99 protein-coding genes and 1 tRNA gene (2 of these 100 running past the window's edge) are annotated in these 115,343 nt (G+C 39.2%); 49 read left to right on the top strand and 51 right to left on the bottom strand.

Annotated elements, in window-relative coordinates; genetic code table 11:
• The 3 genes from Q4534_RS15805 to Q4534_RS15795 form a co-directional block, all read right to left on the bottom strand.
• Positions 1 to 1,480, bottom strand: the 5' portion of a protein-coding gene (locus tag Q4534_RS15805; protein WP_303614114.1) for an alpha-L-rhamnosidase C-terminal domain-containing protein. It extends 293 nt beyond the left edge of the window; the window shows 1,480 of its 1,773 coding nt (coding positions 1-1,480); its start codon is at positions 1,478 to 1,480; the stop codon falls past the left edge of the window.
• 234 nt (positions 1,481 to 1,714) lie between these two features.
• Positions 1,715 to 2,842: a DUF922 domain-containing protein gene (locus tag Q4534_RS15800; RefSeq protein ID WP_303614113.1), complete on the bottom strand. Its 1,128-nt coding sequence runs from the start codon at positions 2,840 to 2,842 to the stop codon at positions 1,715 to 1,717.
• Between the two features lie 250 nt (positions 2,843 to 3,092).
• Positions 3,093 to 3,431, bottom strand: a complete 339-nt coding sequence (locus tag Q4534_RS15795) for a TfoX/Sxy family protein (protein ID WP_303614112.1) — start codon at positions 3,429 to 3,431, stop codon at positions 3,093 to 3,095.
• Positions 3,432 to 3,700: 269 nt separating this feature from the next.
• Between Q4534_RS15795 and Q4534_RS15790 the strand changes: the two genes are divergently transcribed.
• Complete coding sequence (locus Q4534_RS15790; RefSeq protein ID WP_303614111.1) at positions 3,701 to 5,689, top strand: beta-galactosidase; 1,989 nt, start codon at positions 3,701 to 3,703, stop codon at positions 5,687 to 5,689.
• A 98-nt stretch (positions 5,690 to 5,787) separates the two neighbouring features.
• Positions 5,788 to 7,032, top strand: a complete 1,245-nt coding sequence (locus Q4534_RS15785; protein WP_303614110.1) for a PQQ-binding-like beta-propeller repeat protein — start codon at positions 5,788 to 5,790, stop codon at positions 7,030 to 7,032.
• A gap of 818 nt (positions 7,033 to 7,850) precedes the next feature.
• Here the strand turns inward: Q4534_RS15785 and Q4534_RS15780 are convergent.
• The 9 genes from Q4534_RS15780 to Q4534_RS15740 form a co-directional block, all read right to left on the bottom strand.
• Positions 7,851 to 8,483, bottom strand: a complete 633-nt coding sequence (locus tag Q4534_RS15780) for a hypothetical protein (protein WP_303614109.1) — start codon at positions 8,481 to 8,483, stop codon at positions 7,851 to 7,853.
• A gap of 349 nt (positions 8,484 to 8,832) precedes the next feature.
• Positions 8,833 to 9,315 carry a DUF7000 family protein gene (locus Q4534_RS15775; protein WP_303614108.1) on the bottom strand — a complete coding sequence of 161 codons (483 nt, stop codon included), beginning with the start codon at positions 9,313 to 9,315 and terminating at the stop codon, positions 8,833 to 8,835.
• A 78-nt stretch (positions 9,316 to 9,393) separates the two neighbouring features.
• On the bottom strand, positions 9,394 to 10,569 hold the full coding sequence (locus Q4534_RS15770; RefSeq protein ID WP_303614107.1) for a porin: 1,176 nt from the start codon (positions 10,567 to 10,569) through the stop codon (positions 9,394 to 9,396).
• A complete protein-coding gene (locus tag Q4534_RS15765; RefSeq protein WP_303614106.1) occupies positions 10,569 to 11,012 on the bottom strand; it encodes a PepSY-like domain-containing protein in 444 nt (147 codons plus the stop codon). Before Q4534_RS15765 ends, Q4534_RS15770 begins: the two co-directional genes overlap by 1 nt.
• Before the next feature lie 75 nt (positions 11,013 to 11,087).
• Positions 11,088 to 12,374, bottom strand: coding sequence for a HAMP domain-containing sensor histidine kinase (locus Q4534_RS15760; protein WP_303614105.1), 1,287 nt, complete (start codon positions 12,372 to 12,374; stop codon positions 11,088 to 11,090).
• On the bottom strand, positions 12,371 to 13,048 hold the full coding sequence (locus tag Q4534_RS15755) for a response regulator transcription factor (RefSeq protein ID WP_149393687.1): 678 nt from the start codon (positions 13,046 to 13,048) through the stop codon (positions 12,371 to 12,373). The genes Q4534_RS15760 and Q4534_RS15755 overlap by 4 nt, the downstream gene beginning before the upstream one ends.
• Before the next feature lie 119 nt (positions 13,049 to 13,167).
• Positions 13,168 to 16,320 carry a DEAD/DEAH box helicase gene (locus Q4534_RS15750; protein WP_303614104.1) on the bottom strand — a complete coding sequence of 1,051 codons (3,153 nt, stop codon included), beginning with the start codon at positions 16,318 to 16,320 and terminating at the stop codon, positions 13,168 to 13,170.
• Between the two features lie 182 nt (positions 16,321 to 16,502).
• Entirely contained in the window at positions 16,503 to 16,868 is a 366-nt protein-coding gene (locus Q4534_RS15745; protein WP_303614103.1) for a glyoxalase, read from the bottom strand.
• 37 nt (positions 16,869 to 16,905) lie between these two features.
• On the bottom strand, positions 16,906 to 18,468 hold the full coding sequence (locus Q4534_RS15740; RefSeq protein WP_303614102.1) for a gliding motility-associated C-terminal domain-containing protein: 1,563 nt from the start codon (positions 18,466 to 18,468) through the stop codon (positions 16,906 to 16,908).
• Positions 18,469 to 18,742: 274 nt separating this feature from the next.
• On the opposite strand from Q4534_RS15740, the gene Q4534_RS15735 reads away from it, so the two are divergent.
• A complete protein-coding gene (locus Q4534_RS15735; protein ID WP_303614101.1) occupies positions 18,743 to 20,053 on the top strand; it encodes an FG-GAP-like repeat-containing protein in 1,311 nt (436 codons plus the stop codon).
• Positions 20,054 to 20,057: 4 nt separating this feature from the next.
• On the opposite strand, the gene Q4534_RS15730 is transcribed toward Q4534_RS15735, so the two are convergent.
• The 8 genes from Q4534_RS15730 to Q4534_RS15695 form a co-directional block, all read right to left on the bottom strand.
• Positions 20,058 to 21,125, bottom strand: coding sequence for a methyltransferase (locus Q4534_RS15730; protein WP_303614100.1), 1,068 nt, complete (start codon positions 21,123 to 21,125; stop codon positions 20,058 to 20,060).
• 256 nt (positions 21,126 to 21,381) lie between these two features.
• Positions 21,382 to 22,536, bottom strand: a complete 1,155-nt coding sequence (locus Q4534_RS15725; protein WP_303614099.1) for a N(5)-(carboxyethyl)ornithine synthase — start codon at positions 22,534 to 22,536, stop codon at positions 21,382 to 21,384.
• A 700-nt stretch (positions 22,537 to 23,236) separates the two neighbouring features.
• Positions 23,237 to 23,845 carry a superoxide dismutase family protein gene (locus Q4534_RS15720; RefSeq protein WP_303614098.1) on the bottom strand — a complete coding sequence of 203 codons (609 nt, stop codon included), beginning with the start codon at positions 23,843 to 23,845 and terminating at the stop codon, positions 23,237 to 23,239.
• 215 nt (positions 23,846 to 24,060) lie between these two features.
• Positions 24,061 to 24,549: a DUF4252 domain-containing protein gene (locus Q4534_RS15715; protein WP_303614097.1), complete on the bottom strand. Its 489-nt coding sequence runs from the start codon at positions 24,547 to 24,549 to the stop codon at positions 24,061 to 24,063.
• 25 nt (positions 24,550 to 24,574) lie between these two features.
• A complete protein-coding gene (locus Q4534_RS15710) occupies positions 24,575 to 25,105 on the bottom strand; it encodes a DUF4252 domain-containing protein (RefSeq protein ID WP_303614096.1) in 531 nt (176 codons plus the stop codon).
• A gap of 2 nt (positions 25,106 to 25,107) precedes the next feature.
• Positions 25,108 to 25,530, bottom strand: coding sequence for a hypothetical protein (locus Q4534_RS15705; RefSeq protein ID WP_303614095.1), 423 nt, complete (start codon positions 25,528 to 25,530; stop codon positions 25,108 to 25,110).
• Positions 25,520 to 26,005 (bottom strand): RNA polymerase sigma factor, encoded by a 486-nt coding sequence (locus Q4534_RS15700; RefSeq protein WP_303614094.1) that lies wholly within the window; start codon positions 26,003 to 26,005, stop codon positions 25,520 to 25,522. The genes Q4534_RS15705 and Q4534_RS15700 overlap by 11 nt, the downstream gene beginning before the upstream one ends.
• Before the next feature lie 323 nt (positions 26,006 to 26,328).
• A tRNA-Phe gene (locus tag Q4534_RS15695) sits at positions 26,329 to 26,401 on the bottom strand.
• Positions 26,402 to 26,489: 88 nt separating this feature from the next.
• On the opposite strand from Q4534_RS15695, the gene Q4534_RS15690 reads away from it, so the two are divergent.
• From Q4534_RS15690 to Q4534_RS15665, 6 genes are all read left to right on the top strand, one after another.
• Entirely contained in the window at positions 26,490 to 27,821 is a 1,332-nt protein-coding gene (locus tag Q4534_RS15690; protein ID WP_303614093.1) for a 4Fe-4S dicluster domain-containing protein, read from the top strand.
• A gap of 12 nt (positions 27,822 to 27,833) precedes the next feature.
• Positions 27,834 to 28,628 carry a (Fe-S)-binding protein gene (locus Q4534_RS15685; RefSeq protein WP_303614092.1) on the top strand — a complete coding sequence of 265 codons (795 nt, stop codon included), beginning with the start codon at positions 27,834 to 27,836 and terminating at the stop codon, positions 28,626 to 28,628.
• Positions 28,629 to 28,807: 179 nt separating this feature from the next.
• The gene (locus Q4534_RS15680; protein ID WP_303614091.1) at positions 28,808 to 29,296 is read left to right on the top strand and encodes a hypothetical protein; all 489 of its coding nucleotides are present in this window, start codon (positions 28,808 to 28,810) and stop codon (positions 29,294 to 29,296) included.
• 21 nt (positions 29,297 to 29,317) lie between these two features.
• A complete protein-coding gene (locus tag Q4534_RS15675; RefSeq protein WP_303614090.1) occupies positions 29,318 to 31,267 on the top strand; it encodes an OmpA family protein in 1,950 nt (649 codons plus the stop codon).
• 45 nt (positions 31,268 to 31,312) lie between these two features.
• Complete coding sequence (locus tag Q4534_RS15670) at positions 31,313 to 32,482, top strand: AIR synthase related protein (protein WP_303614089.1); 1,170 nt, start codon at positions 31,313 to 31,315, stop codon at positions 32,480 to 32,482.
• Between the two features lie 23 nt (positions 32,483 to 32,505).
• Positions 32,506 to 33,834, top strand: a complete 1,329-nt coding sequence (locus Q4534_RS15665) for a neutral/alkaline non-lysosomal ceramidase N-terminal domain-containing protein (protein WP_303614088.1) — start codon at positions 32,506 to 32,508, stop codon at positions 33,832 to 33,834.
• Here the strand turns inward: Q4534_RS15665 and Q4534_RS15660 are convergent.
• Both Q4534_RS15660 and Q4534_RS15655 read right to left on the bottom strand, forming a co-directional pair.
• Positions 33,783 to 34,436, bottom strand: coding sequence for a class I SAM-dependent methyltransferase (locus Q4534_RS15660; protein WP_303614087.1), 654 nt, complete (start codon positions 34,434 to 34,436; stop codon positions 33,783 to 33,785). The two genes, Q4534_RS15665 and Q4534_RS15660, sit on opposite strands and share 52 nt — an antisense overlap.
• A 49-nt stretch (positions 34,437 to 34,485) precedes the next feature.
• Entirely contained in the window at positions 34,486 to 35,331 is an 846-nt protein-coding gene (locus tag Q4534_RS15655) for a hypothetical protein (protein WP_303614086.1), read from the bottom strand.
• A gap of 101 nt (positions 35,332 to 35,432) precedes the next feature.
• Here Q4534_RS15655 and Q4534_RS15650 point away from each other — a divergent pair, with 101 nt between their 5' ends.
• The 5 genes from Q4534_RS15650 (at position 35,433) to Q4534_RS15630 (ending at position 42,187) form a co-directional block, all read left to right on the top strand.
• The gene (locus Q4534_RS15650; RefSeq protein WP_303614085.1) at positions 35,433 to 36,062 is read left to right on the top strand and encodes a GDSL-type esterase/lipase family protein; all 630 of its coding nucleotides are present in this window, start codon (positions 35,433 to 35,435) and stop codon (positions 36,060 to 36,062) included.
• 247 nt (positions 36,063 to 36,309) lie between these two features.
• Entirely contained in the window at positions 36,310 to 37,086 is a 777-nt protein-coding gene (locus tag Q4534_RS15645; protein ID WP_303614084.1) for an alpha/beta fold hydrolase, read from the top strand.
• 92 nt (positions 37,087 to 37,178) lie between these two features.
• Positions 37,179 to 37,787, top strand: coding sequence for a DUF6134 family protein (locus Q4534_RS15640; protein WP_303614083.1), 609 nt, complete (start codon positions 37,179 to 37,181; stop codon positions 37,785 to 37,787).
• Positions 37,788 to 37,846: 59 nt separating this feature from the next.
• On the top strand, positions 37,847 to 40,270 hold the full coding sequence (locus Q4534_RS15635) for an alpha-glucuronidase family glycosyl hydrolase (protein ID WP_303614082.1): 2,424 nt from the start codon (positions 37,847 to 37,849) through the stop codon (positions 40,268 to 40,270).
• Positions 40,271 to 40,675: 405 nt separating this feature from the next.
• Positions 40,676 to 42,187, top strand: coding sequence for a glycosyltransferase family 39 protein (locus Q4534_RS15630; protein ID WP_303614081.1), 1,512 nt, complete (start codon positions 40,676 to 40,678; stop codon positions 42,185 to 42,187).
• Positions 42,188 to 42,830: 643 nt separating this feature from the next.
• On the opposite strand, the gene Q4534_RS15625 is transcribed toward Q4534_RS15630, so the two are convergent.
• Positions 42,831 to 43,565: a ZIP family metal transporter gene (locus tag Q4534_RS15625; protein ID WP_303614080.1), complete on the bottom strand. Its 735-nt coding sequence runs from the start codon at positions 43,563 to 43,565 to the stop codon at positions 42,831 to 42,833.
• Positions 43,566 to 43,587: 22 nt separating this feature from the next.
• Positions 43,588 to 44,646 (bottom strand): FAD:protein FMN transferase, encoded by a 1,059-nt coding sequence (locus tag Q4534_RS15620; RefSeq protein ID WP_303614079.1) that lies wholly within the window; start codon positions 44,644 to 44,646, stop codon positions 43,588 to 43,590.
• Positions 44,647 to 44,803: 157 nt separating this feature from the next.
• Between Q4534_RS15620 and ruvB the strand changes: the two genes are divergently transcribed.
• Positions 44,804 to 45,841: a Holliday junction branch migration DNA helicase RuvB gene (gene ruvB, locus Q4534_RS15615; protein ID WP_303614078.1), complete on the top strand. Its 1,038-nt coding sequence runs from the start codon at positions 44,804 to 44,806 to the stop codon at positions 45,839 to 45,841.
• A 32-nt stretch (positions 45,842 to 45,873) separates the two neighbouring features.
• A complete protein-coding gene (gene queG / locus Q4534_RS15610; RefSeq protein ID WP_303614077.1) occupies positions 45,874 to 46,806 on the top strand; it encodes a tRNA epoxyqueuosine(34) reductase QueG in 933 nt (310 codons plus the stop codon).
• Here queG and Q4534_RS15605 read toward each other — a convergent pair.
• On the bottom strand, positions 46,803 to 47,393 hold the full coding sequence (locus Q4534_RS15605; RefSeq protein WP_303614076.1) for a hypothetical protein: 591 nt from the start codon (positions 47,391 to 47,393) through the stop codon (positions 46,803 to 46,805). The genes queG and Q4534_RS15605 overlap by 4 nt on opposite strands.
• 742 nt (positions 47,394 to 48,135) lie before the next feature.
• On the opposite strand from Q4534_RS15605, the gene Q4534_RS15600 reads away from it, so the two are divergent.
• The 6 genes from Q4534_RS15600 to Q4534_RS15575 all read left to right on the top strand — a co-directional run bounded on the left by Q4534_RS15600 (position 48,136) and on the right by Q4534_RS15575 (position 51,287).
• Entirely contained in the window at positions 48,136 to 48,582 is a 447-nt protein-coding gene (locus tag Q4534_RS15600; RefSeq protein ID WP_303614075.1) for a hypothetical protein, read from the top strand.
• Between the two features lie 143 nt (positions 48,583 to 48,725).
• Positions 48,726 to 49,277: a hypothetical protein gene (locus Q4534_RS15595; protein ID WP_303614074.1), complete on the top strand. Its 552-nt coding sequence runs from the start codon at positions 48,726 to 48,728 to the stop codon at positions 49,275 to 49,277.
• Positions 49,228 to 49,632 (top strand): membrane protein insertion efficiency factor YidD, encoded by a 405-nt coding sequence (yidD, locus tag Q4534_RS15590; protein ID WP_303614073.1) that lies wholly within the window; start codon positions 49,228 to 49,230, stop codon positions 49,630 to 49,632. Before Q4534_RS15595 ends, yidD begins: the two co-directional genes overlap by 50 nt.
• Positions 49,629 to 50,456 carry a hypothetical protein gene (locus tag Q4534_RS15585; protein ID WP_303614072.1) on the top strand — a complete coding sequence of 276 codons (828 nt, stop codon included), beginning with the start codon at positions 49,629 to 49,631 and terminating at the stop codon, positions 50,454 to 50,456. The genes yidD and Q4534_RS15585 overlap by 4 nt, the downstream gene beginning before the upstream one ends.
• Positions 50,407 to 50,973 carry a tetratricopeptide repeat protein gene (locus Q4534_RS15580; RefSeq protein ID WP_303614071.1) on the top strand — a complete coding sequence of 189 codons (567 nt, stop codon included), beginning with the start codon at positions 50,407 to 50,409 and terminating at the stop codon, positions 50,971 to 50,973. Before Q4534_RS15585 ends, Q4534_RS15580 begins: the two co-directional genes overlap by 50 nt.
• Complete coding sequence (locus tag Q4534_RS15575) at positions 50,961 to 51,287, top strand: DUF5683 domain-containing protein (RefSeq protein WP_303614070.1); 327 nt, start codon at positions 50,961 to 50,963, stop codon at positions 51,285 to 51,287. The genes Q4534_RS15580 and Q4534_RS15575 overlap by 13 nt, the downstream gene beginning before the upstream one ends.
• On the opposite strand, the gene Q4534_RS15570 is transcribed toward Q4534_RS15575, so the two are convergent.
• Genes Q4534_RS15570 through gltX form a run of 3 tightly spaced genes read right to left on the bottom strand, consistent with a single transcriptional unit; the run spans position 51,263 to position 53,709 of the window.
• Positions 51,263 to 51,901: an outer membrane beta-barrel protein gene (locus Q4534_RS15570; protein WP_303614069.1), complete on the bottom strand. Its 639-nt coding sequence runs from the start codon at positions 51,899 to 51,901 to the stop codon at positions 51,263 to 51,265. The two genes, Q4534_RS15575 and Q4534_RS15570, sit on opposite strands and share 25 nt — an antisense overlap.
• Before the next feature lie 45 nt (positions 51,902 to 51,946).
• On the bottom strand, positions 51,947 to 52,141 hold the full coding sequence (locus tag Q4534_RS15565) for a hypothetical protein (protein ID WP_303614068.1): 195 nt from the start codon (positions 52,139 to 52,141) through the stop codon (positions 51,947 to 51,949).
• A 32-nt stretch (positions 52,142 to 52,173) separates the two neighbouring features.
• Positions 52,174 to 53,709 carry a glutamate--tRNA ligase gene (gltX, locus tag Q4534_RS15560; RefSeq protein ID WP_303614067.1) on the bottom strand — a complete coding sequence of 512 codons (1,536 nt, stop codon included), beginning with the start codon at positions 53,707 to 53,709 and terminating at the stop codon, positions 52,174 to 52,176.
• 138 nt (positions 53,710 to 53,847) lie between these two features.
• Between gltX and Q4534_RS15555 the strand changes: the two genes are divergently transcribed.
• The 3 genes from Q4534_RS15555 (at position 53,848) to Q4534_RS15545 (ending at position 55,566) form a co-directional block, all read left to right on the top strand.
• A complete protein-coding gene (locus Q4534_RS15555; RefSeq protein WP_303614066.1) occupies positions 53,848 to 54,453 on the top strand; it encodes a hypothetical protein in 606 nt (201 codons plus the stop codon).
• A gap of 141 nt (positions 54,454 to 54,594) precedes the next feature.
• Positions 54,595 to 55,047, top strand: coding sequence for a hypothetical protein (locus Q4534_RS15550; RefSeq protein ID WP_303614065.1), 453 nt, complete (start codon positions 54,595 to 54,597; stop codon positions 55,045 to 55,047).
• Between the two features lie 72 nt (positions 55,048 to 55,119).
• A complete protein-coding gene (locus Q4534_RS15545; RefSeq protein WP_303614064.1) occupies positions 55,120 to 55,566 on the top strand; it encodes a hypothetical protein in 447 nt (148 codons plus the stop codon).
• Between the two features lie 103 nt (positions 55,567 to 55,669).
• Here Q4534_RS15545 and Q4534_RS15540 read toward each other — a convergent pair whose 3' ends face one another.
• Positions 55,670 to 55,984 carry a hypothetical protein gene (locus Q4534_RS15540; protein ID WP_303614063.1) on the bottom strand — a complete coding sequence of 105 codons (315 nt, stop codon included), beginning with the start codon at positions 55,982 to 55,984 and terminating at the stop codon, positions 55,670 to 55,672.
• 57 nt (positions 55,985 to 56,041) lie between these two features.
• Here Q4534_RS15540 and Q4534_RS15535 point away from each other — a divergent pair, with 57 nt between their 5' ends.
• The 3 genes from Q4534_RS15535 (at position 56,042) to radA (ending at position 60,565) form a co-directional block, all read left to right on the top strand.
• Positions 56,042 to 56,251, top strand: a complete 210-nt coding sequence (locus Q4534_RS15535; RefSeq protein WP_303614062.1) for a hypothetical protein — start codon at positions 56,042 to 56,044, stop codon at positions 56,249 to 56,251.
• Positions 56,252 to 56,309: 58 nt separating this feature from the next.
• Positions 56,310 to 59,126, top strand: coding sequence for a DNA polymerase I (polA, locus tag Q4534_RS15530; protein ID WP_303614061.1), 2,817 nt, complete (start codon positions 56,310 to 56,312; stop codon positions 59,124 to 59,126).
• Positions 59,127 to 59,188: 62 nt separating this feature from the next.
• A complete protein-coding gene (gene radA, locus Q4534_RS15525) occupies positions 59,189 to 60,565 on the top strand; it encodes a DNA repair protein RadA (protein WP_303614060.1) in 1,377 nt (458 codons plus the stop codon).
• Between the two features lie 77 nt (positions 60,566 to 60,642).
• Here radA and Q4534_RS15520 read toward each other — a convergent pair whose 3' ends face one another.
• Entirely contained in the window at positions 60,643 to 61,359 is a 717-nt protein-coding gene (locus tag Q4534_RS15520; protein WP_303614059.1) for a class I SAM-dependent methyltransferase, read from the bottom strand.
• Positions 61,360 to 61,511: 152 nt separating this feature from the next.
• Positions 61,512 to 62,987: a M14 metallopeptidase family protein gene (locus Q4534_RS15515; protein WP_303614058.1), complete on the bottom strand. Its 1,476-nt coding sequence runs from the start codon at positions 62,985 to 62,987 to the stop codon at positions 61,512 to 61,514.
• A 108-nt stretch (positions 62,988 to 63,095) separates the two neighbouring features.
• On the opposite strand from Q4534_RS15515, the gene Q4534_RS15510 reads away from it, so the two are divergent.
• The 3 genes from Q4534_RS15510 to Q4534_RS15500 all read left to right on the top strand — a co-directional run bounded on the left by Q4534_RS15510 (position 63,096) and on the right by Q4534_RS15500 (position 66,203).
• The gene (locus tag Q4534_RS15510) at positions 63,096 to 64,106 is read left to right on the top strand and encodes a dipeptide epimerase (protein WP_303614057.1); all 1,011 of its coding nucleotides are present in this window, start codon (positions 63,096 to 63,098) and stop codon (positions 64,104 to 64,106) included.
• 14 nt (positions 64,107 to 64,120) lie between these two features.
• Positions 64,121 to 65,179: an aminotransferase class I/II-fold pyridoxal phosphate-dependent enzyme gene (locus Q4534_RS15505; RefSeq protein WP_303614056.1), complete on the top strand. Its 1,059-nt coding sequence runs from the start codon at positions 64,121 to 64,123 to the stop codon at positions 65,177 to 65,179.
• A gap of 670 nt (positions 65,180 to 65,849) precedes the next feature.
• Positions 65,850 to 66,203: a four helix bundle protein gene (locus Q4534_RS15500; protein WP_303614055.1), complete on the top strand. Its 354-nt coding sequence runs from the start codon at positions 65,850 to 65,852 to the stop codon at positions 66,201 to 66,203.
• Between the two features lie 612 nt (positions 66,204 to 66,815).
• Here the strand turns inward: Q4534_RS15500 and Q4534_RS15495 are convergent.
• Positions 66,816 to 68,687 carry a DUF4838 domain-containing protein gene (locus Q4534_RS15495; RefSeq protein WP_303614054.1) on the bottom strand — a complete coding sequence of 624 codons (1,872 nt, stop codon included), beginning with the start codon at positions 68,685 to 68,687 and terminating at the stop codon, positions 66,816 to 66,818.
• 158 nt (positions 68,688 to 68,845) lie between these two features.
• Between Q4534_RS15495 and Q4534_RS15490 the strand changes: the two genes are divergently transcribed.
• The gene (locus Q4534_RS15490) at positions 68,846 to 69,592 is read left to right on the top strand and encodes a hypothetical protein (protein ID WP_303614053.1); all 747 of its coding nucleotides are present in this window, start codon (positions 68,846 to 68,848) and stop codon (positions 69,590 to 69,592) included.
• 17 nt (positions 69,593 to 69,609) lie between these two features.
• On the opposite strand, the gene Q4534_RS15485 is transcribed toward Q4534_RS15490, so the two are convergent.
• A complete protein-coding gene (locus Q4534_RS15485; protein ID WP_303614052.1) occupies positions 69,610 to 71,403 on the bottom strand; it encodes an ABC transporter ATP-binding protein in 1,794 nt (597 codons plus the stop codon).
• Between the two features lie 144 nt (positions 71,404 to 71,547).
• Here Q4534_RS15485 and Q4534_RS15480 point away from each other — a divergent pair, with 144 nt between their 5' ends.
• From Q4534_RS15480 to coaE, 7 genes are all read left to right on the top strand, one after another.
• Positions 71,548 to 72,648, top strand: coding sequence for a Glu/Leu/Phe/Val dehydrogenase (locus Q4534_RS15480; RefSeq protein WP_303614051.1), 1,101 nt, complete (start codon positions 71,548 to 71,550; stop codon positions 72,646 to 72,648).
• 147 nt (positions 72,649 to 72,795) lie between these two features.
• Entirely contained in the window at positions 72,796 to 73,980 is a 1,185-nt protein-coding gene (gene nusB, locus Q4534_RS15475) for a transcription antitermination factor NusB (RefSeq protein ID WP_303614050.1), read from the top strand.
• Positions 73,981 to 73,988: 8 nt separating this feature from the next.
• The gene (locus Q4534_RS15470; RefSeq protein ID WP_303614049.1) at positions 73,989 to 74,297 is read left to right on the top strand and encodes a YtxH domain-containing protein; all 309 of its coding nucleotides are present in this window, start codon (positions 73,989 to 73,991) and stop codon (positions 74,295 to 74,297) included.
• A 12-nt stretch (positions 74,298 to 74,309) separates the two neighbouring features.
• The gene (locus tag Q4534_RS15465) at positions 74,310 to 74,855 is read left to right on the top strand and encodes a DUF1573 domain-containing protein (protein WP_303614048.1); all 546 of its coding nucleotides are present in this window, start codon (positions 74,310 to 74,312) and stop codon (positions 74,853 to 74,855) included.
• A gap of 2 nt (positions 74,856 to 74,857) precedes the next feature.
• Positions 74,858 to 75,178 carry a preprotein translocase subunit YajC gene (gene yajC / locus Q4534_RS15460; RefSeq protein ID WP_014020117.1) on the top strand — a complete coding sequence of 107 codons (321 nt, stop codon included), beginning with the start codon at positions 74,858 to 74,860 and terminating at the stop codon, positions 75,176 to 75,178.
• Positions 75,179 to 75,250: 72 nt separating this feature from the next.
• Entirely contained in the window at positions 75,251 to 76,156 is a 906-nt protein-coding gene (locus Q4534_RS15455; protein WP_303614156.1) for a YbbR-like domain-containing protein, read from the top strand.
• Entirely contained in the window at positions 76,149 to 76,757 is a 609-nt protein-coding gene (gene coaE / locus Q4534_RS15450) for a dephospho-CoA kinase (protein WP_303614047.1), read from the top strand. Before Q4534_RS15455 ends, coaE begins: the two co-directional genes overlap by 8 nt.
• Here the strand turns inward: coaE and Q4534_RS15445 are convergent.
• Positions 76,754 to 76,999: a hypothetical protein gene (locus Q4534_RS15445; protein ID WP_303614046.1), complete on the bottom strand. Its 246-nt coding sequence runs from the start codon at positions 76,997 to 76,999 to the stop codon at positions 76,754 to 76,756. The genes coaE and Q4534_RS15445 overlap by 4 nt on opposite strands.
• A 420-nt stretch (positions 77,000 to 77,419) precedes the next feature.
• Here Q4534_RS15445 and Q4534_RS15440 point away from each other — a divergent pair, with 420 nt between their 5' ends.
• The 3 genes from Q4534_RS15440 (at position 77,420) to atpC (ending at position 79,877) form a co-directional block, all read left to right on the top strand.
• The gene (locus Q4534_RS15440) at positions 77,420 to 77,902 is read left to right on the top strand and encodes a C40 family peptidase (protein WP_303614045.1); all 483 of its coding nucleotides are present in this window, start codon (positions 77,420 to 77,422) and stop codon (positions 77,900 to 77,902) included.
• A 174-nt stretch (positions 77,903 to 78,076) separates the two neighbouring features.
• On the top strand, positions 78,077 to 79,579 hold the full coding sequence (gene atpD, locus Q4534_RS15435; protein WP_303614044.1) for a F0F1 ATP synthase subunit beta: 1,503 nt from the start codon (positions 78,077 to 78,079) through the stop codon (positions 79,577 to 79,579).
• Positions 79,580 to 79,631: 52 nt separating this feature from the next.
• Positions 79,632 to 79,877 carry an ATP synthase F1 subunit epsilon gene (gene atpC / locus Q4534_RS15430; protein WP_303614043.1) on the top strand — a complete coding sequence of 82 codons (246 nt, stop codon included), beginning with the start codon at positions 79,632 to 79,634 and terminating at the stop codon, positions 79,875 to 79,877.
• A gap of 93 nt (positions 79,878 to 79,970) precedes the next feature.
• On the opposite strand, the gene Q4534_RS15425 is transcribed toward atpC, so the two are convergent.
• From Q4534_RS15425 to Q4534_RS15390, 8 genes are all read right to left on the bottom strand, one after another.
• The gene (locus tag Q4534_RS15425; RefSeq protein WP_303614042.1) at positions 79,971 to 80,780 is read right to left on the bottom strand and encodes an N-acetylmuramic acid 6-phosphate etherase; all 810 of its coding nucleotides are present in this window, start codon (positions 80,778 to 80,780) and stop codon (positions 79,971 to 79,973) included.
• A 35-nt stretch (positions 80,781 to 80,815) separates the two neighbouring features.
• Entirely contained in the window at positions 80,816 to 81,628 is an 813-nt protein-coding gene (locus Q4534_RS15420) for an HpcH/HpaI aldolase/citrate lyase family protein (protein WP_303614041.1), read from the bottom strand.
• Between the two features lie 2 nt (positions 81,629 to 81,630).
• Positions 81,631 to 83,871, bottom strand: coding sequence for a hypothetical protein (locus Q4534_RS15415; protein WP_303614040.1), 2,241 nt, complete (start codon positions 83,869 to 83,871; stop codon positions 81,631 to 81,633).
• Positions 83,872 to 84,222: 351 nt separating this feature from the next.
• Positions 84,223 to 86,463 (bottom strand): hypothetical protein, encoded by a 2,241-nt coding sequence (locus tag Q4534_RS15410; RefSeq protein ID WP_303614039.1) that lies wholly within the window; start codon positions 86,461 to 86,463, stop codon positions 84,223 to 84,225.
• A gap of 242 nt (positions 86,464 to 86,705) precedes the next feature.
• Positions 86,706 to 87,887, bottom strand: coding sequence for an exo-alpha-sialidase (locus Q4534_RS15405; protein WP_303614038.1), 1,182 nt, complete (start codon positions 87,885 to 87,887; stop codon positions 86,706 to 86,708).
• Positions 87,884 to 88,933: a polysaccharide deacetylase family protein gene (locus Q4534_RS15400; RefSeq protein WP_303614037.1), complete on the bottom strand. Its 1,050-nt coding sequence runs from the start codon at positions 88,931 to 88,933 to the stop codon at positions 87,884 to 87,886. Before Q4534_RS15400 ends, Q4534_RS15405 begins: the two co-directional genes overlap by 4 nt.
• 13 nt (positions 88,934 to 88,946) lie before the next feature.
• Positions 88,947 to 90,053, bottom strand: coding sequence for an exo-alpha-sialidase (locus tag Q4534_RS15395; protein ID WP_014020103.1), 1,107 nt, complete (start codon positions 90,051 to 90,053; stop codon positions 88,947 to 88,949).
• Positions 90,050 to 91,300, bottom strand: coding sequence for a fibronectin type III domain-containing protein (locus Q4534_RS15390; RefSeq protein WP_303614036.1), 1,251 nt, complete (start codon positions 91,298 to 91,300; stop codon positions 90,050 to 90,052). Before Q4534_RS15390 ends, Q4534_RS15395 begins: the two co-directional genes overlap by 4 nt.
• A 495-nt stretch (positions 91,301 to 91,795) precedes the next feature.
• Here Q4534_RS15390 and Q4534_RS15385 point away from each other — a divergent pair, with 495 nt between their 5' ends.
• The 4 genes from Q4534_RS15385 (at position 91,796) to Q4534_RS15370 (ending at position 96,620) form a co-directional block, all read left to right on the top strand.
• A complete protein-coding gene (locus Q4534_RS15385; protein ID WP_014020101.1) occupies positions 91,796 to 92,644 on the top strand; it encodes an ROK family protein in 849 nt (282 codons plus the stop codon).
• 93 nt (positions 92,645 to 92,737) lie between these two features.
• Positions 92,738 to 93,985 (top strand): MFS transporter, encoded by a 1,248-nt coding sequence (locus Q4534_RS15380; protein WP_014020100.1) that lies wholly within the window; start codon positions 92,738 to 92,740, stop codon positions 93,983 to 93,985.
• Positions 93,986 to 93,988: 3 nt separating this feature from the next.
• Entirely contained in the window at positions 93,989 to 95,152 is a 1,164-nt protein-coding gene (locus Q4534_RS15375; RefSeq protein ID WP_014020099.1) for a DNA-binding transcriptional regulator, read from the top strand.
• A 169-nt stretch (positions 95,153 to 95,321) separates the two neighbouring features.
• Entirely contained in the window at positions 95,322 to 96,620 is a 1,299-nt protein-coding gene (locus Q4534_RS15370) for a photosystem II biosynthesis protein (protein ID WP_303614035.1), read from the top strand.
• A gap of 686 nt (positions 96,621 to 97,306) precedes the next feature.
• Here the strand turns inward: Q4534_RS15370 and Q4534_RS15365 are convergent.
• From Q4534_RS15365 to Q4534_RS15355, 3 genes are all read right to left on the bottom strand, one after another.
• Complete coding sequence (locus Q4534_RS15365; RefSeq protein ID WP_303614034.1) at positions 97,307 to 98,992, bottom strand: SusD/RagB family nutrient-binding outer membrane lipoprotein; 1,686 nt, start codon at positions 98,990 to 98,992, stop codon at positions 97,307 to 97,309.
• 20 nt (positions 98,993 to 99,012) lie between these two features.
• Positions 99,013 to 102,402, bottom strand: coding sequence for a SusC/RagA family TonB-linked outer membrane protein (locus tag Q4534_RS15360; RefSeq protein WP_303614033.1), 3,390 nt, complete (start codon positions 102,400 to 102,402; stop codon positions 99,013 to 99,015).
• Between the two features lie 104 nt (positions 102,403 to 102,506).
• Complete coding sequence (locus Q4534_RS15355) at positions 102,507 to 102,749, bottom strand: hypothetical protein (RefSeq protein ID WP_303614032.1); 243 nt, start codon at positions 102,747 to 102,749, stop codon at positions 102,507 to 102,509.
• A gap of 167 nt (positions 102,750 to 102,916) precedes the next feature.
• On the opposite strand from Q4534_RS15355, the gene Q4534_RS15350 reads away from it, so the two are divergent.
• From Q4534_RS15350 to trxA, 3 genes are all read left to right on the top strand, one after another.
• Complete coding sequence (locus tag Q4534_RS15350) at positions 102,917 to 104,695, top strand: metallophosphoesterase family protein (protein ID WP_303614031.1); 1,779 nt, start codon at positions 102,917 to 102,919, stop codon at positions 104,693 to 104,695.
• A gap of 351 nt (positions 104,696 to 105,046) precedes the next feature.
• Positions 105,047 to 109,333 carry a DNA polymerase III subunit alpha gene (gene dnaE, locus Q4534_RS15345; RefSeq protein WP_303614030.1) on the top strand — a complete coding sequence of 1,429 codons (4,287 nt, stop codon included), beginning with the start codon at positions 105,047 to 105,049 and terminating at the stop codon, positions 109,331 to 109,333.
• A gap of 87 nt (positions 109,334 to 109,420) precedes the next feature.
• Positions 109,421 to 109,741 carry a thioredoxin gene (gene trxA / locus Q4534_RS15340; RefSeq protein ID WP_303614029.1) on the top strand — a complete coding sequence of 107 codons (321 nt, stop codon included), beginning with the start codon at positions 109,421 to 109,423 and terminating at the stop codon, positions 109,739 to 109,741.
• A 232-nt stretch (positions 109,742 to 109,973) separates the two neighbouring features.
• Here the strand turns inward: trxA and Q4534_RS15335 are convergent, their stop codons facing one another.
• The 6 genes in view from Q4534_RS15335 to Q4534_RS15310 are tightly spaced (at most 55 nt apart) and all read right to left on the bottom strand, a layout consistent with a single transcriptional unit that may run on beyond the window.
• Positions 109,974 to 111,215, bottom strand: a complete 1,242-nt coding sequence (locus Q4534_RS15335) for an amidohydrolase/deacetylase family metallohydrolase (RefSeq protein WP_303614028.1) — start codon at positions 111,213 to 111,215, stop codon at positions 109,974 to 109,976.
• A gap of 3 nt (positions 111,216 to 111,218) precedes the next feature.
• The gene (locus Q4534_RS15330) at positions 111,219 to 112,442 is read right to left on the bottom strand and encodes an aminotransferase class V-fold PLP-dependent enzyme (RefSeq protein WP_303614027.1); all 1,224 of its coding nucleotides are present in this window, start codon (positions 112,440 to 112,442) and stop codon (positions 111,219 to 111,221) included.
• 51 nt (positions 112,443 to 112,493) lie between these two features.
• Positions 112,494 to 113,021, bottom strand: a complete 528-nt coding sequence (locus Q4534_RS15325; RefSeq protein ID WP_303614026.1) for a RidA family protein — start codon at positions 113,019 to 113,021, stop codon at positions 112,494 to 112,496.
• A 55-nt stretch (positions 113,022 to 113,076) separates the two neighbouring features.
• Positions 113,077 to 114,324: an amidohydrolase/deacetylase family metallohydrolase gene (locus Q4534_RS15320; protein ID WP_303614025.1), complete on the bottom strand. Its 1,248-nt coding sequence runs from the start codon at positions 114,322 to 114,324 to the stop codon at positions 113,077 to 113,079.
• An 11-nt stretch (positions 114,325 to 114,335) separates the two neighbouring features.
• Entirely contained in the window at positions 114,336 to 115,088 is a 753-nt protein-coding gene (locus Q4534_RS15315) for a carbohydrate-binding family 9-like protein (protein WP_303614024.1), read from the bottom strand.
• Between the two features lie 35 nt (positions 115,089 to 115,123).
• Positions 115,124 to 115,343: the final stretch of a c-type cytochrome gene (locus Q4534_RS15310; RefSeq protein WP_303614023.1), read on the bottom strand. It continues 1,538 nt past the right edge of the window; 220 of the gene's 1,758 nt are visible here — the last part of the coding sequence; its start codon lies off the right edge, out of view — the gene reads right to left on this strand; its stop codon occupies positions 115,124 to 115,126.

Raw genomic sequence — 115,343 nt, 5'->3', positions numbered from 1 at the left:
CATCTACTTTATCTGCAGGTACAAAATCATCAATTCTGGCCGCATTCTCCAACCACTCAATATTAAAATCCTCCCAAAAAGTAGTTGCTCCCAAATCAATCATGGCCCCCCAATATTCGCGAATATTTTCAATTGCTCCTTGGTAATCCCCGGCCTTTGCCTTGGCTTCCAGCATATAATATCCATAAAAAGTAGAAAAATCAGCAACTCCATTTTTGGAGACCTCTCGGTTGGCTTTAACAGGATCCATTATTCCTGTCAATGACATAAGGGAAGCCGCTTGTTTCGATCCTGCGTGTTTCGGACGATAAGTCCTTAATTTAGCAGACATGTCTGTTGCCTCTTTAGCCATTTCTGTATTTTCCAAAACAGTAAAAATAGCTGCAGAAGCATCAAAAGCCCATATCAGCATGGATTGTAAACCGGCATGTATGGCTGCAGGATTTTCACTTGAAGGCCAATCCAAAAAACGGGTTCCATCCAATTTCTCCTTATTGCCTTCAACCCTGCTCGCCATATGGCGCAAGAGTTTTGTTAAATATTCTTCTTGTGCCTTCAAATAAGTCTTGTCACCATGATGCAAATACCAGTCTCGGTGAATAATGATCCACCACATGGAATAAGTGCTGATCCCATTCATCCACTCCGGCATGGGAGTAATGTCACGAATCAAGTCAAGGCTTTTAGGCACTACTTCATTATAACCAAATACGGCATTGATGGTAGACACTTCCGGATGTAAATCGCCAACCCATACCAAACGATCTCTTTTGATGCCATCCCAAAGGTACTCTTGCATGTTCATATGGACGGTATAAGCACCCATATCCCAAATTCTATTTAGTCGCTCATCATTGCTTTTAAAACTTCCCAAATAAGGGATGTCCCGATAGGTCAATATGGCATTGGCCTCTTTCAGCAACAACTCTTTGTTCGGATCCACCAGGTCTATACGGGCATACCTAAAACCCGAATTGCCAATTTCTAATTTCCCAAGCCAAGGTAAAGCAACAATAAAGTCTCTCATTGCATGGTCATTTGTGGCTCCTTGAAGGGTGTCAATGGCTGACATGGCCTCAGTCACAGACTCTCCCAATCTAATGCGAACCCTTACCGGATCTTTTGATCCAATCATACCTGTAACCAATTGAATGCCTCCGTGTAAATTCACACCAAAATCCAACAAGATACCCGGCTTTTCTGTTGCTGTACTCTTCATGACCAAAAAGTCTTGGTTGGAAGTAAGAATGGCCTGCCCGATCGGTTGTCCCAACAGATGGGTTTCATTCTTGATCAGTCCCTTATCCTCGGTAGATTTCCAAAATATTTTAACCGGGGCGATGTATTTCCTGGTTCTGGAATCATCTGCAATTTTATAATCCTTGCCATTATTAAACGCAGGAGGAAGCTGGCCAAAAGCATCGAAACCAATTGCCATTAACAGGGTCAAGGAAAAAACAAGCTTTAGGGGTCTTTGCATTACATTCATTAGATCTTGTCATTTTGGTTAAAAAGGCAAGATAAAATGAATTGTCCATAGTCCTGTCCTGTAGCTACCTGCCTAGGGAAAAATTATCGCTTCAACCCAAAATATGGAATAGGATTGGTGCAGCTAAAAAATTCAAGCCATTCAGAAGCTCCCGGATAATCTACCACTCTGAAAGCGTTTGACGATAGACCCTTAGCTATATTAGGAAAAAGATGTTACGCAATATCAATCTACTCCCAATTGACGCAATGTTGAATCAATCTTTTCATTCCACCTTTGTTGGGCGGAACCATTGGTTCCATTTGAAGTTTCCCGGTCATATTCTTCCTGCATTTGGTTCATCTCTCTAAAGGCTTCCAAATAGTGAAAGGATACTTTTCTTTCATAATTATGGGGTTCTAATTGCAATGCCTCAAGTGTGTTTTTAAGTCGCTCTGTGACAATCTTGGCAATGTCAAAATGCCTTTGCTCGTGATTCAAGCCGTAGCTGTTGTTTCCACTCCTCACCCATGAGGAACTTTTTAACATATATGTTTTAAAAACCAAATCGACCACAATCTCCCCATTTTCTACCTTGCTATTGGACTCGTAACCAATACTTGCAAATATGGAAGCTGCATAATTGTTAAAGCTTGGTCTTCCTTTAAAATCCTCCCAGGAAAGTGCCCTATCAGTGGAGTAGAAAACAGTATCCTTATCATTCGTCCTCTGGTAATCACTAATTTCTAACCGAACAGACTTCGCCAGTTTTTGATTATTTCCTGCGTCCTTTTTTATCCAATCGTCAAAATACTTGATGGACAAATTCACAGAACGTCTTAGAAAGGCTTCCAATAAATTAACTTGTCTAATCCCTCTTTGGTAACTTATCCCCCCTTGAAAATCCAACAAATCTACAAGTTCATCCCCTTTCTCCATGGCAAAGGTAAAATCCAAGTGAATGTCTCCTTCTACAGCCCCTGTTTTAGGGTTTTTGAGATTTTCTATAATTTTACAGTCTTTTACCCTAATCACTACCGGTCGTAAATTTTTATCTGCCGGATAAGCTTCCAAAATATACCCTTCTAATGCAGCTATGGTCCCCCCTTTTAAGTTTACGGTTTCCAAGTTATTTCCTCGCATCAGATCAACAACCACAAAAGCTGTAGGATTAAGGTCTTTTCTTTCATCAATGACCCGAGCAATATAATATTCCTCCGGACTAAAAACCTGAGAAGCCACCCGCAGAGGTATGGGTTCAAGATTTACTTTTTGCGCGTATCCCTCCTTAATGAATAACAGCATGACCAATAATAGGATAGCCAATTTAAGTCGGCAAAATACAATTCTTATATAGGGTCTTTTTAGCTTCATACCTTTAAACCTTTAACCCATTAGCTCATTTACAGGTTTCATAGATTGCAAGTTTAATGTTGTCTAAACTATAACAATTATTATTGCGGCTTCTGTTATATCATTTACCAAGAATATGTAATAGGATCTGTGGTGAGTGTTGCAATCGCAAGTAAATCTCTAAAAGACAACGAAGTCGTTGATTTTAAAGCGATTTCAGCACGTAATAAATTGCATATTTCGGATTTAATTAACTGTTTTTTAGGAGATTTTATTTTGATGATTTGGCTTTATCATTGAAGTCCAGGCAGAGGTCAATCCAGTAGGCCAAGTCTCTTCTGGTTTGAATGGCTTCGGCACCTACATAACAATACCCCTTGTACACCCTCCCTTTCATAACCATGGATTGAAACCCGTTTATCTCAGCCACTTCTTCAAGTTTTTCAGGGTCAAATCTACACATAAGCCTTGAGCCGCTTACATTTACACACATCTTTTCATTGATCAAAAAGGCAAGCCCTCCAAACATTCTTTTTTCTTCTACTTTCGTTTGACCGACTTCATAAAGGTATTCTCTTACCCTATCGGCAAGTTTTTCATCATATGCCATGGCTTCCTAATAATTATGTATTCCTCAAATTACCAAAATAGGATCAAAAGCACTACTATTTCCCAAGCTTTTCAGTGAATATTTCAGGACAATAATTCCTTACAAAATTTTTCAGCAACGCTATAAACCTAATATTTTAAAGACAATCTATAGAATTACAATTCTTTTCAAGTTAATTTTATCCAATCAATCCCTATAACCAAAGCCTCCCCCATTCAAATGAAGCTTTGACTATTACTCAAATTGTTCGGTTTCCGATTTCTATCTATATGACAAACAATCAACCTGAATTAATCCAAAACCTGAAGAAGCTCAAGATTCTTGTTTTCTTTATTTTTCTTCTTACAATAATGCATCCCATCACTGCACAAATAAAAACGGAAATTGAATGGAATAATGGAAATCCATCCCTACTTATTGATGGACAAAATCACCCGCCATTTGCTTATATGTCTTACCTAGGGGAAGAGAAATACTACAAGGAAATAGCGGCCACAGGGATCCACCTGTACAATTTTCCTGCTTATTTGGGAGAAGGAGGCATCAACACCTCCTCAGGCATAGGTGCTTTTAGAAATGCTATCTGGAAAGGTGAAAGTCATTATGATTTTTCAAGCATTGAGACAGATTTTGAAAAAATACTTAGTGCTGATCCCAAAGCCAAGGTTGTCATTCGACTATATTTGGACCCTCCCCGCTGGTGGACTTTAGCCAATCCCTCAGCTGCGGCACAGCTACCGGATGGTAGCTTGTTTCGCCAGAGCTTTGCCTCCCAAGAATGGAGGGAGCATACTAAGGTAGCCTTGGAGGATTGTTTGGATTGGTTGCTGAAGTCCAAATACCGTAACCACTTGGCGGGTATACACGTGGCCAGCGGGTTTACAGAAGAATGGTTCTATCATCCCAAGCAATACCAAGACCAAAATCCGGTCAGGTTGCAAGCATTCCGAGACTGGCTAAAGGAAAAGTATACTTCGGTCAATTCCCTAAGAGCTGCTTGGAATAATCCTAATGTTACTTTTGCCAATGCCCAATTGACCAATATTGATGAAGCAGTCGACGAAGTCTCATGGAGAGACCCTGACAATGACACCAATTATATTGATACCTATCGATTTCATACAGAGGTAATGGCGGATAATATTGCCTATTTCTGTAAGGTTGTCAAAGAGAAAAGCGATGGATATTTATTAACAGGGGCATTTTATGGCTACCATTACTTTGTCACTGATCCAAGGCGAGGACATGGAGCCTTGTCAAAATTATTAAAAAGCCCATACTTGGATTACCTGTCCAGTCCAAATGTTTATAACAGGGTGGTAGGTGAAGATTGGCCGGCAATGGCCGCCATTAATTCCGTTCACAAACATGGCAAACTTTGGTTGGCAGAGAATGATACCCGGACTTCAAAAACTACTTTGCTAAAAGACCAATCCCGGGGAATTGCTCCTCCGGGACAATATGAAGGGGGCGTTTGGCTTGGCCCCAAAAGCCTCAAAACTTCAGTGGCTTTATTATGGAAAAATGCAGCTCGAATGTTGGCCTATGGCTATGGAGGCTGGTGGTTTGATATGTGGGGAGGCTGGTTCAGCGATCCGGAAATGCTTCAAGTCTTGGAAAAAACCCAGCAATTTCACCAAGATTTCCCATCCAAAAACCCGGAAAAGATGAAGCCTGGTGTATTGGTAATTGTAGATGAAGAACTATCATTTTGGGACAAAAGTTATGGTAGGCTTACTGAAAAAATATTGTCTAACCGGTATCCAATAGCCAAAACAGGTAGTTCCTATGACCTTTATTTAAGGACAGACATTCAGGAGATTGCCTACAGTCAATACCAAGTAATATGGCTAATGGGCTTGCTTCAATTAACAGATAAAGAAACTGCACTAATCAAAAAGTTACAGAAGCTGGGAAAAACCGTATTGTGGACCAACGATAAAGGAACAACGCTTAACCTCCCAGGAAAAACCGACAACTTTCTTCCGGAAAAGTTACAATGGAAGCCTTCTGAACTAAAGAAAATCTGGGCAGAAGCCGGTGTTCATCAATACATAACTTCGGAAGACATCATTTATGTTGGTAGAAATTGGCTGAGCTTGCACTCTATAGATGGTGGTGAAAAAATTATTCAGCTCCCCTATTTTGCCCGGGTTATTGACCCTTTTACTAATAAAGTGATGGCAGATTCCACCAACCAAATCACTATAAAGATGGATGTCATGTCCACCGTCCTTTATCGAGTCCACCCTTTATAAATCACCTTTTAAATTTAAAACACTGTTTATCTGAACCTTATGGAGTTTTTTTATAATTTGCAGAAATTAGACGCATACAACCATACATTTTAACCAACATGAAACTTTTATTACGAACTTATTTTCCCCTATTGTTATTGCTACTGTTTCAATTTTGCATCTCCCCGGATGATGTCAATAAAACGATTGATGACGAAGAGGAAGAAGAGGAGGAAGAAGAGGTAGTACTGGAAGACCCCACTGATTTGCCTTTTACAGTCAACTGGTCTATCAATAAAGAAGGTGATGAAATTGGTGGCTCCTTTTCCCCTTTTTTACATGTGGGAGAAACCGACCTCTACCTATACAGCCCCTACAGTGGCAAGGGCATAGTATCCATGAACAAAAACAGCCAGGAGACCAATTGGACCATTAACAAAGCCAGTATAGGCGTACCCTATGTCATGAAAACAATTGGAGATCACCTTTGGGCCATGACGGCCGACATTAATAATCCAACTGTGATCAAAGTAAATCCATCAGATGGCAATGTACTATTTGAAAAGCCTTCCGGAACATTTCCTTCCGGTCAGGTAAATGGAAACTGGTTTGGCTTAAGAAAAAGGGAAACCTCCCTATATCAGGTAAGCCTGGAAACAGGGAATGACGAGGTGGCCTGTGAGGAGCTGACAGTAGACAATATTAGAAATTTCCTTTTTAAAGATGAGAAGCTGGTACTGATGGTGATCCGTGGAGGCAGGAATTTACTTTCCATAGATCCCAATACCTGTAATGAATACTGGGAAGTTTTCAATTATGACGAACCCAACTATGGTCACCTCAACTATTATTCATTTGCCGTGGATCTTGGAAGCACTATTCTAAGTGTCAGCCGTGATAATTTCATCTTGCGTTCTCCTACTACAGGAGCAGCAGAATGGAAATACCCGGAAGGTTTCAATAATAATACCCTCGACCTGACGCAAATGCTTCACCTAGAGAGCAAGAAGTCCTTGATCTACCACGACAATGAATCCGGAAAAGTAGTGGCCATCAACTGGTCTTCCCAATCCAAAACATGGGAATCTCAAATTCAAAATAGGGATATTGGGCAGTTATTTCTGGTCAAGGAAAGGCTCTTTCTTTATACGAAGAATAATTTTCTATACGAGATCGATGTAGACAATGGTCAGACCATCTCGGAACGTGAAATAAAGGAACTCTACCCATTTGAAACCGCCAGCATTTCCTTTGCCATCAATCGTCTGGAAGATTATTTTGGTGAAAAGTATTTCAAAGTTTATGGGGATGAAATTTATTACACCACCGAACAAAGCCTTTTGGTTTCTGCCAAGTTGAATTAATATTTACTTGATGCGTTCCCTGCGACAAGCTAAGGGGAGGCATCATAATGTACCGGACAATAAATTTCTCTACGTCTACTAGGAATTTTTTATATAAAATCTCATAGATTTCAGGTAAGCCTTGACCTGATTGATTGTAGGGTAAATAAATAAGTCTGAAGAACTCCAGTAACCAGAGCTTTCGCCATTGGAAATGTTAAAAACGCAGGGCGATTTTGGCGGTATTGTTGCTTTTTTTCTGCAACAATGCTGACAAAATCTCTGCTAAGTTTCTTGTCTACGTTATTTCCTCCGACCCCTTACAATTCAAACTAACGCTTACTAGTTTTTGATGGCTATCGCTGAAAAGTTTTACATCTTAAAATTAAACGCAACCCCGACAGGGGTGAAACTTTTGTAGAAACGGGTGAAAACCCGTGTAAAAATGTTTGAACATCAATTGATTTTGGCGGTATTGTTGCTTTTTTTCTGCAACAATGCTGACAAAATCTCTGTTAGTTCGCTTGTCTACGGTATTTCCTCTAAGACCTTACAATTCAAACTAACGCTTACTAGTTTTTAATGGCTATCGCTGAAAAGTATTACATCCTAAAATTAAACGCAACCCCGGCAGGGGTGAAACTTTTGTAGAAACGGGTGAAAACCCGTGTAAAAACGTTTGAACATCAATTGATTTTGGCGGTATTGTTGCTTTTTTTCTGCAACAATGCTGACAAAATCTCATCGTCCTTTAACCCTATTTACAAATCCGAACTAAACAAAAAACCCCTAACAAATCAACGCTTGCTAGGGGGCTTGTACTATAAAAGAGTAGAAATTTATTTTTTCTCCAAAAGCACTTCTGCATGAACAGCTACTTCACTCCATGTTTTGCTTACACCATCTTTACCGGTATGTAAAGCTTCACAAGCCTTATTGATAGAAGCCACGGCATCAAGCGCATCCCAGTTCTCCAAGTCCATTACACCATCAAAAATGAATTGGGTATCATTCACTGTAGAATACTCCAAAGGTATATTTTGAGTGGATCCGTTTAAGGTTACGTCAATAGAACATTTGTTACCACCTTCTACTTTAAACACGCCTGAGATCAATTCTGTATTTTCCATTACACCAAAAAAGAATTCTAAGATTTTAGGATCTCTTGTTCCGGTGGCATCATTGGTAAACAAGCTGCTTACAGGAATACTAAACTCCGTACCATTCATGGCTTCCAAGGCGGTAGCTCCCTGGCCAAAATTGCTAACATTAATTTTGGTGAATTGACCACCCACGGGCACCTTCTCTGTGGTTTTATAAGCCACAAAGCTTACCTTGGTAGAGTCTTCCACCAAAGAGAAGTTGCTTTCAGCTACAACCTCTGTTTCAGTTTCAGTGCTTTTATTGGCATTGTTACAACTAAAATTAGCAAGCAATAAAAGGCTTAAGGCAATTAGTTTTAAGTTTTTCATGGTTTTTTTATTTTAAAAATCTTACCAAATTTAAACATATTATAGGGGCAATTAAAACTAATGGCAAATCATTTTTAATATACTTTAAGCTTGATTTATTTTGATTCCTTAAAGGAAGGCCTTATCTGAACAATCCCTTAGTAAACAAAAGGATATCCTATTATGGGACCTGTTTCAGGTGGGTAATAGGGAATATTACATTCTTGGGTACTAGGATTTATTTGCTCAACCCTCTTCCAAAAACAATGGCATAAAAATTTACCACAGCCATTCAGACCTTAGGCGGTTGAGTTTTGCCGAATATTGAATGAGCTACTACCCATCCCAAATTTTACACCGCCCTTTCTTTTTATTGGTTGCCATTTTTGCTCAAGTCCTGCAAAAATACTTTTACACTTTGTTCCATTTTAGTGGTAACTGTGTCCAGGTCATTAAAATTCGGATTTTTCAAAACCTCCCACTCCAAAATGGAATGGGGATGGGTAGAAGCCCTGTAATGAGCCCCCAGTTCTTTTTCATCCATTAAGGCTAAATATTGCTTTTGTACCTGCTTGTTTTGTCCTGCCAGCCAAATTTCAAAACTTGCCTTTTGATGATTAAAAATAATGACCAGCTTTAATTTCTTTGCTTTTAACTCCTTTGTACTCAGCGAAAAATAGGTGAAGTCCATTGCTCCTTGATAAAAACTACCCACAATGAATTCTTGGTGGTTAATTTTGAAATAAGTCCTAAGGGAAAGCATATACGCAATTAAGCTCTTGTAAACTCTCGCAATATCTCCCGCTTGAATTAGCTTTTGGTAATAAGAAAAACTTCCATCCATCGATTCCATCGTTGTGTTTAAGGTGTTGATGAATTTAATTTAGTGGGTAAAACCTTAAATCAAAAATAGAAGCAGTATTTTTCCAATTCAAAACTTCAACTGTGCCTGAAAGCGCATCAGGCTTCCGGTTTGATGGTTGTCCTGTAACTCATAATCTTCATACCTTCGATCAGAAATAGCATATTCAGCTACCAACTCAAAATGGTCAAAAGGACTCCATTCTATGCCAATTTCTGTGTCCTTTACGGTATAACTTCGTGCATCCAACTCATGTTTTTTTCCTCCATCATAATACTGAAAACGAACAAATGGGGTAAACAAGGTTTCTCCTCTATTTACCATGTAAGAAAGGGTAGCATATCCCCCCTCCAAGTGCTTCACTTTTATTGAATTGCTGGCATGATCATACTCCGGACCTCTCCCTAAATTGTACTCGGCCTGAATACCAAATGGCTTGGGGTAAAGCAGGAAGGATAGTGCTGCCCTTTGGTCCAAATACCCGTCTGTATTGACTTCAATTTCAGGACTATGCTCAGTAATCACATACTTTCCGGAATAAGCCTGAATTCCAGGCTCTACAACTTGATTGCCTATCTCAATAGGATAGGAAAATCTGGAGACCAGGTGAAATTCATTGTTTAGATCCGGATGATTAGCAGTTTGCCCATTGTAAAACCCCAAGGCAAAAACACCGAAATCTCCTGAATGCTTGTAGGATTTGAGCTCCTTCATCAGTGTACGCTTTTCTTTACTCGCCCAATACAAAAACACACCCACATCCCGTTCATCCTTTACCCCACTGTTGATGGCATCATTTCTATCCAAAGGCAGGCGAGTACTACTGGACTGCATGTTTTCAAAGCCAAATGGCACCTTACTTTGACCTATTCTAACCCTAAATTCATTGTCAGCATCTAGCCCTACGTCCAAATATGCATCTTTGATTCGGGCCACATGGATGGATTCACCTACCGATTTGGAAAGATCCGGTTGGATGTACATGAAAACCCTCGGGCTAATTTGGCCATAAAACTTAAATCTAACCCTTCGCAAAGAAAGACCACCACCCGCTCCACCCCAATATTCATCGCATTGTTCACAACCAAGATTAGGATTGGTTTCCAGCAATTTATTGTATCGCACCTGCATGTATCCTCCAAAATGGATTTTATCATACCACCTATCGCCACCATTGTTTTCTTCCTGAGCAAAAGCTTTGGTGCCTGTCAATAACAACACCAATACAATCATTTTTTTTAGCATTAGTCCGCCACTTTATTAAGTATACTTCCTTCAGCATCTATTACTACCTCCCAATCTTGCTTCCATATGGAATTAAGTTCCATTTTATAAACCACCTTTCCCTCTTCAAAAATGCGCTCCAAATCATCAATGCTGTAATTGCTAAACTCTTCTTTTATCTTCTCTTTTACCCGTAGTGGTAATTCCTTGGTAGAAATATCCTCTTTGTGTTTTACCAAATCTCCGCCGGCATTGTACCAGATTTCATGGTCCACATTCCAACCGGTTTCAAATTCCACACTATAAAATTCTCCCTCCTTTTCCCATTCTATGTCTGATGCTTTTGCATAATCAGCCTTGAATTGATTCAATATTATGGAGGGAACCTGGTCTTGAGAGATGTCCTGAGCTTGGGTAAACCCAAATAAGCTAAATGCGCCGATTATTAATAGTTGCTTTTTCATGTTGTCTTAATTTTGATTTACGACAAAGAAAAAAGACAAATTTGGAAAGATTTGGGAATCCTAAGACAAGAGAAATTAGAGAGAAGAAAATTTAACTTCAAAGACATGCTCCCCCTTTTCAAAATGGTAAGCTATGGTAAAACCGTACAAGTCAGCAATGGCTTTAACAATAGAAAGACCTAAGCCTGTACCGCTAGATCGAGAGTCTGTTTTGTGAAAACGGCTGAATAGTTTTTCGCTTTCCAAAGGCTGGGAAACGCCCGTATTACATAAGCGGAGACTATCTTTTGACAAGCTTATGTTCACCCTTCCATTTTTAATATTGTGGAAAAGGGCATTCTTAAGCAGGTTGGCCACAAGGATGTCGGCCAGGGTGGGGTCGATAGTTACCTTTAATACTTCTGACTCAGTGACAGTAATATTTAAGGCTTTGAATGTTGCCAGCTCTTCCAGCTCTAACCGATTTTGCTGCACAACTTCATTTATAGATACCTGCTGGTTGTCAAAAAACTGTTTGTTGTCAATCTTGGAAAGCAGGAGCAAGGATTGATTTAGGAGAACAAGTCTTTCAATGATCTGAAAAATCGCGGCAATCTTTTCAGCTTCAGCCTGTTTTAAATCACTGCTTTCCAGAAGCAGTTCAAGTTTATTTGTCACCATGGCCAGTGGGGTTTGTAACTCATGGGAGGCATTGCCTATAAACTCCTTTTGTTGTTCAAATGCGGCCAAGCTGTGCTGCAAGAGGGTATTGACAGCCTGCTGTAAATCCAAAAATTCTCTAGTTTGGGTATTTGTTTCAGGAAGCTTCTGCGTACTTCCAAGGCGGTAATTTTTCAGTTCCTTTAGGAAATCATAAAAAGGCTTCCACAACTTTTTCAGTACAATATTATTGACTACCATTATGCCTGCAATAAGGAGTATGTAAAGCCAAACTACATCCCAAAAGAGCTCGTTTATTAGATCGTCTTCCTCCACCATTGAATTGGCCACTTTGAGCTCGTAGTATTGCCCATTGTATTCAAAGGCCGTCGTCAACATCCTTACCGGTTCAGGCTCGGGAGCCTGGTCATCTGCATCCTGCATGTAGATTTCCGTGTCAATATAGCTATCCCTCATGTTGAGGGCTTCTTCAGCAGCTATTTTGCGGAGGGTAAAGAAACTTTCGTCGAAATAGGTTTTGGTCAATATGGTAGCATCCACCTGAGCATTCTGTATAATTAAGCGCTTGTAGTTTTCCAGTCCTTCGTCAATACTGCTTTTGATTTCATTAAGCATATTCATATAAAATACCACTGACCAAACAGTAACAATTCCCAAGATGGAAATAGACAGGTATTTCAGAGACTGGTTGAGGAGCTTCATTTTTCCATAAGTTTATAGCCTATCCCGTAAACGGATTCTATTTCTATTTCAGCCTGAGCGTCCTGCAATTTTTTGCGAAGGTTTTTGATTTGGTAATACACAAAGTCCAGGTTATCGGCTTGGTCTGAATTGTCACCCCAGACATGTTCGGCCAATCCGGTTTTGGTCACCAATCGCTTTTTATTGAGTAAAAAATAATAGAGGATATCAAATTCTTTTCGGTTGAGAGAAATATTCTGGCCATTTACAAAAAACAATCGTTCGCTGATATCCAGCCGGGTGTTTTTAAAAGCAATGCCATTTTCACCCGCTAGGTTTTTCCTTCTTAGCACTGCCTTTACTCTTGCATTAAGTTCAGCCAAGTGAAAAGGTTTGGTCAGGTAATCGTCTGCCCCAAGCTCCAGACCTTTAAGCTTGTCATCCAGAGAATTTCTGGCTGAAATAATGATGATATTTTCCGTTTTCCCCGCCTGCTTCAGTTCGTCCAGAATATCCAAACCACTCCCATGGGGCAGCATAATGTCCAATAGAATACAGTCGTATTGGTAGACAAATACTTTCTCAATGGCCGAATGATAGTCAGAGGCCGTTTCCACGAGGTAATCTTCTTTTACTAAAGATTCCTTTATACTCTGTTGTAAGTCTATTTCGTCTTCAATAACTAAAATTTTCACGGCCTAAAGGTGCTTTGAGAATTGGGAAAGAAATGGGAATTATTTTTTATAAGCCTGTTAAATGTAGGGCTTTTTGAAAAACTATTTCCGAAGAGTAACCTAGTTAAAATAAAAACCTTTCACCCAACCCGTAGCTTAGCAGCGTCTTTCCATAAATAATGTGGCAAGGGTTCGCTCAATTCCCACTTCACATTCATTGGTTTTGACCCATAATGATCCATTAAATTACCTTCCCCTACAAAAACGTATCCCATGGTATTTCCATATTCATCTTTTACTTTTTCTCGTACGAATAAAAGGATTCGCCTGTTATTTTCACGGTGTTTAATGTAGGACAAACCTTTAGTAGTCTCAGGTCCTGCTGAATTTTGGGATTGCCAGTGGAATAATAATTCATTAATTGCGTAATCATCGTACATTGTGGTTGATGAGAAGTTTTCATCTGATTTAATCAGATTTATAAAAAGTAATTCGGTATTAAGTTTTGGGTTTAGAGCCACACCTTCTCTGCTTGAAGACTTTTTATCAAAAGTACTTAATCCAAACCCTGCTAAAATTTGGTCTCTAGTATACCTTGAATGAACTTTAAGAGGCTGTTTATAAGGTAAGTTAATATTTAACTCCTTAAAATCTATTTGGTCAATTAAGAATTCGAGTACTTCAATGATTTCACCCAATAGTACTTTGTTTTTCCCAATTTCACTAATGCTATCTCGAAGAGAATTAAAACCACCTTCTTTTTGCCAAATATCATAGTGCAACATCAATAACATGAGATGCTTTTCTTTTGTCATTTCTTCAGGATTTACCTGAAAATTATTTGTCGCTAAATCGAGAATAAATTTAAAATAGCTCGTGGATTTTGTGGATAACCATTTATTCCAAATAGCACTGACTATCTGCTTTTCATTTAAATCATCAAATTCTTCTACCACACCTGCTATTTGGCAAAGCCGATTCCAACCACCTCGCTTATATATAGATTGGAGAGGGATATTATAAAATTCTAAAAAGTTTTTAAGGTTTAATGGAAGTGAAGTTTGATGCCTGAAATTTTGGATTTTTAGTATTAGTTGTAACCTGTTCAAAGAAGTTGCGGCAGATATGTTCTTTAAAATTATTTCTTTAGCTTTCCTTTCTAAATTGACTGAACACCCTAAGGGCAAATGCGGAAAATTTTCTTCAATTTCTTTGATAACTGATGTCGAAGTTTTACCAATTAATGCTCGAAACTTATTCTCAAAATTGTATTCTGGCCTGGAATTTCCAACAAAATCTAAAACCGTTAAACATTCCTTATCATTTGATAGGCGTAAGCCTCTACCTAATTGTTGAAGAAATAGCGTCAAACTTTCAGTAGGTCTCAAAAACAATACTGTATCAATTTCAGGAATATCCACCCCTTCATTAAATATATCAACCACAAACAAGTAGTTAATTTCTTTGTTCAAAAGTTGGTGTCTTAGAACATCTCGATTCTGGTTATTTCTGCTTGTAAGGAAATCCGCTTTTAACCCTGCTAATGAAAATTTTTGAGCCATAAACTCCGCATGTTCTATAGACACACAAAATCCAATGGCTCTAACGTTGTTTAAATCTTTTGTATAATGTTCCAATGAATTAATTATATCCTTAACTCTTCTATCGGAGGAAGTATAAATATTAGTCAACTCACTTACTCTATATTTCCCTTTTTCCCATGCAACATTCGATAAATCAATATTATCTGTGATTCCAAAATATTGGAATGGACACAATAATTTTCTATTTAATGCCGCAGGGAGTCTTATTTCAGCGGCTATTCGGTTATGAAAATCTTCTTGAATATCCCCACCATCCATACGTTCAGGAGTGGCCGTTAAACCTAAAAGTACTTTGGGTTTAAAATAATTGATTATCCCTCTATAGGTTTTTGCTGTGAGGTGATGACATTCGTCTATTACAATATAGTCATAAAAGTCAGGAGATAAATTAATCGAATCTAAGCTATTATTGATAGTTTGAACTGATGCAAAAACGTGTTCAAAACTATTAGGAACCTGACCACCAACCCATAACTCGCCAAAATTATTATCCCTAACTATCCCTCTATAGGTTGAAAGTGATTGAGTTAATATCTCAACTCTATGGGCTAAAAATAAAAGTTTACTTGACTTATTTTCTGTTTTAAATTTTCCATAATCAAATGCTGAAACCACCGTTTTTCCTGTTCCGGTAGCTGCAACTACTAAATTTCTATAACGGCCATGAACTGCCCTCTCAACTTCCAGTTTTTCTAATATCTCAGACTGAAAAGGATAAGGTTTAACATCAAAAAACGAAATATTGATGTTGGTATTTTGAGAATTTTTACCCTGGGTTAAATTTAATATAAGTTTTTCCTTCCCTGACTCATCATCAAACAATTCAAAATCTTCACTTTGCCAATAAGAATCAAATGTCTTTTGAAACTTATCAATTATATGACTAACCTCCTTTGTTGTGACTTTAATATTCCACTCTAAACCATCAGTAAGAGCCGATCGTGAAAAATTAGAAGATCCGATGTATCCAGTATGAAAGCCCGTATTTCTGTAAAACAAGTAGGCTTTGGGATGTAACCTTTCATTTCCAGTATTATAGGAAATTTTTACTTGGGTATTTTCTAATTTTGACAATAATTGAATTGCCTTATAATCTGAGGCACCCATATATGTCGTTGTAATCACTCTCAATTGACCTCCTCTTTGGGTAAATTCTTTTAATTCTTTTTCAAGAATTATTATCCCTTTAAATTTTATGAAGGAAACCAATAGATCAATTCTATCAGATGATAAGATTTCTTTTTTCAATTCACTTTCTAGTGACAACCCAGTATTCCCTCCTGTAAAAAGTTCGCTATGAATTAATCGAGTATAGGGAGTGATTTCTTTTAATCGTAAATCCAGATCAGAAAAGTGGGAGTCTACTCTAGAAAATACAGCTTTTAAAATTTTGCCTTCTACTTCGATTAAATCCTTGACAAAATCCTCATTATTTAGCTCTTCTTTCAAAAGAAGAATAATTTTATTAGCTATCTTTATCTGAATTTCCAGCTTACTTTCGCCCCCTTTATCACCTTTCACAAATTCAAGTGCATTTTTAATTGTCCGAGAAATATGTTGTGCCAGTAAACTTGAAGCTTCTATTTTATCAATATTGGTTTTATTAATATAAAAATCACCCTTATCTAACTCATTTATTTTCTGAGTAACTAACTGGGTAACCAACTCTTCATAAATTCCTTGATTCATAATACCTTATACTTTTTCATAAAACAATTAATAAGGATTTAAAATAAAAACAACTACTTTTTCACATCCCCAAAGGGGAGAGAGTAAAGTAAATTTGAATTAAAAAAATTCATTTGTAAGCATTATAACCAATGAAAATAACTACACCAAACTCTTTTGTCATTCAGTCATTTCATTACCCCCTACCCCAAAAACTCCCCAATATGCCATAAAATCCCAGTAGGGTCGTGTAGGAAATATTCGCTGCCCCAGTCGTTGGTGACGATTTCGGATAGGCGGACGCCGCTGTATTTTTGAGGGAGGTTGAGGGCTTTTGTTTTTTTCAGATGCTTGGCCAACCCCTCCACTTCCATAAAGACCATGGTATTGTCTACCCAGTCTTGGACATAGGCATCCTGCAGGTAGAAGCCAAAAGTACCGGACTTGAAATAAGACATCTTCTCGGAAAGCACCAGCTCCTCAAAGCCAAAGTCCTGATAAAATTGCCGGGAAATGGTATAATCCTTAGCCCCAATAAATGGCCGAATTGACTTGATTGTATGTTCCATATATTTTAACTCCTTTCCGGTAATTTACAACAACCCCTCAAAGGATGAGTTTAACAATACCTTTGTATCTTTTGATCTCCCCAGTTTGAAATTCTACTTCGATAAAATAAGCGAAACTACCGGAAGAGGCCTTTTTTCCTTGAACCTTGCCATCCCACCACAAAGTCGTTGAATCGAAATCGAAATTGTCTGTATGGTATACCAGTTCTCCCCATCTACTAAAAATAGAATAACTTACGACTTTAGCATTTGTATAGGTACTTTTTATTATTTCGAATGTGTCATTTATACCATCCCCATTTGGCGAAAAGGCATCGGGTATGCGAATGACAGCCGTATCCTTACAAGAGTTATTGAACAGTGGATCTGTGGGCTCAAAACATTCCCCACAATCATCTATTACTGCCGCCCCATTTACTGTTCCCGCACAATCGACACAAGATTGATTGAAGGATAGATTTGAAGGTTCTAAGCAAATTCCACAATCATCTATTACTGCTGTGCCATTTACTGTACCTGCGCAATCGATACAAGATTGGTTGAAAGATGGATCTGTGGGTTCCAGACAAACATTACAATCATCGACAACCGCAGTGCCATTGATTGTACCGGCACAATCTACACAGGTTTGATTATAGGCAGGATCTGACGGAACCAAACATTCTCCACAATCGTCTATTACTGCCGCCCCATTTACAGTTCCCGAACAATCGATACAAGATTGGTTGAAGGATGGATTTGAAGGTTCTAAGCAAATACCACAATCGTCTAATACTGCTGTGCCATTTATTGTCCCTGCGCAGTCTGGACAATGTTCCTTGGTAATTTCAATTTCAACTGAGGTAGTGACTTCACAATCATTGTTATCTTTGACTATTAAAAAATAAGTGCCCGAGGCTGTGAAAGTATTGCTTGCTGAATTAGGGGTTTCTCCCCCACTCCATTCATAATGATCTCCTCCTGAAGCAGTAATGGTCGTTTCATCACAAGCCTTCGTATCTCCGCTTAGGGTAACCGGAAACAATGGGGGATTTAATCCCCAAGTTATATTGGTGTAATATTCGGGTGTTGAAGAGAAAATAGTAATGCATTCAAATTCTCCGGGGAAAAGTAAAATAGTATAGCCTTCGTTTCCAATAATCGTTTTTTCATCCACAAAAGTCATCCCTCCACCGTCAAAAAGGGGGACAAATGGTATGGACAACTCCAGTGTCACGGGTAAATCTGGTCTACCGATAGAAGACAATAGCAATACGGGATTGCTTACCACCTCAGAAAAACACATGGTCGTTTCTCCTCCTTCTCCTGCGGTCCATGTGGTCCGAGGTACAGTTTGGTTGGGAATAGGGCTTTTGAAATTCTGGAAAATGGTATAGTTAAAAAGAACATTAGTATAGCTGAAATCATAATTGGCGCTCATCTCCATGGTAATATCCTTATTCCCATGTTTAATGATCCCTGTAGCACTTTGGCCGGTAAAACTACTCCAAACTGCCCAATCGTAATTTTGATTACATTGTCCAAAAACATTAGTCACCATAGGAGACAATAGTATCAGAAATATTAGCCTCCTGAGCCAATTTTGTTTTAAACATTGCATGAAATATGGTATTTTACTCACCCTCAAAACCTTAATAATTTGATAAACCTAAAACTTTATTTTGAGAGATAATAAATTTAACTGAAAAAACGATTCAAAACCTGTAAATGCTCTTCTTTTTATCCATTAACAGCTAATCCACCAATCCATTTCCTTACAAGCAATGGCAATCTTAATTTTGATTGGGTATAATAGCGAAATTTGTTCGAAGAATCCTCCTGATTAAACTTTTCCCCCTTGGCAAAGTCTAATTTGAAATCACATCACCTAGCACATGAATTTTCAAACACTTGTTTTTACCAAGCATTGCCTTTTATTGACCTTTTTTACACTTGCAGCACTGCTTTCTAGCTGCAATAATACAACAGACACTGATCCTCCTGTTGCAAATTATCCTTACCAGGCGGAAGGGAATGTCACGATAAACGAAGGCTCCGGGGGCTTTTTTGCCGGATTAGAAGGGGGAGATAGATTTGGTCGGGATCATGACAAAATAGGAGATGTGAATGGAGATGGTGTCATAGATTATGTTGTGGGCGCCCGCTCTGATGATGATGGTGCTGTGGATGCAGGAGCCGTCTATATTTTATTTATGAACAAGGATGGATCAGTCCAAGCCAATCAAAAGATCTCCATGCTGGAAGGAAACTTTACGGACAATTTAAACGCAGGAAACTTCTTCGGTTATGGAGTAGCAGGCATTGGCGATTACAATGGAGATGCCATACCAGACATTGCCGTAGCCTCTCCTGTGCCTCCCAATAATTCCTTGTACATAATCCATCTCAATGCGGACGGAACAGTCAAAGACTATGTAAAAAACCGCAACATCATTGCCAATGGCCTGTCTGCTATAGGCGATATCAACAATGATGACCGCATAGATTTGGTAGCTTGTAATCCCGGTTCTGATGATGGGGGTGAGCAGCGGGGAGCCATTGACATTCTGTTTTTGAACGCAAGCTCGGAGGTAGAATACGGCAAAAGGGTAAGGATCAGTTCTACCCAAGGCGGGTTTGGTGAAGGACTTGAAAATGGCGACCAGTTTGGTGGTAGAGAAGTCGCCCTATTGGGGGACATAGATAATGATGGAACCAATGAATTGGCCGTCGGTGCTTTTATGTCGGATGGAGGAAAAGGAGCAATTTGGATACTGTCTCTGGACAATGCTACGCATGAGGTCCTTTCCAAAGTCAAGATCACTGAGGGAATTGGGGGTTTTACAGACTTCTTGACTACAGGACTAAATCCCAACGGAACCAGTGGTGCCAATTTTGGACATGCACTATGTGCCGTTGGGGATATAGATGGAGATGGAATTAAAGATCTGATTACCGGGGCCAACCAGCAATATGAAGGCTGGGGCTATATTCTCTACCTGAATCAGGATAAAACGGTAAAATCCTTTACCAGAATTAACAATACTGAAGGTGGTTTTGACCTGCACTTGACTGCAGAAGGCCGGTTCTCCCGTTCCATTTCTTATGTGGGCGATTTAAAGGGCGATGGTTCTATCGCCATCAATTTTGGCGGTGGTGCCGGGGGCACCGGAACACTCTATACCCTTTTTCTCAGGCCTCAATAAAGATTTATAGGTGTGTCAGCTCCCAAAGTTCTACCACTTCTTCAGCACGCCAGTTCTGGTCTCGATTGGTTTTCTTTGAGGCTGGCTTTACAGATTTATTAAAGCATCTTGCCAATTGAAAACGACCGCCTTCAGCCAGTTCTTTTTCTATTGGATGTTCTTTGGTCAGCTCCGTGATTTGAGCCAGGTTAGAGAACAAAAGCAGCAGTTTACCATCGGGCAACAAGCGTTTCTTTGCCTCTGCAAAAAACTCAGGGAACAGCTTCTCATTGTAATAGATGCCAGTATCTAGGTTTCTCACTTCATTGGTTGAAGGTAGCCAAGGAGGATTAAAAACAATAAGTTCGCTTTGTTTTTCCCACTTTCCGAAAAGATGTCCCAGATCCAACTCTATCTTTCGTGACAATTTAGTATCTCCCATAAAGGCTTTCAACCCCACGATCGCATTGGGATTGCTGTCTGTTCCAAAAACCTTTTGGAAGCCGTACTGCACCATTTGTAAAGCGAGAATACCACTTCCTACGCCAATGTCTATGGCCGTCTTTTTTGGGCCGGTATAGCGTTTTAGCCACTGGTCAAACTGCACCAAATGATCAAATCGGGTTGGGAAATAGGTGCCATAATAAGGGTGTAATTTATTCCTTAGCACTGGAATGGAAATCCCATTTTTGTACCATTCCCAGGAACTGTTTAGTCCCTGTACTTGAGGAAAAGTCAGCAAGAAATCACTTTTTTCCGGATACAACTCTTCCAACCAACCGATAAAAGGGGCCTTCTTAAGCGCCAGTTTATTCCCTGCAATTTCTATCAAAACAAGATTGGAAAGCTTGTGGTAAGCAGCACGGTACTCGCACTCGTCTTGAAAAGACTTGCGAGTAAACCTTTTTTGTAGATGGGTCTTAAGCGCTTTTAGTAACTTCAATCCATTGCTATAGAGCCCATCAATTAAAATCGGCTTACCTGCCTCTAACAATTGAATCGTAAGCAAAACATCTGACCCTTCATTAAAATTGGCATATGGTCTTTCAAAGGCAAAAGGCTCGGGTTTATTAAGGTGAATAGCTTTAGTCATACTTTATTTGTTTTTTAACACGGATTATGCAAAAGAATTTGTGATCAGGGTCGCAATTGCGAAAAACCAGACTGTTTGGAGATTTTAGCCTAGCAACACCATGGTGAAATTGAAAACAGCAACGAAGGGACTGATTTTGAAGCGATATCAGCACGGAATAAAAGATCTATTGCATATTTCGGGTTTAACTTAAATGTTTAATTCTTTTTAATAAAGATTAAAGTTTTAATGCTTTTGGGAATTAATTTTCGTAGGGTTATTTTTGGGTTGGATAAATTGAATGTGGGTAGGGAAATTGGCGGTTTTGAAACCTAAGAATGTGATCTTTGACAATTAATCCTTCGTCAATATTGATGGCATTTTTAATGGTACTACTCCCATCCCAATTTTCTCTACCTGCGACCACAATAGGTAAATGAACAATTAAAGCTGCTGAAATAGATCTCGAAGCACTTTCCCAAAAATAACTTGGAGTATGATCAACAGCATAGTAATCTATGCCATCAATACTGGTCATTGGATTTTTAAAAGTGGTAGGCTTAGCAAAATAAAACCCCATTCCCTCATCACAGCTGACATCGATAAATAGTGAACCTGGTTTTAGCATTGATTGCTCCTCTTCTAGCACATAATTAATGGGATCGTCAGTATCCTGATAAGTTCCATTAATTATAATTTCTGAGGCATTAACTAAATCAATAAAAGGCTTTTCTGTCCCGTCATGTTCCACCACAATTAATCTCGCCTCCCCTTTTTCTCCTTTTCGCAAGCGGGAATAATGTACATCTAATACTTCTTCTCTGACTTCATGATCTGGCCTTTGAATACAAATGGTAATGTCGCGGAATCCATGGGCCTTTAAGGCATATATTGCTCCTCGACTGACAGCTCCAAAACTCAAAATGATTACTTTTCTCTGGTTACCATAGTGCCCATCTATGCCTTTCAATTGCAAGGCATGGATAACTGCGCAGTAACCAGCCATTTCATTATTTTTATAAAATGTATGCCTGCCTATTTGCCCGCTTGGACTCCAAACATACATATCTTCAAAAGCAATTAGGGTCAGCTTTTTATCTATAGCGATTTGAGTTACCTGTTTTTGTTGGGCACAATGGGGATACCCCCAAAGTAGACCACCTGTTTTAAGCTCCTCGAGGTCTGCAAGAACAGGTTTTGCGATAATAACAGACCCAATATCTGCTAACAATTCCCTTCTTGTAGCAATACCACCTGAAAGTGCGGATATTTCCTGATCAGATTTATTGAAAGGTAATCCATACCCTTTTTCAAATACAAGTTGTTTCCGAATTTTTTCCGGTAGTCTCTCTAAATGTTCCGGATGTATTGGTACCCTTCTTTCATCTTCTTTTTTTGAAGTTCCAATTACTCCCATTGTTAATAAAGCCATATAATTTTTAAGCTTAATAGCGGACTGCAAGGCAATGACAGGTGCAAAACGCTGGATTTAAATTACTTCTCAATCGTAATTCTAGCTTCCAGGCATTAAGTTGGCTTCTAGTGTTAAATAAAAAATTAAAATCCTAAGCCTCATCATCTCTATTGATGTGTCATCCAAAGATATTCACATGCTACCAATCGGGTTAAAAACTGAAAAAAGTAAAATATCAGCGTTCCGTTATTAAATTAGAGAAGATGGGTAATTTGCTTAAAATCAATATTACTTAATCAAAGGTACTTTAATTAAATTCATTACTACGCTATTCTATAAATATTAAACCCGGATTCTGTAATGGGATTCGTGATAAGTGTTGCAAACGCAAGAAAATCTAGCTGTTTGGAGATTTTAGCATAGTACCGCTATGGTGAAATTGAAAGTAACAATGAAGTGGCTGATTTCGAAGCGATTTCAGCACGTAACACGTAATAGATTGTCTATTGCATATTTCAGGAAAATGAAAGACCAATTTATTTAAAAGGCCCAATGGTGCAATCCATTGGGCCTAGCTATAATGAACTTTATAGAACCTACCATTTCATAAAATTCTCTGGTAGGACAAAAAAGCCCATCAAAAATTACTTATTAATATAGAACAAATTGTACGCTAAATTCTACACCAACTTTTCGAAATGATTAATAATTATATGTATTAACCATTTTCCTGTATTACTCCACAGGCTACCCTTGATCCGGCGGCTCCGGAAGGTTGGGAAGTAAAGTCATCAGCCTCTGCATGAATAATTACCGCTTTGTTTAGGATATCTGAATCTTCCCCGTCACCGATAGACCATCCATCTACCACCATCACTAGTGATCCTAGGCCATCTTCACCTACGGTTAAATTATTTATATCACCGGCATGAAATTCACCTTCTCCTCTTTTGCCGTGTTCTTCCCCCTCAGGGTTCCAATGTCCCCCGGCTGAAGTAGCATCTGCAGCACTGCAATCTCCGTTTTCATGCAAATGAACCGCATGCTTTCCGGTTGACAAGTTGTTTACTGACAATACCAATTTAACTTTTCCTTCGGCGGTCTGCGTAAAGGTAGCCGTCCCAGAAACCTCACTCCCACTAGCTCCTGAGAGTACAGCCATGGCTGTCTGCTCGGCAGTATCGGTTTCGCTTTCCATATTGTCCATCTGATTTTCTGTAATTTCTGGTCTATCGGTAGCACTTTCCTCGGAATTATTGGCTCCGGGCCCACAGGCAACTGCCAGAGATACTGCTCCGATAAAGAGAAAATAATTAAATGTCTTCATAATCATAGTAGTTTATTTCAATCTACTATCAAGGAAAAACTATGCCAAAAGACGATATTTTCAAATATTTTATAACAATAAACAGATATAATAAAACTAATACCGGATTATATTGAGTGCAAAATCCCCTTTATTATCCATACAAGCAGACTTGGGGTGATTTGCAGCCGTCTTTTGGTCCTAAAAAAGCTCGGCTACACCAGACCGGTGAGCAATCAAATGGCTTTGCCCACCTTGGCCAAGGTTTTTTGATCAAAACGTCCTTCCAGCTCTATGACCATGAATTCCTTGTCATTGTCTGACCTGATCATCAATACCAAACCATCGACAGCATCCTTTCCTTTGGAATAAATAGATAGCCCACTGTCCTTGTCTGTGGCGTCCATCATCAGCTCATAGCGTTCCCTATCCAGCCCTTTGCTTAGCTTGCGGAAATCTGCCAGTGCGCGAGAACCACTTACTGGAAGCTTAAAGAATTTCACCCGCTCTATGCTTTCAGTAATGGCATCCAGATTGGCCTCTTCTATTTCCAGATTCCAGCCTTTGGCAAAATCCAGAATATTTCCGGCAAGATCCAGATGAAAGAAATTTTCTTGCCCCTTGTATTGCTTGTACAATTGGTCTACACTTTTGCTTTGCGCATGTACTGCACCGGGAACTGAAATAAAGAGGGTCAATACTGCAATAATTGCTAATCGATTCATGATACAATGATTAAATGTTGATTGTTTATTTTTGTTTCTTTGCCCGGCCATATTCTTCCATTCCAGGCAAATTGGTGTTTTCAGAAAGCATGTTAAGGTCTTGGTAAGTAAAATCCCCCAGCATGCTTATAAAGGTAAATTCACTGGTGGACCCCGATACCATAAGTAATTCCTTGATCCTCCCTCCTTCTTCTCTGACCATAAATTTCAGGGAACTTTCCTTGTCCCTCACATCCATCAGTTCCTCGTAAAGGTTCTTTTTTAGTTCTCCCATGGCTTCATCAAACAAGCTCAATCCACCTATTTTTTCTGCAGAGAGAATTCTTATCCCTTTGATTCTGGTGATCAATTCCATAAGATTTTCGGCATCTTCATCCTCTTGCTCCATATTGGAACTGAGAAACCCTCCGGCCATTTGCATCAATTTCGGGCTGATGTATACCCGAGAAAAACGTTCATCCTGCCGGTATTTCTCATAAAACTTTTCTATCACTTCAGTCTGTGCCTGTAGCCAGCAGGGCAATAGGCAAAGTGCCAAGAGTATTGTCTTTTTCATCGCTAATTGTTTTTATCGTTTTCATACCAATTCGCAGCTGAATTGAGGTATTTGATCTTTTCCATGCTTTCCAGATGACTGGTGCCTTTCTTGAGGTTAAACTGAATTTTACCCATAGCCTCCACCACTTGCCGGTAGGCGCGGGCTTCTTGCTCCTGCTCATAGCTGCGGTAGCCCCACCAACAAGCTGCCACTGTCAGGAAAGCCAGCATAACCGCCGCCATTTTCTGCCAGAGGAAGCTTTGTAAAGGCAGGTGAATTCCTTTTGGGCGCTCTGCCCGTAAGGATTGAATCCCCGAATAGAAAGTTTTTAACTCTCCATCCTCCGGCTCTTCCTCAAGTGCTTGGAAAAGTATTTTTTCTTCCGCCACTGAGGTTTCTCCTTTCCAGTATTTTTCCCACAAATCCTTGTGCTTATTTTCCATAATTTTCCAGAAATGATTTCAATTTTTTTCTTGCCCGGTGCAATTCTACCTTTACTTGCCCTTCGTTAATTTCCAGATAAGTCGCCATCTCTTTATGTGTAAGTCCTTCTACCTCTCGGAGAAAGAAAATTTCCTTCTGTCGCTCAGGAAGTTTTTCAATAAACTTAAAAACCATTTTAGTCTTCCGGCTAAAGTCCACTTCAGGTGAAACCTCCATGGCCAAATCGCCGACATCATCCATCGTTTCCCACTTTCCAGCTTCCCTAATTTGCTGAAGGGCTTCATGTTTCAAGGTCTTCACCATCCATCCGGTAGGATTACTAATAGTGGCAAGGTATTCCTGATTTATAAATCCTTTGTACATGGTATCCTGCACCGCATCCTGCGCTTTATCCCGATCCTTTAACCATAGTATGGCAAATCGATAGAGCCGGTTTTTTAAGGGCCATAAATGAGATTCAAAAAAGGACTTCATGTAGTAAGATGATGATCGAAAAACAAAAAGGTTACACTTTTCAGAAATTATTTTTTAATAATTACAGCATTCTGGGAAAATTACAAGACACCTATCCAAACAAGAGCCTGGTTTCAGGGTTTGTTAAATTAGCGACACAGCGCCAAGCATTCCCTACAAATCCGAGGGATTATCCCTGTTAAAAATAAAAAATATAGTTTGCCTCCTAACAATTTATTAATTTGCCTACTCAAAGGAAAGATAAAAAATAAGCATGCATAATAGCGAAAATCAACGGCAAGAAATAAAGGACAAAAAAAAAGCCCTGGTAAAACCAGGGCTTGTGGTGATGAGTGGGCTCGAACCACCGACTCACGGATTTTCAGTCCGATGCTCTACCAACTGAGCTACATCACCGCTGAAAGTGATGCAAAGGTAGGTATTTGTTACTTTTGTACAAGCAATTTAATTAAAAAAATCGTGGAAAATTATTAACACATTCAATATGAGTAGCTTACCACAAGTGCTTTTTTTATTGGTTTTAGGTACAGCAGGGTATATTTTGTACAAGAGAATAAATTATATCCGAAAAACCATCCAACTCGGTCAACCCATAGCACGCAATGACAATCCCGGTGAACGATGGAAAACCATGTTGCTGGTTGCCTTTGGGCAAAAGAAGATGTTCAAAAACCCAATTCCGGCCCTTCTTCACTTGGTGATATACGTTTCTTTTGTGATCATCAACTTGGAAGTTTTGGAGTTTATCATCGATGGTATCGCAGGAACCCATAGGGTTTTTGCTCCTTTTCTGGCCGGCTTTTATTCCATTGCCATGAATTTCTTTGAATTCCTGGCCCTTGGAGTACTCCTCTCCTGCCTGGTCTTTCTTGTACGAAGAAACATCACCAAGGTGCCTAGGCTAAATATGGTCGAGTTAAAGGGATGGCCAAAGTTGGATGCCAACCTTATCCTCATCATTGAAATTGTCTTGATGCTGGCCATCCTGACCATGAATGCTACTGATCAGATTTTGGCCTATCGAGGCATTGGAGGCTATATCCCACTGGGAGGCCTTTGGATAAGCGAAAGTATCCAAGGGATATTTGAAGGGCTAGACTCCGGAACGCTGGTATTGATAGAAAGATTTGCCTGGTGGTTTCACATCATTGGCATTTTAGCATTTGCGATATATGTCACTTACTCCAAACACCTGCACATATTCCTTGCTTTTCCAAACACTTGGTATTCCAACCTGGAGCCGAAAGGAAAAATGGACAATATGGATAGCGTCACTCAAGAGGTCAAAATGATGTTGGGTATGGCCGCAGAACCAGCTGCCAATGAAGCGGCGGAGATAGGTCGCTTTGGTGCCAAAGACGTCAACGACTTGTCTAGGGTAAACCTATTGAATGCCTTTTCCTGTACGGAATGCGGCCGCTGTACGGCAGAATGCCCGGCAAACCTTACGGGCAAGAAATTGTCTCCACGAAAAATAATGATGGACACCAGAGACAGGGCTGAAGAAGTGAGCCAAAACCTGCTTGCCGGAAAAAAAGGGCTGGATGATGGTAAATCTTTATTGGGTGATTATATTACCCAAGAAGAAATCAATGCCTGTACCAACTGCAATGCCTGTGTAGAAGCCTGCCCTGTAAACATCGATCCATTGGCCATTATCATCGAATTGAGAAGATATACAGCCATGGAAGAAAGTGGCAGCCCTGCACAGTGGAATGCCATGTTCCAAAATATTGAGACCAGCTTTGCTCCATGGAAATTCCCCCCAACGGACCGATTTAACTGGGCAGCAGATTTAAACAAAGAAGAAAAGTAAACGAACGATATTATGAGTGATACCTATAAAGCCCCTACCATGGCCCAAAAAATGGCTTCCGGAGATACGCCGGAGATTTTATTTTGGGTGGGTTGTGCCGGTTCATTTGACGACCGCTACAAGGCAGTAACCCTGGCATTTGTTAAAATATTAAATAAAGTGGGCGTGAACTTTGCCGTACTTGGAGACGAAGAAACCTGTACCGGTGATCCGGCCAGAAGAGCAGGAAATGAATTTCTTTACCAAATGCAAGCCATGAGCAATATTCAGGTATTGGACGGCTATCAAGTAAAAAGAATCGTAACTGCCTGCCCACACTGTTTCAACACCATAAAAAATGAATACCCGGCTTTGGGAGGTAATTACGAGGTAGTCCATCATTCCCAGTATTTGCAAGAGTTGATCCATGAGGGCAAAATTGTAATGAAAGATGGGGGCGAATTTAAAGGTAAAAAAATTACCTTTCATGACAGTTGCTTTCTGGGCAGGGCCAACGATGTATATGAGGCCCCCAGGGAAGTCATCAAGGCCTTGGATATGGAACTTGTGGAAATGAAGCGTTGCCGATCAAAAGGGCTTTGCTGTGGCGCAGGTGGTGCGCAGATGTTTAAGGAGCCGGAAGCCGGAAAAAAAGACATCAATGTGGAACGCACCGAAGAAGCCTTGCAAACAGGAGCCAAAACCATTGCAGTGGGTTGTCCTTTTTGCCTGACCATGATGACTGATGGGGTGAAAAACAAGGAAAAAGAGGCAGAGGTAAATGTGCTTGATTTGGCTGAATTGATTGTAAAAGACCAACAATTATAGACAAAAAAAGGATATTGTTCGTCGTGTAAAGGATCAGTTTTTAGGTTTTATTCTTTTTTTGAGGGAACTTAAAAAAGATTTTGTATCATAATGAATCTATCTTCGTTTAATAAAAAAGCAGCAGCTATGCCTGTTAAATTTGTAAATTTGATTCTGTTAACAAATTAAAAGAGCCATTTATGTACGTACCATTTGATGATATGCCAAAAGAGGCGAGAATTTGGGTCTACCAGGCAGACCGGCCCTTTGAGGAGCAGGAAAAAGTTTGGATAATTTCTAAACTCGTTGCTTTCTGTAACCAATGGAACACTCATGGCGCAGAGATGCCAAGTTCTTTTGACATTAGGCTTGACCAATTTATCATTCTTTCTGTAGATGAAAGCAAGTTGGGGGCAAGCGGATGCTCCATAGACAGCTCTGTTAGAATCATTCGGGAGATAGAGGTTAAATTAAATCTGAATTTGCTAGACAGTGGCAAGGTGGCCTATATGGATGGAGAAAATGTTAGGGTGGCCTTTTTGCCTGAAATTAAAAATCACGTTTCAGCCGGTTCATTAAAGTCTACCAGCAAAATGTTTAATCCCAGTGTCAATAAAATTTCGGACTTGAATGAACAATGGCTTATTGAAGCCAATAACAGTTGGCTAAAAAAATACTTTGCTCATTAATACTGCCAGAGAAAAAATAGTATGAGAAACATAAAGTTCACCCTTCCTGCAAGCCGCTGTTTACTTCCTGTTTTATTGCTTGTGCTACAGGCATCTTGTACCAGTTTGCAACAAAAAGCCCAGACCCAGTTCAACACCGGTGAATACCAACTGGCCATTGCTTCCTATTCCAAACTGTTAGAAAACGAGCCGGACAACAGTGAAGCCAATTTCTATATCGCAGAAAGTTACAGGCTTTCTAACAGAATAGAAAAAGCCACTGAATACTATGAAAAAGTCAATGAAGCAGATGCTACTTTCGACAGTCAATACCATAAGGGAAAGAGCCTAAAAGGGAAGGGTGAATATGAGGCGGCTAAGGAAGCCTTTGAAGCAGCCAAGACGCTGACAATGGACGACGAGAAAATAGCGCTTGCCAATAAGGAAATACAAAACATTGATGCAATTGCTGACATTACTCCCATTTGGCCCAATCATGAATTGGAGAATTACACCTTACTGAATTCATCCGGATTGGATTACGCACCTGTGCTTAGTGAAAATCAATTGTTCTTCACCAGTTCCAGAGGTGCCAGTGGCATGTATACTGGCTCAGGCCAAGGCTATACCCGCTTATTTAAAACCAGGGCTGAAGGCATTAATGTGGATGTACAAGGAGTACAAACCCTTACTGAGTTCCAAAATGAATCAGGCCTAAATCAAGGCGCAATTGCCATAAGCCCTGACGGAAACACGATTGTTTATGCAAGAGGCAACAGTAACCGCAAAGGTGACCTGCCTGAAGTTAGCCTTTTTTCTTCCACATTTAATGGAAGTGGATTTACTCAGCCTGCTTTTATGGGAGTGAATGGAGAACCCGAGTACTGGAATTCTACTCCGGCTTTTAGTCCGGATGGAGAAACCCTTTATTTTGCATCCAATCGTCCCGGCGGTTATGGTGGATCGGATCTTTATAAAGCCACGAAGATGGCTTCAGGTAACTTTGGGGCCGGTGTAAATCTGGGTCCGGAAATCAATACCCCCGGCAATGAAATGTTCCCCAGACCTTTGCCCAATGGTGAATTTTATTTCTCCTCAGACGGGCATCCCGGATATGGCAAGTTAGACCTCTTTGTATACAAGGAAGTAGACGGAGCGAATAAAGTATTAAATCTTGGCTCCAACTTCAACTCAGTAGCAGATGATTTTGGGATTTTCTTTACCAAATATCCTGAAGAAGGATTCATTACATCCAACCGCGAAGGCGGCAAAGGGGATGATGACATTTATTTCTTCAAAGACATGACACCTGCACCAAAAGTGGTCAATGTAATGCTAAATGTAGTCACCAAAACCATTGCTGAAAACGGTGAGGAAGAGATACTTCCTCAAGTGCGGGTAATGCTTTATGATGATAAAAATGAAACGGTAGACGGTGATCTCAGCAGTCAATCAGGCCGCTTGAGATTCCCTCTAGAACCCGATGAAAACTATTCAATCATTGCTTCTAAAACCGGTTATTTCACCAAAAGCATCCCTTATACCACCATCGGAAAAACACCGGCAGAAGAGGATCTAATTCAAGATGTGACCAATATTTCCCTAGATACCACCATAGTTTTGGATCAGCTAATTCTGGAAAGAGCCATTGTGCTTGAAAACATTTATTACGATTTGGATAAGGCTGATATCCGACCTGATGCAGCCATTGAACTGGACAAGCTGGTGAAAATTCTTAAGGACAACCCTGGCATACGCATTGAGTTAAGTAGCCATACCGATGCAAGGGCCACAGATGCCTACAATGATGATCTTTCTCAAAGAAGGGCTGAATCAGCAGTAGCTTATATTGTATCCCAAGGTATTGCTGCAGACAGGTTGGAAGCCAAGGGATATGGAGAAAGGCAATTGATCATAGAAAATGCCCAAACAGAAGAAGAGCATCAAATCAACAGAAGAACGGAGTTTAAGGTTATAGAAATCACGGAGTAAAATGCTTACCTTTGCCCCTTATCTGTTTTTTCCAAATCTGAGTTTATGAACGATAGGTACATGCAGCGTGGGGTTTCGGCCTCCAAAGAAGACGTACACCAAGCTATTTCTAACCTGGACAAAGGCCTGTATCCTAAAGCCTTCTGCAAAATTGTAGCAGATGTTTTGGGCAATGATCCTGACTATTGTAACATCATGCATGCTGATGGTGCAGGAACAAAGTCTTCCTTGGCTTACCTTTACTGGAAAGCCACCGGTGACCTAGGTGTATGGAAAGGAATTGCCCAAGATGCAATCATCATGAATATTGACGACCTACTTTGCGTGGGTGCCGTCAATAATATTTTGGTTTCCTCCACCATCGGCAGAAATAAAAACCTTGTTCCCGGAGAAGTGATCGCTGCCATTATCAATGGTACAGAAGAGGTATTACAGATGTTGAGAGACCATGGTGTAAATGCTATTCTTACCGGGGGAGAAACAGCAGATGTAGGTGATTTGGTACGCACCATTATTGTGGACAGTACAGTTACCTGCCGCATGAAAAGAAATGAAGTCATTTCCAATGACAATATAAAAGCGGGAGACGTGGTTGTGGGCATGACCTCATTTGGTCAAGCAACTTATGAAACCGAATACAATGGAGGAATGGGAAGCAATGGACTTACTTCCGCCAGGCATGATGTCTTTTCAAAGCGGCTGATGTCTGCCTATCCTGAAAGTTTTGATCCTTCCGTACCGGAAGATTTGGTATATTCCGGAAGCTATGACCTAACCGGTCCTGCACCGGGCACTCCTTTGGATATGGGGAAATTGGTACTTTCACCTACTAGAACCTATGCGCCGATAATGGCTGCCTTATTGAAAGAAAATAGAGCGGCAATTCACGGTTTGGTACATTGCAGTGGAGGAGCACAGACCAAGGTTCTTCATTTTATTGACAACTTGCACGTCATCAAAGACAACCTATTTGAAACACCCCCACTCTTTAAAATCATTCAGGAAGAAAGTGGTACAGACTGGAAAGAAATGTACAAGGTTTTCAATATGGGCCACAGAATGGAAGTCTATCTGGATGAAAAAGATGCAGATCAAGCCATTGCCATTGCGTCCAATTTTGGCGTAGAAGCCAAAGTAATTGGCAGGGTAACCGATTACCAAGGAAAAAAAGTTACAGTCAATAGCCAACATGGCACCTTCACCTATGATGGATAAGGTATCCAACCAACTTTGAGCCAATGAAAATCCTTTTAAAAATAATTCTTGGATGCTTCATTTTTTTATTGGCCTTGGGATTACTGACGCTCACGACGGTGGATTGGACCCCTTATAAGGAAACTGCCTATTATAAAGAAACCAAGGAAAAACTCAGCAAGTTGGCCTTTAAGGGGTCAGATAAAGGCTATCTTTTAGGAGGCTGGGCCAAGGCGAATATAACCCCGGATAAACCCGCCAACTTGGTGGCCTATAAACCACGGGGGCCTTATGAATTCGTGGCAGACAGTAGCTTTGTAAAAGCCATCATAATAGGAAATGAGCAATTTAAGGTGGCTTTCTTAAATTATGAGTTACTCATTGTCCACCCTGAGCTTGCCCTAACTTTAAGAGAAGCCATAGCCAAACGGCAAGTACCTGTAGACCAGATTTATTTTACAGCCACCCATACCCATAGCGGAATGGGTGGAACCATACCAGGACCTGTGGGGAAAATCGCCATGGGAGGATGGGATGAACCCTTGGTAAATACCATTAAAAACGGCACACTAAAGGCGCTGGAAAAAGCCTTGGCCAATATGGACACGATAAGCTTGCGCACCAAAAAATCTGAAGCCGCAGACTTTGTATCCAACAGACTTATTGCAACCGACCCCATAGATCCTTTTATCCGGCAGTTGATTTTAGAAAACACTGATGGACAAAGCTGCTCATTGGTAACCTACAGTGCCCATGCTACCTGCCTTAGCAGCAAGTTTATGGGGCTTTCCGGAGACTACCCTTATTACCTTTCTGAATTCATGGAAGAAAGGCATGACTTTGCCGTTTTTGCGGCTGGTGCAGTAGGCAGCCACCGCCCCAAAGCACCCGGAAATGATATTAAAAGTATCAAGCAGTATGCTTCTTCATTGGACTCAGTAGTCAATGAAAATAAAAGCGAAAAAGCACTCGCAAGCAAGCAGATTTTGGCCACAAGGCTTCCGTTAAAACTTCGTTCCCCCCACTATAGGGTCAGTGATAACATTCGGCTTAGACCTTGGCTTTTTAACTGGGCTATTGGGGATAATCCGGCTTATTTCGATGTCGTCAGGATAGGCGATGCCTTGTTTATTTCTTCTTCCGGTGAAGTCTCAGGGGTATTCTATAAGGCATGGGAGGAACAAGCCCAAGCTCTTGGTCTCTCCTTGTTCATTACCACCTTTAATGGCGGATATATAGGCTATATAACGCCTGACAAATACTATTCAGGTGATTATTATGAAGCCAGAGATATGAATTTCTATGGGCCTTACAATGGTGATTATTTTAAAGAGATTGTATCGGATTTGATCACTTTTGGTGCCGGTAAATAAACTTTTGCTTGGTAAAATCCTTTTTCAAAGGACATTTCTTTTGCTGCTACCCAACCTCCCTTAGTGAAAAAACCCGCGTAATCAGGCAATTCTTTTCTTGGATGTTGGGTCAAAATACCAAAGCAGGTGATCATCAACCGAATCAAAAACTGCTTATCCCTCACAGGAAAAAAATCCAAAAACAACCATTTGGAATCGGAAGTTACCCTTTGGTTTACCTCCTCAAATAGTGCAGTGATGTCTTGATCTGTCAACACGTCCAATAAAAATTGAGTGACTATTACATCAAAATTGCATTCTTCCTGAAATTTAAAATCAGCCCTGCAAATAAATTCCACTTGGCCGCTAATATTGAGAGGGATTCTTTTTTTGGCTTTGTCAAGCATTTTTTCCGAAGCCTCCATATAAATTACCTTACCTTCTTTACCACATCTTTTTAAAATATCCGGCAAATTGGCTCCAGTTCCTCCTCCAACTACCAAAACAGTGTCTCCCCGCTGAATAATATCTAAAAATGCCCACTTGCTCCCATGAAACTTTTGCCCTAATACCAAAGTGGCCAGTGCATCATAAAATGGGGCAACAAAATTATAAGCATTCATAAAATGTTTCTCTATCTCTTATGTTTATAACTCATTTTCTTGGCTTGGGTTAAAACAATAATAGCAGGATTGGCAAAGAAAAGGAGAGTTCAAGGCGCTTTCTTGTTTTCATGGTATCATTGGCCGGAGATTCCATAAAGCTGATAATATGCATCAGCAGCATCAACCCCCAAATTAAGGTGTAAATATGAAAATACGAGGGCAAAATCAAGAAAAGAACCACCAGATAAACCAAACCTATAAAAGAAAGCCCCCAAAGTAACTTTCGTGTTTCTTTCATGCCTAAGACTGTGCTGATGGAAGCTTGACCTTCAGCCAGATCTTGTGCTCCATCGCTGTAAGAGAGAAAAACCAAATTGAACCAAGCCAGTAAAAAGTAGGCGCCTAGGAAGAAAGCCCAATTGGCAGAAGAGAAAGCATGGTCAAGATTTAATATCGGGACCAACACCAATCCCGCCACATAAAAAAAAGCTGTAGAAAACTCTTTTACGGCAGCCATTTTCTTACCGGCAATGCGCAAAAAAGTCATGGTAAGCATGATCACTAACGCAAGTGCCAATCCTGAGCCAAGCAACTTAATCGAAGGCAAAAACAGGAAAGCCAAAATCAAACCCGTTATAATGGCAATCAGCATCAATACCATCAGAAATTTAAAGTGGTTTTGATGGAATCTATGTCTTTGAGATAAGGCAGGCCTCTCCACTTTTTTGGCATCCAATAAATGGTCAAAGGTATAAATACACCAAACAGCCAATGCCAGAAGTAAATAAATTTTCCAAGACAAATCCACTTTCATGAGATCAGCAAAAAAATACATCCCTGAACAAGCCCCTGCCACCACATCCAAAGAAAGGAGGTTAATCTTTTCGTAAATAAGCAAATGCTTCAATTTCATTGTAACAGAAAAATTCCTAGTAACATGCAATTTAAAGAAATGAAAGGATCAAAACATTTAAAAATTATGTAATTTCCACTTTCTAAGAAAATCTAATATTCATGAACAAGTTATTTTATATTCTTTTGTTAATTGTCAGTCAGCAAGTTTTTGCCCAAGAACCCATTAAAGTTGCCTGTGTGGGCAATAGTATCACCCAAGGCCCCGGTAGAGACAATCCTGACAGCTACCCACTTCAAATGCAGGAGCAGTTAGGTGATAAATACCAAGTGATCAACTTTGGGGTAAGTGGACGTACTTTATTGAAAAAGGGAGATCACCCATATTGGGAAGAGCCCCAATTCGAAGCGGTGAAAAAATTTGCACCTGATGTGTTGGTAATAAAATTAGGAACCAATGATTCTAAACCACAAAACTGGAAATACAAAGATGAGTTTCTTGACGATTATGTGGAAATGATAGAAACTTATAAAGCAAGTATGCCGGCTAGCGGAAAAGTTTATGTATGTCTTCCTGTTCCCGTGTTTAAAACCAATTTTGACATCACTGAAGAAATAATTGTCAATGAGATGGTGCCTCTTATCCGTCAGGCAGCAGAACAAACCGGAGCCACACTTATTGATTTACACACGCCTATGGAAAAATACGGGAAGTTGTTTGCTGATGGCGTACACCCCAATACCAAAGGCAATAAAATCATGGCAAAATTGGTTGCCAAAGCCATCAAATAATCTTGTTATTTGAATTCATTAAGCAAAGCCGGCCCTTTTCAACATTGGGCCGGCTTTGCCTTCCAATTGAAAGGTAATCGGCCTTACTTTGGCAGGTTTTTAAAGCTAAATTGGCCCTAAATTACCCGGCTAAAAAGGCCCTGTTTCTTTCAATAGTCAGGTTGAAAAAAGATTGATATCCAGCAGGTTCTCTTTAATTTTAATTTGGGATTAAACCATATAGGGTAATTCCGTGTTATAATCCCTCATGTTGCATTACACCACATATCTATTAAAGCCAGATGCCCCTTGGGTAACCTTTGTCCATGGCGCAGGAGGCAGCAGTGCCATCTGGTTTAAACAAATTCGAGATTTTAAGAAATCATACAATGTATTGTTGGTGGACTTAAGGGGCCATGGAAAATCCAAGGACAAAGTTTACGAGAAATTAAAAAAATATAGTTTCCCTGTTATTTCTGATGAAGTAATGGAGGTATTAAATCACCTGAAGATTGAAAAATCTCATTTCATAGGCATCTCGTTGGGTACAATTATTATTCGGGAAATAACAGAAAGATACCCTGAAAGGGTGTCGAGAATGGTGCTGGCAGGAGCCATAATGAAGCTTAACCTTCGCGGGCAGGTACTGATGCGTCTAGGGATTTTACTGAAATCTGTTATCCCATACTTACTCCTATATAAGCTTTTTGCTTTCATCATTATGCCAAGGAAAAATCACAAGGCATCTAGGTACTTATTTGTTAAGGAAGCAAAAAAACTATATCAAAAAGAGTTTATAAGATGGTTTAGCCTTGCTTCCAGAGTCAACCCTTTGCTGAGTTTATTTAGGATAAAAGAAACCCCTGTTCCCACCCTATATCTTATGGGCGAAGAGGATTATATGTTTTTGCCTACCATCACTAAACTGGTAAAAACTCATCAATCTGCACAGCTAGAGGTAGTTCCCTCTTGCGGACATGTGGTCAATGTAGAACAGCCTGAAGCTTTCAACAGCATCGCTTTACAGTTTTTAAAAACCAATTAGGTAAAAAAAGCTTTGTCACGCTTTAGGAGACTTGGTCAAGGTTTCTCTTTTTCATACCTTTCTATCAGCACAATCCATTAAACCAATAGAAAATGCCCATAAAAGTACCTGCTTTAACCTTTCTATTTATTACAGTATTTTTTCTTCTTACAAGCTCACTAAAAGCCCAAGAAGTAATTGATTTTGATATCAAACTTGCAGGTTTTACCATCGGGCAAATGAAAGCCACCAAAACCTTAGCACAGGATACCACCACTTACAGGCTAGACAGCAAGGTTAGTTTTTGGTTATTCGGTACCATTAAAGTAGACTACCACACGGAGGTAAAATACCACGAAGGTGTTTTCATTAATTCTAAAGTAAGCTCAAAAACAAATCGGGGAAACTTTATAAGTAAAATATGGCTGGAAGGGAATGAATATAAAATTGATGCAAATGGTTATAAATATGAACATGAAGACATCATCAAAGATCCTATTCACCATAGTGCTGTAAGGCTATTTTTTGAGGAACCCAAAGGGATAAAAGTGATGATGGCAGAAAACTTAGGTAAATTCTCCGAAATAAGATCTCATGGTGAAGGTATTTATACCACCCATATAGAGGGTGATGAAAACAAATATTACTTTCAAAATGGGAAAATGCTAACAGTCAGCATGCACAATCCCATAAAAAATTACGAAGTAAAACGCAGAGAATAAGCATCAAAGTAGCCTTATAAGGTGTACAATGGGTATATTGAAAGATAACCCAAAAAAAGATGCTGCTACGACACCTATTAATTGCAACAATTTTTCTAGTAAGTGGTCTTTCATATGGCCAAGACTTTAACTTTACAGGAGCTGAAATTGTCCCTTATGGGGAAAGTGAGCGCATACCAACTTATGCCAAGATACTGAAAGAAGAGCTGGAAAGTCGGATTGATACGACATTTCCCATCAATCAAAAAGACGAGAACAAGTCTCCCAGCATTCTGTTAACTCAATTCGATGCCATTCAAAATCTTTCCAAAAAATGGAAGAAAAGATTACAGGACATCGAAGCCATGCCCGCTGAAGGCTACATGGTGATCATCGATGATACATTCTCTAAGCCTAAGGCCATTATCATAGGGCAAGATGACAGGGGCTTGTTATTTGGTATAGGCCATCTTTTGAGAAAAATGGATTGGTCAGAAAATCAATTAGTATTGAATAAGACCATTGAAAAGACAAGCTCACCGACATATGCCATCAGAGGACATCAACTGGGCTACCGCCCCAAAACAAATGCCTACGACGCCTTTACCGTAGATCGTTTTAACCAATATATCAGAGAGCTGGCACTTTTTGGAGCCAACAGCATCGAAATAATGCCGCCTCGAACAGATGATGATTTCACTTCCCCTCATATGACTATTCCCGCCATTGATATGATTGGCGAACAATCACGAATAGCTGATGAATTGGATTTGGATGTGTGGATGTGGTTTCCAAATATGGCTGAAGATTATGAGGATCCTAAAACCAGAACCATAGAGCTAACACAGCGCAAGGATGTTTTCGCCTCCACCCCAAGGTTAGATCATTTATTTGTACCCGGTGGAGATCCCGGTGACCTTGAGCCGGATGTATTGTTCAATTGGCTGGAAGAAGTGGCAACAGTGCTTCACCGATTCCATCCGAGTGCAAAAATATGGGTTTCCCCCCAAGTGTTTAGGCCTACAAAGGCTTGGTTTGACCAATTCTTCTATCACGTCAATCAAAAGTACGATTGGTTTGGTGGTGTGGTTTTCGGACCTTGGGTTAAAATACCCCTACCGGAGCTAAGGGAGTTAACAGCCGCGTCTATTCCTATTCGTAGGTATCCTGACATCACCCATAATTTAAGTTCCCAGTACCCTATTCCCGAATGGGACTTGGCCATGGCCATGACTTTGGGGAGGGAGTCTATCAATCCTCGACCTGAGGATCAAAAGGCCATTCACAATTCTTTGGCACACTATGCAAATGGGAGTTTAAGCTATTCTGAAGGTACCAATGACGATGTAAATAAATTTATATGGACAGATCAAGAATGGAATCCGGAAACAAAAGTCTTGGAAACTTTAAGAGATTATTCCCGTTTTTTCTTCGGCCCGAAATGGGTAGATGCCGCCACAAATGGCTTTTTGGCACAGGAGGAAAATCTACGAGGTGGCTTGATTAACAATTCCAGTGTTCCTCAAGCCCTGGCTCAATGGCAGGCAATGGAAGCAAAAGCTGACAATAAATTAATGGGGAACTTTAGATTTCAAATGGGCTTAATACGTGCTTATTTTGATGCCTATATTCAGCAGAAATTGCTATTTGAGACACAGCAGGAACAAAAAGCCATGAATATTCTGCAGGAATCAGAAAAAATTGGTAGCCTAAAAAGTATAGACAAGGCTACTAGTATACTTACTGAACCTATCTCAGACCCTTATATCGCGCGTTTGAAGCAAAGATGTTTGGAACTAGCTGATGCACTTTACAAAAGTATAGGAGCACAACTTACCGTTGAGCCACATGGTGCAGCTTCAGGAAGAGGGAATTTTATTGACAATCTAGATGTAACCCTTAATGATGCTCCATGGCTTTTGGCCAATCTCAAAGCCATTCAAAAAGTACCGGAGGAAAAACAAAGAAACGATAAAATCAAGCAATTGCTCAACCGGACCAATCCGGGGCCCGGTGGTTTTTATGACAACTTCGGACTAGGAAAAAGCTGGAAGAGAGTTGTTAAAACCAAAGCATGGAGTCAAGACCCGGGAGGTCTATATGGTCCTAGAGAAAGCTTCGGTGTAGGCCTAAAAGGTCAGGAATGGGTACATGAAATACAGGCTGTAGGCTTTGGAGGTACAGCCACTCCCTTGGCTTGGATGAACCAAATAACCACCCTATATGACACCCCCTTGATCATAAAATATGAAGAATTGAACCCCGGAAAAACTTATACGATTAAAATAGCCTATACCGGCAGGTTCAGGTCAAAAATGAAATTAACCACAGACGATGGCTTGTTGATTCATGATTTCATCCAAACCGGTGCCAAACCATTGTATGAATTTGAATTGCCTCAAAGCACTTATGCCGATGGAGACTTGGTACTCCACTGGACATGTGGCGAAGGAGAAAGAGGGGCCCAAGTGGCTGAAATTTGGATTATTCCAAAGCCGGAGTAAATATTTTATTGTCTACGCTAAGATCAATAAAACAAATTTATACTTGAGGATTCACCTCTCTCTCCAATTATATTTTAATCAATTACCTCTATCCAATTTTTTATGAATTCCGAGACCGGCCCCCTTCCGGCCCCGATTCAAAAGTAGTGCCAAATAAACAAACAACTTTTCTCCCTTTCCGTTAGCAAAAAGGCAAAAGCACGGTTTTAATGCATTCATCTGAGTTTCACATTGGACAATGCATGTCGTATTTACCTTGATTTGGATCACTATGTTTTTTTCTTAGTCAAGAAAAATAGTTGAAGCAGCCAATCAATAAAATGATCTAGATTGCAACCTCTTCAAATCATTGATTCTCATGCTTTTCATTATTTGGATAATAAAATTTACTTAAATTAATTTTTTATGGTTTTTAGCCAAAAAAAATATTCTTTCTATTTCTACATTATAACGATTTCGTTAGCGGTACCGAAAATCCTTTTCACGCTTAGGCCGGAAGTAAATTTATTTACCGAAGAAGCACAATATTGGCTTTGGTCCCAGAACATGGCTTGGCATTATTATTCCAAACCTCCGTTGGTAGCTGTATTAAACTTTATAAGTACCTTTTTACTTGGCAATACAGAAATGGCAGTTCGAATAAATGCGATATTGAGTGGCGTTGGGATTGCTTGGGTCACCTATTTATTTGGATCCTATTTGTACTCAAAGAAAGTAGGTTTTTGGGCAGCTTTGATTGTTCAATCCATGCCTGTATGGTGGCTGGCCTCCACCTTCCATATGACAGATTCTTCTCTAACCCTGTTTTGGACATTAAGTATTTATCTTTGCTACAGAGGAGTTAAGGAAAATAGCACCAAATGGTGGCTACTCGCCGGGCTAGCAACTGCAATGGGGATAATGGCAAAAGTTGTCATAATGTTGATATTCCCTGTTTTGATTATTTACCTAATTTACCTTGGAAAATTTAATGTCCATAAGGAAAATTTTTTGAAATTCATTTTGGTGAGTTTATTGGGATTCATTCCTGCATTGATTTGGAACTGGCAAAATAACTTTGATACCTTCAGACATTTATTAGCCTTATCAGGTACAGATGGTATAAATAATCTTCCTACCAACTTATCCATCGCTAGTAGAAGTTTTATAGAATTTGTATTAAGTCAAATTGCCGTTGTTTCTTTGTTCTTATTCCCTGCTTGGGTGGCAGCTTTCTGGTATACCATTAAAAACAAAAATGCTGAATCCATCTACCTTATTCTTCCAGGATTATTAGCGTTTTTAACCTTTGCCGGATTAAGCATTTTTAAAGATGCCATGATAAATTGGCCGGCCTTTGCTTACACAGGCTTGGCAATTGTCTTAGCAAAATGGATAGATCGGCAATCTAGACGCTGGAAAAAGATTACTTTCTCCGGGGTTTTCCTCGGTATGTTTATCCCTGTTCTTTTCTTATCACCTGATTATTTGGGATTAAAATCTTCCACCCTAATGACCAAAACAGAGCAGAATTTAATCAAAAGATTGTTGGGACATGAACAACTTGCAGACAGAATTGATTTCTTGACAGATAGCCTATCTATTGAAGCCCCTTTTGTATTTTCTGATTCTTATCACACAGCTTCTGAACTCTCCTTTTACTTGGCCGGAAACCCTCAAACTTATGTTATAAATATGGGAGTACGTAAAAACCAATTTGACCTGTGGAAAGGCATGGATCAATTTTTGGGAAAAGAAAAATTCGGAGTTTTTGTAAGTTGGAATTATGATAGTTTTGAAGACAAAGCGGCTTTTCAAGAAATTATATATGAAGAAACCTTTGTCACCTCCTTTAAAGGTATTCAAAGAAGACCGATAAATATTAAGTTTTGTAGAAACCTAATAGAATACACACCTTCTATTCCTTCTTCTTATTAAAAAATACGCCATTTTTTTCTGGATTTAATTTTACTAAAGAAAAGAAACAATTATCCTGTTATATAACTTATTATAGAAAAATTTACAGAATACACACACAACCACCTTAATAACAGAGTATTAACTCAGTTTTTACAAGCACACCCTCAAATAAGATCGGTTTTTTATACTACAAAATACAAAAAACTGTATTTTGTAGATATTTATATTTATATTAATGTATTTCATACAAATAAAAAATCTTTGTACAGTAATATAACTTTTTACTTAAATAATAATTGGTTTTATAAATTTATCTTTACTACATTTATTCTATCAAAAAAATGAAAACGGAACGAGTTGAATTGAGAAGTTGGTATCCGTAGCGGAAGTTGGTTATTTTTTAATGTAGGGTTTGTCCAGGGTTTTATTAATGATAAAACCCTGGCATTTTTTTTTACCCCAATTCTTATCCTTAAACATGAAATATTATCACTAAATAATTTATTTTACTACGCTATATTTCCTTTGTGAAAAGCAATAAAAAAGGCAGTAAATTATCCCAAATTCCGGACCGGTTCCTTACTTCGTAGAATAAGCTGCTAAACCAAAAATATAATCTTAGATCCTGCCAATTCAAATAATACCGCTCTCCGCTTACAACTCAAACAATAAACTCAGTCAAAATGGCCAATACAGAAGCCAACAATATGATTAATAATTTATGCAATTGAAAGCGATGTTGGGGAGAGCTTTCAAAAAATATGATGGTAGATATATGCAAAAAGCCACCTGCTACCAACCCAAACAAAATGTCTAATGTTTCTCTACCTATCAATGACCGATCAAAGAGAAAATCTGTAGATAGCATACCTAGAGGTGAGGCCAAGGCAAATAGGATCAACAATAAAATTGTATGTGTTTTATTTAGCCGAGACAATAAGACTGCTGCCAAGGCAAAAGCCTCCGGCATCTTATGCATGATCATACCCATGAGGAGGGTTTCACTGCCATGATGGTGTCCTGTAAGCATGGGTTGTTTTGAGAGCAATGTCCCTTCCAGAAATGCATGCAAAAACAAGCCAATCATCAATGTCCATACAGTATTACTAGCACCGTGACCATGATGGTCATGAATATGCCCATGTTCAATTCCCGAGGACATAAAATCAAGCACCTGCTGCAATAAAAAACCAAGCAAAATATACAAGCCCATAAAATAGGCAGACTCTTTATTGGCAAAAAGCTCCGGAAAAATATGCAGGATGGTAATGGCAAACAGATAGGCACCGGCAAATATCAATGCCAGCTTAAAGCTTTTCTCATTCCAACCGGGGACTACGATTGCAACCAATCCTGCTCCCAAGGCAGCAAAAAAAAGTAAAAGTACATACAACATATCTTAACTTGGATTATTTGGGTTATTTAGCCCCAACGGTAGTCAAAAATGGAGCGAGACCATCACTAACGTAGGATTGAATTTGGCCTTGGTCATCATTAAAGATAAGAAAGATCTCTATACCTTCCACCGTTTTTTGTATTTCCTTTGCTCGCTCTAATCCCAAAACCATAAAGGCTGTAGCATAGGCATCGGCTATAATACAATCATCTGCCACCACCGTAGCACTTAACAAACGATGCACTACAGGATAGCCTGTAAATGGACTGATTGTATGAGAATATTTTATACCGTCTTTGACATAAAAATTACGGTAGTTGCCTGAAGTGGCCAAACCTTTGTTTTCAAGAGCAACTATACTATAGATTTCATTGGCCAGGCCTTCTTCATCCGGATGAGACACACCCACTTTCCATAATTCACCTTTGTCATTCACTCCATTTCCTGCCAATTCACCACCTATCTCTACAAGGAAATTTTCTATGCCCATTTCTTTTAAAAAATCGGCAACTACATCAACTCCGTATCCTTTTGCTATGGCACTAAAATCAAGGTAAATATCGGTATTGGACTTCTTAACTCCTTTTTCATCAAAATCTAAGTTCTCAAAGCCTACCTGTTCCAATAACTGTGTCACCCCTAAACTATCTTGCAAGGAGGGACCATCCGGACCAAAACCCCAAGCATTAACCAAGGGTCCAATGGTTGGGTCAAAAGCGCCATCGGTAACTGAAAACACCTCTTTACTGGTTTTTAATACCGGATAAAAATAGTCAGATTCAAAAACAAGAGAATCAAACCTATTGAGTCTACTAAGCTCGGAATCCGGAATATAGGTAGAAAGAGACTGGTTAAAATCAACGAGAATAGAATCAATTTCTTTTTTTAAATTACGCCCTCCTTGGTCTAAATAGACAATCCTATAAGTGGTACCCATGGTCTTTCCACTCAAAACCATTTTGGGATGGGATGTATCTGTAGAAACTGCAGTTTCTTTATTTTGTCTGTAGAGGTAAACCATAAACACCACCAACAGTAACAAAATGCTGTAAATGATATTTTTTTTGGCTGATTTTCGCATAAAACAATGCCAGTTTTAATTTTCCGAAAGTTAATTCTATTTTTTCAATTGCTCATTACTTTTGGTCATTAACCTTAATTCGTGTTTCTGCGGAAACCCTTTAAAACCTGAAAAGCTTCAATGATTTTTCTATATTTGTGGGACATAGAAGGTTCATATGAGAGAAGAATATCTGCGTGGTGATCAGGAAAGCTTAAGCCCTGGAGACAAGGAAATAGAAAAAGCACTAAGACCCCTAAGTTTTGATGATTTCACAGGTCAGAAAAAGACTGTGGAAAACATCCAAATCTTTGTGTTGGCTGCCAAAAAAAGAGGTGAGTCTCTGGACCATGTTTTACTTCATGGACCTCCCGGCCTTGGAAAGACCACCTTGAGTCATATCATCGCCAATGAATTGGAATCTACGCTAAAGATCACCTCCGGACCGGTTTTGGACAAGCCTTCAGATCTCGCCGGATTGCTCACTAACCTTGAGGAAGGGGATGTGTTGTTTATAGATGAAATCCATCGATTGAATCCAATTGTAGAAGAATACCTTTATTCTGCCATGGAGGATTTCCGTATCGACATCATGCTTGATTCAGGCCCCAATGCTAGAACGGTACAAATAAATTTAAACCCATTTACGCTTGTAGGAGCCACCACAAGATCCGGTTTACTTACCTCTCCTTTAAGGGCACGTTTTGGCATCAATGCCCGGCTTGAATATTACGATGCGCATTTATTGTCAACCATTGTTACCCGGTCAGCGGCCATTTTGGGAACCCCCTTGGATCCTGAAGCAGCCTTTGAAATTGCCAGAAGAAGCCGAGGCACCCCGAGAATTGCCAACACCCTATTGCGACGAACCAGAGATTTTGCAGAGATAAAAGGCGATGGAAGGATTACGTTAAAAATTGCTGAAATGGCCCTTAATGCTTTGGATGTGGATCAGAATGGCCTAGATGAAATGGACAACAGAATCTTACTTACCATCATCAATAAATTTGCAGGGGGTCCTGTGGGTATTTCTACCATTGCCACAGCTTGTGGGGAAGAAGCTGAAACCATAGAAGAGGTCTATGAACCTTTTCTAATAAAAGAGGGCTACCTCAAAAGAACCAGTCGAGGCCGAACAGCCACCGACCTTGCCTATACCCATCTTAAAATAAAACCGAAGCCCGGGGGACAGTCAGGTAATTTATTTGAAAGCTAGGGTCATGACACAATAATTAATTACCACAAGCATTGAGTACAATTGAAAAGCATACACAAATAGTCAAAAAAACAGCATCAAAACTCGGTTTTGACTATTGTGGAATTGCTGAAGCTACTTTTTTAGAAGAGGAGGCCCCAAAGCTGGAAAATTGGTTGAACAAAAATTACCATGGAAAAATGGCCTATATGGCCAACCATTTTGACAAAAGACTAGATCCAAGAAAACTAGTGGAAGGTGCAAAATCTGTAGTAAGCTTAATGTTTAACTATTACCCACAGCACACATTGGATGAAAGCAGGGATTCGCTCAAAATTGCAAAATATGCTTATGGGGAAGATTATCACTTTGTGATTAAGGACAAATTGAAGGAATTCTTAAAATGCTTACAGGAAGAGATTGGTGAGGTAAATGGAAGGGTGTTTGTAGACAGCGCACCTGTGATGGAAAGACAATGGGCCGTAAAGGCAGGTTTAGGCTGGAAAGGAAAAAACAGCTTACTGCTAAACAAATCCTCAGGTAGTTTTTTCTTTTTAGCGGAGCTAATCATCGATTTACCTTTGATCTATGACAATCCATCCACTAAAGATTTTTGCGGAACTTGCACCAGATGCCTAGATGCTTGCCCAACAGATGCTATCCTTCAAGACAATTTAATCGATGGTTCCAAATGCATATCTTACTTGACCATAGAACTCAAAGAGGCTATTCCTGAAGATTTTAAAGGAAAGATGGAGAATTGGGTATTCGGTTGTGACATTTGCCAAGACGTATGTCCTTGGAATAGATTTTCAAAACCGCACCAAGAAGAAGCATTTCTTCCTCATCCTGATTTAGAAAAATCAGCATGGGAAGAAATGACAAAAGAAACTTTTAATAAGGTATTTAAGCGCTCAGCTTTAAAAAGAACCAAATGGGAAGGTTTCCAAAGGAACATTCACTTTGTCAAAAAGAAATCCTCTTAAAACTCAACATTCGTAAAAACCCCATCAGTTACAATAATATCTGTATCATTGTCCTCATCATAAGCCACAAAAGAAAACACTCCGGAAATCAATTCATTTTCCTTGTCGAGCTTCGTTATTTCTACGTCAATTGTGCCAACAAACAAAGTAATTCCACCTAATTCAGTATCGCCATCCAGAGATACTTTGGCCACCACACCGGCAGCACCTGAAGGATCTCCACTTGAAAGGTTTTCCTGAGTAAAGCCAACAAATTGACTCCCTTCCATTAGACTTGGATAATCATCTCCTTGTAGAGATAATGTAATCGTTGTCAAATAACTTTGGCCAAAATCTAAGCCGGAAATGCTTATTTCAAATACATCTCCATTTAAATCTAAATCCCCCTCAACTTCATCAAGTTGGATAAGGGTGTCATCAGATTCCACCGCGCTAAAGGCCTCCCCATTAATTTTTGCAGTCATAATCTGAGCTTCGGAATCATCCATGTCATCTTCATCCTCAAAAACCTCTGAAAGATCACAACTACTAAAAATCATCAATAACATTGCAAATAAAAGGTATGGGTATTTTTTCTGTAATTTCATATCGTATAAAATAGTTGGCACAAAGAATAGACACTTAAGTTCATTAAATTAAGAAGGATTATAAATCTAAATAATAATTAAATATCATGACATAAACCCCTAATATTTATTTTCATCAATCTTTTATCCCCTCACAATTATCAAATATTAATGAATGACCAAAACAATCAAGCTAGATGCTCAGGTAGCAAAAGAATTCATTGAAAAATTTCTGCCAATTCATCTAAATTCAGTAAGTAAAACAATTCGGGTTATATTTAGAAGGAACATAAATGCTACATATTTATTTATTACTTTTTCAGAGTTATATAATATTAATATGATGTTATATTTTTATTATTTAATTGCAATTAAATACTATTCCTTAAACTTATATTGAGAATTTTTGATTAAAGAAAAAACCCTAACTTTCTAAGAAAAGAAAAATTTTTGATTCCTTAATTAAAGAAATTCTTCAAACCAAACAAGTCCTTAGAAACTGAATAGGGAGGCATTTCAACTTGGAAACCCATTTAATACTTATTTGCCACTGCCAAAAGATTGAGACATTGGACTACAAACTACACACCCAGCACAAGCTTAGGCACCAAAGTCTCTTTTTGACATGAATACATAAAATGACTACGCTTATAAATTAAGAAATTAAATTTCATGAATGAACTAGTTTAATATTTCTCAAACAATGCCCATTATATAGATTTTTTGATATCTTTATAATCCAAATCTTTAATAAATCTATATTATGAAAAAAATTATCGCATTCCTTGTCCCGTTTTTAATAACGGGAATCTCCTTTGGAGAAGAAATTAAACCTGATGTTTTGGACTTCAATTCGGCACTTATTGAAGCTCAATTTTCAGATCTTGATCAATTGGAAGAATATGTTCTTTCCAATGAAGGGGTTACTTTGAAAGAAGTGATTGCTCAGAACAATGGTTTGAATGTAAACCTAGATGCAGACATGTTGAACAACTTTGCAGTCAATGCAGGTGACCACCCAGTGGCCGGCATACCATCCTTCTTATGGGGTTGTGTATTGGGGCCAATTGGTATTGCTATTGTACATTTAGATGCTGAAGACAAGGATCAAACTAGAAAAGCAATTTGGGGTTGCGTAGCCTTAGGTGGTGTTTACGCCCTTTTAGTAGCTGCGTCTTATATATTTGCTTTTTCTGCTTATCCATTTTAATGCGTTTTCTTCTGAAAAAACCTATACTAATACTACTGATATTTACACTGTTGCCCGAAATTAATTTTGGGCAACAGTTTTTTAGAATAAGTGCGGACTTTTCAATCAAGGAAAAAATTTCAGATGGAACGTCCAGATTAATTATGGGGAAGGTCTATTATGATCTCTCGGCAGAGAAAATAATCTATGACATCTCCTTTCCTGAACCGGAAACTTGGGTGTTGAAAGACACTACCCTATATCGATTCCAATCCAGTGAATTATTGGGCAAAACATCTTCATTTGTAATTCCTAACTCTTCCTTCTTTCACTTTACCTTGTCTGGACAATTGGCAAATTTCGGGCTGAAAAACAGTGGTTATACCATAATAGATGTTGCCAAAAAAGAAGAACAAATTTTAACCACTTGGGAGCCTCAGGAAGAAAGAGTAAAAAGTTCTTTGGGTAAGGTTGTCATGTCTAATTTGGACAAAAAATTACAAGCCATAGTTTTTTACAACCCTGATAACGATTTGTTGAGCAAACAATTTTACAAAAATTACATTAACGTATCAGGTTGTGAAGTCCCAACAGAAATTACCCAAATAAATTATCACGAAAAGGGCCAAAATTACCAAGTCACTTCTTATAAAAATGTGGTTATCAATGAAAAAGGAAATGAAATTATTTACGATTACAAGCTTCCTGATCTGTAGTTTTATCGGACTAACCTCCGCTCAATCCAATAATGAAGTGTTGGCATACAAAGATTTGCTTGCTGAAAAAAAGAAGGAAGTTCATTATAAGGCAGCTGAAGAAAACAAAAATGAGATTGAAACAGTTTTCTCGGGATTGTTCAAGGTTTACAAAAATTTCATCTCTTCCCAAGATGGGTCAAATTGCGTGTTCTACCCCTCATGTTCAGAATACGGCTTATTGGCAGTAAAAAAATATGGGGTATTGCTAGGGACAGCGAATACAATGGATAGGTTGACAAGGTGCAACGGTTTAAGCCCTGAAAAATATGCTTGGACAGAAGACCGAACCTTAATGATAGACGAATTGAAATGAAGTATTTGTTAGCAGTAATCGTACTGCCTTTGTTTGCACTTACCGGATATAGTCAAAATTTGTACGATTTCGATAATTCTGCAGCTTTTGCAAGTTACCTGAGACAAACGAATCAATTCAACCTTGCAATCCCTGAATATGAAAGACTTGTATACATGAAGCCGGGCAATTTGTCTTTAGAAAAAGACCTTTTGACTGTTTATTGGGAAGCAGAATTGTGGGAAACGGGAATAAACAGGGCTTTAAATCTTTACCCGAATGAAAATACCGTGCCGAGTGAACTGGCTTTTGAATACTTGGCTTTGCTATTTAAGAACAAGCAGTTCAATGAAGCAAAATCCTTTTCAGAAAACAATACCAACCTTCAAGCCCAAGAGCGATACTTTTATTCGGGAACTTCTGATGCCCTGAGATATGAATGGAAATCTGCCTATGAAAGCTACAGCCTTCTTGAAAACAATAATTTTCAGTCTGCCCAAAAATACATGGCAATTTCTAAGCAAGCGCTAGATGAAAAAAGAAAAAGCCCGGCACTGGCAGCAGTGATGTCCACTATCATTCCCGGTTCAGGAAAAATTTATACCGGAGATTGGAAGGATGGTTTAGTAGCACTTCTTTTCGTTGGCACCACTGCATGGCAAGCTCAAAGAGCCTTCCAAAAACAAGGTGTTGAAAGTGTTAGAGGGTGGATTTTTGCCTCTATCTCTTTTGGCTTCCATATTGGTAATGTTTTTGGATCACACAAGTCTGCAAAATTGATTAATCTTAAAAAGGATGAATTCCATCAAAATAAAATCGAGCACCTCTTTTATTCTAATTTTTAGCTTTTTTTGTCTTGCACCGATTTTAAGCTATGCGCAATCCATTCATCAAACATTTGATTTTGGACGGCAGCTCATGCAGTTGAATCAACCTGAAAAAGCAATTGCAGCCTTTCAGCGCGTACTGTTTTTTGGGGATGAAGATTTTCAACAAAAAGTATTTCCAAATATTGCTGACTGTTATTTTTTACTGGGTGATTATTCCGCGGCGGCTAGGTATTATGATCTCGCCTACTTTGCAGCAGCAACTGATACGGCCAAAACAGATTTTACCTTTAAAAAAATTGAAAGCCTCATTCGAGAAAAATCATTTCTCTTCGCCAAAGTAGAGATATTAAACTTATCTGATAAATTGCCTCCCCCTTTGGCAAAGAAGAAAAACCTTTACGAGGGCATAATTTACTATGGTTTAGGTGAATATGAGTCCTCAAAAGAAAGTTTTCTAGCCATTGTCTCGGATGAAAATCAGAAAGAGGCAGTGTTGGAGTCCTTTTCTAAACTTAAAAGGTGGAAAAGATAAACCCCAAGAAAGCCAGGGTGATGAGTATGATTATTCCAGGTTTGGGGCAGTTTTATGCCGGAGATGTAAAAAATGGAATAAACTCATTGGTCTTAAATGGGGGCTTTGCTTACCTTACCCTACAGACCATGTTCAATTATTCTCTATGGGACGCTGCTATTTCCATATTGCCTTGGTACCAAAGGTATCATATGGGTGGGTACAATCGCGCAGAAGAAGCTGCCTATGAAAAAATTCGAGACAAGACGGCAGAAATTTTTGAGGAAATTATTGTGACGGTGGCTTCGGCTCAATCCAGCACCCGAAACAAATAAGATAAAGAAAACTCCAATTGGGTAAAATTCAGGTCAAAGATTCTTTCTTGGGCTTCGGGATTTCCGAATTCATATGAATACCTTACTTCTCCCTGAATGGTGTGGTTACCAAACAACTTAGACAAACCTACCCCTGCAGTAAGTCCATACATTAATTTTCTAGGCCTATCCCCCTCTTGGCCGTAGGTGGGTATTACGAGCTCACCTTCTATCACCCTTAGCTCATCATCTACATTCAATAAATAACCCAAATGTGGTCCTATCTTAATATGAAAGCGACCAGAATTGCCCAAGTAAAAATTAGATAAAATAGGAACCTTCAAATAATCAAAACTAGTTTTATTACCGGTATTGATGGTATCTGTAGCTGCATAGCCGGTAGTCAAAAACTGAAATTCTATTTGTCCTCCCGCATTTTTCTCAAAAAATTGTTCAATCACCAAGGAATAACTTGGTGCCTTAAAACCAGTAACATCTCTGGGATAAGTCCCCAGAGATGTCCTGTATGTAGCACTTGACTGTGTATACCCGGCTTTTATACCAATACTTGTCTGGGCTACTAATTCCCCAGAAAAAATGCTCACAAGAAATAATAGTATAAAGGAAGGTTTCATAAGGTGTTAATTGATATGCTGACTCAAATTTAATGGGTCAATAACCTATTTTTTCTTCTCTTCTATATCTTCTTCCCTATCTCTCAATTTCTTGTCATCCACATTTTTGTTCAAAAACGCATTGATTTTATCAATAGAAAATGAGCTTGAAATTTCTCCAAATGAATTAATATTCATTTTGAAGCCTTCCAATTCTTCATTTACTTTTGGAATATCTTTCTTTTTTGAATTTTTTGCCATGACCCAAGGGGTTTAAGTATGTTTCGTGCCAGTTAAGAGGCCTTTATATTCTTTAACGCAAAATCTATTCTTAAGATTAGTTCTTCTTTACCTAATATTTCAAATATCTGCATAAGGTCAGGTCCTGCGCCTACTCCGGTAATGGCAAGTCTAACCGCTTGCATTATTTTACCTAACTTAATTTCTTTTTCCTCCGCAGTTTCTCCCAACATGGTTCTGGCCATATCGGCGGTAAGTTCTGTAGAAATAGCCTCAAGTTTATCCCTAAAAGCACTTAGCACAATCACTACATTCTCATTCCACTTTTTATCCACGATGCGATCATCAAACTCCTTTGGTGCAAACACCATGAATCGACCTTCTTTCCAAAGATCCGCAGGGAAAGTAGCCCTTTCTTTCATTAGAGAAACTATCTTTTCAGCCTTTTCCTTACTTACTGTAACATTTTCCTTTGCAAGATCTGCCAATAAATAATCAGACAATTCTGCGTTACTCTTCTTTCTAAGGTACTGTTCATTGTACCATTTAGCCTTATTTATATCAAATTTAGTGCCTGACTTACCTATCCGCTCTATGGAAAAAGCTTCAATCAATTCCTCCACCGTAAACATTTCTCGTTGGTCTCCAGGGTTCCAACCCAAAAAGGCAAGGAAATTTAAGAAGGCATCGGCCAAATAACCTGCTTCTTTAAATCCGTCTACCAACTCTCCATTTTCAGGACTTGTCCAGTTTAATGGAAAAATTGGGAAACCATGTTTCTCAGCATCTCGCTTAGACAGTTTGCCATTGCCATCAGGCTTCAGTAATAATGGAAGGTGAGCAAATTGGGGCATAGAATCTTCCCAGCCCAAGAATTTATACAACAAAACATGAAGTGGAGCAGAAGGAAGCCATTCTTCACCACGGATTACATGTGTTATTCCCATTAAATGATCATCTACAATATTGGCCAAGTGATAGGTAGGCATGCCATCTGATTTCATCAGCACTTTGTCATCCAAAGAGTTGGAATGCACCATTACCCAGCCACGAACCATATCATTTAACCTAACCTCTTCTTTCCTCGGTATCTTGATACGTATCACATAAGGATCACCTGATTCCAAACGCGCTTTTACCTCATCCGCAGGCAAAGTAAGAGAGTTCTTCATCTGAGTTCTAGTGATGGAATTGTATTGCGGAGATACCACCCTTGCAGCAGTAAGGCGCTTTCTCATTTCATCCAGTTCCTCAGGAGTATCAAATGCATAATATGCATGGCCTTGATCCAATAAGTATTGGGCATATTCCATGTACATTGGCTTGCGCTCAGATTGCCTGTAAGGCCCCACCTCTCCCGGCTTCCATGGACTTTCATCAGGAGTAATTCCTATCCATTCCAAAGAATTTTTTATGTATTCTTCAGCTCCCGGCACATACCTGTTTTGATCAGTGTCTTCAATCCTTAACAAAAATTTCCCGCCATTCTTTTTGGCAAAAAGATAATTGTACAATGCAGTTCTTACACCGCCTATATGTAAAGCTCCCGTAGGTGATGGAGCAAATCTAACGCGTACTTCCTTACTCATAAAACAGCAATAAATTTCAATTTAAGTGGGCAAAGATAATCAATAATTAACGAAATTGACTGAATCTAGCCCAAAGTATTGCCAATGTTAGGCATATCCAAAACTATAAAACAATGTTCTATGTTTAAATAGCTAATTATGCCAAAAAGTGTATCCCATAATGATCCCTCCCAAGCAGAAATGTTCCGCCTTCTTAAAATTTTTGGCCTAGCATCCCTAGCCTTGGTACTAATCCTTTCATTCTTCGATGGGCACAGGGCTAATAATTCAGGAGAAGACCCTACTTTTACGATAAAAGATGCAGGTCTTTTGTTCTTCTATAATGTCAGAAGAATTGATTATCATACCAGCAGGTTGCCTGAAACCAAGCTGGTAATTTATACCCATAAATCCTTTAATAAAGACAGCACCCTTAACACCTTGCTTTTGGACATCATTGTCAATAAAAATAATCAAACAGCCTTTCTGTTCTTAAACCCTCAGGGAAATTACATGAACAGGAAAATGCTATTAAGAAATGTGGAGAGTCAAAAACAAGATTCCTTGACCGTGTCACCAAGTTCAGCCAATAGGCATAGCCACTTGGAAAATGCAAAAACAATTGGCCTTTGGCTCCAAGAAGAATCCGGTAATGTAGAAGTATTATCAGAAAATAAATGGATCCCCCTATTTGAAGGAAAAAAAGAAGAACAGGCATTTTTGCATACCCTAAATGACTTTCTAAAAATCACCGGAAAACATTGATTTTGTTATAAAGTGTAATAACCCCTATTATAAGCCTAACAATTAGTCTTTTACTCATGTATTGCGAATGGCAACAATTTTTGTTAATTTAAATAACTTTTTTGACAGAAAGACCTATCTATTGACCCAAATTGACGACCTATGGAATTAAAAAGAATCGACAATATCTGGCATTTCTTTGCAACACAGAATCAATTGTTTCTGAAAAAAGAAATTGATACACGCGTACTTTATGTATTTAAAAAAAATAAGATCAAACTTTTACATGCCTTCAACCCAAGCTTTACGGCACATTCAAATTTAAGTATTGGTCCTGAAAACTTTGAAATGGCAGTGGAAACCTATGCTGCCAGCCAAAAAAGATTTGGTCTCCCTTCTCCTGTAAACCTACAACAACGAATATTTTTCCCTAAGGAATTACTTGTCTTATCGTCCAGATTTTCTTTTGTAGTAGAAAAAGATCGATTTAAAAACATAAGGGTTACATTAGAACCTTTTATTCCAAAAACTATCAAAGACACCAGCTCCCCAATTAACCTTATTTGCGAAACCCTTTGGTCCTTCAGGTACTTTTCAAATACCATCAAAAACTAAGGCGAGAAGGCTATTTTTAATAAAATTCAAGAAAAATAAAATATTACCAAAGGATACTTTTTAACTTTGAGCATGAACAATACCATAGAAGAAAATAGCTTTCCAATATTTACGATGGCCAACCGAGGTATTCTGCTTTTGTGCGGGATTTATACCATTGCATGGGCCGGACTTTTTAAATGGTTTGGTCCTGCTTTATTTTCTTGGCTAGCCATGCAAAGTGATTTGGACACCATGATGACTACGGGATGGTATGGAACAATAGGTATCATTTCCGGTGTGCTCCTCTTTCTTTCCGCTTTTTATCCTGTAAGCTGGATTTATCTCATAGCAATTGGACTTACCGGAAAACTTATTTCTATCATTTCTTTTTTATTGGTCTATATGCCAAATTTGGAATGGAACAAAAGAATTGGATTTCACTTAATATTCAATGAGACGCTTTTCTTCATCCTGATAGCGGCCATGCTCTGGAAATCCTGGGAAGTAAAAAAGTATTTGGCAACGCTCCCTGATTAAGTGGGTAATTTGAGCTATTTGCAATCACTATTTCTCTATAGTATCAAGCCGAAAGGATTGGATTAATTGAATCAAAAAACCAACCCTATTGGATTGGCCCTAACTATAGAATAAGGATTAACAAAAGAATAATAATTATGGCGCCGGTTGAAATATAAACTCCTCCCCCTAAACCTTTTGACTCCTTATTTATATCTCTTAATTCTTTTCGTACTTCCTTTCTTTCACTTTTTTCCATAGAATTAAAATCCATGGCTTTGATTTCCAAAAAGCGATTTTCCAACTGATCCAATCTTGCTTGGTCTTCAGGACTTAACTCTTTTTTGTTTGGTTCGGGACCATCCTCTTTGGCCATTGCAGAGGGAACAAGAGAGACAAAGAGCATCAATACGGACAAGGAATAGGCTAGTTTTTTCATTTTAATAAATTTGGATTAAACATTAACTTTTCATTCAGGTCAAACTATGTTAAGCCGATGAAAAATATTTTAATACCAATAATCTTACCAATTTCGGAAAAAGTACCAGCCGATGCTTTAGCTCTTAATAACATCCATATTGAAAAACCCATATTATTTAAACTTTTGCAGCATTATTCAGGTGCAATTCCACTTCTAATGACAAACTGCTCAAGTGCATACAAGTCTATTGGGGAATCCGGCTCAAAATTCATTAACTTGGATTAAAATTGTTGGTATATTTGCTCTCCTTACAAAGCGCGAAAAATCAAAAACTTACCTAAAAATGGCTAAAGGCGATAAAAAATTATTCTTACTGGATGCTATGGCTCTGATCTACAGGGCACATTTTGCTTTCAGCAAAAATCCGAGAATCAATAGCAAAGGGTTAAACACAGGAGTCATGTTGGGTTTTACCAACACCTTGTTGGAAATCTTAGAAAAAGAAAAACCCTCTCATATCGCTGTGGTATTTGACACGCCGGCCCCCACCTTTAGACACAAGCAGTTTGAAGCATACAAAGCCAATAGACAAGAGCAACCCGAGGACATCAGCATAGGTATCCCATGGGTAAAACAAATCGTAAAGGCCTTCAACATCCCAACCCTTGAATTGAACGGTTATGAGGCCGATGATATCATAGGCACCCTTGCAAAGCAAGCTGAAAAAAGTTGTTATACCGTTTATATGATGACCCCGGATAAAGATTACGGGCAACTGGTAGACGATCATATTTTCCTTTATAAACCTGCTTTTATGGGCAATGCTGTAGATGTGATGGGCCCCAAAGAGATTTGTGAAAAATGGGACATAGAAAACGTTGATCAGGTAAGAGATATTTTGGGTTTGATGGGTGATGCTGTAGACAATATTCCCGGAATTCCGGGAATTGGAGCCAAAACAGCAGTAAAGCTACTCAAGCAATTTGGAAGCGTAGAGGAGCTGGTTAAGAACACCGACAAATTGAAAGGCAAGCAAAAGGAGAATGTCGAAAATTATGGGGAGCAGGGAATATTGTCTAAGGAGTTGGCTACCATTATTCAAGATGTGCCCATTGAATACCATGCGGACGATTTTACCGTTGAGCCACCGAATGAAGAAAACCTCAAGGCCCTATTTGCAGAACTTGAATTCAAAACTTTGACAAAAAGAGTTTTTGGTGAAGGCGTTAAAAAGTCAAAGGTAAAAGTAGATGAACAATTGGGATTGTTTACAGGGAATGATAACAAGGCAGATACACCTACTGAAATTCCTGAGCAAGCACCTCCTATTGCAGAGACAGAAGCACTGGACACCATATTCAGTCGCCCTCATGATTACCATAAAGTAGAAGGAGAGGCAGCCATAGCCGACTTGGTGGAATACTTATTGAAGCAAAAAGAGATATGCTTTGACACCGAAACCACCTCCCTTAACCCAAACAATGCTGCATTGGTAGGGGTTTCCTTTTCCTATATTAGCTCAGAAGCTTACTATATCCCTTTTCCTAAGGATAGGGATATAGTGGAAACTATATTGGCCCAACTACGACCGGTATTCGAAGCAGAGGATATTTTGAAGATTGGGCAAAACATCAAATATGACATCTTGGTATTGATGAACTATGGTATTGCTGTCAAAGGAAAGCTTTATGATACCATGTTGGCGCATTACCTTATAGAGCCCGAAGGAAAACACTCCATGGACTGGTTGGCGGAGCAATACCTACACTATAAGCCTGTTTCTATAGAAAGCCTAATTGGTAAAAAAGGTAAAAACCAAGGCAATATGGGAGATGTAGATCCGGATGAGGTGGCCCCTTATGCCGCTGAGGATGCAGACATCACCCTCCAATTAAAAACCAAGTTCGATCCAATCATCAAAGAAAACAAACTGGAAAAGCTCTTATTGGAAGTAGAGAGTCCTTTGATCGATGTTTTGGCAGCCATGGAGTTTGAGGGAGTTAAAATTGATACGGAAAGCTTAAAAGAAATGTCCTTATCCTTGGAAAAGGAAAGCAAAGAAATTGAAGCCAAGGTTTATGAAATGGCAGGAGAAACCTTTAACCTTGCTTCCCCTAAACAGCTTGGAGAGGTACTTTTTAACAAACTCAAGTTGGATGCCAAAGCCAAGAAGACCAAAACCGGTCAATACGCTACCGGAGAAGAGGTGCTTAGCAAATTGGCCGGAGAGCATGAAATTGCTCAGGCCATTTTGGACTTCAGGCAGATGGTAAAACTTAAGTCTACTTATGTAGATGCACTTCCTGCTTTAATCAATCCCAAAACCAATAGAATCCACACCACTTACAATCAATTTGTGGCAGCTACTGGTAGACTCTCTTCCATCAACCCAAACCTTCAGAATATCCCTATCCGTACAGAAAGAGGTAGGGAAATACGAAAGGCCTTTGTTCCCAGGGACGAAAACCACCTTATCCTCGCAGCAGATTATAGTCAAATTGAGTTGCGAATAATGGCTGCATTCTCTCAGGATGAATCAATGATAGAAGCATTTAAACAAGGGCGTGACATTCATGCCACCACTGCTGCTAAAATATTCCAAGTTCCGCTTGAAGAAGTTTCCGGAGACATGAGGAGAAAAGCCAAAACGGCCAATTTTGGGATCATTTATGGTATTTCTGCCTTTGGTTTGTCCCAGCGACTTAAGATCCCCAGAGGGGAAGCCAAAGAGATTATAGATGCCTACTTCAAAGAATTCCCCGCTGTAAAGGCTTATATGGACGAATGCATTGAAAAAGCACGAAAAAATGAATACGTCGAAACCATTCTGGGTAGAAGGCGATACTTGAGAGACATCAATAGCAGGAATGCTACCATGAGAGGCTTTGCTGAAAGAAATGCCATCAATGCCCCCATTCAAGGTTCTGCTGCTGACATGATTAAATTGGCCATGATTCACGTGCAAGATTGGATGATTAAGGAAAAATTAAAATCCAAAATGATACTTCAGGTCCATGATGAATTGGTTTTTGATGCGCATAAGGATGAAGTAGACCTTTTGAAAAAAGAAATCCCTCAACTTATGGCCAATGCAATTAAAATTGATGTGCCATTGGAAGTGGAAGTAGGGGTTGGAAAAGATTGGCTGGAAGCGCATTGATTTCAGATCAAGCAACAACAGCATTAAAATATTGAATAAGTAAAAGCTCAACAAGAATAACAGTGGCTAAAATAAAGACTTCCTTTTTTTGTCAAAATTGCGGTGTAGAAAGCCCAAAATGGACCGGAAAATGCCCTTCTTGTGGTGAATGGAACACTTTTGTGGAAGAGGTGGTACAGAAAGAAGAAGCGCAAAGAGGAAGCTGGAAAGCAAATAATAAAAGCACTAAAAAGGCCAATCAACCCAAAACCTTGGGAGAAATAACTTTTGAAGAGCAATCCCGCTTGATTACAGGAGATATTGAGCTAGACCGGGTGCTGGGCGGAGGAATCGTTCCCGGATCTTTGGTGCTTATCGGTGGAGAACCGGGCATAGGGAAATCAACATTGATGTTGCAAATCGCACTAATGCTTTCAAAAACCAAGGTGCTGTATGTTTCAGGTGAAGAAAGTGAAACGCAAATCAAAATGCGCAGTGAAAGGATGCAACACCATTCCGATTCTTGTTATGTACTTTCAGAAACCAAAACCCAACAAATTTTTCAGCAAATAGAATTGCTCAAACCGGAACTTCTGGTCATAGACTCCATACAAACACTTCACAGCCAATATGTGGAATCCGCTGCCGGTTCAGTTAGCCAAGTGAGGGAATGTACGGCTGAATTGATGAAATTTGCTAAGGAAACGGGAACCCCTGTCTTTTTAATTGGACATATTACCAAAGATGGTACAATCGCCGGACCTAAGATCCTTGAGCATATGGTAGATACCGTTTTACAATTTGAAGGGGATAGGCATTTAAGTTATAGAATCCTCCGCACCTCTAAAAATAGATTTGGATCTACCAATGAATTGGGCATCTATGAAATGCATGCCAACGGACTTAGGCCTGTTACCAATCCTTCAGAGATATTGATGACCCAAAGGGAAGAGCAATTAAACGGCGTGGCAATTGGCGCCATGTTGGAAGGAAATAGGCCTTTGCTGATTGAGATTCAATCACTTGTCAGCCCGGCCACCTATGGCACTCCTCAGCGGAGCAGTACAGGACATGATGCCAAGAGGTTAAATATGTTGCTGGCAGTATTGGAAAAAAGAGGTGGCATGCGCCTGGGACAGCAAGATGTGTTTTTAAATATTGCCGGTGGCTTGAGGGTGGATGATCCGGGGCTGGATTTGGCTGTTGTGGCTTCTATTATCTCATCCTATGAAGACAAAGCGATCGATCCTAAGATTTGCTTTGCCGGAGAGATTGGCCTAGGTGGTGAAGTAAGAGCCGTCAATAGAATTGAAAACCGAATTGCGGAAGCGGCTAAAATGGGATTTAAAAAAATCATGCTTTCCAGATATGCTATTAAAGGGCTGGAATTAAGCAAATATCCTATTGAAGTGCTTGCTGTAAGTAAATTGGAAGAAATGTACCGACATATATTTTTATAGTCGGTACATGCTATTTCTGTTTTTACTTTATCCTATTTCAACAGATCTAAAGAGGGGATTTTCTTAGATAAAACTTTTTATTCAGGTTTCTTAGCACCAAAAGCTGCAAAGCAGCAATTCTTGTGGAGCACCTCTATACCGGTAAACCCTACTTTATCCATAAGGTTTAGTTGAAAAAGCAAAGATCTTGGGCTGTCCTCTTTTTCTATATAAGCAAATACATCTTTGCGGTATTCGGGACCTTTAAGCTTTTCCAAATAGCTACCATACCAATACCACATCATTTCCTGAATTTCGGGAACATCATGGTGCACCAAATCTGATATCCAAAATGTGCCGCCGGGAGCCAGCAGGTTGAAGATCTTTTTAAAGGTTTTTTCCCAATCCTCTTCTTCTCTAAGGTGATGCAATACTGCTGCAGCCACAATTATATCATATTTCCCTTCTTCCAGCTTTGCCTTTCTTAAGTCTCCTTGGATGGTATTCACCTCCCCCGTTGTTGCCCAAGTCACCCTGTCTTTGGCTTTGTTTAGCATGGGTTTACTTAAATCTAGCAAATCACTGTTAATCTGGGGAAAATTTTCCAAAATCTTAAGACTAAGGTTTCCGGCACCACAGCCAATATCCAATAAATTTTTGGCTTTAGGGTTTGAAACTTTGGTCGCATGTGCTATCAAATTCATACACAATGGGGCATCCATTGTCGCTTGTTGGCCTGTGTCTAAATTGGAAAAACGTTCTACATCTTGATCAAATCTGTCTTTAATTTCCTTTACAGTAGACTTGTGTTTCATGGTCTATTTTTTAGGGTTTATTTTAACTAAACATTCTTGATTTTAGCCATTTATAGCTACAATTACAACATTTTTACAACATTCTACAAATCCAAAAGGAAATAAAAAACTCATAAAACATTGTTTATCAATATTTTATGCATTCGGTTTTTTTATTGAACCAAACGAAAAAAAGAAAAATCTTCTCCTCGGTCTATCTTTACAACTTGACCATTTACTATTGCTATCTTTTTCTCTCCATCCTTTGTCAAATAAAACAATGGAGATTTATCTAACGCAATATTTAAGTCCGGCTCATTTCCTTCGGTAAATACAACTATGGGCAATTGATGGATTTGCTTTTGGCTGGCTTTATTAGTTGCGGCTGCCAAATAACCTTCTCTAAGCAGGTCCAAGGCTCTTTCTTGTGTCAGCTTTTCCATAGGAATAATCTCTGTCCAAATTTTTCCTTTCTCCAAAACCATCCCCCTTGCATCAATTTCTTGGTATCCATGGTAAACCGATAAATCTCCCCAATCCACAATATTACCATTCATTACAATAAGGCTATCAAGATATCGCTCACTACTTTTTATTCCTATGTCGGTAGGATAACTATTGTCACCGGCTACAGTTTCTACATTTCTAATCAACAAGTCCATCAGTTTGGAATCGTTTTCAGGTATCGCTATATACTGTTCCTCTGTGTATTTCAAGTAATTCTCTGTGGCAATACCATATAGGGCATCCAATAATATCATGAAATTTAACTGACGAATGTATTGCTTTTCAGGATCCCCAGGATAAGCCCCCGATTCAATCAATATGGTGCTGGTTCCCCACTTCTGAATATTGTCACCAAAAGCCCTGGGTTCAAAACTGTCGTCATACTTACCTACCTGCCCCGGCACCAGTTGCTGTAACAAGCGGTTCATTCCAACAATTACCTTCATGGCCTTACTTCTTACATTATTCACTTCTCTTGCTTCATTATAAGCTGGAGCTAGAAAACTAATGGTGGCCGGAAGAGAACTTCCCTCCACATTATAATACCTGTTCTGATCGTGAAGGTTGAAACCAAAATCAGGTTCAAAATCATCCCGTGCCCGCTTAAGAATGATACCTTCAGGACTGCTTTGTCTAACTGCATCCCTGTTGATATCAATTTGCTGTGCATTTCTTCTTTTAAATTTTTCTGCTCCATCAGGGTTCAACATGGGAATAAATCGTAGACGTAAATTCTCTCGGATAGCCTGCCGAATAGATTCAAACCCATCTTCCCCTGAACCTTCGAGGAAATTGAATAAATCAAACAGGGCCATTGTTGCTGTACTTTCATTGCCATGCATCTGGGACCAAAGCAAGACTTTGCGTTCTCCTTCACCAAAGCTAAGTGAATGTATGGGTCTACCTTCTATGGATTTACCAAGCACTCTTGTTTCAAATAGCGCATTTCTTTTTGCAATCAGAGGAGCAATAAGCTGATAGCCAAAGCGTCTGTTATCAATTGAGGGTTCTTTGTATTGCGCAAAAGCACTTTCCAGAATTTCAGGATTGATAGGTGCTGTCCTTATCTCTTTTTCTTGGCAACTATAAATGCAAATAGAGAAAAATATAAAAATTACTGGAATTCCTAAGGACGATTTCATTGCTTTACAGAATATTGGTTACCATGTAAATATGGCGAATTTTAATTAATTTCAAGTCCTGATCAGGCAAACAGCCAAGGTGAAAAACATTTAAACCGCTACCATTTTATGAAACTAGAAATTCTTCCTTTTAAATTACCTCTCAAGCATACTTTTACCATTGCTCACCAAAGCAGAGATGTACAAGACACCTTAATTGTTAGATTAAGCTCCGGAGACAAATATGGGTTGGGGGAATCAACAACCAATCCTTTTTATGGTATATCTCTGAAGAATATGCAAGCATGTTTGGAAGAAACTAAAGCCAAACTATCTGCAATAGATGCCATCCATCCGGAAGAATTATGGAAAATCACCAGCCCATTCTTTGAAGGCAATCCATTTGCTCAATGTGCCCTGGACATGGCTGCTTGGGATTTGTATGCCAAACAGCAAGGTAGAAAACTGTTTGAATTGCTTGACCTTGACCCTCAAAACATACCCATAACCAATTTTACCATTGGTATTGCCCCTGTTAGTAAAATGATTGAAAAAATGAAGGAGCAACAATGGCCCCTATATAAGATTAAATTGGGCACTGAGCATGACATGCAAATAATTAGGGAGCTTCGAAAACATACGGATGCAGCTTTTAGAATTGATGCCAACTGTGCTTGGAATGCCGAACAGGCAATTTCTTATTCCCATGAACTCGCAGATTTAAATGTTGAATTTATGGAGCAGCCTCTCGCTAAAGATGACTTTGAAGGTATGAAGAAAGTATACAAAGAGAGTGCTTTACCGGTCATAGCAGATGAAAGCTGTATTACCGAAGCAGATGTTGCAAAATGCTATGGCTTTTTTCATGGCATCAATGTGAAATTGGTCAAGGCTGGAGGAATTACTCCCGGACTTAGAATGCTAAAAGAGGCCAAAGCGCTGAGCATGAAAACAATGGTAGGTTGTATGACGGAGTCATCCGTTGGGATATCGGCCATCGCCCATATTGCCCCCTTACTTGATTATGTGGACATGGACGGAGCCATGCTTTTGTCGAAAGATGTCGCGGATGGAGTTAAAATTTTTGATGACCATATAGCATTTCCTGACAGAAACGGTACAGGAGCCTTATTATTGTAAACCAACAATTTGCCATGAGCTATTCCTACTTTACTGAGCTTCCGGACAGAAAAATTTATTGGGAAGGGAAAGGTTACCTTCATTTTTGTGGCACTTCTTATCTGGGCATGGGAAGCCATCCGAAATTCAGACAACTACTCATTGATAGTATATTGAAGCATGGACCAAATCATGGCTCTAGCCGCAATAGCAATGTACAGTTGCCGGTATATGAAAACTTTGAAGCACATTTTGCTTCAGAAGCAGAAGCAGAGGCTGCAGCCCTACTCAGCAGTGGCTTTATGGCCGGTCAACTTGCCTATAACACTTTAAACCCTATGGTTGATCTCACTTGGACAGCGCCTGACACTCATCCGGCCATCAGTAGTGGAACTTCTTTACCTACAGGGCTGTCACATCAAGAATGGCAACAAAAGTGTATCGCCAAATCCCATGAGTTAATGGGGCAAAAAATTCTTCTTCTTTCCAATGCTGTGAATCCGCTAATTCCTGAAATCCATGATTTTGCTTGGACAAAATTGCTTTCTCCCACCAACAAATACTTTTTACTGATAGATGACAGCCATGCATTTGGGTTGCTTGGCAAAGGTATCTATGGCACTTTTGCTTTATGGAAAAATTTACCGGTTGAGTTAATGGTTTGTGGTTCGCTTGGCAAAGCCCTTGCCTTACCTGCAGGCATTATCCTAGGAAATCAATCCCTTCTACGAATAGTTAGAGAAAATGCAGTTTACCGCACTTCCTCTCCACCTGCCCCCGCATTCCTAAATGCCTTTCTTGAAGGTCAGGATATCTATCTCCAACAACAAAATAACCTAAGTGAACACTTGAGTTATATGTACTCCGCCATAGCTAAGGTAGAAGGTTTTAAGATGTTGCCTCAATATCCAGTTATCTCTTTTGAACCTACATCTTGGGTGGATGAATTACACCAAAAAGGGATTATTGTGTCCTCCTTCCCTTATCCTTCTCCGGACAGCCCACCAATAAATAGAATTATACTTTCCGCCTGGCATTTGCCCACAGATTTGCAAACCCTGGTAAAAGCGATTGAGGGAATGGTTGATGAATAATTGTTAATTTTGGGATAGCGCAAAGAATACTGTATTTTCACTCCTGATGTCGACTGGTGTTAATTAATAATTGTAAATGGTTAATTGTTAATTGTTAATTAAGGATATCGTAAAGGAGATCATTTTGTTATTTTCGATGTTGGGTGTTTCATTAATAATTGATAATTGTTAATTTGGTAATGGTTAATTGTTAATTAAAAGGATAGCGTAAAGGACACAATCTTGTTATTATCGATATCGAGTATTTACATTAACAATTTATAATTAGATCATTAATAATTGTTAATTTGGTAATGGTTAATTGTTAATTAAAAAGAACTTCTTAAAGGACACCGTTTTGTAATTCTCGATACCGGAAGGGTTCATTAATAATTTACATTTGAATAATTGATAATTGTTAATTTTGAAATGGTTAATTGTTAATTAAAAGGATAGCGTAAAGGAGACCATTTTGTTATTACCGATATTGGGTGTTTCATTAATAATTTACATTTGAATAATTGATAATTGTTAATTTGGTAATGGTTAATTGTTAATTAAAAAGAACTTCTTAAAGGGAACCGTTTTGTTATTCTCAATATCAGAAGGGTTCATTGATAATTTACAATTGAATAATTGATAATTGTTAACTTTGTAATGGTTGATTGTTAATTAAAGGGGATCCCCAAAGATGAAAGAGAACATTGTTAAATCCAAGAGTTTTACATTCGCTGTCAAAACAGTTAGGATTTATCAATTTTTGTGTGAACAAAGGAAAGAGTTTATTCTTTCAAAACAGCTTTTAAGAAGTGGCACAATTGTCGGTGCGATGATTCGAGAAAGCGAACATGCTGAGTCCAGAAAAGATTTTATACATAAATTAGCTATTGCCCAAAAAGAAATAAATGAAACCATCTATTGGATCGACCTTCTAAAAGAAACCAATTATCTGAGTGAAGAAAAATATATTAGCATTAATACTGATGCAATAGAACTTATTAAATTAATTACCAGTATAATAAAATCAACGAAAAATAATGGTTGATTGTTAATTTTGGGATAGCGCAAAGAATACTGTATTTTCACTCCTGATGTCGACTGGTGTTAATTAATAATTGTAAATGGTTAATTGTTAATTAAGGATATCGTAAAGGAGACCATTTTGTTATTTTCGATGTTGGGTATTTTCATTAATAATTTATAATTAGATCATTAATAATTGTTAATTGTTAATGATTTGACTTCGTAAAGGAGACCATTTTGTTATTTTCGATATCGGGTGTTTCATTAATAATTTATAATTAAAGAATTAATAATTGTTAATTTGGTAATGGTTAATTGTTAATTAAAAGGATAGCGTAAAGGAGACCATTTTGTTTTTCTCTATATCGGGTATTTAATTAATAATTTATAATTAAAGAATTAATAATTGTTAATTTGGTAATGGTTAATTGTTAATTATGGGGAGGTCGTAGAGGACACAATTTTGTTATTATCGATATCGAGTATTTACATTAACAATTTATAATTAGACCATTAATAATTGTTGATTGTTAATTGTTAATTAAAAGGATAGCGTTAAGGAGACCATTTTGTTATTTTCGATATCGAGTATTTACATTAATAATTTATAATTAGATCATTAATAATTAAATAATTATAGATTTTCAACAAGATCATATTTCTCTAAATATTCCTTGGGGGTAGTGTGCCATTCAGAGAGTCTGCTTACTTCAGTATCCAAGCAATGGAAATAAAGATCGTAAAGCAAATTACTTACCTGCCCTGGAAGTCTATATTTTTCCTGGCCTCCATCTCGGTATGTTTCCCAATTTGCCGCTTCTTTTTCCTTAATAATTTCCAGCATAGCAAAGGTCACCGGTAATCGGGCAGACTTTACACGCCGAAGTTGTTCCGGACTTCTCCTTACCGCATTCTCCGCCTTGTCGAAAAGCAGGTTGTATTTTGATAATAATTCCGGGTTAAGAAAGCTATCTGTTTCTTGCTTTGGGTTACCGAAAATAGACATTTTTCGTCCTGTATAACCTTGGTTGTTATCATGGAGGAGATCACTATAATTCTTTAGGTAAGGTGCTGCTTTGCCATAATAAGCCTTCCAGAACCCCTCCATTTCCTTGGCAACATCCAAATCAGGATCCCACAGCAATTTGGCCAAAAGGTAAGCCCTTATTTCAGCAGATTCACCGCCGGACTGAATATTTCCCTGAGCAAATACTGCACTCACATTATTATTCCTAAGAAAAGAAATATTGGGTTGTAAAGTCCTAAGATTCGGAAATGGAGCCAGCAAATTGGCAAATTGAATATTATAATCCCAAACCAAGATATTGTCTGTAATCTTACCCCAGCCTTTCAAGTCATTGCTGAAATCCGGATCTCCTGACTCCATAGGTTCATTCCTTGTGCTCTCTATGCTACACAACATGATGTTGACATTTTCTCTGGGAACAATATCCTTTGGTGGCACCCTGGTATATTGGTAAGCCAAGGTAGAGATGATTTTGTCGGGGAAGCGCTCTGCAACTTTATTGACAAAGGTCAACATGGATCCCATCCCAAGGGCAGGGTATTCGCCACTATGGGTGGCATACATTTTTTCCTCCGGAGCATAAGCTGCATACTTGGCATCTAATGCGGCACAATGTTCACATTGACAATAATTTACATTGTCGTTTTGACTCACAGACCAATAAAGTGCATCGGGTTTCTCGTCTATGGCTTTTTGAAGGTTTTCGCAAACAATCTCTAGAACATCCGGATTGGTGAGACAGAGTTGAGATTCGGGTTGCACACTCTTGCCATCCCAAGACGGCACCAATCCGGGATGTCTTTTACCATCATAATAGCTAAAATATTCAGGGTGGCTATCACCATATTTTTCCGGGTTAAGAAAGTTATGAAAAGTATGCACCCAGTGGCCCCATTCTGCAGGATCCTCCCCCCGCTTGGTATGGGAATGCAACTTGTGCCAAGCCATAAATTTAGGATCATAGGCATGATGATAAAAAACCTCCCTAAAGGAGAAATCAGGAACTTGAAGATCTACTATTGGGGGAAGTTTAATGGTTTTTTGTTGGGGAATAACTTCAAAAGTTGAAGTGTATTTTTTACAGGCCAGGTATTTTTCCAGAAAAGTATAAACTGCATATTCCACCCCTTTTTTTGGTCCACCGGTCAGTACCAACTGCTTGCCATTGTTTCCGATATAAATTCCATCTTTCCCCATTTTGTCATAGGGCAAAAGAGCAGTTTCTGCTCGACTAACTTTACCAACCAGGATTTCATTCCTTCCGGGTAATCCCAAGTCCCGCTTTACCGGCAATTTTGCACCGGAAATTTCAAACAAATAGTGTTGCAGTACCTTGGCTCCCTTAATTTCCTCTAGGGTAGGTTGCACTGGAATAATGATGGTAAAATCAGATTTTCGGTTTTTGACCAAGGTTAGTTCCTGTGCCAGGCCGGTGGTGAAGAAAGAAATTGCAAATAAAAGTCCAATCAATGTTTTCATAGGAAACTTGGGGCTAATTACCGAATAGAATACAATGAAATATACAACAGAGGAATGAAAAAATTGAATTTTACCTAAAAAAATAAATAGCTACCCTAAAAGAACAGGCACAATACTTGATACTAAATTGTTAAGTTAAACCTAAAAGCAAATAATCCATGTACAAACCGATATTGATTCCACTTGTTTCCCTCCTATTTTTTATTGCTATTCCGCTTAAAGCTCAAATTACGATTGATGCGGAAACAGGGCTGGCTTTTCCGGGTTATAATGATGTGCGCATCCCCAATGCTGCAGGGACTTTGTTCAGTTTTGAAGATGATTTTGAAGCTGAAGGGCCTGTTATCCCTTTTAGGGTAAGGCTTGGGTATACCTTTAAAGAGAAAAACCATATTTATGCATTGTATGCCCCGCTAGGAATAAATTACAATGGTACAGCAAACAAAGACATTAACTTTCAATCAAGTGTTTTCACCCAAGGGGAAGCTTTGGATGGCTATTACAAATTTATCAGTTATAGACTGACTTATCGCCGAGACATTATCTCTTCAGGAAACTGGCTTGTAGGAGTAGGCTTCACCGCCAAGATCAGGGATGCTCAGGTCCGCTTGGCCAACGAACAAGGGCTGGAGGATAAAAAGGATGATTTGGGTTTTGTTCCACTTTTGCACCTATATACTGCCTATGACTTGGGTAATGACCACCTAATTTATTTTGAAGGGGATGGTCTTGCAGGAGGCCCGGGAAGGGCTTTCGATTTATTCTTAGGGACCAAACTCCCTATCACAGATCATTTGGCCGTAAAAGCCGGCTACCGATATTTGGAAGGGGGAGCAGATGTAGATGAAGTCTACAATTTCACTTTGGTACAGTTTGCCGTAGCAGGTTTAATTATTCAGTTATAATAGTCTTAGAAATCATTTCATTCAACTTCACCTGCTTGTTGGGTTTGTTTTTCATACAAGGCAGCATAGGTCCCTTTGGCAGCCATTAAATCCGCATGTTTCCCTTGTTCTACAATCTCGCCATCATCCAGCACCAGAATTTGATCTGCAAGCTTTGCTGAGGACACCCTATGGGAAATGATAATGGAAGTTCTATTTTTCATTATCTTTTCCAAAGCATTTAAAATAGCGTTTTCTGTTTTGGTATCTACTGCAGAAAGGCAATCATCCAGCAATAGTATTTTAGGAGATTTTACAATGGCCCTGGCAATGGAAACCCTTTGTTTCTGCCCTCCTGACAAAGTGATGCCTCTCTCGCCAAGTCGGGTTTCGAAGCCCTGAGGGAACTCGATGATGTTTTCATAAACATCCGCATCTTTTGCTGCCTGCTCGATTTGCTCCATATCAAGTGATTTGCCCAGACCAAAACCAATATTATTAGATATAGAGTCACTAAATAAAAATACATCTTGAGGTACATAACCTATTTGTTCTCTCAAGCAAGCAATATCATAGCGCTTTATATTCAAGCCATCTAGAAGAATTTCCCCTTCATCAGCATCATACAAACGCATCAAGAGATTGGCTACCGTGGATTTTCCTGAGCCTGTGGTTCCTATAATGGCCAACGATTTACCAGCCTTAATCTCAAAACTTATATCATTCAATGCTCTAATGCCAGAATCCGGATAAACAAATGTGAGATTTTTTACTTTTATATGTCCTTCTATCTCTTTTACTAGATTATCAGTACTTAAAATATCATTTTTCTCATCCAGAAATTCATTGATTCTTGCTTGTGAAGCAGCTGCCCTTTGCACGATACTTGTCACCCAACCTAAGGAGGTCACCGGCCAAGTCAACATATTGACATAAAGAATAAACTCTGCAATAACACCATAACCTATGGCTCCTTCTATCACCTGTATCCCGCCAACATAAACTGTTATAATGGTGCTCAGTCCTATCAATGCCATGATCAATGGAAAGAAAAGAGACTGGACCTTAGTGAGAGAAATAGATTTGGTTTTATAATCTTCGCTGGCTTTTTGGAATTGATTGGCACTGTCCTTTTCCCTCACAAATGATTTGATCACCCGAATGCCAGAAAAAGCTTCCTGAACAAAAGTGCTGAGTCCCGACAAGCTCCGCTGAATCTTTTCCGAACGCTTATTGATCATGTTATTGACCAAATAAATACTTATTGACAATACAGGTAAAGGCAACAAGGAGTAGAGGGTAAGGGGTACATTAACTGTAAGCATATAACCAATTACCATAGGAAACAACACAATCAAATTGATTCCATACATCAAGGCGGGGCCTAAATACATCCGCACTTTTGAAACGTCCTCTGTAATTCTGGCCATCAGATCCCCCGTGCTATTTTGTCTAAAAAAACTTAAGGGCAGGGATTGATAGTGTGCATAAATCTCATTTTTCATATCATATTCTATCAACCTAGACATCGCGATGATGGTTTGGCGGATAAGAAAGAGAAAAAGGCCTCTAAGAAGGGCCATGGCTAAAATGAGGATGCCAAAGATAAAAATGTACATTAAAAATTCTGACCGCGCCAGCTCACGTACAACTCCCCCCTCATGGTATAACTGATAATAACTAAAACTTTCCACCACAAAATCGATGGCAATCCCCACCAGTCTAGCCGGAATTATTACAAAAAAGTTTGAAATAAATGTAAAAACGATACCCAACAAGAGGTATAGCTTATATTTGAATAGATACTTATTTAATCTCCAAAGGGGCTTCACAAAATAAAAGACTTTTTAAACCACAATATCTTTTACAATATTATGTTATATTGCAAATGAAAGGCAGGTGAAATACATAAAATTCTGTACACACTTGTTTTTTAACTGAACTCAAATATAACATATTATAAACATCAAAGTTCAATGGAGGCTACCAAAACAGAGGAAAAACCCAAGATAAATGAAATCTATACTCAGATAGAGGAAATGGAGCATGAGCAGTTGGTCATTTGCTATGACAAGCCAACCGGACTCAAAGCAATAATAGCGATACACAATACGGTACTTGGCCCATCCCTGGGCGGAACCAGGATGTGGCATTATACCAATGAATCAGATGCGATAAAGGATGTATTGAGGCTTTCTCGAGGAATGACCTTTAAGGCATCCATTTCCGGATTAAATATAGGCGGAGGAAAAGCAGTTCTAATAGGTGATCCCTCCCTGAAATCGGAAGCTTATCTTAGGCGATTTGGACGGTTTATTGAAAGTTTGGGAGGTCGCTACACTACTGCAGAAGACATGAATACCCACACGGCTGACATGGAATACATTGCCATGGAAACCAAACATGTGACGGGCTTGCCTGAAAGTAAAGGTGGCGGAGGGGACCCATCTCCTGTCACGGCCTATGGCACCTACCTGGGAATGAAGGCGGCCGCCAAAAAAGCCTATGGGAATGATTCTCTTGAAGGCAAAAAAATATTAATCCAAGGTGCCGGTCAAGTAGGCAAACATTTGGCGGAACATTTAAGTAAAGAAAATGCCGTTTTGATGGTCGCCGATATTAATTCAGAAAAGGCGGCAAAGGTGGCAGCTGCAACCAAGGCAAAGGTGGTGAAAGCCACTGCTATACATGAAATCCCAATGGACATATTTGCCCCTTGTGCCATGGGAGGACAACTGAATGATACAAGCATCACCCAATTCACCTGCGATATAGTAGCAGGCGCAGCCAATAATCAGTTGGAAGATGAAAAGAGACATGGGCAAATGCTTTTGGATCACGGCATACTCTATGCACCAGATTTTCTAATCAATGCCGGTGGATTGATGAATGTCTATCAAGAGTTTCGAGGCAATTACTCAAAGACCTTGGCTTTGGAAAAAGCAGAAAAGATTTATGGAACCTGTTTAGAGGTATTTAATCTTGCTACTTCAAGAGGAATTTCTCCGCATGAGGCAGCTCTTCAAAAAGCAGTAAAAAGAATACAGGATATCGGACAATTAAAAATGTCATGGTAAGTACATTCTTTTTTACTGCATGAAAGATCAAATATTTGTCCTTTGCAGGTACATTTACTAATTTGCAGGAAAATTAGTTTTGGCGAGGAATGGATGCTTCTGTCCTGCCTGTCAATAAACACTTATCACGTTCTTTAATTTCAGTTAATGTTAAATAGGAGAATCCTCAGAGTAAAAGCATTTCAAACGTTATATGCTTTTCAACAGTGTAAGCATTCCAATGCAAATCTGGCACAAGACTTCATAAAAGAAGCTTTTTTGCCAGATCTTAATTCTATGGAAGTTCAAGACAGGGGTTTGCTTAAAAAGGAAGCAGGTCGATGTATTGAAGTTTTTACCAAAAACATAGATAAGGTTCAATTATCATTGGACAAGAGTGACAATGAAAAGGTAAAAGAAACAGCAGTGAAAGCCATTAGCTTTTATAATAAGAGCAACAAGAAGGATCAAGAGTTTTTACGAACCAATATGTTGGCAGCTGTAGAAAATATTCCTGCATTGTATTTATTTGCCATTAGCATGTTGGTCGGTTTTGGGGAACATGTACGGAAGGAGAAGGTCAAAAAGAGAAAATTTGAAGACCAACCTGTTGTTCAGCAAGATTCAGCCTACAATCTTGGTTCCAACAAGGTATTGGGAATAATAGAGCAAAATCATTCATTCAAAAAGGAATGTCTTAGATTTGAAGTAGATATCGAGGAATTGGAGTTGGAGATCAAGGAATGGTACAGAGAACTGGTGAAGCCACATGAAGACTACCAGAAATACATGACCATAGAAAATCCAAGCATCGAAGATGACAAAGAGATTTTACTGGCTATTCTAAAAAAGATTATTTTTAAAAAAGAGGCTATATTAAGTTTCTTTCAGGACAAGGACTTGAATTGGACTGAAAACAAATCCATTGTCAGAAGTTTGTCTTCCAAAGTATTGAAGACCATTACAGGCACTGAGGATGAGTCCGATGAAATTCTTCCTGAATTGGCATTAAACTGGGAAGAGGATAAAGAATTCTTTCAAGAAATTTATAACCTCACGGTAGCTTCAGAGAAGGAGTACAGTGAATTAATTGCCACTACAACCAAAAACTGGGATGTAGAGCGGATTGCTTTAACTGATAGAGTAATACTAATAATGGCTTTGTCAGAAATGGTGAATTTCTCAAGTATCCCTACAAAGGTATCCATTAATGAGTACATAGATATTTCTAAAACCTACAGTACTCCAAAAAGTAAACAGTTTGTGAATGGACTTTTGGATACTTTATCAAAAGAATTAACCGAAATCGGAAAAATACGTAAGAGTGGTAGAGGTCTTATAGATAATAAATAAAACATAAAATGGGTAAAAAAAGTAATTCAATATTCGCATTTGCTCTAGGAGCAGGATTGGGTGCTACGCTAGGGGTACTTTTTGCCCCTGATGCAGGAAATAATACGCGAGATAAATTATCCTACAGGTTAGCAAAATATCGCAATGAATTGGAAGACCTAATCAATGAGATGGTAGATGAAAAACACCTGCCTGATAATATTGCAAGATCTGAAGGAGACAAAGTCATTACAGAAGCAAAATCCAAAGCAGAGAATTTGCTAAACGATGTCAATAAACTTATAGATCAAATCAACAACGACAACAATAAAAATTAAAACAGTCTATTTATGAAGTATTCTAATCTTTCAGTGTGGCTATTGGGCCTCACACTGATAATGGCGGGAGCCTGTGGTGAAAAGGGAAGTGGAAATGATGATAAAATACAGGAACTTGAGCAAAAGATTTCTCAACTTGAACAAAATCAGGTAGTCACTCCATCTACAGCACAAAATGTACAGCCTGCAGACCCTGCCACGGTGGGAGCCTTTGGTTTTGAAGAAGAAATCTTTGATTTTGGCACCATTGACGAGGGAAAAGTAGTTGAGCACGTTTTCAAGTTTAAAAATGAGGGGCAAGTGCCTTTGATTATTTCCAACATCCAGGCTTCTTGCGGCTGTACTAGTCCTGAATGGTCAAAAGAACCAGTTAAGCCGGGTGATGAAGGTTTTATTAAAGTTGTATTTAACTCTAGAGGAAAATCCGGTGTTCAGAGTCCAACGGTTACGATACAAGCCAACACTTCACCAAGTGTCACAAGGTTAAGACTAAAAGGAACAGTAAATAGATCAACAGGAACATCAACCACGCCTAGTGCAGGTCCAGTAAAAAGATAAAAATGTATAATTCAATATTACTTCAAATAGACGGTGCTGCAGGTAGTGGCATCATGGGTCAGGTATTTCTTTTTGGTAGTATCATTCTGATCATGTATTTCTTCATGATCAGACCACAACAAAAAAAGCAAAAAGAGACCACCAAATTTATCTCCGAAATTAAAAAGGGAGAACAGGTAGTCACCGTAGGTGGAATCCATGGTAAAGTATATGCCGTAGAAGGAGACATTGTAACCATCGAATTGGACAAAGGAATGAAAATACGGGTGGAGAAATCTGCTTTGTCTCTAGATTACACAAAAAAATTATCCAGTGAAAAATAATTTCCTGTACACTTGAGTACATTTAGTAACTATTTCCGGAAATTTAGACCAGATAAAACTTCCAATTTGAAGGTGGTAGTATTGTGCGTTGTCACTGCTACCACCTTTTGGTTACTCAATGCCTTAAATAAAGACAATTATACCACCATAGTTAACCAGCCTATATCCATTGATTATGATGAGGAGGAATACATGGCGGTGAAACCTTTGCCACAGGTAATTAAAATAGAGATCAACGGAAATGGTTGGGATCTCTTAAAAAAGCATTTAAATATAAGCCAGAACCCACTGGAAATCTCTCTGGACGACCCCTCACACCAACCTTACCTAGTTACAGAACAAATTAGCCAACAAATGGCTGAACATATTTCTACCACCAATTTGGTGCGAATTACCCAAGACACCTTATTTTTTAATATCGATAAGATTGTATCTAAGAAAATTAAAATAATTCCTGATACATTAGCCAACACCCTTGCAGAAAACTATGATTATGCCTCACCTATAGTGGTAGACCCTGAATTTGTAACTGTGAAGGGACCAATCTCTGTCATCGAACAACTCGATGGCAAACTAATGGTACAACTAGGAGAGAATAATATCAAGAATCATTATTCCAAATTATTGCCTTTGGAACTGGATAAAACCAAAAGAAACTTTCTACAGTTAGATGAAGAAACTGTACAAATAAGCTTTCAGGTAGTCGCTTATATCGAGAAAACACTAGAATTAAGCATTGATCAATTGTATTTTCCCAGCAATGTGAGCACCAACGGTGAGGCAAATTCCGTGAGCGCTCAACTTTTGGTAGACGAAAGAAAGCAAAACGAGCTGGAATCGCTGAACCTCAAAGCAATTTTAAATTATAACAATAGAAATAGGGAAGATAGCTCCATAGCTGTGACTTTAAATGTAAATCCCCCCTATATCCGGGACCTATCTTTCACACCAAAGAGTTTTGATTTGGTATATGAATAAGAAGAAAACTTTGCTGGTTGGGATTAGCGGTGGAATAGGCGCCGGAAAAACCTTGATTTCAAAAATATTTTCCCTTCTCAACATCCCAAATTACAATGCTGATGAACGGGCCAAATGGCTTATGGTTAATCACCAAACCTTGAAAAACAATATAGTTAAGGAGTTTGGCGAGGAATCCTATGACAAAGATGGAGGGTTGAATCGTAGATACTTAGCAAATATCGTTTTCTCTGACCCCGAAAAGACTTCTCGGATCAATGAACTGGTTCATCCAGCAGTTGGAGAAGACTTTATGCAATGGGCAGATAGCCAGCACACAGTATATGTTTTGAAGGAAGCAGCTTTATTGTTCGAAACAGGCTCTTATAAATCGCTGGATTATACAATTCATGTTACTGCCTCGGAATCCATCCGAATAGATAGGGTCAAGTCAAGAGATCCCCAACGCAGCACAGATCAAATTAGACAAATAATTCAAAAACAATTTACTGACAAGGAAAAAAATAAGCTGGCTGATTTTTTGGTTACCAATGATGAATCAATTCTGGTAATCCCTCAAGTCATAAAAATCCATGAGCAATTGCTCCGCATGGTCAATTAAATTTCACTCAGGCTAATTTGATCCAAGTAGAATTTCATTCGCGAATGACTATGGTTTAAAAAATCGATTTTATCAATTCGGTCCTGCTTGTGGTTATAAAAAACCTCAATGTATTCATTCCCCAGTAGGTACAAGTTTACTTTATGGGTATAGTACCGAATGGCCACCACAAAGGTGCCTTCTGTGTACAGCTTTTGTGTTTTCTTTTGGATACTCAGCCTGTTAAAGTCCTCTTTACTCATCGAATGCTTTGTTAAAGTGATTATATTAGGCTTTTGGGTGAAATGCTAAGCAATAAGGGGAGACTACTGTTTACTGATGAATAAAATTAAAAAATTTAATCAAAAATTGCATCCTTAGAGCAAAGTAATTTGATTGAATTAAACTAACTTAACATTTTTAAACTCAAATAGTGCCATAGGTTTTCCTGCTTCAAAAAGCCGGATTTGATCCGCACATTTAAAAAAACAGTACAAATGAGCTCCAGCAGGTTAAAACTGAAACCGAAAAAGATACAATTGGACAAGATTAAAGGGATTGGAAAACAGCAAAATAAATTAGGATAAAACAGTAATAGGGTAATAGAGCTTGTCATCTTTCCCTACAGTATAGGGGCAGTGGACATTAGGCTTTATCCTACTATAAGGTAACATATTTCATTTATGACAGGAAAGCATAACAAATACGCTTATTTATTTTTCATTTTTGGTTTAGTACTTCTACTCAATAGTTCTTGCTCTTCCAGCCGAAAAATTCGGCAGCAAAATATTCAACAAGTCATTAACACAGCAAAATCTTATCAAGGCACTCCTTATAGGTATGGAGGCAATACCCGATCGGGGATGGATTGTTCGGCTTTGGTTTACCTTTCCTTCCAAAGTGTGGGAGTAAAACTTCCACGAGTATCCGCCGAACAGAGCAAAATTGGGAAAAGGATATCAAGAAGTAAATTAAAAAAAGGGGATGTGATCTTTTTTGCTACCGGGAGGAGGAGAAATAAAGTAACCCATGCAGGAATTGTCTTGGAAAAGAGAATGGGAAAGACCTATTTTATCCATGCTTCCACTTCCTTGGGAGTAACAGAAGACAATTTACAATCCAAATATTGGTCGAAAAGGTGGGTAAGGGCGAGAAGAATTTTTTAGTCAGGCGACTAAAATCCGCAAAAAGAGGCTAAAAACAATAATTAAGTTAATAGTAATATAAAAATTTGGATCAAACTTTATTAATTTTTAAAACATCCTTTGGTATTCAGCAATATTAACTAATTTTGCACTCGAATTAAAAAGTATTGTTCCAATTCATCTTAAAATATAACAATGGCGAATACTGGTAAGATAACTCAGGTAATTGGTCCTGTTGTGGATGTTTCCTTTGAGGGAAGTAAACTGCCTAATATCCTTGATGCACTAGAAATCACAAAAGAGAATGGCCAGAGGGTTGTTCTTGAAGTACAACAACACCTAGGTGAAGGCCGGGTAAGAACCATTGCTATGGACTCTTCGGAGGGTATGGTAAGGGGTATGGAGGTAAGAGACCTCGGTACACCTATATCAGTACCTACCGGTGACAATATCAAAGGAAGGTTATTTAACGTGGTAGGAGAAGCCATTGATGGATTGCCACAACCTGAATCTCAAGAAAGGCTACCTATCCATAGGTCAGCACCAAAATTTGAAGACCTGTCTACTTCTACAGAAGTATTGTATACAGGGATTAAAGTAATTGATTTGATCGAACCTTATGCAAAAGGTGGTAAAATCGGTTTGTTTGGAGGAGCAGGTGTTGGTAAAACAGTACTGATCCAAGAACTGATCAACAACATTGCGAAAGCCTATTCAGGTCTTTCTGTATTTGCAGGAGTTGGAGAAAGAACTAGGGAAGGAAATGACCTGCTTAGAGAAATGATCGAATCTGGAATCGTAACCTATGGTGATGATTTCGTTGAATCATTGGAAAATGAAGGTGGTTGGGATCTATCCAAAGTGGATCTAAACAAACTTAAAGATTCCAAAGCAACTTTCGTCTTCGGACAAATGAACGAACCTCCAGGGGCTCGTGCAAGAGTAGCACTAACTGGACTTACACTCGCTGAATATTACCGTGATGGTGAAGGAGATGGTGCAGGTAAAGATATCCTATTCTTTATTGATAATATTTTCCGTTTTACCCAAGCAGGATCTGAAGTATCTGCACTTTTGGGAAGGATGCCATCTGCGGTAGGTTACCAACCTACACTAGCCACCGAAATGGGTGCAATGCAGGAGCGTATTACTTCAACTAAAAACGGCTCCATTACTTCTGTACAAGCGGTATATGTACCTGCTGATGATTTGACGGATCCGGCGCCGGCAACAACCTTTGCCCACCTTGATGCGCAAACTGTACTTTCAAGAAAAATTGCAGAGCTAGGAATTTACCCGGCAGTAGATCCTTTGGATTCTACTTCCAGAATTCTTGAACCATCTGTAGTAGGTGATGAACATTATAACTGTGCCACCAATATTAAGGAGCTTCTACAGCGCTACAAAGAACTACAAGATATCATTGCCATCTTGGGTATGGAAGAGCTTTCTGAAGAAGATAAAATGGTCGTTCACCGTGCCAGAAGGGTACAAAGATTCCTTTCTCAGCCTTTCCACGTTGCCGAGCAATTCACAGGCCTTAAAGGTGTATTGGTAGATATCAAAGATACCATCAAAGGATTCAACATGATCATGGATGGAGAGTTGGATCACTTGCCTGAATCAGCATTCAACCTTGTAGGTAGCATTGAAGATGCAATTGCCAAAGGTGAGAAAATGTTAGCAGAAGAAAAATAATAGCAATTTATTAGGGTAGTACGGAAAGTACTACCCTTTAATAAAATAAATCATGCATTTAGAGATCATTACACCGGACCAAAAAGTATTTGAAGGAGAAGTGTCAGAAGCCACCTTTCCCGGAGCCGATGGTTCCTTTCAAGTATTGAAAAACCACGCTGCTTTAATTTCTGCCCTTGAAAAAGGTGCAGTTTCTTACACCACCACCGAAGGACAAAAGTCATTGGTGGTAGATGGAGGAGTAGTGGAGGTTAATGACAATAAAATTATTGTATTGGCTGAAAAGGTAGTGGATTGATTTACATCTTTTCTCGAAAAAATAAAAAGGGTTCTGAAATTAAATTTTCAGAACCCTTTTTATTTAACGGGCTTTGCCCTATTTTCCTTTCTTCTATTTCCCTAAAGATTCCAGGGCTGATTTAACAGAGCCTTTGTCCATCAATAAGGCCTTGGCCTCCTCATAATTACTCATTGCTGCACGCTCCATAAGCATCTTCACACTTCTATCAACAATCTTGTCATTGATCAATAAGACGTTAACCATTTTATTGTCTTCTACCCTACCCATACGAATCATACAAGTAGTTGAAATCATATCAAAAATCATTTTCTGTGCAGTACCACACTTCATTCGGGTACTTCCGGAGACAAATTCCGGTCCTGTGAGTACTTCTACAGGGTAATCTGCATTTTCAGCTATAGGTGAATCAGGATTACTCACTATACAACCTGTAAGAACGCCATTGGCTCTACAAGACTTTAATGCTCCCAAAACAAATGGAGTCGTACCACTTGCAGAGATCCCCAAGACAAAATCTTTTTCAGATACCTCATACGCTTCCAAGGCCTCCCAGCCGGCTTCTGGATCATCTTCTTTTTCCTCTCTTGCCTCAATCAAACGATCCACTCCCCCAGCTAAAATAACGTTTACCTTTCCTTTTGGTATCCCATAAGTTGTAGGCAATTCAATTGCGTCCAGCACAGAAAGTCGTCCACCACTACCGGCACCTAAATAAAATAAGCGCCCTCCATTTTCAAGCTTAGCTACAATATGCTGTATCAAAAGATTGATTTTTGGTAAAACTTCTTCTATGGCTAGAGCCACTTTCTTGTCTTCATTGTTAATATTCGCAGTCAACTCCTCTATGGACATTTTCTCTAAATGTCTGTACAAGGAGGGTTGTTCTGTTATTTTTGTCATTTTATATCAGTTTAAATAAGTTCACAAGAAAATTTTTAAATAGCAGGATTTTTAGGAGCTTTTTGTTTGTGGGTATCCGCACCTCCAAAGTTATCCCTCACACAGTCTAAGTCTTCATTTAATCGCTGTGTAAATAAAGCAAAATCAGAACTATGAACCACCATATTTACCCCCTCCTTTATCCAGAAAATTTGTCTTTCAATGGTTTCAGAAAAATGAATGCCTACCATCAATCCCAACTTTCTACTAGTTTGGATGATCTGCCTAACAGCTTTTATAAAATCAGGATGATCATAAGCTTCAGGAATTCCCATACTTACTGACAAATCATGTGGACCTATAAATACACCATCAAGACCTTTCAAAGATAATAATTCATCCAATTGCTGCAATGCAGGAATACTTTCAATATTTACAATACTTAGGTGTCCTAGGTTATAATTGGCCAAATAATTCCCCAACTCAGGGGGTACTTTTTCTCTGCCCTCTAAGTAAAGATTTAATTTTTCCCCCTTTAATGGTCTGAATTTGGTTGCTCCTATTAATACCTGAACGTCTTGAACGGATTCTACATATGGAATTACTACCCCTGTTGCGCCGGCATCGATGGCCTGGCAAATCAAATGATGATCAGCTTTATAAACCCTTACGATTGGAACAATCCCTCTACCTTTATAAGCATCACATAAAGTTGCTAGGTCTTTTCGGGAAAGAGAAATATGTTCGGTATCAATAAAAACAAAATCCAGACCGGAAGATGCCAAAGCTTTAGGCCACAAGGGATTGTTGGATGTAACACAGGTGCCAAGCACCAATTTTCCGGATTGAATTTTATCTTTAAAGCTCATCTCTATCTGATCAGTGGGTCACTAATTACGTTTAGGTATCTCCCCATCCAGTAAGGCAAAAGCCATATATCTCCTGCACTATACTCTTGGCTACCACCGTTACCACCTTCTAAAGTGAACCTGTTTCCGTTGTGTCTACGTATAGCCAATTCATCAGGGGGAAGCACTTCACTTGTACTTTGTCTTCTGAAGTTTTCCTCTAAAATTTCAATGTCTTTTCTATGGCTATTTTTTGCAGTCCAGCTAATCATATCCAATGGATATTCTTGAAGGTACCAAACAGCTTCCTCAAGGTCGAAATTTTCTCTATCCACCAAAGCTCCAAAAATATTCCACAATCCATCTTTCTCCGGACGCTCCGCCTCCCAGTGATCCTTGATGGCTTCTTTGTATTGGGCTTTCAACTCATCTGTAAAAGCATATCGGTACAAACCCCAATAACCAAGAAAATACATTTCATCATCTGAATGGTTCCAAGATTCGGATAACATGGCAGCCCAATCATCACTTCCTTCTTCGGCTTTGCCAATTCCTTCCATTGGACGCATAAGGTTCTCTAAGTAACCATGCTTTTCCATTAATTTATAGGCTTCTTTTTTGTACATTTCCTTACCTGTAAAATGGTAAGCTGTCTGTAACATGGCTATAATATTGGAAGAGTTTAGTTTCCTGTCACCCACCATGGTAGGGAAGCCATTCACATATTCTGGGTTCCACCTGCCCCAGGTCGTATGTTTTCCATCATAATCTATCAGGTACCAGTCATTTTCTACGATATGGGTCATTAACTGATCCAATAAACCTATGGCTTGCTGACGCAAGGCTTCATTGTCTACCAACTCTGCAATCACACCAAAAACAAAAACGTGTCCAATCACTTCATCACTACTTGTGGTAGCTTTCCAGTCCCACTCGGGATCAGATGCATGCTGCCACCTATCTGGATCGGCCAACTTTTCTATATATCCACTTCTAGAGAAAGACCTTGAAGGGAACCCTTCTACAGGATTAATGGTGTAAAGCCTTTCCATAGCATCCAAAGATTCTTTCACATTTTGTAAGGCCTCTTCAGAGCCGGTCACAGCATAGCGAAATGCCTCACCTCCCAAATACATAGAAGTCCATAAACCATCATTGTCTGAATCACCCAATCTTCCGGTGTCAAAATTCCCCTTTTCCATTCGGGTTAGGGTGGAATTAAAACCATGTCGAATGTGACGATGTCTAACCTGCTGCTCATAATATGCTGCTTTTTCCGCCAAAGTCTGAGACATAAACACCAACTTCCCTAGACCTTTGTCTGTCAGGATCAATACTTCATCCGCATTCTTTTGGCTGATATGTAATACCTTGTCACCAGGTAGCCATCTCTCTCCAAAGTAATAATTAAATTTGCCGTCTTCCTTTTCCATAAAGGCACCTTGTTCTGAACCAAACCATAACAAACCATTGATTTCTGTTAGGCTGGTCAATACTGGCCATGGCAAAGCATTCTGCTTTTGCCCCACTTTTTTATCGCTAAGCAGGTCCCACTCAAAATAGCCGTCTTTGGTAGCTATGGCAAGTTTATTTTTTCCTTCACGTACTACAAAACTGGTAAACCCGGCTCCTTCAGTAAGTGTCTTTAATTTTTTATCTGCCGGTGAAAAAGACATTAACTTGTTTTCTGCCAAAAGCAAAAACCTTTCGGTAGCGGCATCATAGGTGATTTCTATCACTGGAGAGCCACTGATCTTGCCTTTATAAGAAACTCCGTCTTTGCTTACCAAGTGAATATGACCACCGTCTGAAACCAAAAATGTAAAGTCTTTTCCATGAGCAAAAGAGGTTGCACTTGGTAATTCGTGTTGGAGGTATAGGCTCCCTGCCCAAGCATTACTAAACACTGCCTTGTCATCCAAGTAGACAAACTGATCTTCAACCGTGCTGATGCTAACAATATTTTTATCTTTCATGGCAAGGTAAGTCTTGTCCGGAGTCAAAGTCCCGGGATACAAGAAAGCTCCTGCATGCGGTCTTAGCAAACCTGATTTGCTTAATATCTGAACGGTACCGTTCCTGTCTGCATAGACTTTGTCTAGCATCGGGACCTCTTCGGAATAATACTTAATGGCATACTCCTGAACAAAAGGAACATCTTGATGAACCCTTTGGCTGTTTGATGGCAATTGTTGCCCGTGTGCTTGCGAAAAACCAAACAGCAAGCCAACAAAAACGAGAAGCTTTAAATTTATTTTTTTCATGTCAAATTAAAATGGTTGATAAATAATAGACAGGTAAATCAATTGCAATTCGGTAGCAGAATAATTGGAAGGCCCTAACTACTGATACAGGCAATAAATAAGTTTGTCCGCCCTGTTAAGCAACAAGAGCGGACAAACAATTCCCTAAATAAACAGAACGTTAATTATTACAATGTCTCTTGATAAACTAACGATCCACTCTTTAGTAATACAGCAATTGATTATAGATGTACTATTTCAATTATATTTTGTTGATGAGGGGCTAAAATATAGTTTGAATTAGGTTAAAAACCACTTCTCATTAAGGATAGACAGCATTAACCTGACAGACAACTAATTCTAGCATTTTTTTTAATTACTAACCGGCTTGCTTATTACATCCATGTATCTCCCCATCCAGTAAGGCAAAAGCCATATATCTCCTGCACTCATTTCTTCTTTTCCATCTCTTCCACCATCCAATTCAAACCTATTGCCATTGTGACGGCGCATTTTTAATTCATCAGGTGGAAGCACCTCTTTTGTGCTTTGATTCCTGAAATTTGGCTCCAATAGTTCAATATCCTTTCTATGGCTGTTTTTAACATTCCAATTAATTAAGTCTAAAGGGTATTCCTGAAGGTACCAAACAGCTTCCTCGAGATCAAAATTTTCTCTGTCCACCAAAGCTCCAAAAATATTCCACAGGCCGTCTTTCTCCGGACGCTCCGCTTCCCAGTGATCTTTAATGGTTTCTTTGTATTTCTCTTTTAACTCATCTGTAAAAGCATATCGGTATAAACCCCAATAGCCAAGGAAATACATTTCATCATCCGAATGATTCCATTTTTGTGACAACATGGCGGCCCAATCATCACTTCCCTCCTTGGCTTGTCCTATCTCTTCCATTGGACGCATAAGGTTCTCTAGGTAACCATGTTTATCCATTAATTTATAGGCTTCTTTTTTGTACATTTCCTTACCAGTAAAGTGGTAAGCTGTCTGTAACATGGCTATAATATTGGAAGAGTTTAGTTTCCTGTCTCCCACCATGGTAGGAAAGCCATTCACATATTCAGGGTTCCACCTACCCCAAGTGGTATGTTTGCCATCAAAATCAATCAGATACCAGTCATTTTCCACAATGTGTGTCATCAACTGATCCAATAAACCTATGGCTTGTTGACGCAATGCTTCGTTGTCTACCAATTCTGCAATAACCCCAAAAACAAAAACATGTCCAATTACCTCATCACTGCTCGTGGTTGCTTTCCAAACCCATTCCGGATCTTCAATATCTTGCCAATGCTCAGAACCTCCAAGCTGATCTTTGAAGCCACTTCTGGAAAATGATCTTGCAGGGAAACCTTCTATGTCATTAATGGTGTAGAGTCTTTCCATTGCATCCAATGACTCTTTTACGTTTTGCAAAGCAAATGGAGAACCTGTCGTTGCATAACGAAAGGCTTGTCCAGCCAAATACATAGAAGTCCATAAACCATCATTGTCTGAATCTTTGATCCTCCCGGTATTAAAATTGCCCTTCTCCATATCTCTAAGCGTAGCATTAAAACCATGTCGAATATGACGATCCCTAACCTGCTGCTCATAATATGCTGCTTTTTCCGCCAAAGTCTGGGACATAAACACCAACTTCCCTAGACCTTTGTCTGTCAGGATCAATACTTCATCCGCATTCTTTTGGCTGATATGTAATACCTTGTCACCAGGTAGCCATCTCTCTCCAAAGTAATAATTAAATTTGCCGTCTTCCTTTTCCATAAAGGCGCCTTGTTCTGAACCAAACCATAACAAACCATTGATTTCTGTTAGGCTGGTCAATACTGGCCATGGCAAAGCATTCTGCTTTTGCCCCACTTTTTTATCGCTAATCAGGTCCCATTCAAAATAGCCGTCTTTGGTAGCTATGGCAAGTTTATTTTTTCCTTCACGTACTACAAAACTGGTAAACCCTGCTCCTTCAGTAAGTGTCTTTAATTTTTTATCTGCCGGTGAAAAAGACATTAACTTGTTTTCTGCCAAAAGCAAAAACCTTTCGGTAGCGGCATCATAGGTGATTTCTATCACTGGAGAGCCACTGATCTTGCCTTTATAAGAAACTCCGTCTTTGCTTACCAAGTGAATATGACCACCGTCTGAAACCAAAAATGTAAAGTCTTTTCCATGAGCAAAAGAGGCTGCACTTGGTAATTCGTGTTGGAGGTATAGGCTCCCTGCCCAAGCATTACTAAACACTGCCTTGTCATCCAAGTAGACAAACTGATCTTCCACCGTGCTGATGCTAACAATATTTTTATCTTTCATGGCAAGGTAAGTCTTGTCCGGAGTCAAAGTCCCGGGATACAAAAAAGCTCCTGCATGCGGTCTTAGCAAACCTGATTTGCTTAATATCTGAACGGTACCGTTCCTGTCTGCATAGACTTTGTCTAGCATCGGGACCTCTTCGGAATAATACTTAATGGCATACTCCTGAACAAAAGGAACATCTTGATGAACCCTTTGGCTGTTTGATGGCAATTGTTGCCCGTGTACTTGCGAAAAACCAACTAGCAAGCCAACAAAAACAAATAGTTTTAAGTGTAAGTATTTCATGGTAAATTAATGTGGTTAATTAAAAGTGTATGAGTCACTTGATAGCGCGACATTATCAAATTCATACAGGCTATATATTAGGTATTAGAAAGGGTATAAATAAATTTGTCCGCCCTGTTATACAACATAAGCGGACAAAACTTACCTAACCTAACTACTAAAGCTTAATCTATCTTACTTGAATCAAGTAAGTGATTGAGTTATATATAATACATAAGACCTTTAATTATGGACTACTAACTTTAAAAGTTTTTTGGATCAATTTTTAAATATTTAATGGATTTCCCTTTTTCATTTAAATGGTATGAATAAGTAATATGTACCATACCATCAATATCCTGTATCAAAGAAGGATATGAAAAACCACCCACATCTTTCTTTTCATCTTCCAAATAAATTTTTCCTCTCCATGTTTGTCCTTCATCATCCGAGATGTATAATGATATTCTATACCTGCCGTCATCAATGTCATTTCCAAGAAACAGCCAAGTCCCGTTGTCTAAAACTAACAGTTCCACACTTGCAGTATTAGGAATACTGGTTTTTTCGCTGGCAGACCAAGTCATTCCTTCATCTTGGGAATAGCTTTTATGAATTCTCGTAGGAGCATCTCCGCTATCCCTCATGATGGCCATAATTTCTCCATTTTCTCTTTGACCAAGTGCCGGCTGAATAGGTCCTCTTCCCACTAGAGGCTTGCTGGGGAACCAAGTAGCTCCGTCATCGTCAGAAATGGCCATCATGGAAAAGTTAAATCCATCTGAATAAAGGGGCAATAATATCCTTCCGGAGGTAAGTACAACCGGCTTTATCCTGGTCATCCACCCAATACTAGACTTTTTACTGTCTTTGCTGGCCTCAATTATCATTTGATCATATTGGGGAGCATATTCAGACCAACCTGAATTATTTTCAGGCAATTGTTCAAAACGTTTGGCAACTTCCTGATGGAATTCTTCACCCGGTTTGAGTAGAATATTATCCTGCCAACTCCAGATTGGAGCACCCGCATTTTCATAACTTGTACTTGTTCTAAAACGCAAAATAGACTGCTCCCACCGATTGGCCTGAACGGCTATCCAAACCAAAAACAACTTACCTTCTTGGTTTAGAAATAGCACTGGATTACAATCAGGAATATTGGGGGTATCTGCCATTAGAAAAGGTTCTCCCCACTGGCGGTCTTTTTTCCTGAGCCTGGCTCCCATAATGCGTACATCATCTGCTTTTCGCTCTCCCGATCCTTCAAACCAGGCTGTGAGTAAATCACCATTGGGTAAGGAAACAATACTGCTCCCATGCACATGATTTTGCTGAAGAGGGAAAATCAAGCTTTCACTAACCAGCACTTTCTCTTTAGGAATGTACTGTCCAAAAGCAGCAACACTAAGTAAATAAAGGCCTAAAAAAACTATTTTATTCATTTCACTTTTTTTCTTCTATCCATTACTTCAGCCCAAGTAGTTAAAATAATCCCTTCATCTTCAATGAATTTTCTTAGTTCCGGTGAGGTCATGGCCAGCATGTCTGCATACCTGGATTTACCTGAGCCGCTAATCCTGTCAAATGTATTTCTATCTCCGTTACTGTGAACAATCACCATGGCCAAACCGGGCTCCATAAGTTTGAGCAATTCTTTACATTTCTCCACCTTATATGCCCCTAACTCCTTATCACTTACTTCATATTCTGGTGACCAGTTTCCACTTGTGGTATGTAGGTCATCCAAAACCGGCAAGCCTGCCTCCCACAATTGTCTGGCTACCAAGGGAGTTCTTTCCATAATAGGATTATTGGGCAATTTCATGCCTTCTTTGTATTTCCCTTGTCTTTTGAGTTGTTTGATCAAGTTGCTGTTCATAGAAATCCCAAGCAGCTTATTGTTCCCACCAGGAAACATTACCGGAATACCATATTCTATCCCCACTTTTATGTACCGTTCAAGAAAGGGAGGGTGATAAAATAGGGTTCCCATATGACTATCCATATGGGTTGGTTTCAATCCTAGAGTTAATGCCCGATCAATTTGGGCACGGATTTCTATTTCTACCTCATCAGGGCTGGCATTCGCTACCACTTCGGCTACAGAAGACCACATTGCCCCTTCTTCATCTACCAAACCAGGTACAGCCGCCTTACCTGCTAGCGGAGGCCATCGGTAATGTTTCCACTCAGAGGTAAGTGTTAAATGAAGCCCTGCATCCATTGCATCTATCTTCGCATCTTTTACAAAACTAGAAGCCCAAGGGCAAGGCATCATGATACTACAAGAAGTAGCTACGCCCTCATGTATGGATTTTCTTGCCCCTTCATTTGATTCAAAGGACATTCCCGCGTCATCTACATGAAAGATAACTACTTTCTTCCCTTTAGGAAAACCCAATTTTTCAGCGTAAGTCATTTCTTGTTGGCTTAAAACTGCTTGGCTATACAGCAATAGTAAGAGTAAGCTACTAAATAAAATTCGCATGTAATACTAAAATTTAAATCCCTTCCAGTTTACCTTTCCAAAAAGCAACCGTTTCTCGGTTCCAAGTATAACAGGCAACCAAGTGACCATCTTCATAAAACATGGCAGGATAAGAAAGCTCATCATCACCCTCTCCCTTTTCTATCTCAAATTTCAAAGGCCAGGTTTTACCATTGTCTTCAGAAACAGCAATAGAGATTGGGAACCTATCACCCCAATTTTCAGCAACAGGGTTATAGATCAAAGCAATTTTCTCCCCTTCTATATGAGCAACGTCTATCCCGCTGTTGTTATTGGGCAATTCAATTTCTGTAACCTTAGACCAAGTTTTTCCATAATCCTCAGAGTCTGACCTACAGATATTTCCGGAACTGCTACGCATCAGCATGTGCACATGACCGGGTTTTGACTCCCATAATGCAGGTTGAATCACTCCTTCTCCCGTAATTACTGAGCGGTCCATATCAAGCTTTTCTGTAGCCGTCCACGTTTTCCCACCATCTTCAGACCTGTCAACAAATACTGTCCATACTTTGTTTTTCTCATCTGAGGCAGGAGCCAACCAAGTACCGTCTGATAAAACCAGCATATGATTTCTCACAGGACCTCGGCCTCCTTTATCTCCCGGAACCAATTCCCTTGCTTCAGACCAAGTCTCTCCTCCATCTTCAGTGTATTGAACCCAAGTTTCCCAATAGTCTATTTCCTTTCCAACTTTAAAATACAAATAAACCTTACCATCAGGTGCATTGAACAATACTGGATTCCAGTGTGGTTCATTTCTTACTTTTACCAGTAATTCAGGCTCGCTCCAATCACCGGCTTTTCCTTTAGAGACCCAAATCCCTACATCATTGTGTTTTTCATGAGAGCCTGCAAACCATGCAGCCAAATAATTCCCATCACCTAGACCGGTAATGGTAGAAGCATGACACTGGGCAAAGGGTCTGTCCTCACCAAAAATATGCTCATATTCCTCTGTAGTAAGCTTTGCCTCTTGGACAACTGCTTCGTCCTTTTCTTCAACAGCTTCGGTTTTATTTTCTCCACTGCAAGCCGCAGTGATTATCAATAGCGATAATAAAAAAGAATAGCTTAGTAATTCTCGGTAATTTTTCATGGTTTTATCAATGGATTATTTGGATAACTGTCGATGATGTTTCCATCCTCATCTACTGTAATAATGTTAAAGCTTTTGCCCTGAAGGGTTACAAGGGTAAATGCCCTCACGGATTGGGAAGTTTCTAAATACCAAGTACTTGCTGCATCATGAACAGTACGCGGTCTGGTTCCCCAGGACCCATCCCCTATATAGACGATTCCGTCCTCATCCACATTATTGTTTTTAATTGGGTAGGTTCGTTTATAGGCATGGTCGTGATTCTCAAACGCCAAGTTCATAGTGGACTTTTCAAATAAAGGCACCCAATGTTTTCGAATCATCGACTGGGTTTTCCCTGTAAAGGATCTGGCAGAAGGGTAAGCCGGAACATGATAAATGGCCATTACGTGGGTGGTGTTTTTTTCTTTCAGAAGGGCCAATTCTCGGGCAAGCCAATCTTTTTGTGGACCATCAATGGCATTCGTATGGTCTGAATCAAGAAAGAGAAAACTAAGGTATTTACCAAATTCAAGCACCCCATAACCCGGTTGCCCCGGAAAAGCAAAAAGATTATAATAAAATGGTGCGCTTTCTTTTCTCTTTTCTTCCTTCAAATGCTCAGGGATGGACTCTGCATCAAAACCACTTTTAACTTCATGGTTACCTATCCCGAGCATGATGGGTATCATACGTCCATCTTCATGTATCAATGTGTTTTTCACTGCTTCAAACCAAGCATACCACCTTTTTACATTTTTCCCATCACCATTGGCATATGCCAGATCACCACCTATTATTATAAAATCAGGATTGTATGGTAAAACTTGAAGATTGGTTTTTTCCATTACCTTTTGGTCATGCATGGTATCTCCCCCTATTGCAAACTTGATCGGGTTTCTGGAAATATCCTTGGGCATGGTTTTAAAGTAATAAACTCTTTCGTAAGCTCCAAACTTAACCTCATACGCTTGGTCTGCCGACAGACCTGAAAGAAAAACCCGATGGATCTTACGATCAGAAAATGGGAAATCAGATACATTTCCGGTTTTCTTCATCCAATTTTCATCTCCCTTTTTGCGATAAAATAAAGTTTGCGTAGCATTGGTTTTTAGATGCCAATCAATTGTCATTGTACTGGTGGGATCTTTTTCCCAGGTCAAATAAATTCCACTGGGTTCTTCCTGAGCACTTAAAGTGGTCGCATAAAAAACCAGGAGTGATAAAAAGCAAATAAAAATGTTAACTTTTTTACTTTGTGATTTCATTGTTTATGGATTGTTGTTAATTAAACGCTAAACTTATTTTAGTAAAATATATTTCTTCTTATAGAAACTTATATTGTGTAATTGTATAAGTCTATTTGCTTTTAACAGTGACTATTTCTACTCGCTTAGGGGCACCATTAATTATTACCTAAAAATAAATTGATGCTTCAAGATATGTAGTCCGGCTAAAATTTCACAATATTTAATGTTTCTTTAATACTAATTTGATTTCTCTACTTTTTCAATTCATCCAATACATTACAGTAATATTCAGTTTCGGACTATTAAAAAAAACAATTGCTCTCAAATAGCCCTAACGAACCTTTTCAAGTATATCACTAGAATCTAAACAAATATATAGTTTGATTATTCACTGTTTTTCAGGTAGTTATTAAAGGTTAACTTTTCCTAAAACTTCTATTTTCGGTTGTTAAAAGGGTAAAGTTAAGATATATTTGTCGTTGATTTTTTTTAAAAAATACCCGACTTAATACAATGAACATAGGAATAGATTTAGGAGGAACGAAAATACAGGTAGGTATTGAACACGAAGGAAAAATCATTCACAAGACCAAGGCTCTTCTGAAAGAAAAAAATGACCTTCAGTCTACGCTTAACCAAGTGATGCAATTTATAAAACCACTAACTGCCCATGAAGTAGAGGGAATAGGGATTGGTGTGCCGTCAGTGGTGGATGTAGAAAAAGGGATTGTTTATAATGTAACCAACATCCCTTCCTGGAAAAAGGTAGCATTAAAAGACATTCTTGAACAGGAATTTAACCTTCCGGTTTTCGTAAACAATGATGTCAACTGCTTTGCCATTGGAGAGCATAAATTTGGTAAGGGTAAAAGTTACAGCAATATGGTAGGCTTGTCAATAGGGACAGGTTTAGGATCAGGCATCATTATCAAAAACAAGCTATATGCAGGAGTAAATTGTGGTGCCGGTGAAATTGGTTTACTTCCTTACCTTAACCACAATATAGAATATTATGCCAGTGGAAATTTCTTCAGTGCCGAATACCAAACCACTGCATTAGATGCCTTTACCGCTGCCAAAAATGGGGAAAAAGAGGCCTTGGAACAATGGAAAGCCTTTGGTCAGCATTTTGGAGCTGCAGTGCAAGTGGTAATGTATACTTATGATCCCGAAGCAATCGTCATCGGCGGGTCGGTAGCAAATGCCTATCCATTTTTTGAGAAGGCTATGCGTGAAAGCTTCAGTGACTTTATCTATCCTGAATCATTTAAAAAATTGAAAATCCATTTGACAAAAAACGAAGACATTGCGCTTTTGGGAGCCGCTGCCCTTGTAGACCTGCCTGTCAATGCCACCAATTAAGCGATTTAATTTTGGCTTAATACTGCACTTTTGGTCAAAAAACTCCAATATTTAACAATAGAATAAAATTGCTACGCCTAACAATATAATGACATGAAAAAAAACACACTCATAGTTGCCCTTATATTATTGATTTTTTTCGTCATTTCATTTCTTACCAATATTCTGGGACCTATCATCCCGGATATTATTGATAGTTTTACTCTAAGTATTGGACTGGCAGGCTTTTTACCTTTTGCTTTCTTTGTGGCTTATGCAGTGATGTCTATTCCCTCCGGAATTTTAGTGGAAAAATACAAAGAAAAGAAAATGCTGATCTTTGCCTTTACCATGGCGTTTATTGGTGCTTTACTTTTTGCTTTTATTCCAAGCTTTACCATAGCTTTGACATCCTTGTTTATTATTGGTATTGGAATGGCCGTTTTACAGGTAGTCATTAACCCCCTCCTTAGGACTGCCGGAGGCGAGGAACATTTTGCTTTTAATTCCGTGATGGGCCAATTGGCTTTTGGGGCTGCTTCTTTTCTTAGCCCGATGCTTTACAGCTATTTGGTAACAAATATTCATACAACAGACAATTCCTTAATTTTCTCATTTTTAAACCCCATGGTGCCTGAAAACCTAAAATGGGTCTCATTGTATTGGGTGTTTGCTGCCATAGCCTTTTTGATGGTCATCATCGTCTATTTTGCAAAATTCCCGAAAGTGGAGCTTAAAGAGGATGAGAAAATTGATGTGGGTGTGGCATTCAAAGAACTACTGGCCAATAAGTATGTGTTGTTGTATTTCTTGGGAATCTTTTGCTATGTAGGAACCGAACAAGGCATTGCCAACTGGATTTCTAAATTTCTTCAATCTTACCATGACATAGACCCATCTACCACGGGTGCTATTGTAATTTCTTACTTTTGGGGTTTGCTAACTGTAGGTTGCTTATTGGGGCTGGTTTTGCTTAAATTTCTTGATAGTCGAACCGTATTGATTTTCTTTACAGGAGGGGCCATATTAGCTTTATTAGCAGGTCTCTTTGGCCCTGCAAATGTAGCTTTAATCGCTTTCCCATTGACCGGATTTTTTGCTTCTGTTATGTGGTCAATTATCTTTTCTTTGGCACTCAATTCCGTACCCCATCACCATGGAACCTTCTCAGGGATTTTATGTACGGGAATAGCGGGAGGAGCGATTGTGCCGCTAATAATTGGTGGATTAGCAGAACTTGTAGGACTTAAATTGTCCATGTTATTTCTTTTGTTTACTTTAGGATACATCTTAAGCATTGGCATTTGGGCCAAACCATTGGTCACCAATGCTACCAAAAGTTTGAAGGATATCTTTAAGTAAAAAATGTATAAGATTATTTTGCTCTTGGATTTTGCCGAAGAGTACAGTAAGAGTTTATTAAAAGGAATATCAAAGTATTCTGCTGAGCATGGACCATGGACCTATTGCCGCATGCCCCTTTACTATAGGGAAACAATTGGCATTAAGGGCATCCTCGACTGGGCCAAGGACTGGGGAGCAGATGGTATCATCGGACAATTGTACAATGAAATAGACTTGGAATTGCTTGTTGATTCCAAAATCCCTGTGGTTGCACAAGATTTTAAAGAGAGGTTTTCAGAAATTCCGAATATTACAGGTGCTTACCATGAAGCCGGTGAAATGGGTGCTTCCTACTTTCTCAAAAAGGGCTTTAAAAACTTTGCTTTTTACGGTTTCAATGATATCGTTTGGTCAAGAGAACGGGCTGAAGGTTTCGAAAAGAAAATCAATGCGATGGGCTACAAAGTAAATTACTTTGAGCACAGAAAATCCCGTTCTACAGATTTGTGGTACTACAAGAGTAATTCTTTGAGCAAATGGCTATTGTCTTTGCCAAAACCCATTGCGCTCATGACCTGTGATGACAACCAAGGGCTCCATATTACCGAAGCTTGCAAGCAAAATAAAATCCGGATTCCTGAAGAAGTTGCTGTTTTGGGGGTAGATAATGATGAAATGCTTTGTGAACTATCAGACCCTCCGCTGTCTAGCATTGGCTTGGATATAGAAAAAGGGGGATATGATACTGCCAAGTTGATGGAACAAATGATCCAAACCACTGCATCAAATTTTTATGATATCCGGGTAAAACCTACCCAAGTTATCACCAGGCAATCTACTGATATCTATGCAACCAATGATGACCATATCGCTTCGTCATTGAAATATATTCATAAAAATATAGAAAAAAACCTTCAAGTAGAAGAAGTAGTAAAGCAAGTGCCTCTTTCCAGAAGAAGTCTTGAGAAACGTTTTCTTCAAATAACTGGCTACCCCATTTACAAGTACATTTTTAACCTACGAATAGAAAAATTCACTCAAAAGCTTCTGGAGACTGATCAAACTGTTTTTGAGATCGCCATGGACCTGGGCTTAAACGACAGTAAAAACATTGCTAGGCAATTCAAGCAAGTAAAAGGATGTAATCCTATTGAATACAGAAAGCGATACCTTGCCGGGAAATAAGCCACCCACTCTCTTTGCCATCAATAATATCCCCAACTTAATTCACCGCCAAATAATCCCTCACAACCGTTCATATAATGCCATTATTTTGAATGGTATTTTTTTGTTCCATAAGGTATACTATAAAAACATACCCAAAATATTTTCAACCTTTATCCATTTTCCGGTTATGAAACATTTAGATAAAAATACCATACTATCCATCATCATTGCAGGTATGGCTTTGGCCACAGCTTGGGCTATTCGCGGGCAGTTTGGTCATGAACAAGGTGCCGCTTGGGCCGGCGGTATAGGCGCTCTTAGTATACTCCTACTTGCCAAAAGAGAGGACTGGTATAACAAGGCCATCAAAGCCGCTTTTGCCGGGGCTGTTGGTTGGGGTTTTGGAGGCATGATGAGTTATGGTATTCTTGTGGGTTATGGTAGAGGGGAAGATTTTATCAATGTATATTATGGATTGGCTAGTTTATTTGTGGTTGGGGGGCTCTATGGTTTAATTGGGGGAGGACTATTTGGCCTGGTACTGGAAGACCATCCTAAAAATAAAATTAAATGGCATCAGGTCGTAATCGAAATGACTGTTGGTGGCATCATTTTTTATTATTTAATGATTGAACAGCTGGGTTTTGAAATGACTCCCCCTCGTTCTGAAGCTTGGGGAATCTGTGCAGGAAGTGGTATAGCCATGTTGTATTTCATGCTAAGAACCAAAAAGTATAGTGCCATGAGAGTGGCCATGTATTCGGGATTGGGAGCTGGTTTTGGCTTCGCCTTTGGGAATTTCCTTCATGTGCTGGGTAATGTGGCAGAAATCCCTTTCAATATGTGGAACGTAATGGAATATTCCCTTGGCTTTTTTGGTGGTGCAGGTATGGCTTATGGAACATTCACCTCTTCTTGGCCTAAAGAAGAAAGTACTGGTAAATTCTCTACAAGTAACCTTACCCTACCCCTTGTCGGATTAATATTTGTCATTCCATTTTTTGTATGGCATCAATCTTTTTTAATGAAAGATTTCTCAGAAACTTTGGGTGCATTTGTAAGCCAACCAAAAACCTGGATGACAGCTGTTCAATTGGTTGCACTTACAAGCATCTTGGCTTTATCGGTTTATTGGATCAGGTTATTTTCAAGTAAAAAAGCACTCCAAGGCCCACAGATAAGTTACACGGAAATATCCATGCTTTTCAAAAGTTATTTTGGAACATATATTTTGTTCACAATCATGTTAACGGGGTCTTTTTTAAGCTTTTATAGAATTGAACAATTTCTATACATCATCAATTATATTATTATTTTGGCCTTTATACCAAAATTGAAACCCATGTTTTCAGCGCGTGCAGCGGCTACTAAAACCTGGAGAAATGTATTGTTAATAATAATGATAATACTGGCTATCCTTACCTTGATATTGATCAATAGCCATGGGGAATTGTCTCATGCACACAAAAGGTTTGAATGGATTTGATTGATGAAATAAGGTAGAAAGTAGAATTCTAATCAATAAAAAAGAAAGAAGATCAGCCCATATAGACGCTGATCTTTTTTTATTTTCTACCTGTGAGAAACTTCATTCAGCGTCAAAAGGTAAATTAATTTTAAGTTGATACGTACCTATTCTTATAATTGAAGTTTAAAAACATAGGGAAACTTAGCTGAAAACCCATTATATTTTGCTTATCAGGCAATACCTCATATGCCATGATATCCTGTGTGAGCCAAGCAAGGCGTTTTACCTACTTAGGAAACACATACCCTTTCACCTCTTACTTAATGGCTTTAATTCTATTGGTATCCCAAGATTCCCAAGATATCTAGCTAGGAGACTGGTTGCTCATTACCGGCTAAACCTACACTTCAAATTATCGCTTTCACTACCAATCAAACCAGAGAAATTTCTTAATCCAAGAACTAGACGGTTAATGAATGCTCGCTGAGATGCAAATTGATAGGGGCTGTAATTTGGCAGGGAAACAATGATAATTCAGGGCTCAATGGGCCAACCGAGTACTATCCCTTTGCTCTGATAAAAGGAGCAAGCCCACAACAGCAGCTCTAGGAATTGGAAATAAGGTAAAATTCTTTTATATAAAAAAAGGTTCTCTGCCGAAAACCGACAGAGAACCTTTAATCAATAAATTTATAAATTCAGACTTAAAAAGGGACGTTTGTTCCTTGGTACAACCATGGTTTTGACCACTGGCTATCTTGTCCGAAGTTACCTGAATAATCAGTTACTTCTAGATTGTTTAGTGCAGCACTAATATTATCCGGGTTGTTGTTGTACTCATCATTTCCATACTGGAACCTTAAGGCCACCTCAGGCTGAGGAGACAATGGACCGGCAGATAAATCAGGGTAACCTGTTCTTCTGTAGTCAGCAAATGCTTCAGTACCATTCGACCAGTTGGCTACCCATTTCTGAGTAATAATTTGTTCTAGGGTACTGTTAAACATAACATCAGGCTGAGCAATAAACTCTTCATACATGTCACCTTTCTCCCATACTTGAAGAGACTGTTCAATACCCATATTGTAGTGTGTTTCGGCATCGCCAACACTCCAACCTTTAAGCGCTGCTTCAGCGAAGATAAAACTTACCTCTGCAGCAGAGATAATTCTAGCTTTTAGGATGTCTCCGGCTGAACCTGCGGTGCTGTAAAGTGGGTCTAGTTGAGAAACGTGCAGATTTTGAGTTCCTTGACCTGGGATTGGGTTCCCATTATAAGATTCCGGGGTCAAGATGGATGGAGGCAAACCTACATACAAATCTGAGTTGTAATCCGCCATATTAGGATTGAAATGACGAGTGAATTTCACATCAGCGTACTCTTCTTCAAACTCATCAAAGGTATATATCGTCTCGATTGGCTCTCCGTCTGCCCTTATAAAGCTTTCAGCTGCCACATCAAGTGTTTCATCTGCTACCCATTGAACCCTTACAGAATCAAAGAAAACAGGGAGCCTAGGGTCATCGGTCATGGTCAATTGATCGATAAAAGTCTGACAAGCCTGATATCTCTGGAAATCATCAGGATTTAGCCTTACATGGCGGGTAATCCAGATATCATTTGAACCTCCTGTATAATCAAGTGTCGCATCCTGAGAAGGATCCTGAATATAGATTCCACTACTATAGATGGCTTCAATTCCAGCTTTGGCTACATCAGGCTTTTTCTCTGACAACCGCATATAATACCTCAATAATAAGGAATTGGTGAACCTTCTCCAACTATCAACATCGGCACCGTAGATAAGATCATTACCGGCAGTTACACCTTCTGTAGAAGCAGAGGCAAGTAATGTGGCCGCCTCTTGAAGGTCTGCAATAATGCCATCATAAATAGCTTCTTGGCTATCAAATTTAGGGAATTGAAACTGATCACTACCCTCGTCTCCCATTAGGGCGTCAGAGTAGGGAGCATCACCCCAAAGATCTGCGATGTTCCCAAAAGCAAAAGACTTCATGGTAAGGCCCATTCCTTGGAAAAAAGCATTGTCCATATCTTCACCTCTAGTAATCATCAAATCATTGGTTCTCAGGATATCATACCATCCTGTCCAGTTTCTGGAAACCCATTCATAATTGTTATGACTGCTATACCATCCATTTTTTTGCGTGTATTGCATGGCGCCAGCGAGGTCATTAAAACCTAGTCCCAAGTAACTTTGTGCTGATGAAGTCAACACTGTTGGCATCAATAGATTTGGGTTGGCATTTGCCGGGTCAATACCATATGGATTGGTATTGATCTCACTGAGTTGGTCATCACAACCGGTGACCAAGATAAGTCCCAGGAGAAATACGGCTATCTTTCTAAATTCAAATAAATTTTTCATGATATGTAAATTAAGGACCTTTAAAGATTGAAATTAAGCTTGAAACCAATTGGCACACTCCAAGGCATTACATTTTGACGCTCGATGCCCTGCTTGAAAGAAGAACCTGAAGCTTGAAATGCTCTTTCTGGATCAATTCCTATATCAGCTTTTGTCCACAACATAATATTTCTAGTATAGATAGAGAATGTAGCATTCGTAAACACACTAAAATTAGGTATCTTATATCCTAAAGACAATTCTCTTAATTTGATAAACGAAGCATCAAAGGTAACCTGCTCATTGAAACTCCAAGGGTAAGTATTGGTGATAGGATAAATATTGGTTCCAGAACCACCTAAATGCTCTTCGTAAACATCATCTGCATAATTGTCTGGAGTATCTGCACCGGCAGTTTGAACCACACCCGGAACGAAAGCACCATCGCTACCATTCTCATCGATATAGAACCCACCTGTTTCAGCAGTATGACCACCAACACGAGGGAAGTTTCCTGGGCTAGGGATAATGTATTTTTCGGGATCTGACTTCAACAAAGCAGCCAATTCGTCTTCAGAGTACAATCCACCTGGGATCAAATCATCCAATTGTCTTTGAGATTTCCAATCAGACTCACCATACCTATAAGTGAATGACATAAACTCTCCACCTTGTCTCCAGTCAAAACTTGCATTCAATACAAATCGCTTGTAGCTTAAACCTGTTTGCATACCTAAAATAAAATCAGGGTTGAAGTTACCTACTTTTCTCAAAGCTTCGTCAGATGACAAATCTTGCCATTCTCCGGCACTGCTCAATACAGGCCATTTGTAATAAGGAGAGTTTGGATCTTCTACCTCTACATAACCTCTACTGTACAAGTCCCCAACTTGATCACCTAGGAAAGTGATGGCTCCACCACCATTTTCAGACCATAAGGTGATCCTATCAAAGTTCTCAACCAACTCTACAACAGTGGTTCTGTTTCTACTCCAGTTAACATCAACGTCTAATTTCCATCCGTTTTTATCAAGTGGTGTGCCACCAAGGCTCATTTCCAAACCTTTGCTTCGGATCAAACCTGCATTAATCAACCTGCTGCTGTATCCTGAAGATCTTGGAAGATTTACAGAGAATATTTGGTTTGTGTTTTCAATCACATAATAGGTTCCGGAAAACCTCAACTTATTGGCGAACATATTTAAATCTATACCGGCTTCAATAGAAGTGGCCTCTTCAGGTAAGAAGTTAGGATTCAATATCCCAGAACTTACTGAAGCAGTATTTATAGAATTGTAAGTACCTGTAGATAGGTTTTGAACCAAACGGTATGGACCTGTATCATTTCCTACTTTCGCCCAACCTACTCTGGCTTTTAACATATCAATGCTTTCCGGAAGATTGAGTGTGTAGTTTGCCAACCAGCTTAAAGATGCTGAAGGATAGAAATAAGAATTATTGTCTAGTGGTAATGTAGATGACCAGTCATTTCTAGCTGTCAAATCCAAATACAATTGATCTGCATACCCAAAGGAAGCCAAACCATAAACACTGTAAATTCTCTTTTCAGAATATCCACTAGAAACAGACCTGTTATCAGCTGGTATATTCTGTGCATTATAGATTCCAGGTACTACCAATCCGTTATTCCTGTCACCACCAACACCTACATAAGAGGAAGTACCAAATCGACTCATAATATTTCCACCTGCAGAAGCATTAAAATCCATTTTTCCAAAATCCTCATTATAACTTAATAAGACATCAGCATTAGATTCCTGATTCAACATGTCGGTATTGTAATAACCACCTTTGGCCATTCTACTGTAGCTATAAGGAATCTTTGTTTCTCTGTTTTCATCAGAACGATCCAAAGAATATTTAACAGCTAAATTTAAATTATCAGAGAATTTATAATCCAAAGAAACGTTACCATAAATTCTATCCCTTCGGAATGCATTCTCAATTCCGTAAGCGATGAAATAAGGGTTATCACCGGCAGGAGTTCTGATTTGCTGAATATCTTCCTGACCCGGCACCCAAATACCACTCATTTGCTCAAAGTCGATGTAGGAAGAAGTATAGATTGCTTCCAAAGCATTTCCCCTTCTATCACCAGTACTTGGTCTGTCGTTAGAACTACTGTTGGTGTAGTTAAAATTTGTATTAAGAGTTAACTTATCCAAGATGTCATAAGAAACAGAGGTAGAAATACTATTTCTGTACAAATCAGAATTAGGGATCATACCTTGGTGAATCATATTTCCATAGGACACCCTATAAGTCGCTTTATCATCTCCCCCACTAATAGCAATATTATTGTTTGACGTGATACCAGTTTGAAGGAAATCCTTCATGGCATTCGGATAGGATTTTAATTCAGTAGGGATCACGTTTCCGTTTTCATCAACCGGACTATTCCATTGTTGAGCTAAGTTACCTACATCTAATTGAGGTCCTCCCCAGTAGGCAGATCCATCATTGAAAACACCTTCTCTATTACCATTGGCATATTGGTAATGAAAATCAAGTAATCTAGAAGGTTGTTCAAATACATTACTTGTAGAGAAAGAAACGCCCATTCCTTTTCCTTTGCTACCGGATTTGGTAGTAATGATTACCACACCATTACCGGCACGAGTACCATAAAGCGCTGCTGCACTTGGACCTTTTAGCACACTGATACTTGCGATATCATCAGGGTTGATATCAGAAATTGAATTACCATAATCGACCTGATTACCATTTCCAGTTTCTGAAACGTTATTCAATGAGTTGGACATTGGCACCCCATCAACCACAAATAATGGCTGGTTGTCAGATGTCAAAGAAGAAGCACCTCTAATTACCATACTCATAGAGGATCCTGCCCCACTCGTTTGGTTGATGGTCACACCCGGCATTCTACCTGCAAGAGAACTCAAAATGTTTTCTTGAGACACTTGGGTAACATCTTCAGAAGATACAGTGGACACATCGTATCCTAAAGATCGTTGATCTCTTTTGATACCTAGGGCAGTAACAACTACTTCATTCATAGCTGTTGCAGCCTCTTCCATGCTCACATTTACACTGGTCCGATTACCTACAGTAACCTCTTGACTTTCGAAACCAACGTAAGAGAATACCAATACTGAATTTGGTCCAGCTACGTCAATACTATATGATCCGTCAATGTCCGTTACCGTTCCATTGCTTGTTCCTTTCTCCAAAATAGTTACCCCAGGTAATCCTGAATCATCTCCTGTGGAAGTAACCTTTCCTTTGATAGTTATTGCAACCATCTCCTCCAATTCTGTGGCAGCTCCTAAGGAACTCCTCATCATAGAGGATCCGTTGGCTTCCGCCAGTACTGATCCGGTAGATATAATACCTACCGAGAGAAGTGGCACCATCCACTTCATCATTTTTTTAGTACGATGTTTTTTCATAAGTTAATTGTTTTGCATGTTCAGTTTTCTATTGTATTGATAAATTGGAAGTTATTATCCAAACCTTGTCCTTTGTGGGACGTCTACTCCTTATAATTTCTATTTTACTTCAATTTGCTTGTTTTGTGATTTTCAGAATTTGCACTTTTGTCATTCTTATAATCCTTTAAGACTTTATCAAAATGTTTCCGCATACTTTCCTCCATACCGCTCAACATTTCCGAATCTTCCAGGCCTTCTAAAAGCTCTTCAAACTCCGGTCGCGAAATTTCATTTTGTACAAGTCTCTGCATCAGAGCCTCTGCTTTTTTCTTTTTCATATAAATGCCCTCCACCGTAAATACCATGGCTTATAAAAAAGAGACTATTTGTAATAATTGTTTTTTATTATGAATTAATTGTTAACAAACATAACAATGACATAAAATGGCCTGATTTCCATTTAATGCGTAATATTATTTGATACCAAAAAATGGCCTTTAGAGACAAATGGCCCCTAAATATTAAATTAATCATGAAAACCACCCCACTATTATTGGCTTGCATCGTTTTAATTTTAAATGCTTGCGGACCTAAAAAAAACAATGACAAAATTTTGCCTTCGGTAAAAGAAACCATGGACGAGGTTGTTACCAGACTTTATAATGAGTTGGATAAAAATCAACTAGACACCATCTCACATGAGTTTGTCCAAGAATATCTTACCGATGAAGAGAAAGAATCATTAGCGACCCAATACTGGAAAATGGAGGTAAATGTACCTACCACCGTATCCCTAATGAGAAACAAAGGCCAGGAAGTAATTCCTTTTTGGTTGAAACCTTCCGGGTTTACCCTCACGGATATGGAAGTTCAAAATGAACACGATACCTATGAGGTTTGGCAAAAAGATTTTGATGCCGGTGAAATCCAGTTAGGCATCAATGGTTTCGGTAAACACAGACCTGTCTATTTCATAGGACTTGCTCCACAAAATTCAGCAGACAATTTGGAGATCACACCCATCTTTCCGGCAAAACAACATTTTGAGGTTTTTGATGTGGGTGCTTTCACCTACCATGACTGGAGTGGACTTACGCTCACTTCTGTTCCTGACGCCCTTAAAGGACAGCAATTGCTAACAACCATTAGAGGAAGGGCAAGAGAAGCGCATATGGTGAATGCCTTTAGAACTACGGATTTCCCCACCGGAGAAAAGCCTGACCAAGTTCTCCTTACATGGAGCGATGCCCCTGAAACTTCAATGGACATCCAATGGAGAACCACAGAAACGGTAGCATCAGGTACAGCCAAATATTGGAAAGAAGGAACCAAGGACACCCTAGAAACAGAGGCGGAAAAATTTCTAATGGAAGATAGGCTGCTGCAAAATGACAGGTACATGAATAGGTTTACTGCCAAAGTAAGATCTTTGGAACCGGATACTAAATATGGTTATATCGTAGGGAATAAAGAGGCAGGTTGGTCGTCACCTGAAACCTTCACCACTGCTCCTGATAAAAATAAGCCCTTTTCCTTTGTTTGGTCCGGGGATGTACACCTTTCTGAAGTATGGGGTAATAACATTCAAAAAGCAGAAAAAAGATTCCCTGACATTGCTTTCTATTATATCGCAGGGGACCTTGTAAATACAGGCTTATACAGGGATGATTGGGACAAATTGTTTCAATATGCTGGAAGCACAATAGCGAGAAAACCATTGATGGCAGTGCCCGGCAACCATGATAGTCAGGATGGGCTTGGCGCTTGGATGTTTGAAGAAATGTTGAGTTATCCTTCAGATAGCCCATCCCCGGAAATGGCAGGAAGATCTTATGCTTTTAACTATGGAAATACCTTGTTCTTAATGATTGACTCTACCTTTCCCAATGAAGACCAAACAGCATGGATAGAAAAAAAATTGAAAGAATCAGATGCTACATGGAAAATTGCAGTATTTCACTTTCCTCCTTTCAATGAGGTAGAACCATATGAGGACATTCAAGGCGAATGGGGGCCTCTTTTTGACAAATACCATATGGACATCGTCATGGGAGGGCATTTCCATTACTATATGCGGTCCAAGCCATTGAACAATGGGGAAATTGTAAATAGCCCTAATGATGGGACGATTTATTGGATCTCTGTGGGTACTACAGGGAAAAATAAAGACATAGGAACAGGCTCCTATGCAGAAATTCAGTTCCCGGCAGATCACTTGTATCAATACATCACAATTGATGGAAAAACCATGAACGCTGAAACCATCAATGTGAATGGAGAAACGGTGGACAAATTTTCCATCAATAAATAATTACTCTTTTTGTTGCTTTAAAGCCTGTCTACCAATAAAAGGTGGACAGGCTTTTTTTGTGCCCGGATATTTTTCAAATTATACTGGCAGAAACCTTAATTTAACTGTATTTTTAAATCGGATTTTGCAATGGAATTTCCTAGGCATAACCTCAATCTTATGGTAAATATAAGATTACCAAACAGTGATATCAATTACTGATTGAAGAGAAAATAATCGGGCAAGCAGGACATCCATAAAAGGGCGAAGCTCAATTACACCCCTTGCCTTAACATGCATAAATCCTCGCTTTGGATAATTAATGTTATCCAAAGTACATAATAGACTAATGATTTAATTCAACCTACATTTATGTACCTGATATTTGATACCGAAACAACCGGACTCCCAAGGAACTACAACGCGCCCATGTCTGACTTAGACAACTGGCCACGTTTGGTTCAATTGGCCTGGCAGCTTCATGATGAAAAGGGAAAGCTTATTTCAAACAACAATTATATAGTTAAGCCTGAAGGTTTTACTATTCCCTATAATTCGGAAAAAATTCATGGTATTTCAACCCAAAGGGCATTAAAAGAAGGTCACGACCTAAAAAAAGTCCTAGAGATTTTTGAAGAAGATCTCAAAAAGACAACCTTTCTGGTTGGCCATAATATAGGTTTTGATATTTCGATTGTAGGGGCTGAATTATTAAGAACGGAACGCCCCATTGTAGATCTGGAGAAACAAGCCTTAGATACCAAGGATATATCTACTGAATTTTGCGCCATTCCGGGTGGAAAAGGAGGGAAATTTAAATGGCCCACTTTATTTGAATTGCATCAGAAGCTTTTTGGTGAGGGTTTTGGTGATGCCCACGATGCTGCTTATGATGTAGATGCCACAGCAAAATGCTTCTTCGGCCTTATCAAAGAGGGGGTACAGTCCCCCATTGAAGGACTCTCCCTAGATGAAATTATTTACGAACCACCGAATCTTGAAGCCGCAAATTTTGCAGCAGCAAAAGATGACGTAAAAGTATCGGCTCAAAAAATCTTAAAAGCGGCGGATCGTGCAGACATTTCAGACCTAAAGGATACTCCCTTTTCGCATTTACATGTCCATACCCAGTTTTCTATTTTACAATCCACCTCTGAAATACCTGCCATCATTAAAAGGGCAAAAGAATTGGGGATGCCGGCATTGGCAATGACCGACCATGGAAATATGATGGGGGCATTTAACTTTGTAAAAGAAGCGTTTAACAATGACATCAAACCCATCCTAGGTTGTGAGTTTAACCTTTGTAGGGATCGTAAAAATAAATCCAATAAAGACGATGGTTACCAAACAGTTTTATTGGCTAAAAATAAGGCGGGATACCATAACCTAGCCAAACTGGCATCCTATGCAAACATAGAAGGCTTTTATTATGTACCTAGAATAGATCGAGAAGTTTTGGTGCAGTACAAGGGAGACCTTATAGCTACTACAGGAGGGCTCTGGGGAGAGGTTCCTTACCTTATTCTAAATGTAGGAGAAACCCAAGCTGAAGAGGCCTTCGTCTGGTGGCATGAGCAATTTGGAGATAATTTCTATATCGAGCTAAACCGGCACGGAATACCTGAAGAAGAAAAGGTAAATGAAGTCTTGCTCCAGTGGGCAGAAAAATACAATGTCAAGTATTTTGCTGCCAATAATACTTATTATAATGCCCAAGTAGATGCCAAGTCCCATGACATTTTATTGTGTGTTAAAGATGGTGAACTGGTCGAAAAACCTAAGAAATACATAGGAAAAAGAGGGCGCGAGTATCGCTATGGTTTTCCGAATGATGAGTTTTACCTCAAATCCCCAGAGGAGATGAAAAAACTCTTTGCGGATTTACCCGAGGCCATTTCATGTACAGATGAAATCGTATCCAAAATAGAACCTTTCAAACTTGCTAGGGAAGTTCTATTGCCAAAATATGACATTCCCGAAAAATTTGTTGATCCCCAAGATGATGAAGATGGAGGAAAAAGAGGAGAGAACGCATTTCTTCGCCACCTTACTTATGAGGGAGCGAAAGAAAGGTATGGAGAAATCACTGATGAAATCAGAGAACGGTTGGATTTTGAACTGGAAACGATCGAAAGAACCGGTTACCCGGGTTATTTCCTGATTGTTCAGGATTTTACCGGAGCGGCCAGAGAAATGGGAGTATCTGTCGGACCGGGTCGTGGGTCTGCCGCCGGATCTGCTGTTGCCTATTGCGTGGGTATAACGAATGTTGATCCCATCGCTTACGATTTACTATTTGAGAGATTCCTTAATCCCGACAGGGTTTCTCTCCCTGATATTGATATTGATTTTGATGATGAAGGCAGGCAAAGGGTAATCGAATATGTGATTAAAAAATATGGTGCCAACCAAGTGGCACAAATCATTACCTACGGAACAATGGCGGCGAAGTCTGCGATTAGGGATACAGCAAGGGTACTGAACCTTCCCCTATCAGAAGCAGACAGGCTGGCAAAGCTAGTTACAGACATCAAACTTAAAGCCCTTTTTGAACTAGCCAACGACAGGGCAAAACTCTCGGCGAAGCTTAAAAACAATAATGACAACTTGGAAAAGGCCTTGGAGTTAATCCGAATTTCTAAAGGAAATGACGACAACTCCAAAACCATAAACCAAGCCAAAGTACTGGAGGGCTCTGTAAGAAACACAGGCATACATGCTTGTGGGGTAATCATTACGCCAGATGACATTACTAACTTTGTCCCTGTTGCATTGGCAAAGGATTCTGAGATGGTATGTACCCAATTTGACAACTCTGTTGTGGAAAGTGCCGGGCTGCTAAAAATGGATTTTTTGGGTTTAAAAACCCTTACCCTAATTAAGGATGCTGTTCGAATCATTAAAGAAAGACATGATATCCTGCTCGATCCGGAAAACTTTCCAATTGACGATGTACAAACATATGAACTCTTTCAACGAGGTGAAACAGTAGGTATATTCCAATATGAATCTGCCGGCATGCAAAAATACATGCGGGAATTAAAGCCCACGGTTTTTGCTGACCTCATTGCCATGAATGCCCTTTACAGACCGGGCCCATTGGAATACATCCCTAGTTTCATTAAGCGGAAGCATGGCTTAGAAACCATCACCTATGATCTGGATGACATGAAGGAATACCTGGAAGAAACCTACGGTATTACGGTCTACCAAGAGCAGGTAATGCTTCTCTCCCAAAAGCTGGCAGACTTTACCAAAGGTGAGGCGGATGTTCTCCGAAAAGCAATGGGTAAGAAACAAAAAAATGTGCTGGATGAGATGAAACCAAAATTCATCAATCAAGCAGCAGCAAAGGGTCATGACAGCAAAAAACTGGAAAAAATATGGAAGGACTGGGAGGCCTTTGCTTCGTATGCGTTCAATAAATCCCATTCTACTTGTTATGCCTGGATTGCCTACCAAACCGCTTATCTAAAAGCCCATTATCCGGCTGAATACATGGCTTCTGTTTTGAGCAATAACATGAATGACATTACACAGGTAACCTTCTTTATGGAAGAATGTAAGCGCATGGGAATACAGGTACTCGGCCCCGATGTCAACGAGTCCAAGAGTGATTTTACCGTAAATATGGAAGGCCAGATTAGATTTGGTATGGCCGCAATAAAAGGGGCCGGAAATGCTGCCGTGAATGCCATTATAGAAGAAAGAGAAGCAGGAGGCTTGTACAAGGATGTCTTTACTTTCACGAAAAGAGTCAACCTAAAAGCGGTCAATAAAAAAACCATGGAAGTATTGGCCATGGCCGGAGGTTTTGACTGTTTTGTAGATTTCCATCGAAGACAATACTTGGAAGCACCTGATAATGAAGCCACCCTATTAGAAAAAGCCATTAAATATGCGCAAAAGGTAATACAGGAAGAAGAAAGCTCACAGGTCTCCATGTTTGGCGGTGGCGGGGGGCTGGACATTCCTGTTCCATCTATTCCCCACATGGAGCCCTTCAGCCAATTACAACAATTGAATATAGAAAAAGAGGTAGTCGGCCTCTATATTTCAGGGCATCCTTTGGATCAGTTTAAGGTAGAAATAGAAGCTTTTACAAATACAGGGCTTCCGGAGCTAGCCGATCTTTCCCAGTTAAAATCAAAAGGGGAAATCAAACTCGCAGGAGCTGTAACCTCCTTTGCTCACCGAACGACAAAGAACGGAAAACCTTTCGGCACGCTTACGATGGAAGATTACCATGGAGGCCACACTTTTTTCTTGTTTGGGGAGGATTATGTGAAATTCAAAGAATACTTTATGCACAATTGGTTTTTATACATTTCAGGTTCAGTACACCCCAATAAATACAAACCCGCTGAGTTTGAATTTAAAATCAATCAAATCACCTTGCTAAATGAGATCCGAGGAAAAATGATCAAGGGCTTACGGGTTCATATTGACCTAGATGACTTGGGATTAGAACTGATGGAAAAACTTGAAGCCATCACTCAAAAGTACAAGGGCGATGCAAAATTGTATATCAATATCATAGACAATAAGGAGAATTTGACCCTAGATCTAATATCTGCAAAATACCGAGTAGACCCTTCCAATGAACTGATCCAAGCACTGGATCAAATCCCCGAAGTAGCTTATAAAATCCTTTGACAAAAAAATATTTTCAATGATCTGGAACTTATTAATGTTGAAACTGATTAAGTTATATATTTTATAAAAAACCATAATTACATTAAGATGGCAAAAGCAATTGAAATTACAGATAGCAATTTTGAGGAAGTAATCAAATCTGATCAGCCTGTATTGGTAGACTTTTGGGCAGAATGGTGCGGACCTTGTAAAATGATTGGCCCAATCGTAGAAGAACTTGCAGGAGAATATGAAGGCAAGGCTACCATCGGTAAATTGGATGTTGATGCAAACCAAGACATTCCTTCCAAATTTGGAATTAGAAGTATACCTACCCTTTTGATTTTCAAAGGTGGAGAGGTAGTAGACAAAGTAGTAGGAGCAGTTCCTAAATCTGTTCTTTCTGATAAATTGGAAGCACAGGTATAAATATATTCCCCACAATAAAACAATTGATAATATCAATTAAAGCTTATGGTGTTATCCTCAATGGATCAAGCAAAACCTTAGATTAAGGTTTGAAACCATTGCAGGCAGTAAAGCTTATCTTATGTAAGCAAATCAAATTGAATGCAAATGATTGAGGTGGGTAGAACTATTTAAACACAAAAAAAGTCCTTCAAATGAAGGACTTTTTCTTTTTATATAAGGCAACATTTAATTATTGAATGGATCTACCATTTAGGTCATAAACCACTTTACCATCTTTAATGGTTACTTCACATTCAAGTTTTTGATTGGTAGGCACCTTCTGACCTGTTCTATCCCACTGGGTAAATTCACCATTTCTGATGTGTAGAATACTTAGATCCGCTATGGCTCCTTCAGAAAGGTGTCCCAATTCAGTTCTCTTAATTACTTTTGCAGGTTCCCAAGTACTTGCTTCAATAACCTCAGGAAGCTCCATTCCCATGGCCAAAAAAGTAGTCATTACGTTAAGCATGTCCTTCATGGCAGCATTCATGCTTCCTGTGTGAAGGTCAGTACTAATGGTGTTAGGATATAGTCCAGCAGCTAAAGCTGGAATGGCTTGCTTAAATTCGAAGCTGGCTCCACCATATCCAACATCAAAAATGATCCCTCTTTTTTGGGCTTCAAGTACAAATGGCTCAAACTCACGTGTTTCTCTATTTACAACTGTTTCTCTGGCACCGTTAAGTTCGGCATAGGTATGGGTATAAATGTCCCCAGGCCTTAAGCGATTGAAAAACAATTCTTTAATAGAAAGTGGATCAAAGGCATTAGAACCTCCAAAATCAACAATTACAGGCATGTCTGCAATTCTTCCTGCTTCTACAGCCCTGTCAATTGGAATCCAATCTCGGTTGCCATAATGAGCCACCTTAAATCCTACAATATATTTTTTGTTTTGCTTGGCCACCATACCACTAAGTTTGGCATCCATATCACCTGTATTTTGTTCCCAGGCTCCGCCACGCATTCCTTCTCCAACGATATTCATAAAGCTCAATACCCTAGTTTTGCTTGGCTCGATCACATTCTTTTTAAAGGTCTCAAAATTCTTCCAGCCAACACCTCCACAATCAACAATTGTTGTAACACCTACACGAAAGGTAAAACCATCCGGTGGCAATGCAGTCAAACCATCACTTAGGTAATGATTTGGTTTCGTTCCATGAAACACATGACCATGAATATCAATCAAGCCGGGAGTAACAACAAGCCCATCAGCATCAATAACTTTAGCCGCATCGCTTCCTGCTATGGATTTCGCTACTTTGGCAACCTTGCCATCCTTGAGGGCGATGTCCATTGTGGCATCAATTTCATTCTTCGGATCAATCAACCTACCGCCCTTGATAAGCATATCGTAGGTCTGGGCACTTACCAGGCTAGAGGTAAGTACCATTAGCATTAATAATAATCTATATCTCAAATTCATATGTTAAGCTTTAGCTTTTTCCAATTCTTCAGCAATTCTTTTGGCAACAATTTTTTCCTCTTTTGGTCTTAGCATAAATACAGTAAGTTTAATTGCATTTTCGCCGCCACCAATTACTTCTATTGAAGGAGATCCATCACGTAATTTTTCTCTCATTTCAGCTTGAGTAAGCTTGATTTTAGCCGGATCCCAACCAATTTCTAAGTAAGGAGTATGATTCGCTACAGCTGGTACAGTCACCTCTGTACTTACACTTTCAATATCAGAAACAGCATCGGAAATAAGGGCAATTTTATCCTCCCATTCCTTCCATTCCTTATCATGGTCTTTTTTGATGTATGTATCAAGAGCCACATACATACCTAGAATTTCTTCTTTATTGACTTTCATTCCACGACCAATGGTACCTCCTCTTGGTGGGGCACTTAAGCGAGCTGCTTCTACAAGGTCTCTACGCCCCATAAGGATACCAGCACTTTGAGGACCTCTTATGGCTTTACCTCCGGAAACACAGACAAGGTCAAAACCCAAGTCATTGTACTTCCATAAGTTTTCTACCGGTGGCACATCTGCCGCCATATCTATCATGGTAGGAATTCCATGCTTTTTGGCAAGGGCTATCCATTCCTCATGCTTGATCTTTCCTGATGGACCTTGGTAATTCAAAAACCACATCATGGCAGTTTTATCATTTACTGCACGGTCTACATCTGCAGCAGTTTCAACTTCTACAATGTCAACACCTGTATTGGTAAGCGCATGTACATAACCTGTATTATGAGATTTTTGTACAATTACCTGAGACTTCATCCCTGTAAGATCAGGAAGTTGACTTATTTTTTTCCTATCTTTTCCGGTAAGCACACCTGCCGTACCCAAGACCATTGCAGACCAACAACCGGCTGTAACGGTAGCATATTCTGCATGGCAGAGGGCTGCAATTTTTTCTCCTACTTTATCCTGCACCTCATCCAACATGATGTAGTGGTCAGAAGAAAAGTTAATGGTCTGCATCACTTCATCAGGCATAAGCGAAGCTGTCATAGCAGTATAGGTACCTGCTGCATTCACAAAACTTCTAAGGCCTAATTCTTCAATCACATTCCTCTTGGGTGCTTCTACCATTGTTTCTCCCTTCACAACAGAAAGGGGAACACCTGCACCTAGTACACCGCCTACCAAAGGAAGCGTACCTAATCTTTTGAGTAATTTTCTTCTACTTATCATAATAATATTTTTAATAAGATCTTCTGCTTATAGATTTGAATATCTACAGACTTAATCTTCAATTTCAACAATCATTTCAATTTCCAAGGCAATATTGCCTGGCAAAGATCCCATACCAACAGCTGACCTGGCATGTCTGCCTTTCTCCCCAAAAATTTCCACCATGAAATCAGAAAAACCATTCATTACCTGAGGTTGTTCATCAAATTCAGGGCTGGCATTGACCATTCCTAGAACTTTTACAATCTTTTTAACCTTGCTAAAGTCTCCAATTTCAGCTTTTAAAGAAGTTAGCAAATCAATACCTACCAATTTGGCTGCGGCTCTACCTTCGGTAACGGTAAGTTCGGTCCCAAGCTTTCCTGTTACCATTCCTCCTTCAGGTTTAACCGGCCCATGTCCGGAAAGAAACACCAAATTTCCTGTCCGAACTGCCTTGACAATACTTCCTTTGAAAGGCTCGGGGGTTTTTAAGGTGATTCCCATTTTTTTCAATTTTTTCTCGGGACTCTGCGCATTGCTGATGCCAGGCAAAGTAACGAGACTTATGAAAAACAAAAACACTAGTGATTTAAGCATAACTGAATTTATTTTTAGTAATTTAATTAGGTCAATTTAGTAATCATCTGGCTGGTTATTCCCATTCCTTGGCACCGATACCATTGAGGTCCCATACAATTCTACCTGCTCTCAAGGTCAATTCTGTTTCCAATTTCTTAGAACCTTTGAAGGCAGCGCCTGAAGAATCTATAAAGCCAAATTGGCCTTCATGTAAATTGAAAATTGCCAAATCTGCTTCCGCACCTTCTGACAGGTGGCCTAAATCCTCCCTTTGGATCACCTGAGCAGGTTTCCAAGTGGAGGCAGTAATGGCTTCCTGAAGACTCATTCCCAAATTCATCATTTTAGACACCACATTTAGCATGTCCTTCATACCAGCATTCATGCTTCCTGTATGTAAATCAGTACTTATTGTATTTGGATAAAACCCTTGCTCAGTGGCAGGAACAGCCACTCTGAATAAAAAGGATCCTCCTCCATGGCCAACATCAAATATCAACCCCTTCTCTTGTGCTTCAAACCAGTGAGGCCATACCTTTCCATCTGCATTCAAAGTTCCCTCTTTTGGTCCATGTCCGGAGTGGTCACCACCATACATATGGGTGAGAATATCACCGGGTCTTAATATCTCAAGAAGCAAAGTGGACAATGGCAAAGCAGGATCTGCCCCACCTAGATCAACCATTACAGGGATTTTAGCCATCTCGGCTGCTTCAACAGCTTTTTTGTAAGGTCCCCACTCGTGTCCTCTATAATGTGCTATCTTCACCCCAATAATTTCAGGGTTTTGCCTTGCTATCATACCGGTCATCTTAGGACTCATATCTGTTGTGTCCTGCTCTCGAGTAGTCACGCCACTCATGCCTTCACCCACGATATTAATAAAAACCAATACCCTGGTTCTGGAACGGTTGATTACATGCTCCTTATATGTCTGGAAATTTTTCCATCCAGGACTCCCTGCATCTGCAACTGTGGTAACTCCTGCTCTGAAGGTAAAACCATCCGGTGGCAAAGATGAAAAGCTATTGTTGTAATCTCTATGGGACTCAGTTCCGAAAAAATGATGCCCGTGGATATCAATCAAACCCGGAGTAACAATTAACCCTTCGGCATCAATTACTTTTTTCGCTGACTTTTCCTTGATATTTTTGGATACTTTTGCAATTTTTTTGTCCTTAATCGCAACATCCATTACCCCATCAATTTCATTTTTGGGATCAATTACATGACCATTTTTGATCAGAATATCATAATCTTGTGCATTGACCTGAAGGACAATGGCCATAAAGAAAATAAATGTAAGCCTTAATAGTTTCATAAGTATAGATTTTATTCAAAGGTTAGCTTTCCAAAATATTTAGGAAGGTGAAAATCCGGACGATGATTGATCACCTCATTCCAAGTAAAGTAGTGAGGGTTACTCGTACGTCCGGCAATCTTATAGAAGTTAGCCTTCCAAGTCACTCCCGGTGCCGGATCGGTGATTTCTCTGTGCGCTTTTAATAAAGACAATGGCACTTTGAATTCTATAAACCAGGTTACCGGTTCTGTGATCTCAGGGTCTACCTTACCCGGCATGCTATGAGCGATTTCTATTTGACCAATCTCTTCAGGCTTCAATACCGTAAATTCCTTCCTAGGTTTGGTAACATGGTGAAACAAAGGCACACCTGAGCAGTTGATCTCCAAATTAAAATATTCCAAAGGAAAGTTAGTATCCGGTGCAAAGAAAAACTCCACACAGGAATCGCTTGACACGTTTCCGTTAACCTCTTGAACCAAACATTTTACATACTTATCTTCCACCTTAAAAATTCCATAAATATACTCTTTGTCATACCTCAGTTTGACTTGAGTTTTAGGAATAAACTTTTCCGGCATTGGTCCCATATGATTTGCTATGGAGGCAGCCTCTACTTCTTTCCATTCAGGCTTGTCCCAATTCCCATCAACGGAAATTGGAGCATTTACAAATTTCACAATGTATTCCAAAGTAGATGCCTTGCTGTCTTTCATAGCTTTAGGTTTAGGACCTTCTATCAGCCCAAATATTACAATTAAAATGGAAACAATTAACTTCATACTTTAGCCGTTTTAAGTGGAAGGGTTGTCATTAATTACTCAATTTCTTTACGTACATTCCCAACTTCTATGGCTGAAATACTGGAAGAATTATTCCCAAAGCTTTTTCTAATATACGTAAGAACACCCGCAATTTGCGCATCACTAAGGAAAGAATGTGCCGGCATTATACCATTGTAGGAAACTCCTTTAACATCTATTTGTCCCTCTAAGCCTTGTAACAATACTTTTATCAATTGCTTTTTATTGCCCCTA

Origin of the sequence: Cyclobacterium sp. 1_MG-2023 (assembly GCF_030546805.1) — a bacterium.
In the GTDB taxonomy this organism is placed as follows: domain Bacteria; phylum Bacteroidota; class Bacteroidia; order Cytophagales; family Cyclobacteriaceae; genus Cyclobacterium.
This window is presented reverse-complemented; position numbering and strand designations above follow the sequence as displayed.

Coding starts and splice junctions, on each gene's coding strand:
- Q4534_RS15800 (WP_303614113.1), bottom strand. CDS start 2,842: ATGAAGCTAAAAAGACCCTATATAAGAATTGTATTTTGCCGACTTAAA.
- Q4534_RS15795 (WP_303614112.1), bottom strand. CDS start 3,431: ATGGCATATGATGAAAAACTTGCCGATAGGGTAAGAGAATACCTTTAT.
- Q4534_RS15790 (WP_303614111.1), top strand. CDS start 3,701: ATGACAAACAATCAACCTGAATTAATCCAAAACCTGAAGAAGCTCAAG.
- Q4534_RS15785 (WP_303614110.1), top strand. CDS start 5,788: ATGAAACTTTTATTACGAACTTATTTTCCCCTATTGTTATTGCTACTG.
- Q4534_RS15780 (WP_303614109.1), bottom strand. CDS start 8,483: ATGAAAAACTTAAAACTAATTGCCTTAAGCCTTTTATTGCTTGCTAAT.
- Q4534_RS15775 (WP_303614108.1), bottom strand. CDS start 9,315: ATGGAATCGATGGATGGAAGTTTTTCTTATTACCAAAAGCTAATTCAA.
- Q4534_RS15770 (WP_303614107.1), bottom strand. CDS start 10,569: ATGCTAAAAAAAATGATTGTATTGGTGTTGTTATTGACAGGCACCAAA.
- Q4534_RS15765 (WP_303614106.1), bottom strand. CDS start 11,012: ATGAAAAAGCAACTATTAATAATCGGCGCATTTAGCTTATTTGGGTTT.
- Q4534_RS15760 (WP_303614105.1), bottom strand. CDS start 12,374: ATGAAGCTCCTCAACCAGTCTCTGAAATACCTGTCTATTTCCATCTTG.
- Q4534_RS15750 (WP_303614104.1), bottom strand. CDS start 16,320: ATGAATCAAGGAATTTATGAAGAGTTGGTTACCCAGTTAGTTACTCAG.
- Q4534_RS15745 (WP_303614103.1), bottom strand. CDS start 16,868: ATGGAACATACAATCAAGTCAATTCGGCCATTTATTGGGGCTAAGGAT.
- Q4534_RS15740 (WP_303614102.1), bottom strand. CDS start 18,468: ATGCAATGTTTAAAACAAAATTGGCTCAGGAGGCTAATATTTCTGATA.
- Q4534_RS15735 (WP_303614101.1), top strand. CDS start 18,743: ATGAATTTTCAAACACTTGTTTTTACCAAGCATTGCCTTTTATTGACC.
- Q4534_RS15730 (WP_303614100.1), bottom strand. CDS start 21,125: ATGACTAAAGCTATTCACCTTAATAAACCCGAGCCTTTTGCCTTTGAA.
- Q4534_RS15725 (WP_303614099.1), bottom strand. CDS start 22,536: ATGGCTTTATTAACAATGGGAGTAATTGGAACTTCAAAAAAAGAAGAT.
- Q4534_RS15720 (WP_303614098.1), bottom strand. CDS start 23,845: ATGAAGACATTTAATTATTTTCTCTTTATCGGAGCAGTATCTCTGGCA.
- Q4534_RS15715 (WP_303614097.1), bottom strand. CDS start 24,549: ATGAATCGATTAGCAATTATTGCAGTATTGACCCTCTTTATTTCAGTT.
- Q4534_RS15710 (WP_303614096.1), bottom strand. CDS start 25,105: ATGAAAAAGACAATACTCTTGGCACTTTGCCTATTGCCCTGCTGGCTA.
- Q4534_RS15705 (WP_303614095.1), bottom strand. CDS start 25,530: ATGGAAAATAAGCACAAGGATTTGTGGGAAAAATACTGGAAAGGAGAA.
- Q4534_RS15700 (WP_303614094.1), bottom strand. CDS start 26,005: ATGAAGTCCTTTTTTGAATCTCATTTATGGCCCTTAAAAAACCGGCTC.
- Q4534_RS15690 (WP_303614093.1), top strand. CDS start 26,490: ATGAGTAGCTTACCACAAGTGCTTTTTTTATTGGTTTTAGGTACAGCA.
- Q4534_RS15685 (WP_303614092.1), top strand. CDS start 27,834: ATGAGTGATACCTATAAAGCCCCTACCATGGCCCAAAAAATGGCTTCC.
- Q4534_RS15680 (WP_303614091.1), top strand. CDS start 28,808: ATGTACGTACCATTTGATGATATGCCAAAAGAGGCGAGAATTTGGGTC.
- Q4534_RS15675 (WP_303614090.1), top strand. CDS start 29,318: ATGAGAAACATAAAGTTCACCCTTCCTGCAAGCCGCTGTTTACTTCCT.
- Q4534_RS15670 (WP_303614089.1), top strand. CDS start 31,313: ATGAACGATAGGTACATGCAGCGTGGGGTTTCGGCCTCCAAAGAAGAC.
- Q4534_RS15665 (WP_303614088.1), top strand. CDS start 32,506: ATGAAAATCCTTTTAAAAATAATTCTTGGATGCTTCATTTTTTTATTG.
- Q4534_RS15660 (WP_303614087.1), bottom strand. CDS start 34,436: ATGAATGCTTATAATTTTGTTGCCCCATTTTATGATGCACTGGCCACT.
- Q4534_RS15655 (WP_303614086.1), bottom strand. CDS start 35,331: ATGAAATTGAAGCATTTGCTTATTTACGAAAAGATTAACCTCCTTTCT.
- Q4534_RS15650 (WP_303614085.1), top strand. CDS start 35,433: ATGAACAAGTTATTTTATATTCTTTTGTTAATTGTCAGTCAGCAAGTT.
- Q4534_RS15645 (WP_303614084.1), top strand. CDS start 36,310: ATGTTGCATTACACCACATATCTATTAAAGCCAGATGCCCCTTGGGTA.
- Q4534_RS15640 (WP_303614083.1), top strand. CDS start 37,179: ATGCCCATAAAAGTACCTGCTTTAACCTTTCTATTTATTACAGTATTT.
- Q4534_RS15635 (WP_303614082.1), top strand. CDS start 37,847: ATGCTGCTACGACACCTATTAATTGCAACAATTTTTCTAGTAAGTGGT.
- Q4534_RS15630 (WP_303614081.1), top strand. CDS start 40,676: ATGGTTTTTAGCCAAAAAAAATATTCTTTCTATTTCTACATTATAACG.
- Q4534_RS15625 (WP_303614080.1), bottom strand. CDS start 43,565: ATGTTGTATGTACTTTTACTTTTTTTTGCTGCCTTGGGAGCAGGATTG.
- Q4534_RS15620 (WP_303614079.1), bottom strand. CDS start 44,646: ATGCGAAAATCAGCCAAAAAAAATATCATTTACAGCATTTTGTTACTG.
- ruvB (WP_303614078.1), top strand. CDS start 44,804: ATGAGAGAAGAATATCTGCGTGGTGATCAGGAAAGCTTAAGCCCTGGA.
- Q4534_RS15605 (WP_303614076.1), bottom strand. CDS start 47,393: ATGAAATTACAGAAAAAATACCCATACCTTTTATTTGCAATGTTATTG.
- Q4534_RS15600 (WP_303614075.1), top strand. CDS start 48,136: ATGAAAAAAATTATCGCATTCCTTGTCCCGTTTTTAATAACGGGAATC.
- Q4534_RS15595 (WP_303614074.1), top strand. CDS start 48,726: ATGGGGAAGGTCTATTATGATCTCTCGGCAGAGAAAATAATCTATGAC.
- yidD (WP_303614073.1), top strand. CDS start 49,228: ATGAAAAAGGAAATGAAATTATTTACGATTACAAGCTTCCTGATCTGT.
- Q4534_RS15585 (WP_303614072.1), top strand. CDS start 49,629: ATGAAGTATTTGTTAGCAGTAATCGTACTGCCTTTGTTTGCACTTACC.
- Q4534_RS15580 (WP_303614071.1), top strand. CDS start 50,407: ATGAATTCCATCAAAATAAAATCGAGCACCTCTTTTATTCTAATTTTT.
- Q4534_RS15570 (WP_303614069.1), bottom strand. CDS start 51,901: ATGAAACCTTCCTTTATACTATTATTTCTTGTGAGCATTTTTTCTGGG.
- Q4534_RS15565 (WP_303614068.1), bottom strand. CDS start 52,141: ATGGCAAAAAATTCAAAAAAGAAAGATATTCCAAAAGTAAATGAAGAA.
- gltX (WP_303614067.1), bottom strand. CDS start 53,709: ATGAGTAAGGAAGTACGCGTTAGATTTGCTCCATCACCTACGGGAGCT.
- Q4534_RS15555 (WP_303614066.1), top strand. CDS start 53,848: ATGCCAAAAAGTGTATCCCATAATGATCCCTCCCAAGCAGAAATGTTC.
- Q4534_RS15550 (WP_303614065.1), top strand. CDS start 54,595: ATGGAATTAAAAAGAATCGACAATATCTGGCATTTCTTTGCAACACAG.
- Q4534_RS15545 (WP_303614064.1), top strand. CDS start 55,120: ATGAACAATACCATAGAAGAAAATAGCTTTCCAATATTTACGATGGCC.
- Q4534_RS15540 (WP_303614063.1), bottom strand. CDS start 55,984: ATGAAAAAACTAGCCTATTCCTTGTCCGTATTGATGCTCTTTGTCTCT.
- Q4534_RS15535 (WP_303614062.1), top strand. CDS start 56,042: ATGAAAAATATTTTAATACCAATAATCTTACCAATTTCGGAAAAAGTA.
- polA (WP_303614061.1), top strand. CDS start 56,310: ATGGCTAAAGGCGATAAAAAATTATTCTTACTGGATGCTATGGCTCTG.
- Q4534_RS15520 (WP_303614059.1), bottom strand. CDS start 61,359: ATGAAACACAAGTCTACTGTAAAGGAAATTAAAGACAGATTTGATCAA.
- Q4534_RS15515 (WP_303614058.1), bottom strand. CDS start 62,987: ATGAAATCGTCCTTAGGAATTCCAGTAATTTTTATATTTTTCTCTATT.
- Q4534_RS15510 (WP_303614057.1), top strand. CDS start 63,096: ATGAAACTAGAAATTCTTCCTTTTAAATTACCTCTCAAGCATACTTTT.
- Q4534_RS15505 (WP_303614056.1), top strand. CDS start 64,121: ATGAGCTATTCCTACTTTACTGAGCTTCCGGACAGAAAAATTTATTGG.
- Q4534_RS15500 (WP_303614055.1), top strand. CDS start 65,850: ATGAAAGAGAACATTGTTAAATCCAAGAGTTTTACATTCGCTGTCAAA.
- Q4534_RS15495 (WP_303614054.1), bottom strand. CDS start 68,687: ATGAAAACATTGATTGGACTTTTATTTGCAATTTCTTTCTTCACCACC.
- Q4534_RS15490 (WP_303614053.1), top strand. CDS start 68,846: ATGTACAAACCGATATTGATTCCACTTGTTTCCCTCCTATTTTTTATT.
- Q4534_RS15480 (WP_303614051.1), top strand. CDS start 71,548: ATGGAGGCTACCAAAACAGAGGAAAAACCCAAGATAAATGAAATCTAT.
- nusB (WP_303614050.1), top strand. CDS start 72,796: ATGTTAAATAGGAGAATCCTCAGAGTAAAAGCATTTCAAACGTTATAT.
- Q4534_RS15470 (WP_303614049.1), top strand. CDS start 73,989: ATGGGTAAAAAAAGTAATTCAATATTCGCATTTGCTCTAGGAGCAGGA.
- Q4534_RS15465 (WP_303614048.1), top strand. CDS start 74,310: ATGAAGTATTCTAATCTTTCAGTGTGGCTATTGGGCCTCACACTGATA.
- yajC (WP_014020117.1), top strand. CDS start 74,858: ATGTATAATTCAATATTACTTCAAATAGACGGTGCTGCAGGTAGTGGC.
- coaE (WP_303614047.1), top strand. CDS start 76,149: ATGAATAAGAAGAAAACTTTGCTGGTTGGGATTAGCGGTGGAATAGGC.
- Q4534_RS15445 (WP_303614046.1), bottom strand. CDS start 76,999: ATGAGTAAAGAGGACTTTAACAGGCTGAGTATCCAAAAGAAAACACAA.
- Q4534_RS15440 (WP_303614045.1), top strand. CDS start 77,420: ATGACAGGAAAGCATAACAAATACGCTTATTTATTTTTCATTTTTGGT.
- atpD (WP_303614044.1), top strand. CDS start 78,077: ATGGCGAATACTGGTAAGATAACTCAGGTAATTGGTCCTGTTGTGGAT.
- atpC (WP_303614043.1), top strand. CDS start 79,632: ATGCATTTAGAGATCATTACACCGGACCAAAAAGTATTTGAAGGAGAA.
- Q4534_RS15425 (WP_303614042.1), bottom strand. CDS start 80,780: ATGACAAAAATAACAGAACAACCCTCCTTGTACAGACATTTAGAGAAA.
- Q4534_RS15420 (WP_303614041.1), bottom strand. CDS start 81,628: ATGAGCTTTAAAGATAAAATTCAATCCGGAAAATTGGTGCTTGGCACC.
- Q4534_RS15415 (WP_303614040.1), bottom strand. CDS start 83,871: ATGAAAAAAATAAATTTAAAGCTTCTCGTTTTTGTTGGCTTGCTGTTT.
- Q4534_RS15410 (WP_303614039.1), bottom strand. CDS start 86,463: ATGAAATACTTACACTTAAAACTATTTGTTTTTGTTGGCTTGCTAGTT.
- Q4534_RS15405 (WP_303614038.1), bottom strand. CDS start 87,887: ATGAATAAAATAGTTTTTTTAGGCCTTTATTTACTTAGTGTTGCTGCT.
- Q4534_RS15400 (WP_303614037.1), bottom strand. CDS start 88,933: ATGCGAATTTTATTTAGTAGCTTACTCTTACTATTGCTGTATAGCCAA.
- Q4534_RS15395 (WP_014020103.1), bottom strand. CDS start 90,053: ATGAAAAATTACCGAGAATTACTAAGCTATTCTTTTTTATTATCGCTA.
- Q4534_RS15390 (WP_303614036.1), bottom strand. CDS start 91,300: ATGAAATCACAAAGTAAAAAAGTTAACATTTTTATTTGCTTTTTATCA.
- Q4534_RS15385 (WP_014020101.1), top strand. CDS start 91,796: ATGAACATAGGAATAGATTTAGGAGGAACGAAAATACAGGTAGGTATT.
- Q4534_RS15380 (WP_014020100.1), top strand. CDS start 92,738: ATGAAAAAAAACACACTCATAGTTGCCCTTATATTATTGATTTTTTTC.
- Q4534_RS15375 (WP_014020099.1), top strand. CDS start 93,989: ATGTATAAGATTATTTTGCTCTTGGATTTTGCCGAAGAGTACAGTAAG.
- Q4534_RS15370 (WP_303614035.1), top strand. CDS start 95,322: ATGAAACATTTAGATAAAAATACCATACTATCCATCATCATTGCAGGT.
- Q4534_RS15365 (WP_303614034.1), bottom strand. CDS start 98,992: ATGAAAAATTTATTTGAATTTAGAAAGATAGCCGTATTTCTCCTGGGA.
- Q4534_RS15360 (WP_303614033.1), bottom strand. CDS start 102,402: ATGAAAAAACATCGTACTAAAAAAATGATGAAGTGGATGGTGCCACTT.
- Q4534_RS15355 (WP_303614032.1), bottom strand. CDS start 102,749: ATGGTATTTACGGTGGAGGGCATTTATATGAAAAAGAAAAAAGCAGAG.
- Q4534_RS15350 (WP_303614031.1), top strand. CDS start 102,917: ATGAAAACCACCCCACTATTATTGGCTTGCATCGTTTTAATTTTAAAT.
- dnaE (WP_303614030.1), top strand. CDS start 105,047: ATGTACCTGATATTTGATACCGAAACAACCGGACTCCCAAGGAACTAC.
- trxA (WP_303614029.1), top strand. CDS start 109,421: ATGGCAAAAGCAATTGAAATTACAGATAGCAATTTTGAGGAAGTAATC.
- Q4534_RS15335 (WP_303614028.1), bottom strand. CDS start 111,215: ATGAATTTGAGATATAGATTATTATTAATGCTAATGGTACTTACCTCT.
- Q4534_RS15330 (WP_303614027.1), bottom strand. CDS start 112,442: ATGATAAGTAGAAGAAAATTACTCAAAAGATTAGGTACGCTTCCTTTG.
- Q4534_RS15325 (WP_303614026.1), bottom strand. CDS start 113,021: ATGCTTAAATCACTAGTGTTTTTGTTTTTCATAAGTCTCGTTACTTTG.
- Q4534_RS15320 (WP_303614025.1), bottom strand. CDS start 114,324: ATGAAACTATTAAGGCTTACATTTATTTTCTTTATGGCCATTGTCCTT.
- Q4534_RS15315 (WP_303614024.1), bottom strand. CDS start 115,088: ATGAAGTTAATTGTTTCCATTTTAATTGTAATATTTGGGCTGATAGAA.